The organism is Paractinoplanes lichenicola (assembly GCF_016785085.1).
Lineage (GTDB): Bacteria > Actinomycetota > Actinomycetes > Mycobacteriales > Micromonosporaceae > Actinoplanes > Actinoplanes lichenicola.
On record NZ_JAENHO010000009.1, the window covers coordinates 279,560 to 391,593 of the forward strand.

Sequence of the window (112,034 nt, forward strand, 5' to 3'; positions counted from 1 at the left end):
GGGTAGGCGCAGCTCGCGTTGGGCGGGCACGGGGTCGCGTCGCTGCCGCCGATCAGCAGCACCTCGCGGCCCGTCCACAGGCCCAGCGTCTGCTCCCGGGGCCCGAGCGGGCTGCCGGAAACCTTCCGCCAGCCCGCCTTCGCCGCCTCCTGCTCGGCGGCTTCCGGCGCCGCGCACCCGCTCAGCGCCAGCAGGCCGCAGACAACCCCCGCGATCAGTCTCATGGACCCTTGGACTGCGGTTCAGCCCGCGCAGTTCCATCGGACCGGGCGGTTTGCCACGCCCTCGATCTTGTCGGTGTCGGTGGTGTAGCCCGCGGCCACTGTCCCGTCGGCGCTGAACGCGCTGACCACGTACTCCTTCATGCCCTTGTAGCGGGGCAGTTTCACCACCGTGTCCCCGGCGACGATGACCGTGTCGGTGATTCCCCGTACGCCGAGGACCCAGCCGTTCGCGGCGCCCAGCGCGGGCGGGTCCAGGTCGGCGGGCAGTTTCTTGTAGGTGCCCGTGGCGACCCCGTACGCGTACGAGGCGAACTCGCGGGACGAAGCGTTCGCGCTCTCGCGGCCCGCGCGGCCGTACACGACGCCGTCGCTGATCGACTCGGGCCAGAAGAAGTCGTTGTCACCGGGCGGCGGGATCAGGCGGCCGGTGCCGTCGGGGAGCCACAGGTAACCGGTTCCCAGCCCCTTGCCGCGCGAGATGCGGCCGGCGATCGTGCCGTCCTCGTCGATCATCCTCGCGTCGCCGCGGGTGTACCCGGCGGGCAGCGGCAGTTTCTCCGCGGCGGCCTTGGGGGAGGCCCAGCGCACCGGCACCCCGTCGGCGAACGGGTCGCCCAGCATGCCGACGACGACCCCGGCGTCGTTGACGGCGGCCGCGACGGACCGTCCGCCGGGCAGCCGGGTCACGCCCTGAAAGGAGGTGAACGCCTGCTGCTGGTCGCCGTCGAAGCTGCTCCCGACGGCGAGTCCGGACGAGTTGATGTCGTCCCACGACGCGTCGGCGCCCGGCATCGACACCGTCGGCAGCAGCTTCCCGTCCTTCCAGAGCACCGTCTGCGCGTGTCCCTGCTCGGGATAGACCCGCCCGGCCAGGTAGCGCCCGCTCGGATCGCCCGCCGTGACGAGCGCCTTGCTGATCCCGCGGGACGGCAGCAGCGTGACCCGGCAGTTCTTCGGCGTGGGGGCGACGGCGACGGTGGAGGTGGTCGGCGTGGGGACCGGTTCTTCCTGCAGGGCCGCCACCGCCATCGTGCCGCCACCCGCCGCGACCGCCGTCACCGCGGCCAGCGCGACCCCGCCCGACCAGCGCCGCACCCGGCGCCGCCGGCGGCCCTCGGCCATCGTCCGGGTCACGTCGACTGTCGACGGCGCGGGCGGCTCGTCGGGCAGCGTCCGCAGGATCCGCACCGCGCGGTCGTCCTCGGTCATTTCCCTGCTCTCCTCGGTCATCGTTGGTCCTGCGCGGCGGCGATCTCGGGCAGCTTCTCGTCGAAGATCTGGCGGAGCCGGTCCAGCCCGTGGGCCGACTGGCTCTTCACGGTGCCCTCGGAACAGCCGAGGATCCGGGCGACCTCCTTGACCGGCTGGTCGCACAGGAAGCGCAGCACCACGACCGCGCGCTGCCGGACGGGCAGGCCCAGCAGCGCCTGGCGCACCACCGACGTGTCCTCGGTGGCCGGCGGCGCGACCGGGGCCCGCTCGGGCAGCCAGTCGAGCAGCGCGACCTTCCACCACCCGCGACGGCGGTCGTCGAGGAAGACCCGGACCAGCATCGTGTTGACGTACGCGTCGAGGTTCTCCACATGGCTGATCCGCGGCCAGCGCGTGTAAAGCTTGGTCAGCGTCTCCTGCACGATGTCGTCGGCGCCGTGCGAGTCACCGCAGAGCAGATAGGCCGCCCGTCGCATGGCCCCGACCCGGCCCTGCACGAAGGCCAGATATTCGCCGTCGGTTCTTCTCGGCATCCGCCGCCCCGCCCCCTGTCACCGTCGCTGAGTATCCGACGCGGATCGACAGGCATTCGGTTGGGTCGCTCACCGAGGATTCTCGCGGAAGGATGGTGCCATGACGGACGAACACTTGCGGCGTTGTGTCGAGCTGGCGGCGGAGGCCCTGGCGGCGGGCGATTTCCCGTTCGGGTCGGTGCTGGTCGGGGCCGATGGCAAGGTGCTGGCCGAGGATCGCAACCGGGAGAACACCGATGCCGATCCGACCGCGCATCCCGAGCTACGGCTGGCTCAGTGGGCGATCGCCAACGTGCCGGCCGAGGAGCGGGGCGGTTGCACGGTCTACACGTCGGGGGAGCACTGCCCGATGTGTGCCGCGGCGCACGGGTGGGCGGGGCTGGGGCCGATCGTCTGCGCGGCGTCGAGCGCTCAGCTGGCCGGGTGGCGTACGGGCTGGGGGTTGCCCTCGTCGCCGGTGGCGGTGCTGCCCGTGACCGACGTCGTGCCCGGCCTGCCCGTGACCGGCCCGGTCCCGCCGTTCGACGACGAGATGCGGGCGCTGCACGAGCAGGCCGCGGGGATGTTCTATTCCACCGGGCCGCGGTCGACGAAGCTGTAGTTGCCGCGGATGCCGCCGTCGCCGGTCTGCTGGATGTAGAGGGCCGACCCGTCGTTCTTGACCTGGAGGGCGCCGAACTCCTCGTTGATGAAGTTGTGGGTCGGGCGGCCCTTCTCGTCCTTCTCGCCGGTCGCGTAGACCCGGAAGACCGTGGTCTCGTTCTCGGCACACTTGACCGTGCCCACGCCGACCGGCTCCTTTGTCTTGTCGGCGAAGACGCACCAGCGGCCGCCCTCCTCGCGCGGGCGGAGGGCCTCGATCAGATACATGTCCTCGCCCTGGGCCGGCACGAGCCGGAACTCGGCGCCGTCGTCGGTGCCGTCCCCGATGGCGATCGGCCCCTCGTACGTGGCGCTCCAGTCCTTGTCGTCCTCCGCGATGTGGATCAGCGTCTGCCGCTTGCCGGCCAGGATGTCCTCGGTGTTCAGCGGGGCCGCCGACGCCGAGGTGGCGGCCGGGGACGGCGCGGAACCGGCGGCGGAGTCGGCCGCCGCGGTCGACGGGGCCGCCGCCGGTTCCGACGAGTCGCCGGACGAGCCGCAGGCCTGCAGGGTCAGGGCCAGGCCGGTGAGAACAGCGCCGGTGGTGAAGACCCGGGACGTACGCACGGGGAGAACCTCCTTGGTTGGATCTTCACCCCCTACCCAATCGGGAAATTACTTAACAGTCGGCGGGGCGTAGACGTTCACGAGAGTGCCGTCCGGGTCGCGGAACAGCATCGACCGGTTACCCCACGGCATCGTGGTGGGTTCCTGTACGAACTCCCGGACGCTCCCGCGCAGCCGCGCGAACTCGGCGTCCACATCCGCGACGCGGAACTCGACGATGGCCGTGCCGGCGGCCGGACGGTCGAGGAACGGCACGGTCGCGAGTGCGCCGATGGCCAGGGTCGCGCCCGGCGTGACGAGCTCGGCGAACAGCGGGGTCGGGCGGCGGGCGGTCAGGCCGGTGACCAGCTCGTAGAAGTCGGTCAGCCGGGCGACGTCATTGGTGATGAGGCGAATCGAAGTCAGGTTCATGCGGCACACGCTAGGTCTAATACCGGGCAGCTTCCGCCCGGTATTCTCGGGAGATGTCCACCGCCCGCGTGCTCGGCCTGCTCGAGATTCTGCAAGGCGGAGGCACCCGTACGACCGCCGAGCTGGCCGCCCGCTTGGAGGTCGACGAGCGGACCGTACGCCGGTACGTCGGCCAGCTGCTCGACCTGGAGGTGCCGGTCGAGTCGGTGCGCGGGCGGTACGGCGGCTATCGGCTGGCCCCCGGCTTCCGGATGCCCCCGCTGATGCTGACCGACGAGGAGGCCCTGGCTGTCCTGCTCGGCCTCAACTCGTCGTCGGGCGAGGCCGCCGAGAGCGCCGCCGCCAAGGTGCGCCGGGTGCTGCCCAAGGCGCTCCAGGCCCGGCTGGCGGCGGTGTTCGCGACGACCGAGTTCACCGCCCCGGCCGCCGCGAGCCCCGAGGCGTCAGTGTTGCTGCGACTGGCCGAGGCGGCCCGGCAACGGCATTCCCTGCTGATCGGTTACGCGGATCGCCACGGCGTGAGCAGCGAGAGGACCCTTTCCCCGTACGGGATCGTGGCGCACCACGGCCGGTGGTACGTCACCGGACACGACGCGTCGTCGGGGGAGTTGCGCACGTTCCGGCTCGACCGGATCGGGTGGGTCCGTCCGACGGGGGAGACCTTCGAGGTGCCGGACGACTTCGACCCGGCCGCGACGGTGCTCGCGGGGCTGGCCGGCACGCCCTGGCGCTATCAGGTGGTCGTACGGGTGAACGGGTCTGCCGACGAGGTGCGGGCGGGGCTGCCGCAGGGTTTGGCGACGATCGAGGCCGACGACGAGGACGGCTGGGTGGTCGTGCGGATGCGGGCCGAGCGGCTCGACTGGGTGCCCGGGGTCCTCGGTGGACTGGGTCGGCCGTTCGTCGTGCGGGAGCCCGCGGCCCTGCGTGACCTGGTCGGAAAATGGGTCCACAATTTTTCCGCTAACCTCTTGGCACTCGGCCGCGAGGAGTGCTAAAAAATTCTTGTCGCTGCTGGTCACCGCGGTGATGCACCCCGGATGACCAGGCGGCACCTCGGCAGATTTGATCTTTAGCCGAGCGCCACGCGTCCGTCGGACAGGCCGGCGGACGGGTCTCGAGGAGGTGTTCGTGGTGCTGACTTTCGATCCTTTCCGCGACTTCGACCGGCTCGCCGAGCAGGTGCTGGGCGCCCCCGCCGCGCAGTCCGTCACGATGGCCATGCCGATCGACCTCTACCGGTCCGGCGACCACTACGTGCTGCACTGCGACCTGGCCGGCATCGACCCCGGCTCGGTGCGGATCGACGTGGACAACCGGGTGCTGACCATCCGCGCCGAACGCTCCCCGCGCGCCGACGAGGAACTGCAGTGGATCCGCCGCGAACGCCCCACCGGCACCTTCGAGCGCCGGCTCACCCTGGGCGACGGCGTCGACGTGTCAGACATCGCCGCCACCTGGCAGGACGGCGTCCTCACGCTCACCCTGCCGGTGGCCGCCGCGGCGAAGCCCCGCCGCATCCCGATCACGGTGGCCGGCGAACGCCCAGCCGTCGAAGCCTCCGCCTGATCACGGTCGTTCGGCCGGGCGGCACCCCGACCGCCCGGCCGACACCCCCGTCGCATACGCCGTCACACCGGGTAGACGCGGTACTGCAGCCTTCCAACCCATGACCACATCCATCATCGGGTTCCAGACCTGCACCCAGCCACCCGACTCGGCGGCATGGAGGGCGTCGGGCTTGAGGGCGCTTGTACGGCGGGGCCGCCGCCCATTGTTCATGGCGGCACCGTGACGACAACGTGGGAGAGCGCTCTCGACCGGGCCCGCGCGGTGCTGGTTCATGATGTTGGGGTGACCGATGTAGCTGTCTGGCCCCTGACCATCCGGGAACGGCGTCCGGAGGACCTCGAAACGTGTGCGCGTCTGCTGCGTCGGGTGCGCCTTGCCAACGGCTATCCGGCGAAATGGCCCTCTCGCCCCAGTGCCTGGCTGGATCTTCCGGAGTTCGACCAGGCGTGGGTGGCCACGAACTCGTCCGGTCTCATTGTTGGGCACGTCGCCGTACAGAACGGCCGAGAGGTCACGCGGCTGTTCGTGGCGCCTGAGGCCCGCCGCCTCGGGGTTGCAAGTGCTCTGCTTGACCACGTGCACATCTGGGCCGGCGGTCGGCTCATCCTCAACGTGGTTGACAAGGTGAACTCGCCGGCGGTCGCGTTCTACGAGAGCACCGGATGGCGATACACGCACACGACGACCGCCGACTGGGCCGGTTCGCGTGGGAAAACAGTGCGCCTGCGTCACTACGTCCGATAGGCGCTGCGCACGGTCAAGGTTGCCCTGCCCAACGACAAGTGGGCGATCGACGGGTCGACGGTCCGGGTCACCACACGTTCGTCCTCGAGCGCGGAGATCTAACGACCAGCCCGCCATCCGGTAACCGGTTCCCCACCATGTATCACGCTGTGGCGAAGGGCACGCCGTATTCCTGGTCGAACCGTTACTGGTACACGGGAACGGCGGTTTGGTGGGGTAACACCACCTATCGCCGCGCTGATGTGCCGGGAGCGGCTACCAACATCGGCTACAGCCTGAAGTTCTTCGAGTGACGTTCTCAGGACCTGTACACCAACGTCTGGTAAACAACGTGGATGGTCTTCGAGTGGTCGGCGGTCGGCACCGTCGTGATCAACGGTGTCCGGCTCGGCTATCGGGAGGCCGGTGACCCGTCGGGCCGCCCGGTGGTGCTCCTGCACGGCTGTGGCAGCAGCTCGCGCACGTGGGACAGGTTCGCCGCCCGGCTCGAGGGCCACCGGGTGCTCGCCGTCGACCTGCGCGGCCACGCCACCAGCGCCCGCCCTGGAAGCTACGCGCTGACCAGCCTCGGCGACGACCTGGTGGGCCTGCTCGAGGCGTTCGACCTGCGCGGCACCGTGCTGGTCGGCCACTCGGTCGGGGCCTACGCCGCGCTCGACGCCGCCCGCCGCGTTGCCGATCGCATCGCCGGCCTCGTGCTGGAAGACCTGGCCGCCCCGCCCCGCACGTCCCAGCCGTCGGTCCGGGGCATCAACCCGTGGCAGGTGCTCACCGCGGTGTTCGGCATTCTCACCGTCCGCCAGGATTACGACCTGCGCGCCATGGCCGCCCTGCTGCGCCAGCTGTCGCGTCCCGACGCCGCGTGGTGGTCGCGCCTCGGCCACGTCGAGCACCCCACCCTGGTCCTCTCGGGCGGCCCCACCAGCTGCATCCCGCCGCGCCGCCTGGCCGAGGCCACCCTGGCCCTCCCCGGCGCGCGCCTGGCGACGATCCCGGTCGGCCACCGCGTGCACAGCCTGGCCCCCGAGCGGTTCGCCACCGAAGTCCTGGCATTCCTGAATCAGGCGGCCGTCGCCTCGTCTCCGGCCGGAGTGAGCCGGTAACCGCAGTATCGCGAGCAGATCCCGCATCGTCCATGCCGCATCAGTGCGGCATGGACCAGCCACGTCTGTCCACAGACGATCGTCGATAGGCGGGGTCGTTTCCCGTCGCTGGTGTCCGATGCTCGGCGATCGCTGGAGGCGATGGTGCGACAGGCTAGGTGGCTGTTCTACGCGGGTGTGGTCGCAACGTTGGCAGCGATGCCGGCCTGCTCCGGGCCGGACGAGGCGGTGAACGACGCTGCGGCGGCGGCTCCGGTGTCAGAGGCCCCGGCATCAACGGTCCCGGAATCGACCGCCCCGCCGACGCCCGAACCATCCGTTACGGCGAAACCGACTGCGATGAAGGCGACGATCGCCGAGCCAAGGCCGGATCACGTGCTGCAAATCGGCGTCAAGTCCGCCACCAGAGCCGGGGAACAGATCGAGCTCGTGCTCAGTGGCACCTACGGCGGGACGAAGACCACCCAGTGGAATCAGACCTCGGTCGAGGCCGGCACCGACACCGGAACCTGTCAGGTGACACCCGACCCGGGCTTCCCCGGCGGATCGAGCCGCCCGCGCAGCGTCGTCACCGGAACGTGGGTCCTGACCTGTCCCGGCGAGGGCCCGGTTCGCCTCGCGATCGACCCGTTCAGCGGGCTGCTCGACTCGGACACCAGCTTCCGGATCACGCTACGGTGACGCGGCCGGCCTCTCCGTGAACGCCGACGCGCCCGGCTCGAAGCTCCACCGAGCCGGGCGCTGTCGTGTCGGATCGAGGACAGCGTGCGTTTCGCCCGCCGCGGTAATCTCCGGCGACGTCCATGATCTCCCTGCAAAGAAGCATTTCGTCGGTCGGAACGAACAACTGCGGAGTGACATCATGGAATCGTGCGACGCGTACACCCCTAGGGACATCATCACGGAGTTGGGCGATCTTGGCTTCGAGACGGTGCTGGCGAAAACGCCCTACGGCCGAGTCGCGTTCTATGTCAGACGCCGCAACAATGGTGACGCCGGTACGCTCCTCCTGCACGGTGTCGCATCGGACGCCACAACATGGACACCTATTCTCCAGTGCGCGGCCGAGTCCGGAGTGGAACTCGGCAACCTGGTCCTGGTCGATCTGCCCTCGTTCGGGCGATCGGAGAATCGGCTCGATACCATGTGGATCCCCGAGGTCGGCGAGATGTTGATGCGGGAGATGAAGGGCCTGGGCTTTCTCAAGGTCAGGCTCGTCGGACAGTCGATGGGCGGATTCCTGGCCCTGGACATGGCCAGCCGCTTCGCCGCTGATGTGACCTCCGTCCACGTCGCCGCGGGTTCCTATTTCGCGATACTGAATACGATCAAGAGACCGATTGCGAACATCCTTCGCAACCCTGTGACCGCCCTGCTCTGGAACGGCTATTGGCTGCTCTGCCTGACTGGCGGCTTCGGATCCCACATGGTTCGGCTGTGCGCGAGGGTGGTGGGCGCCCGGGCGGTCATCGCGCCTTTCTTGGCTCGCCCCGCACAGTTCCGGCGGCAACTGGCAGAGAAGATTCTGACTCAGCTGAGCCCGCGGGGGGTCGTCCTCACCGCGCGCAACGGCCCCTCCTACGACGCGGTCGAGACGTGGGGAAGTATCACGGTGCCGTTGATCGCCGTCTTCGGCGACCGGGACCGGCTGGTCACCAAGTGGGACGCGCAGGAGCTGATCAGAGCCAACCCCTCAGCCCGCATCGCCTGGGTCGCGGACGCCGCACACATGCTGACCATCGAGCGTCCGTCCGCAGTGCTGCGAGCGTTAGGTCTCTAGATGACCTCAGTGGGCGACCGTATGGGTGCACTGGGCCGCGCCGTTCTCCCGCTGAGGGGCTCGCGACGCGGGCTCGACAATGTCCGGCTTGTTGGGTGGACCCTGTCGGGCTTTGTGCTCACCGTGCTGGTGACGTCCGCCTTTGATGTGGCTCGCGAACCGGGCTGTCAGGGTTTTCGGGTCTTCCTGCGGTCGTTGTTGCTTCGCCAGGGCGAACCTCCGAACTGCGACAGCGTTCCGTTCCTGGTCGACATCCCCACCGTCATCCTGTCCTTGACCTCCCCCTTCGCCGTGATCGGCTACCTGACGATCCTGCGCAGGCTGGAAGGTCTTGTTCCCGAACTCCAGCGCACCGGCTTGTTGCCTGACGACCGGGTCACCGCCGGCGCCGACGAGACCATGCAGCAATGGCTGCTTCGCCTCCTCCCGCGCGGCTGGAAGGGTTGGCTGCTCTTCGCGGTCTCGGCGGCCATGACGATCTGGCTCTACAGCCGGAACTTGCAGTCCGGCGGGATCTTTGAGGCTCTCGCCAACCCGGCTGCTCCGGAGGCTGTTCTCCGGGAACGCTGGTGGGCCGATTACCGTGACAATCCACTATTGGCGGTCTGGTGCGTATTCGTCGGGACCGTCGGGGTTCACTTCGCCCTGGCCAGCGCCTGGATGTACGCGCTTGTGGGCCAGCGCCTGCTCAGCCGGCGGAAGCGGAATCTCTTGGACTTCCGGGTCAGGTACGTGCCGCGTTGGCGGGACAAGAGTTTCGGCTGGGCGCCGGCGACTTCCCTGATCATGCTCAGCTACGCGACGGCGATCAACTTCGCGATCTCGATGATCGCGGTATTCGACATGCTGCAGGGCGGCGTGAACCGCGTCGTCGCGGCAGGCTTCGCCACGCTGGGAGTCTGCACCGATCTGGCCCTCATCGTCCTCACCCTCCGCATGATCGTCAAAGCGCACCACGGCGTTCGCGCCGACGTCCGGGCCTTCGTCGCGCACGCGGTCAGGGTCGCCGAGATCCGCCGCGGGCAGCGGGACCGCCGGCGCCGAGGAACCTTCGCGGCGCCGCACCACCGGGTCGACTACGTCGTCGCCGAGCCCGAGGTGGATGTCATCCTGGCGGCACGGGACGCCGAATCCTGGCCTCCCTTGCCGATCGCGAACCTCGCCGTCGGGATTGTGAAGGTTGCCCCCGGAATTTACGCCATCATTCAACTTTCGCGAACCCTGGCCGGAGGGCTGTCGTAGCGAGCCGCTGATGGAGGTTGGTGATCGTCGATGCCGCGTCGCGAGGATTCCGTGACCCTTCATTCGGACTGGGGTCATCTGCGCATCCGTCCGGTCGGTCCACTTGTCCAGGCCCTGGTTTTCACCGCGTTCGGCATCACCCTCGACAAGTCACGGCAGGGCCTCGTGCGCGGCTCCGAGCGTGGGCGTCACGGCGTGCCCACTCTGACGGTGACGAATCCCGGTGACTTCGCGGCGCGACTCCTTCGCGACGGCAATCTGGGCTTCGGAGAAGCCTTCATCCAGCAATCCTGGCGAGGTGGGGACGGCACCGCCTCGCTTCAGGCGGAGACCGACGAGATAGTCGATTGGCTGGCTGTCTACGCCGGGAAACTCGCGAGCCGGGGACGGTGGAACGAGGTGGCGAGCCAGCTGGGGTGGCGCTGGCGAATGCCGCGGGGAGTGCCCAACACGAGGGGCGGTGCTCGCCGCAACGTCGCCCTGCACTATGACCTCCCACCCGACTTCTTCCGGCTTTTCCTCGACGAGGATCTGGTCTACTCCTGCGCAGACTTCAGCCGGGCCACCCGACTGAAGGAGGCGCAGCGGGACAAGATGGACGCGATCCTCGATCTGGCCGAGGTCCGGGAGGGCGCCACACTGCTCGACATCGGCTGCGGCTGGGGCGGGCTCCTGGTCTCGGCCGCGACGCGACGCGGGGCTCATGCCACCGGGATCACCGTCTCCCAGCGGCAGTTCGACTATTGCCGAGCCCGGATCACCGACATCGCGGGGCCTGGAACGGCGACGGTCGACCTTGCGGACTACCGCGACCAGTCCGGGGTGTATCACTCGATCACCTCGGTCGAGATGATCGAAGCCGTCGGTTCCGCCTACTGGGCCTCCTACCTGCGCGAGCTCGAATCGCTCCTGGCCACCGACGGCGCGATCGCGTTGCAACTCATCACGTTCCCGGACGGGCGGATGGAGCAGCAGCTGGGCAACTACTCGTGGGTCGACCGATACATCTTCCCCGGCGGGGAGCTCCCCAGCATCCCGGCGATCGAGCGCATCCTGAAGCGGGACACGGGCCTGGAGATCACCCAGCTCCGCCGCCTTTCCGCTTCCTACGCCAAGACGCTGCGGATGTGGCGGCACCGTTTCTGCGCGCGTTTGGAGGAGGTCCGGGATCAGGGCTTCGACGATCGCTTCATTCGGATCTGGGCGCTGTATCTGGCGTACTTCGAGGCCGGCTTCCGGGTGCGCTATCTCGACGTCTGGCAGTGCCAGATCAAGCGCAGCGCCGACCTGGCGTAGCCCTGAACGGCGGACAGTGCGGCGGCCATCGTCTCCTCCGGTTCCACGGCCGGGTCGTCGCGGACGACGGCGACGTCGAGCCCGGCCTCCGCCAGCCGGGCCAGTCCCCGCGCGGCTCCCGCGGCGTCCCCGGCCACCGCCACCTCGTCGAGCAGCTCGTCGGTGACCAGATCGACCCGGGGCGCGCCGCTGAGCCAGCCCGCCCGGAACTCCTCGGCCACCGTCGCGGAGACCCCCGCCGTACGGGTGATGAGGTGGTCGCCGTGCACGCCCAGGAACTGGGCCACCATCGGCCGCAGGCGGTCGCGGGCCTTCGCCGGGTCGTCGTCGACCGCGATGCCCACGTACGCGGAAAGCTCTTTCGCAGCGCCGACGCGGTCGCGGACCCAGCGCACGTAGCCCGGCCCGGCCAGGATCGACAGCAGCAACCCGTCGGCCATCGCGCCGCCCCGGGTGATCGCCCGCGGCCCCTTCACGCCGAGCACGATCGGCGGATCGGGTCGCACCGGCGTGAACGACAACTTGGTGTCCACCTGGAAGAACTCGCCCTCGAAGCGGACGGGCGCGCCGGTCAGCAGCTGCCGGATCAGGTCGACCGACTCGAGCGTACGGGCCAGCGGCCGGTCGAACGGGATGCCCATCCGGTCGCTCATCCAGTGCGCGTTGCTGGCGCCCAGCCCGAGCACCGCGCGGCCCCCGCTCAGCTCGTCGAGGGTTGCGAACTCCATGGCCGTCAGCGCCGGATGCCGCGTCCACGGGTTGACCACGCCCAGGCCCACCCGAACCGAGACCGTACGGGCGGCAACCGCCCCGGCCAGAGCGAACGCACCCCGCTCGAAGTAGTCCTCGGTCAGCCAGACGTCGTCGAACCCGGCCCGCTCGGCGGCGACCGCGGCCCGCACCGCCCCGGCCGAGTCGCGATGCCCCGAGATCGAGAAGGCCAGCCTCATCGCAGCACCTTGTCCAGAGCCACGATCGTCGGCTCGATCACCGGCACCTCGTCGAGCCGGGCCGCGGTGGCGCCGACGTCCTTGAGACCGGTCGACGTGCCGATGACGACCGCCGTCTCGCCGGGTCCGAGCCCGGCCTTTTGCAGCGCGACCACGGCGGTCACGCTCGACGCCTCCAGGTAGACACCGCTCGACGCGGCCAGGGCAAGCTGCGCCTGCATGATCTCGTCGTTGTCGGGGGTCGCGATCGCCATGCCGTTGCTGCCGCGCAGGGCGGCCAGGCTCTGCTGCGTGCCGAACGGCGAGGCGGTCGAGAACGCCACCGACGGCCCGACCGGCACGGGTCCCGCGGTGTCGGAACCGTCGGCCAGGGCCTGGGCGAGCGGACCGAACGGCTCGGCGGCAATCAGCCGGGGCACGCGCGGGATCACGCCGAGGGCGGCCAGGTCGGCGAAACCGCGGGCGATGCCGGACAGCCCGTCCCCGTACGCGACCGGCACCACCACGGCGTCGGGCGGTGCGGGCAGCTGCTCGACCAGCTCGTACGCGATGGTCTTGTAGCCGTCCACCCCGTACGGGTGGGAGCCGGCGGGCGGATTCGCGTAGCCCGACATCGCCATCCAGCCGCGCACCTTGACGAGCTCGCCCATCAGGTGCCAGCGATCGGCCGGCCGGGGCAGGGCGACAACCTCGGCCCCGTACGCCTGCATGAGCGTCTTCATCGTGGTCGGCACCGACGCCAGGGTCAGCACGACGCAGCGCAGGCCGGCCCTTGCGGCGTACGCGGCCACGGCCGCCCCGTGATTGCCGGTGCTCGCCACGACGACCGTCTCCGCGCCGAGCTCGACCGCCTTGGTCGTCGCCACCGCGGCCAGCCGATCCTTGTACGACCAGGTCGGGTTGCGGCTCTCGTCCTTCACCCACACCTGCCGCAGCCCGATGCTCTCCGCCAGCCGGGGCAGCTCGACGACCGGCGTCCCACCCTCGCCCAGACTGACCGGCGTCACGTCCTCCGCGATGGGCAGCAGCGCGCGATAACGGAACAGGCCCGGCTGGTCGTCCTGCACGACCATCTCGGACAACTCGTACTCCGGCAGCACGTTGGCGCCGACACAGGCCGGGCAGCCCGCCCCGATCAACGTCAGCGCCGGCTCCGGATAGGCCACGCCGCACCGGACACAGACCAAGTTCCCCGTGTACGCCGTCACGCCGGCACCACCAGCAGGTCGCGCTCGCCGCTGCACAGCATCTCGTACCCGTTCTCGGTGATCACCACGGTGTCCTCGATCATCATGCCGCCCCAGCCCAGCTCGTAGTACGGCGTCTCGAAGCAGAACGTCATCCCGGCCCGCAACGGCGTCGCCCCGCCCGGCGCGATGATCGGCGGCTCGTAGATGGACAGCCCGATCCCGTGCCCGCAGTGCTGCCGCCGATAACGCGGCACCCCCGCCCCGGTTCCCTCCAGCCCGAGCCGGAACAGCTCCTCGGCCGTGACGCCGGGCCGGGCCGCGTCGAGCTGGGCCTGCTCGCCCGCGTGCACCGCCGCGTACACCTGTTGCTGACGCGCGTCGGGTTCACCCAGCACGGCCGTGCGCCCGATGTCGGACCAGTAGCCGTCGACCACGCAACCGACGTCGAACCGGGCCGTCTCGCCCGGCTGCCAGGCCCGATCCCCGGGCACGACGTCGGCCAGGGCGCTGCGCTCGCCGACGGCGGCCACGATGAACCGCGGGTCGGCGCCGCCCTCGGCCATGGTGGCCGCGATGACCGCCGCGAGCTCGCGTTCGGTGGTGCCGGGACCGGCCGCGGCCAGGGCCTTGTTCACCGCGTCCTCGCACAGCCGGGCCGCGTACCGGAGCAGCTCGACCTCGCCCGGCAGCTTGATCATCCGGGCCTCGGCGGCGAGGGTCGTGTCATTTTCCCGTACGACTCTGGACCCGGCCGGAAGCTGCTCGAGCGCGGTCCGCAGCGCCGCCTCCAGGTCGGGGTGCCGGTCGGCCATGCTGGTCAGCTCCGGGTCGGGGCCCTCGACGTAGAACCGCCCGAACGGCACGAGGCGGTCGGCCGGGATGCCACTCGCGGCGGCCGCCGGGGCGTCGGCGGCGGTGCAGACCAGCCACAGGTCGTCGCCGGTGACGACCGCGGCCATCCGGTGCGTGCGGAAGACTTGGCCCGGCATGCTGCGGTATCCCGTCGCGTACAGGACGCTCTCGGGCTCGGTCAGCACGACGGCGTCGAAGGGCGCGCCGGCCAGGCCCTCGCGCAGCCGCGCCAGCCGCTGCGCACCCAGGTCGCCGCTCATCGGGCGATCACCTCCGACCCGAACCGCGCCATCATGTCGAGCGTCTCGCCGACCGAGTCGGCCGCGAACAGCAGCGCCGCCATCGTGGTGACGCCGGCCCCCTCGTACTGGGAAATCTGCTCCTTGATGTCGTCGGGCGTGCCGATCAGGTTGCGCGAGATGAGGTCGTCGACGCCCTGGTCCTTGAGGGTCGTCTTGGACAGCGAGACCAGGTGGTGGAAGAGCTGCGACGACTCGAACCGCCGCCACGCCTGCTCGCGGGTCGGCGCGACGCTCACGCAGACCTGCAATGCCACCTCGAAATCGCTGGTCAGCTCCCGCTTGTGCTGCTCGGCCTCGGCGCGGATCAAGCCCAGGCCGGTGGCCGCCTCGGCGGGGGAGAGGCACGCGGGGAGCCACCCGTCGGCCAGGCGCGCGGCCCGCGAGCGACTGCCGGGCGAGTTGCCACCCGAGAGAATCGGCAAAGGATCCTGTACGGGTTTGGGATAGCTCTCCACGTCGTCGAACTTCACCCACTTCCCCTCGTACGAGGCCCGGCGCTCGGTGAACAGCGCGCGCAGCCCGGCGATCGCCTCCTCGGCGTGCCCGCCCCGGTGCAGCGGCATACCCGGCGCCATCGCCTGGAACTCCTCGCGGTAGGCCCCGATCCCGACGCCCAGCACCGCCCGGCCGTGCGACAGGTGGTCGAGCGTGGCCACCTGCTTGGCCGCGACCACGGGGTTGCGGAACGGCAGCACCATGATCGCGGTGGCCAGCCGTACGGTCTCTGTCACCGCCGCCACGTAGCTGAAGTAGGCGAACGGGTCGTAGTAGCGCGGCGGCGTCTCGAAACTGTCCCGCACGTACCGCTGGGTGGTGATGTGGTCGTTGCCCCAGACCGACTCGAACCCGTTGCGCTCGGCCGCGACGGCGAGCTCGACGGCCTGGTCGATGTCGGCGTACGGGACCGCGTACATCAGCCCCTCGGTGCCGGTCGGGACGCCCAGTCCGTACCTCATGCGCTGGTCCTCGCCTTCTTGAGCCCGAGCCCGACCGCCGCGTAGAGCACGAACCCGGCGACCAGGCCCTCGATTGCGTTGACCAGCAGGAAGTCGCCGTAGTAGGCGAGCAGCGCGGCGGCGATCCAGCAGGCCAAAGACTCCCACCGTACGGCGGGCAGGTTGCGGAGGGCCTCGGCCGCGTTGCGCTGCACGACCCAGAAGTGGGCGATCAGCAGGCCGGCGAACGGCGGCACCACGACCCCGATCACGGTCAGGAATTTGCCGAACTGGTCGGCCACGCCGAGGAACGCGATGGCCACCGCGATCACCACGGCCACGACCGTCCAGACCGGCTTCTTCAGCTTGAGCTTGAGCAGGTTGGAGGCCGAGGTGAAGGCGAGCGAGGCCGAGTAGATGTTGTTGTCGGCCGTGTTCCACAGGGCCAGGAAGAGCAGCACGGCGGCCGGGGCGAGCAGGCCCAGGCCCTGCATGACGACCACGAAGTTGCTGTTGCCGACCTTCATGGCCGAGACGGTGGCGATGACCTCGAAGATGCCGACGCCGACGACGAAGCTGAGCACGCACGAGATGACCACATCGCGGGCCTTGAGGGCGTACCGCTGGACGTCGGAGACGAGCGCGGCACCGGTCACCCAGGTCGCGATGACCGAGCTGACCGCGGCCGAGAAGCCGATCGCGGCGACCGGGCTCGCGTCGAACACCTCGCCGAACCCGCCGTCGAGCGAGCCGATCCGGAACAGCGCGAACAGGCCGATCGCCACCTGCACCGGCACGGCGACCAGCGAGAACGTGTGCAGGCCCTTGAAGCCGAAGATCGCCGTGGTCAGGATGGCCGCGGCGAACACGACGACGAACACGGCGGACGGGATGGCCGGGATCAGCTTGTTGACCGCGCCGCCCCACGTGTCCATCAGCACGCCGATGAAGCCCATGGCGACGATGCCGAGCACGATCGACACGACGATCGAGCCGTTGCGGCCGAACACCGCCCGCGAGGCGAGATAGCTGGTCAGGCCGGTGCGGAAGCCGATGATGCCGATCAGCGACGCCACCACGGCCAGCACGACGTTGCCCAGGCCGATGGCCAGCATGCCCTCGCCGAACGTGGTGCCGGCGCCGACCACGCCGCCGACCAGGAAGCTGCTGACGCTGATGTTCCAGCCGACCTGAACCACGATGAGCTGCAGAAGCGGCTTGCGCCCGGCGGCCGGCACCGGCTCGAGGGCGTGGTCGTCCATCGTCGCGGCAAGATCACCTTCGGCGGCTCGGGCCGCCCGTTCGTCAGTAGTCATCCTGCTCTCCTCGTTTTAGCGATTCCTCACATAGTCTTGAACAGGTCTCGTGGACACTACCCAGGCAGACCGGAAGAACGGCGGCGACTTCTTGTGGATGTCCCACAACGGGCACACCTTCTTCTCAGCCGTGTTACGGACCTGGCACAGGTGCTGGTAACAGATGTGTGGCGGCAGTTACCGGGCTATGACGAGGACCGCATGGACCTGGCCGACCTGGCCGGCACGATCACCCCCAACATCCGTACGCTGCTGTTCTGCGTCGGCGAGCGGCGCCTGCCGGCCGGCCCCGAACTGATCACCGCGGCCGCCCTGGGCGAGCGCCGGGCCATCCAGGGCGTGCCCATCGAGGCCGTGGTGACGTCGTGGCACCGGGCCGAACGCGAGGTCTTCACGTGGCTGGCCACCGTGGACGCGCCGTTCACCCCCGACGAGCACCGCCAGGTCACCCGCGACCTGGCCGCCGCCGTCGACCGGATGACCTCCACGTCGACCGAGGCCTACCGCCGAGCCCGTACGGAGGTGGCCGCCCACCTGGAACAGATGGCCACCGACCTGGTCTCCCGGCTGACCGGCGGCGAACTGCTCGACCCGCAAGTCATCGAGGAACGGGCCAAACTGATCGGCGTGGCCGTGCAAGGCTCGCACCGGGCCCTGGCCGTCCGCGGGTCGCAGCTGCTGCCACGGGCCCAGCGCGTCGTGCTCGACGCGCTACGCCCGATGCTGCACAGCCGCACGGTGGTCGGCACCCGCGACGACGTGGCGGTGATCGTCACCCCCGAGGTCCCCGGCCTGATCGCGGCCCTCACCCGCGCCGCCCGCAGCCCCGGCCTGCTCATCGGCGTAGGCTTGCCACGCCCCCGCTTCGGCGAGGTAGCCGGCTCCTGCCGCGAAGCCATGGCCGCCGCCGAAGCAGGCCACGCCGCCGGCACCACGGGCGTAGTCGAATTCGCCGCCGTCGCCGCCGACGTGCTGCTCTTGGAGAACCCGCTGGACGCCCGCCAGGTGGTCGCGCACGCCCTGGGCCCGATCCTGGCCAAGCCACCCCTGGTCGAAACCCTCCGCGTCTACCTGCACAACGGCCTGTCCACCCGAGCCACAGCGGTAGCCCTACGCCTACACGAAAACACCGTCACATACCGCTTACGCCAAATCACCGACGCCCTCCACGCCGACACCCCAGCGGCCCTGGTCCGCGCCGACATTCTGATGGCCCTCCGCTACCAAGAACTCTCCTGACGGCCCGCCCTCGCCTCACCTTCAGGGCCATCCCCTTCCCTTGCCCGCGCCCCCTTCCTAGCCTTCGCCGCCACTCACCCCTTCCTTTCTCACCTCGCTGCGTCTCCGCTCCATCCCCTCGCCCTCCCACGCCTCGCCTCTGGAGCCATCCCCTTCTCTTGGCCGCGCCCCTTCCTGGCCGTAACCCTCGCCGCCACTCACCCCCTGCCCTTTCTCGCCTCGCTGCGTCTCCGTGCCGTCCCTTAGCCCTTTCCGCGCCTCTGCCCTTACCCCTGACGTCACCCCTCCCTGGTCTTCGCGCCTTTTGTGCACGCTCTGACCGCCCCACGCCTTCACCGTCGCAGCCACCCCGCCGCTTCGCCATTGCCGCCATCCACCCGCGCCCTTTTCTGTCACCTCGCTACGTCTCCGCCCCATCCACTCGCCCTTTCCGTTGCTCCCTCGCGCCCGTGGCCCTGCCCTCACTGCGGCCCTTACCCCGCCCTCCGGTCGACGATTTATCCGCCTCTACCGTGCGCCGCGAATAGTATTCGTTGCCCCAGATGGCGTTTGCGCCAACGTTCGATTGGCATGATCGAATGCTGACATTGCCCGTGGTGATTGCGAGATAATACTCGTATGAACCGCCAATTGTCGCTCTTTGGCCGAGCCGAGATCTCAGCCATGCGTGATCGCACCAGGGCGCGCAATTATTCGCCCAGCCGAGACGAATTCCGGCGCGATCATGAGCGGCGGCGCGCTTGGGGTCTATACCGGCGCCATGCCGAGAAGCTGAAGTATTTGCACAGCCGTGGTGAGGCATTGTGGTTCGGGGTCGAGGCCCTCAGTCATCCGAGTCGGTCCGCGCCGCCAGCCTCCTCGAGGTCGAAGGCTACGGAGCCACGAGCTGCGGAAGCGCGAGCCGCGGGGGCTCAGGCAGTTAAGATTCGAGCTACGGAGGCTCCGGCTGTTGAGGCGCGAGCTGCGGAGGCTCCCGCTGTTGAGGCGCGAGCTGCGGAGGCTCCGGCTACTAAGGCGGGAGTTGCGGAGGCGCGGGCCGCTGAGGCGCGGGCCGCTGAGGCGCGGGCCGCTGAGGCGCGGGCCGCTGAGGCTCGGGGATCGGGCGCCAAGGTCCAGTCGGCGGCCGGTGGCACTCTGGTTATTGAGGCTGCGCGCCCAGGGCGGCGGCGATTAACCCCGCTTGGGGTTGCTGTTTCGAGGCTTGCCGTCGCTCGTTGCATTTTGATGAGTTACTGTGGTCACTGTCGGATTGTGGTCGAGGTGACACTCGATGCCGTAATCAGCCGCGGGTCGCTGCAACTCGTCATTCTGTGGTGGCGCTTTCAAGAGCAGCCCTTGTGGCTACGTATCGTCATTCTTTCGCGCTGGCGGCAGGTGCAATTTTCGTAGCTGCGGCTCGTTCTTCTGTGAGTGTGGTTATGCGAGCGATCTACGTGACGGCCGGGCTACGGATGACTGCGACTCGCCAATCTGCGGCGGCCTCATCCCACGCGGATCGTCGCCGGAGCGCCGTCGAGTCGGCGCGTCACTGGTGTCGAAGTCGGATGGCCAGCGTCTCTGCACCGTGGCCAAGCCGTCCGTCCACGTGCCGTTTCGTCGGGGCTGTCTCGCGCCTCGATATGGTTGTGAGTCCTCACTTACAGGGCTTAGGGGAGTGGTGTCTCGCGGGACTGCCCCTTGTCTCTGCGGCTCGTGAGTGTCGTTGCTGTTCCTCCCCAGATTCGAGACCGGCTCTGCCCAGTCCTCTTCAGGCGTCGGGACTTCCTCGCGCCTCAACGCGGTTGCGAGTTTCGAATACGGAGTCTGGGGGTGTCACCCCGTTCGGGCTGTCTCGTGCCGCGCTGCGGATGTGAGTGCTCACTTACTTACGGGTGTGAGTACTCACTTACCGAGTCGGGGAAGGGGTGCTAGCTGTCCCATCCGGGTCTGTCTCGCGCTTCGACGCTGAAGTGAGTACTCACTTATCAGGTATGAGGCGGTGCTGTCTCACCCAGATAGTCGCGCTCACTCGGACAGTCGCGCTCACCGGACAGTCGCGCTCACCGGACAGTCGCGCTCACCGGACAGTCGCGCTCGCCCGGACAGTCGCGCTCGCCCGGACAGTCGCGCTCGCCCGGACAGTCGCGCTCGCCCGGACAGTCGCGCTCGCCCGGACAGTCGCGCTCACCCGGACAGTCGCGCTCGCCCGGACAGTCGCGCTCGCCCGGACAGTCGCGCTCACCCGGACAGTCGCGCTCACCCGGACAGTCGCGCTCACCCGGACAGTCGCGCTCACCCGGACAGTCGCGCCCTGGTGTGGATGTGAGTGCTCACTTACTTGGCCTGGGATGGGTGTTGGCTGTCTTGTTGGGGCTGTCTCGCACTTCGACGCATAAGTGAGTACTCACTTACCAGGTATGAGCGGGGCTGTCTCACCCAGACTGACGCGCCTTGGTGTGGATGTGAGTACTCACTTACTAGGCCTTGGGGTGGTGCTGGCCGTCTCGCCGGGGCTGTTCGCGCTTCGATGCGGAAGTGAGTACTCACTTACCAAGTTTGGGGCGATGCTGTCTCACCCAGGCTGTCGGATGTGAGTGCTCACTTACAGGGCTGCAGACAGTAACGGCTCAACCTGGGGCGGAGCGGGTCAGTCGCGGGGTGGGACTACTGCGCGGCCGTGGGCTATCACGATGGGTGGGGGGCGGCGTTTGCGGCGGGCGCGGTAGCCCAGAAGCCACGTAACGAGCAGGCCGACCACGACGAGGGCGGTGGTGGACACCGCGGCGAGGATCAGCATGCGGTCCGGGCCGGTGGGGTCGGGGGGTGGGGCCGCGGCGGGGACGGGTACGTCGGCCGACAGGGTCAGGTCGGGGGTGGTGATGTGTAGCGGGACCGTGGCCGGGCGGGTGGCGGGGGTTGGGAAGCGCACTAGGTAGCGGCCGCGCAGGGTGGTTTCGACCTGGTCCAGGGCGGGGACCACGGCTGGGTTGCCGGCGGGGGCGAAGAAGCCGCCGGTGGCCTCGGCGGCGGTGCTCCAATACGGGCTGGCGCCGGCTGTGGTGGCGACGACCAGGATGATGCCGGCTTTGCGGAAACGTTCGCCGAGTTCCTGTGCGGACGGGCCGCCGGCGTCGGTTGCGCCTGTGTAGACGACGGCGAGTTTGCGGCCTGCGGGCACGTCGGGGAACTGGCGGGCGGCCAGGTCGAGGGCGGCGGCGGTGTCGCGTTCTCCATGCGCCTGTACGCCGCCGAGGGCGGCCACGATGCCTGCCGGGTCCTGTTGGGGCGGGGCGATCGCGGTGGCGGGGGCCGAGTCGCCGATCACCGTGGCCCAGGTGCCGGGTGGGGCTTCGAGGATGAACCGGGCGCCGGCGCTGAGCCAGGCCGGCACCGAGGTGGCGTCGGTGAGTGAGGTGTCGACCACGATCGTGACGGCCAGGCCGGTCGACATGAGCGGCGTGATGTCGGCCTTACGCCGTACGCCGTCGGTGGTGACCTGGGCCGACGGGGAACCGGGGCGGCTGCTCGCGCTGAGGTCGACCACGACCGCCGTCTCGTCGTCGCCCGTGAGCACCGCCCCGACCGGCAGCGGCACAGTCCCGGCCGGGGTCGCCTGGACCGGCAGTGGCGCGAGCGCGATCAAGGAGGCCGCGAGCGCGATCAGGAAGGCCGCCAGCGTGGCGACGGCGAACCTACACCGCATCGGCGTACGCGATGACGTTGTCGCGGTAGCTGCCGCGGGCCTGGTCGAACGTGCCGCCGCAGGTGACCAGGCGCAAGGTGGGGTCGAGGGACGGTGCGTAGACCAGGTCGGTCGGGAAGCGGGTCTTGGCCACCCGGGACAGTTTGCTGATTTTGAAGGTGGCGGTGCTGCCGTCGGCCCGGTCGACCTCGATCACCGTGCCGGTCTTGACCTTGTGCAGGTCGACGAAGATGCCCGGGCCGTTCGAGGAGTCGACGTGGCCGAGGATCACCGCGGGACCGTCCTGGCCGGGGCGCGGGCCGCCGTCGTACCAGCCGGCGACCGACACGCTGGAGGGCACCTCGATCTCGCCGTCCGGTTGCAGGCCGAGGTCGATGATCTTGCTGTCCACCTTGAGGGACGGGATGCGGATGTGCGTCGGGCGGGCCACGGTCTCGTACGTGGTGCTGGAGGAGAAGCTGTCGGCCGGGTTGGGCGGCGCGGGCGGGGGCGGCTCGGACTCGGGGCGGTCGGGGCCGCAGGCCGTCAAAAGGGCGACCGCCACCAGGGCGGCGGCGAACCGGCGCATGTCAGAAGTGTTCCACGACGCCGGCCAGCCCGCCGAAACCGGTCTGCGCGCCTCCCTTGGGCAGCCGGGCCGCCACCGCGCCGCCGAACGCGTCGGCCAGCGTACGGGCGAGGTGGAACATGTGGTCATAGGTCTCGTAGGCGATGGTGTGGGCCTTCGGATAGTCCTTGGCCGCGTACGCGTCGGCGTGCTCGAGCAGCATGCGGTCGTGCTCGGCCAGCGCCGACGTCATGGCCGCGGGGGTGGCCCGGCCGCTGGTGGCGTCGGACAGGAACTTGCCCATGCGCTGCTGGAACGACGTGAGCCGATCGCGCGCCTGCTTCTGCTTGGCTTCGTCCTGGCCCGCGGTCGCCGCCGCGTACGAGACCAGCGCCTCGACGTGCGAGCCCCACAGGGTCTGGAACTGCCGGGCCGCCGTCCCGCCGAACAACGTGTCCATGGCCGCGGCGATGTCGCTGGTGTTGGCGTTGAGCGAGGCCCCGGCCGCGCTGAAGTCGGGGGTGCGGGTGACCGCGGCCCGGGTCGCGTCCTCGATCAGCACGGCGTGCTCGGCCAGCAGCTTGCCCAGTTGGGAGCGCAGCCGCCAGACCGGTTGCTCCAGCACCGCGGTGTCGGCCGGCGGGAGCAGCGCCTTGGCCAGACCCAGCCCCAGGTCGTACGTGTGCTGGAAACCGAGCCGCGAGAGCGCGTCGGATTTGGCGTAGTCACCGGCGGCGTACGCGTCGGCCTGACCGGTCAGGTGCTGGATGTGCATGACGACGAGGCTGCGCGCGGTGGCCAGCGGCAGACGGCCTTGCGACGCGCCCGAGAAGAACGCGGCCAATTGACCCTCGAACCTGGTCAACTGCGTACGGGCGGTGGTCTTGGCCTGGTCGTCGTGGTCGGCGAGGGCGCCCGCATAACCGAACAGCGCGACGACGTGCTGCGACCACAGGGGCCGGAACTTCTCGGCCGTGGGCGCGCCGAAAAGCTGCCCGACCAGGCCGGTCATGTCGGTCGTGTTCTGCCCGAGCGAGGCGTTCGCGGCCTGCACGAAGTCGTCGTCGCCACGGACCCGGCTGCGCATCATGTTCGCCGCGAGCACCGCGTGCTGCCCCAGCAACGCCTCGAACTGCACGGCCAGGTCGGCCGGGGAGCCGCCGGCGGGCGCGCGCAGGTCAGCCGCGACCATCCGCCCGACCGGGGTCTGCGCCGTCGTCTCCGTCGCCCGCACCGCCGCGGCGATCCTGCCCGCTGACGCCGACCCGACCGCCACGGTGGCCGCTGTCGCGGTGACCACGGCGATCGCCGCGATCCGGTATCCGAGTTTCCGCATGCGTCTCGCCTTCGCAGGTCACGGTTACGCCCGCCGACCTTACGCCCGGCATCGACACCGGTCGACTCCACCGGACGGCCGAGGCCCGCGCCCACACGTCCGATGGCGGTCGCCCGATCACCGACGTTCATACATGCACGTCCGGGGTACCTTCAAGTGGTGCAGACGGCGGCGGGCGACCTCATCGCTGCGCGCTGGCGTGTGCTCGGCCCGCTGGCGAAGGGCGGGCTCGGGCACGTCTGGCTGGCGGTCGACGAGCGTACGGGCAGGACTGTCGCCCTCAAGAAGTGCGGCCTGCCCAAATCGCTCACCCCGGAAAAGCGTTCCCTCGTACGGTTGTGGGTGCCCCGGGAGGCCCGCGCGTTCGCCCGCATTCATCACCCGAACGTGATTCGCACCCTCGACGTCCTGCTCGACGGCGACGCCCCGTGGATCGTGATGGAGTACGTGCCGTCCCGCTCCCTGCTCGACCTGATCCTCGACGAGGGCCCGATGCCGCCCGCCCGGGTCGCCCGCATCGGCCTCGACCTGCTGGCCGCCCTGACCGCCGCCTGGGACGCCGACGTGCTGCACCTCGACGTCAAACCGTCCAACGTGCTGATCGCCGACGACGGCCGCGCGGTCCTCACCGACTTCGGCCCGGCCGGCAGCAAGCCCGGGGTGGCCGCCCTGGCCGCGGCCGACGTCATCCTCGGCTCACCGAAATACGTCGCCCCCGAACGCCTCTTCGACCTGGTCACCGACGAACGCTGCGACCTGTGGTCACTGGGCGCGACGCTCTACCACGCGGTCGAGGGCCGCACCCCGTTCACCCGCGACACCACCGACGACGCCCTGCACGCGGCCGACGCCGGCACCCCCGACCCGTACGAGCTGGCCGGCCCGCTCGAGCCGGTGCTGACCGGTCTCATGCGCCGCGACCCGGCCACCCGCATGACCGCGGCCGAGACCCGCCGCCGGCTGCGCCGCATCGCCCCCGCCACCCGCCGCACCACCCTGCTGCGGGCCGGTACGGCGGTCACGGCCGCCGCGGCGATCGCCTTCGCCGGGGTGGCGTTCGCCGACCAGCCCGCGGTCAACCCGTCGCCGTCACAGTCCCCGTCGCCGTCAGCGTCCTCCGCCCCGGCGATCGCCCGGCCCGCCGCCCTGCCCGCAGGCTTCCGGTGGTGGACCGAGCCCCGCGACGAATACCGCGTGGCGATGCCCGCGGACTGGAAGCCGTCCTTCCGCGGCGGCCGCCTGACCTGCACCGCCCCCGACGGGAAGACGGTGATGGGCGTGTCCCGGTGGACCACCCCGGGCGACGCGGTGGTGGCCCTGACCGCCGTCGAGACCCGGTCGACGCTGGCCGGCTATCGCCGCATCCGGATCACCCCCGGCACCTCGGGCGCGGTCTGGGAATACACCTATCAGGACCCGGAGGCCGGACGCACCCGCGCGCTCCGCCAAATCGTCGAGGTCGGCGACCAGTCGTACGCGGTGGACTGGCGCGCCCCGGCCGCCGACTGGTCCGCCGACCTGCCCACCCTGCTCACCGTGCTCCCCACCCTGAGCCGGGTCCCCGCCAAGTAGCCGCAGGGCTCAGCTGCCGGTTCGGTTGGCGGTAGCGCGCTGTCACCCCGCGGTGGCCGGCCGGGTCGTTTCGACCGTGGCCGGCTCCGCAGGAATTCCGCAGGGTCCGTGCGAGATCGTTCGCTGACAGGGCGGTCAGGCACCGCAGCCGGCCGGTCGACCAGACTCGCTCGCATCTCTTCCGGTGTGCAGCCCCAGGAAAGGACCCTCCATGGTTCGGAGAATTGTCGCCCGGATGCTGGTCGTGCTGATGGTCGGCGCCGCCGCCCTGGCCGGCACCGCGCAGGCCGCCCAAGCCTTCAGTCGCACCGTCTTCTGCGAGCGGGAAGGGCTGGTCATCGACTACATCGCCGACAACAACGACTTCCTCGGATCCGCCCGGTTCCACTGGTATGCCGGTTACTGGACGATCGACATCTACGACGCCAACCCGATCGACGGAGCCGTCATGTCGGCCCGCGTCGATGAGGGCGCGAAAGGTGTCCGCGAGTATTACTCGTTCGCGGAGCTCAGGGGAGACATCCGCAAGTGGCGGGCCGTCTGGAACGGCTACGCCTCCCGCTGGTACCCGGAGAACTCCTGCTACCCGCAGGACTAGTCGACGCGGACGGTGGGGAGGGTGCGTTGTAGCCAGCGTGGTCCCCACCAGGCGCGTTCGCCCAGCAGGCGCATTACCGCGGGCACGATCAGGCAGCGGATGACCAGGGCGTCCAGCAGGACCGCGGTGGCCATGCCCAGGCCCATCATCTGCAGCATGCGGTCGGGGCTGAGGACGAAGGCGCCGAAGACCACGATCATGATGGCGGCGGCGGCCGTGATGACGCTGCCGGTCGTGGCCAGGCCCTCGCGTACGGCGTGGGTGGCGTCGCGTGTGCGGGTCCACTCCTCGTGCATGCGGGAGACCAGGAAGACCTCGTAGTCCATCGACAGGCCGAACACGATGGCGAAGATGATGACGGGGACGAAGGCCTCGATCGGGCCTGGCGAAGCCCCCAGCCAGCCGTTCTGGAAGACCAGCACCATCACGCCGAGGGAGGCGCCGATGGAGAGCAGGTTGAGGATGGCTGCCTTGACGGCGATGGCTACCGAGCGGAAGACCAGCAGGAGCAGCAGCGCCGACAGGCCGACCACCGCGCCGATGAAGAGGGGGAAGCGGCGGTCGACGGCCGAGGCGAAGTCGACCGTGGCCGCGGTCGGGCCGCCGACCAGCACCCCGTCGGGCAGGTCGGCGCGCAGCTGTTCGACCAGGTCGGCGGTCTCGGCGTCCTGCGGCGACGTCGTGGGGAAGGCCAGGCTGGTCAGCAACTGCCCGTCTTCGGACGGCTGTGGGGGAGTGGCGTCCGCGATGCCGGCGTGCCGGCCCAGTTCCTCGTACGCGGTCTGGGCCTTGGTCTTGTCGCCGTTGAGGGTCACCACGATCAGCGGGCCGTTGGCGCCGGGCCCGAACGACGAGGCGATCAGGTCGTAGGCCTGCCGGGTGGTGCTGGTCGGCGCGTCGTTGCCCTCGTCGGCCAGGCCGAGCCGCATGCCGAGCGCCGGCGCGCACAAAGCGCCAAGAACGGCCACTGCGATGAGCAATGCAGGCACCGGGCGGCGCTGCACGAGCGTGGCCCACGAACGCCAGCGACGACCCGGAACGCGGCCGCGACGTTCGTTGCGCGCCGCGTGTTTGCGGATGCTGCGCTCGATCCGGCGGCCGAAGATGGTGAGCAGCGACGGCAGCAAAGTGAGCGAGGCGAGCATCGTCATGAGCACGGTCAGGGTGACGCTGAGCGCCACGCCCTCGAGCGAGCCCAGCCCGAGCGTGTAGAGGCCGAGCAGTGCGATGACGACCGTGGCGCCCGCGAACAACACCGAGCGTCCGGCGGTGTCCAAAGCTGTCCGCGCGGCCACCTCGCGGGTGACCCCGGCGAGCAACTCCGAGCGATATCGCGCAAAGACGAGCAGCGAGTAGTCGATGCCGACGCCCAGGCCGACCAGGATCAGCATCGGCGCCGTGTAGTCGGGGATCGTCAGCACGTGCGAGGCCAGCCCGACCAGGCCGAACGTCGTGCCCACGGCGAACACCGCGGTGATCAGCGGCAGCGCGGCGGCCAGCAGCGAACCGAACAGGAACAGCAGGATGATCAGCGCGGCGAGCATGCCGGCGCCCTCGCTCGCGCCGCCGCCCGACTCCTCGACCTCGCGGATGGCGTCGCCGGACAACTCCACGCGCAAACCGTCACGATCGTGCGCGAGCGCGGCGTCCATGATTGCGCGTTTGTCGCCGGCCGGGATGTAACCCGCGGCGTCGTCGAGCGCCACGGTCGCGAGCCCCACCGTGCCGTCGGGAGAGACTCCCCCCGTACGGGGGTCTGGTGGTTGAACTGCGGCCACATGGGCGAGACCGCGCAGGTCGGCGAGCAACGCGTCGATCCGGGCCTGCTCCGCCGCGATGCCGCGGGCCGACTGCACGACCACGGTCACGCTGTCGCCCTGCTGCTGCGGGCTGTGTTGCGCGTACGCGTCCAGAAGTTGCTCGGATTCGGTGCCGGGCAGCGAGAAGTCGTTCTGATAATCGCTGCCGGCGGCCGTGGACCCGCCGATGATCGCGGCCAGCGCCACGATCCACAGCGCGATGGCCGCCCAGTGGTGGCGTTGCGACCAGCCGGCGAGCCGGGTCATCCGGGTGTGGCGCTCCCCGTGCGGCGCGGCGGGCGGCGACTCGGTGGTGGTCAAGGGAAGTCTCCCTACATGTCGTCTGGCTACGTGTAGGCAGACAACGTATAGCGAAGTTGTGTAGGCTGTCTACATGAAGGCCGACGCGCTCCGTGGTCACCTCGACGCGCTGATCCTCGCGACCGTCGAGGGCCGGCCCCGGCACGGTTACGCGATCATCGAGGCGCTGGCGGCCCGCAGCGGCGGCGAGCTCGACCTGCCGACCGGCACCGTCTATCCGGCCCTGCGCCGGCTCGAGGCGGCCGGTTACCTGCGCAGCGACTGGTCCGACGACTCCGGCCGGCGCCGCCGCACGTACACGCTGTCTCGTTCCGGCCACAAACGACTGGCCGCCGCCCGCGAGGAGTGGGACCAGTTCTCCCGCGTCGTCGGCGACGTCCTCAAGCCGGCCTAGGGGTGATACCGGATGTGGCGGCCCGGCCCGATTGGCAGGATGGCCGGGTGACGTACCTCGCGGAGCTCGACGCCGCCCTGGTCGGGCCGCGGCGGGTCAAGCGTGACCTGCTGCAGGAGGCGGCCGGCCACCTGGAGGACGCGACCGCCGCCCTGGTCGAGCGGGGGTGGCCGGCCGACGAGGCCCGGGCGCGCGCGGAGGCCGACTTCGGGCCGGTCGCCGAGATCGCCGAGGCGTATCAGACCACGCTGGCCGTGGCCTCCTCCCGCCGTACGGCATGGATTTTGACCGTGTCTTTGATGTTCCAGCCGTTCCTGTGGGATCAGGGCCTGCGCCTGGCCGACGTGGCCGCCCCGGCGCACCCGACCGACGCGTGGTGGTTCGCCTTCCTCGACGAGCTGATCGAGCTCGGCGGCGCCGTCATGATCGCCGGCGCGGTCCTCGGCCTGCTCGCGACCGGCATCGGCAACCGCCTGCGCCCCGCCGGCCGCCGGATCGCGCGTGCCACGGCCCGGTTCACCCTGGTCGCCGCGGTCGTGCTGCCGATGATGGCCGCCGGCATGGCCGTCGGCGCGGGCCTCGGCCCCCTGGCCTGGCTCCTCGTCACGCTGCTGCTGGTGCTGCCACTCGCCGTGGCCGCGGTCAGCGCGCGACGGACCCTGGTGGCGACAGCTCCGGCCAGAGCTCGCCCGGATTGGGAAGCTCGGGTAGCGCAGCGCTCCGTCTGATCCTCTCCGGCCTGTGCGCCGGCCCACACCGCCGCGAGCTCTCGTCGTCGGGCCATTTTCGCTGCTCGCCGGGGGTTGCGGAATATCTCGGTTGTAGAGATGCTAGATAGCCTAGCGACCCCGTGAAGGAGCCGTCCATGCCCCCGCCCGGCCGTGACGAGCCCTGCCGCGAGCACGTCCGGCGCTATCTGGAGGCGCCGTTCGTCGCCGACCTGGCCCGGGCGCGGCTGGGGGACGAGCTGTTCGGCGAGGCCTACTGGCCCGACGTCGTCACGGCCGGGGTGCCGCCGTCGCTGCGCCGGGCCCTGGAAGAGTGGGTCACCCAGGACTCGACCCCCGACGAGGAGATCGCCGCGTTCATCGGCTGGCCCGTACCCAAGGTGCGCGAATATCGCTGACCGCACCCACGACAGAGAACCCGGTACCCATGAGTGACGACCTGCCGGAGCTGACCGAGGCCACCCTCGCCGTGCAGCACCTGATCGGCGCCTCCCGCGAGCTGGCCGCCCGCGCCTCGCGGGAGCTGGGCGTCAACGGCACCGACATGAACGCGCTGTCGCTGCTGCAGCAGTACGGCCCGATGGGCCCGGCCGAGCTGGCCTCCCGGCTGGGCATCCGCTCGGCCTCGGTGACGGTGCTGATCGACCGCCTCGAGCAGGCCGGCCACGTGCAACGCACCAGCCACCCCAAGGATCGCCGCCGGGTGACCGTCTCGGCCACGCCGACCGCGCGGGCGGCCACCCTGCAGTTCCTGCGCCCGTCGATCCTGGCCATCGACGCCCTGAGCCGTTCCCTCGACGCCGACGCGCAGCAGATCGTCACCACGTTCCTGCGGGACGCGACACGCGCGATGGACCCCTGACGGACGGTGCGGCCGGGTCGGGCGCCGAGGGCAGGTCTAGGCTGAGTTGCGTGGATTCCGCGGAGGTGACCAGCGCCGGCGAGCGGCTGCGCCGTCTGGAAGCCGTGGCCGATTCCGCACTGTCCCGCCTGGACGTCGCCGATCTGCTCGACGAGCTTCTCGACCGGGTGTGCGACCTGATCGACGCCGACACGGCGGCGATCCTGCTGCTCGATCCGAACACCCGCCAGCTGGTGCCGACCGCGGCCAAGGGCCTCGGCGACGAGGTGCGCCGGGGCGTCCGGATCCCGGCCGGGCACGGTTTCGCCGGGCGCATCGCCCGGGAGCGGCAGCCGATCGTGCTCACCGAGGTGGGCCCGCACGACGTGGTCAGCCCGCTGCTGGCCGAGCGGGTCCGCTCCCTGCTCGGCGTGCCGATCTTCGCCGCCGGTGACGTGATCGGCGTGCTGCACGTCGGCACCCTCCTCCCGCGGGCGTTCACCGACGACGACATCCGCCTGTTGCAGCTGGCCGCCGACCGGGCCAGCGCGGCCGGGCAGATCCGCTCCCACCAGATCGAGCAGGCGGCCGCGCTGGCCCTGCAGCGCAGCCTGCTGCCGCCGAAGCTGTCGGCCCTGCCGGGTCTGGCCGCGGCGGCGCGCTACGAGCCCGGTCACGGCTTCGGCGTCGGCGGCGACTGGTACGACCTGTTCACCCTGCCGTCGGGCTGGCTCGGCGTGGTCATCGGCGACGTCTCCGGGCACGGGCTGGCCTCGGCCGTGGTGATGGGCCGCATCCGCAGCGCCCTGCGCGCCTACGCCCTGATCTCGGGCGACCCGGCCGAGGTGCTGACCCTGCTCGACCAGAAGGTTCAGCACTTCGAGGCGGGCAGCCTCACCACCTGCCTGTACGCCATGATCAGCGCCGACCGGGAGACCGTCCTGCTCTCCTGCGCCGGGCACCTGCGTCCCCTGCTGGCCGTGCCCGGGCACCTCACGGCGCTGCTCGACGTCCCGGTCGACCCGCCGCTCGGCATCATCCGGCGGCGGGCCCGCCGGCGTTCGACGGCCGTCGACTTCGCGCCGGGGTCGCTGCTGATGTGTTACACCGATGGGCTCGTCGAGCGCCGCGACCAGATCATCGACGTCGGCATCAAGGCGCTGACCGACACGGTGCACGCCGACGACCCGGAATCGGCGTGCACCGCCGCCATGTCGGTCGTGGCGGGCCGGACGCCGAGCGACGACATCGCCGTCCTGTCGCTGCGCCGCACCTGAGTGTCAGCCGCTCTTCGGGGCGGGCATAGCAAGGCGATGCACCTCACGGACGACTCCGTCACGCTCGAGGCCGCGCTGGACCCGCTGGTTCTCGCGCTCGACATCGGCTCCACCGCCACCCGCGGCGGCGTGCACGACGCGTCCGGGCGGCGGGTCCACGGGCTGCAGCACAAGGTGCCGCACGCGTTCACCGTCGCGCCCGACGGCACCTCGGTCATCGACCCCGGCCAGGTGAGCGCCGAGGTCGAGCAGGTCATCGACGCGGTCACGGGCGACCCGCGGCTGGCCACCCGCATCACCGGAGTCGCGATGGACACTTTCGCCGCCTCGCTGATCGGGGTCGACGCGTCGGGGCGCGCGCTCACCCCGTGCCTGACCTACGCCGACTCCCGCAGCGCGAAGGCGGTCGCCCAGCTGCGCCAGGAGCTTGACGAGCACGCCGTGCAGCAGCGCACCGGCACCCGCCTGCACACCAGCTATCACGCCCCGCGCCTGCGCTGGCTCGCGGCCGAGCAGCCGGGCCTCGTCACGCGCGTCGCCGCCTGGTGGTCGCTGGGGGAGTACGTCTGGTCCCGGCTGATCGGCCAGCCGCTGGCCGGCACGTCGACGGTGGCGTGGACCGGGCTGCTCGACCGCCGTACGGGGGAACTTGATCCTGAGCTGCTCGCCGTCGCGGGTCTCACTCCCGAGCAGCTGTCGCCGCCGACCGACGACAGCGTGCCGGCCCCGTCACGCTGGGCCGCCCTGGCCCGGGCCGCCTGGTTCCCGGTCATCACCGACGGCCTGGCCAGCAACATCGGCTCCGGGGCGCTCGACGCGACAGTCCTCACCGCGGCCACCGCGACCAGCGGCGCGCTGCGCGTGCTGCTCGACGGCCCGGCCGACCCGCTGCCGTTCGGGCTGTGGAACTACCGGGTCGACGCGCGGCGCACGCTGCTCGGCGGCGCGATCAACGACGTCGGCCGCGCGGTCAGCTGGGCCGAGGCCACCCTGCGGCTCAGCCCCGACCTGGCCGGTGTGCTCTCCGCGCCGCCGAGCGAGGCGACGCCGCTGGTGCTGCCGTATCTGACCGGGGAACGCGCGCCCGGCTGGGCCGGTGGGGCCCGCGCCACGCTGACCGGGGTCTCGGCCGCCACCGACGCCGACGGGCTGTTCCGCGGCATCATCGAGGGCGTGGCCATGACGTACGCGCGGGTGGCCGCGGAACTGCACCCGGCCGCCCCGCAGGTCGTCGAGGTCGCCGCGGCGGGCCGGGTCAGCAACGACCAGCCGGAGTGGCTGCAGGTGCTCGCGGACGTGCTCGACCGGCCCGTCACCCACGTGACCCGCTCGCGCGCCACCCAGCGGGGCACGGCGTTGCTCGCCCTCGACGTGCTGGCGCCGGGGATCGAGCGCGCGGCCCGGACGACCGGGAAGACGTACGAGCCGCGGGCCGCGCACCACGACTATTACGCGGGCCGCCGGGAACGGTTCGCCGAGCTGTACGACACGGTCGTGCACGGCTGAAGGTCAGCTACTGACCGGCCGGGCTTTCTGACTGAGCGGGTGTCGGCGCGGCCGGGCGCTGGGCCTGCTCCGGGTCGAGGGACGGGCCCGGTGCCAGCAGGCTGACGATCTCGCTCGGCACGGCCACCGGCTTGACCTTGCCGTAGCCCAGCTTCGTCAGCAGGTCGGGGTTGGCCAGCGGAAACATCGTGCCCGTGTCGGTGACGACGCCGACCGTGCCCAGCTGCGGCGACTCCGGGTTGGGGAGCGAGCCGACCACGGCCCCGCTGCCCCGCGGCACGTGCACGAAGTTGGCGCGCACCTGCCCCGGCGTCTCCGACTGCGGGATCGCCGTGCCCTCCGGAATGTCCGGGTCGATCCGCACCCCGTCGCGGGCCTGGTCGCGGATCGGCAGCGTCACGCAGGCCCGCTGCGGGGTGCCCTCGGCCAGCGCCGGAACGGTCGCCGGGAGGGCGCCGGCCTGACCGGCGTCGCTGATCTGCGCCTGCGAGGCCCGCAGGTCGACGAAGTTGTTCACCGGCACCGGCGGCTGCGCCCCCTGAACGGCCCGCAGCAGCATCGCCTGGAACTGGGTCACCGCGGCGACACCGTCGGACAACAACACCGCGAACTGGGTCTGGTTCACGTCGGTGATGACTTGGCCGACCTTGAGCCCCGCCACGGGGGAGTTGCCGTTCGGATTCGGCAGCTGCGGCGCGACCAGGTCGGGCCCGCTCGGAATGGCGTTGATCCACGCCGTGGTGACCGGCCACGGCGTCTGCGCGTTGTAGCCCAGCGCGTTCTGGGTGCGCCGCTCCGCGCCGGGCGGGATGCTGAACTTGCGGTTCCCGTCGACCAGCGAGACCCGGCCGTTCGGCTCGCTGACCAGCAGCGCCTCCCGCTTCGTGCTCGCCGGCCGCCCGCCGCCCGGCGCGGTGCCGACGAGCACGGTCGAGCGCAGCCCCGCGTCCTCACGCTGCGTGCACACCGACCACGAGCCCGGGAGCAGCGCCGACTTCTCCGGCAAAGAGTCGGGCGCCCCCGCGATGCCCAGGGCCGGCCCGATCGGCACATCGGACAATTTGCGCGCCGAGATGCCCTTGACCGCGGCCGGTGACCCCTCGGCCAGCAGCAGCCCCGAGGTGTAGTTGAGCACCGGATGCAGCCGGCTGTCCGCCTTCAGATACACGAACTGCGCGCCCGTGCCCTTCTCCTGCAGGATCACGCTCGAGTCGCGCGGATCGGTGTTGCCGTTGCCGGTCAAAATCCCGTAGATCGCCGTGGCCCCCACCGCGAGCGAGGCGATCAGCAGGCTGACCAGCGCCGTTGTCCCCGCCCGGCGCATCGGCGACCGCGCCGGATCCGGATCCCGGCTGACCAGGGCCGCCACCACTCGCTGCATCGCGTACTGATACGAGTGGAGCTGATCCTGGCGCGTGGGCATGGCCTCACTGTAGAGGCCCCGTTCGATGCCCCACCGCCCCGCCGTCCCCGTCTCAAGATCAACCACTTTCCCGTACGCGAGTGGCCGCCCTCAAAAGCAGCAAGCCCGTCCCCAAGGTCCCTCGCGACCTGCGGAAGCCGCCGGGCCGTAGCGCGGGCTCCGGCCGTGGTGCAACTCGAGCACGTTATTGCGGCCGCTGAGCCGACACGTCTTTTAGGTAGCCGTTCATCGTGGTGCAGACCTCGTCGACGAAGCGCGTGAACTCGTCGAGCAGTTCGGGTGGATAGCCGTCCATCATCCGGCCCATGCGCTCGGCGAGCGGCCCGAAGAAGTCGTTCACCAGCGCGTCGACGCCCGGGGTGGCGCGCAGGGTGACCAGGCGGCGGTCGGCGCTGTCGCGCACCCGCACGATGTGGCCGGCCTCCTCGAGCCGGTTGAGCAGCGACGAGGTCGCCCCCGCGGTCAGGCCGATGCGCTGGCTGAGCTCGGACTGGGTCAGCGCCGCCCCGCGGTCCTCGGCCTCGAGGATCTCGGTCAGCGCCTTGGCGTCGCTCTGGTGCAGGCCGGTCGCGACACCCAGCCGCCGGCCGAGCTCGCCGTACGCGAGGCCGTGGTTGCGCAGCGCCGCCAGCAACCGATCGCGCTGCTCGGATCCCGCGCTCGGAGCGTTGCCCGCCACATCCACCTCCGCCGACGTCGTGGTCCCAAAGGTATCACCGTCAAATACTCACAACGTGGAACCGTCAGTCGTTAAAGCCGTTTGATGGCGTGATAGTTTGATCGTGTAACCAACTTGGGGGGACGGCCATGCCCGTTGAAGAAGCCGGCTACCGCAGGTGGCTGGGGCTCGTAGCGATCGCGCTCGGGGTCGCGATGATCGTGGTCGACACCACGATCGTTAACGTGATCACGCCGGCGGTCATCGAGGACCTCGGCATCAACTCGACGCAGGCGCAGTGGATCCAGGAGTCGTACGCCATCGTCTTCGCGGCGCTGCTGCTGATCTTCGGCCGCGTCGCCGACCTGATCGGCGCCCGGCGGGTGTTCGCCGTGGGCGTCGTCGTCTTCGGCGTCACCAGCCTGCTCGCCGGGCTGGCGCCCAGCGGCGAGGTGCTGATCCTGGCCCGGTTCCTGCAGGGCGTCGGCGGGGCGATGCTGCTGCCCACCTCGCTGTCGCTGCTCAACCAGACCTTCCGCGGCAAGGAACGCGGTCAGGCGTACGCCGTCTGGGGGTCGACCATCGGCGCGGCCACCGCCGTCGGCCCGGTCATCGGCGGCTGGTTCGCCGAACATGCCAGCTGGCGATGGGCGTTCGGGATCAACGTCCCGCTCGTGGTGCTGATCTTCATCCTGACTGTCGTGTTCATCACGCCGTCGCCGCGCTCGGCCGGGCGCATCGACGTCCCCGGCGCGCTGCTTTCGGTCGCCGGGCTCGGCGCACTCGCGTACGGGCTGGTCGAGGGCCGCACCTACGGCTGGGTGACGAGCATCCGGGGCGCCGACGTCGCCGGTCTGTCCCCGGTGTTCCTCGCCCTGATCGTCGCGGCGGTCACCTTGACGCTGTTCGTGCTGCGGCAGATCCGGCTCAGCCGGTCCGGGCAGCCGCTCATGGACACCCGGCTGTTCCGCATCGCCTCGTTCCGCAACGGCAACCTCGCCACCGTGATCATCGGGCTCGGCGAGTTCGGCATCGTCGCCGTCCTGCCGCTCTGGCTGCAGTTCACCCTCGGCTACTCCTCGCTGCAGGCCGGCGCCGCCCTCGTGCCCCTGGCCATCGGCAGCTTCGTCGCCAACGGCATGAGCTTCGGCCTGGCCGAGAAGCTGTCCGCCCTCAGCTTCGTGCGCCTCGGCCTCGCCCTGGAAGCCGCCGCGCTCGCCGCCCTCGCCGTGGTCGCGGCCACCACCTCCGCGCCCTGGTGGTCGATCGCGATCGCCATGTTCGTCTACGGCATCGGCGTCGGCTTCGCCACCGCGCAGGTCACCAACGTCGTGCTCGCCGATGTGCCGCCCACCGAGGCCGGCCAGGGCTCGGGCATCCAATCCACCTTCCGCCAGCTCGGCTCCGCCCTCGGCATCGCCGTGCTGACCACCATCTTCTTCTCCGCCCTCGGCAACCAGGTCAAGGACACGCTCACGACGAACGGCCAGTTCCCGGCCGACCAGATCGACCGTTACGCGGCCACCGTCACGGACAGCGCCGGCGCCGCGATCGCCCCGCTCGCCGCCGATCCCGCCACCGCGACGGTCGCCGACGCCGCCCGCACAGCCATGGCCGACGGCATCGCACTGGGCTCGGCCATCGCCGCCGGCCTGCTGCTCCTCGGCCTGGTCGCCACCCTGCTCATCCCGGCCACCCGCCGCACCCGCGACGAGGAGCCCGCCCCGCAGGAGGCCGAGCCGGTGCATTGACGACCGAACCGCTGACCCGGCGCGGGGTGTGCGGCGGCCGTACGCTGTCGGGGGCCGGAAACCGGGAAGAGGAGCGGGACGTGGCAGCGGACAACGACGCCAAGCTGGCGGTGCTCATCGATGCCGACAACGCGCAGTCGCGGATCATCGAGGCGTTGCTGGCGGAGATCGCGAAGTACGGCACCGCGCACGTCAAACGGGCGTACGGGGATTGGACCGGGCCGAACCTGAAGGGCTGGAAGGACGAGCTGCTCGCCCAGTCGATCCAGCCGATGCAGCAGTTCGCGTACACGAATCGGAAGAACTCGACCGACTCGGCCATGATCATCGACGCGATGGACCTGCTCTACACGGGAAGGTTCGACGGGTTCTGCATCCTGTCGAGCGACAGCGACTTCACCCGGCTGGCGTCGCGCATCCGGGAGTCGGGGCTGACCGTGTACGGCTTCGGTGAACGCAAGACGCCGAAGTCGTTCGTGGCGGCCTGCGACAAGTTCATCTACACCGAGAACCTGACCGGGCCGACCGCGCCGGAGCCGGTGCAGCTGAGCGCGGCCGAGCAGCTGCGCAGCAACTCGGCCCTGGTCAACCAGCTGCGTAACGCCGTCGAGGCCGCCTCCGACGACGACGGCTGGGCGACGCTCTCGCACGTCGGGCAGATCCTCACCAATCAGAGCCCGGATTTCGACTCGCGCACGTACGGCTACAGCAAGCTGAGCGACCTGATCGGCGCGATCACCCTGTTCGACCTGGAACGGCGCGACCTCGGGCAGGGCAAGAAGGCCGTGTTCCAGGTCCGCGACAAGCGCCGCCGTACGAAGAAGGACGCGTAACGCTGTCACACCCGAGCGGGCTGCCCGGTCTGAGCAGGTGACCGAGACAGAACGCGAAGGGTGTGATGGGGATGAAGATCGCCGTGCTGGGTGGGACCGGACTGGTCGGGTCGCAGGTCGTCACCATGTTGCGGGAGCACGGTCACGAGGCCGAGCCGCTGTCGCCGTCGAACGGGGTCGACCTGCTCACCGGTGACGGGCTCGACGACGGGCTCAAGGGCGCCGACGTGGTGGTCAACCTGACGAACTCGCCGACCTTCGACGAGAAGTCGCCCGCCTTCTTCCAGCAGACGATGGACAACATGCTGGCGGCGGCGCAGCGTCAGGGGGTCGGGCACGCGGTCATCCTGTCGATCGTCGGCGTCGACCAGGTGCCCGCGCTCGACTACTACCAGGCCAAGGTGCTGCAGGAGGACGTGCTCAAGGCGGGCCCGATCCCGTGGTCGATCGTGCGGGCGACGCAGTTCTTCGAGTTCGTGAAGTCGGTGCTGTCGTGGACGTCCGACGAGCACACCGTACGGCTTCCGGCCACGCCCGTGCAGCCGCTCGCGTCGGCCGACATCGCTCGCGCCGTGGCCCAGGTCAGCGCGGGCGAACCGCTGCGTGGGGTGCGCAATGTGGGCGGCCCCGAGGTGTTCACGCTCGACGAGCTGGGCCGCATCGCGCTGCAGGCCCAGGGCGACACGCGCGAGGTCGTGGTCGACCCGGCGGCCGGCATGTTCGCCGCCGTGCCGGGCAGCGTCCTGACCGCCCCGGCCGACGCCGTGATCGCCAAGACGACGTTCCGCGAATGGCTCGCCACCCAGAAGTAGCCGGCGGCGTTCCGGCCGGCGGGGACGACTACCCGTCGGCCGGAAAGCGTCCGAACGCGTTATCGACGAGCGCGCGACCGTGTCCGAAGATGACCGGCATGGTGCTCGCGGTGATCCTCGTCCTGGTGGGTGCGTTCGTCCTCTACCGCGGCGTACGGGAATGGCTGCACCTGCGCCGCCTGCGCAGCGACGGCAGGCAGTCCGTCGGCACGGTGACCGGGCATGAGCTCAAGCCGGGCGGGAGCCGCGCGGTCATCGTCGCCTACACCGACGACCTCGGCACGCCACGCCAGCTGACGAGCAACCTGTCATCCGCGAAACCCACCATCGGCGTCGGCGAGCCGGTGACCGTGCGCTACCTGACCGGCGACCCGGCCAGCGCATTCCTCGACGAGCGCCGCGAAAACGTCCGCAGCCTGCTCTTCTACATCATTCTGGGCCTGGGCTTCACCGCAGCCGGCCTGGCCTCAGCCCTCCGCGACTGACGCCGGTCAGGACCGTTCGGCGTCCTCGGGAATCCAGGAGCCGGCCCACGCCGGATCGTAGGCCCGCACCGCCTCGACGAACTCGTCCGGCGGCCGATAGCGGTGGGCCGTCACGTAAGGCCAGACGAGGGTCGGCGCGGCGAACATCTTCCCGTCGCCGTCCGGAACCCTGATCTCGGCGTGCCCAGAGGCACGACGCCGGCCGCATGAGCAGCAGTAAGCATGCCGTCGGGACGAGACGCGCGTCGCGTTGACCTGAATCCCCGCAATGACATCGAGCAGCGCGTCCGCAAACCAGTCCGGCGTCGTCCCGGTCGCGAACTCGTGCGGGGCGTCCAGCCAGCCCACATTGATCCGCTCGTGGCGCGGCCGATATTCGATCCACTCGTCGGCGATTCTGAGGCTTTCGAGTTCCCCGTACGAGTAAGGGCTGAGCTCCTCGAAGTGGGTCATGTGTCGTACAGCCCGTCCCAGGGCGCGTGGAAGCCAAGCCGGTCGGGATAGAGCTCGGCCCAGTCGACGTGGACCCCGTCGCCCGCGCGGTCGCCGGACTCGTCGACCAGGCCGAACAGGATGCCGTCGTGGTGGGTCTCGAACAGCTCGACCGCGATGTCGCCGTAGACCTTGCCGGGCAGGTCGGCGAGCAGCGTGTCGAGTTCCGAATCCATCGCCGTACGGCTGCTGACCCGCTGGACGATCGAGCGGCGGTGGACACCTTCGGGCGTGAACAGGTGCACGTAGATGTGCTGATCCCAGCCGGACGCGAGGAACAGCCCGTCGTCGTAACGGCCGATCGTGTCCGTTCGATAGTCGGGTTCGTAGGCGATCGGGATCAGCTTCGGCACCGGCACGCGATCAACGTAGCAAAGCGCCATCCGCGGCCAGCCGGTGCAGCTTCTCGGCGCTTTCCGTTCCGAGCGCGGCCGTGTAGACGACAAATTCCTGCGACTGGTCGGGATCGAGCAGTCGCTGGCAGTCCAGCTGCAACCGGCCCACTACGGGATGCTCGAAGGCGAGCGATCCGCAGTACGGGCCGGCCACCGGGTGGCCGGGGGCGCGTCGGCGCCGGCCCCGGGGGAGTCCCACGTCCTCGGGTTGCACGGCCTCACGGCGCGTACGGAGGTAGGCGGCCAGCCGGGCGCGGTCCATCGGGTCAGGCCACCAGCTCGGCGGAGACGTCCCAGAGCCGGGCCGCGTCCGGGAGCGAGCGGGCGGGGCGGTAGAGCGCGAGTTCGGCCGGCCCGCCGGTGAACTGGCCGAAACCGTCCGGCCCGTACAGCCGGCCGCCCCGCGCCGACGGGTCGGTCGCCGCGTACAGGGTTGGCCGGAGGCCCTGGTCGACACCTTGCACGAAGATGCCCAAACGCGCGAAGAACGCCGTGACGGCCGCCAACCGGGCCGGCTTGCTGCGGCCCAGGTTCGGGCCCGCCGCGTACAGGCCGGTCAGGGTGGTGCCGAACTGCAGCTCCAAACAGTCGGCAGTGACATGCCGGACCGGCGGGGCCATCACACCCGCATTGTTGACCAGAATGTGCACCGGCCGCTCAACCGTCGCGGCAAAGGCGGCTACCGATTTCAGCGAGGCCAGGTCGAGCTCGGCCGTCCGCACCCGGGCCGACGGCACCTCGGCCTTTATCGTCGCCACGGCGGCCGAACGCTTGGCGGCATCCCGGACCGGCAGGATCAGCTCGACACCCGCGGCGGCAAGCCGAGTGGCCAGGCCGAGCCCGACGCCACTGCTCGCCCCGGTCACGATCGCCAGTTTGTCGTTCACTTTGTGCTCCTTGGCCCGATCGAACGCCCCGACGACGGCCGGGCCGCAACTTCGACCCCACGGTGGCTCGCCGCAGCCGCTACAACCATGGCCTGCCAATACAAGCCTCCGGCCGGACAAGCATCCCCTGGAGTCGATGACGTCGGTCGCGTCTTCCTCGCCGCCCACGCGGGACGGGGTGAAGCGGCGTCGCATTGGGCGGCCGGGGTGAGGGTGGCGAGGAGGTGAGCGGCGGGGCAGAGGGCGCGGGCGATGCGAGTGACAGGGCAGGGGCAGCGGGGATGAGGCGGTGGGGATTTATGAGCGGCACGGCAGAGGGTCGCAACGATGTGAGCGGCGCGGCAGAGGGTGCGGGGATGAGAGCGGCTGGAATGGGGTGCTCGGGGAGAGGACGCGAGGAAGCGGGGGCAGCAAGGGACGGCAGGCGGCGGCTGCACTCCAGCGCGAAGTTAGTGTCGGTGCCAGTTGGTTAGCTTGTTTGGGTTGAGGACGATCCAGAGTGTGGTGATCCCGGCGGGGGAGTAGACGGCGGCGACGACGGCGAGGGCCGTCCCCTCTGGCGAGCGCACCACGAGACCCGGCCTTCCGTTCACGCTCGCCACCGTCGGCACGGGGCGGCCGGCAGCCCCCGACTCGTCACCGTGTCGCCTTCGAGGCCACGTAGGAGGCGGCGTCAGGATTCCGAGGAGCAGCTGCGCGACCTCTGCGGCGCCCAACGCTGGGGTCGCCGGGACGGGCACCAGGCCGCCGCCGTCGCACAGGGCTACTACGTCGGCGGCCAGGCAGGCCTTAATCGCGGCGAGGTCGGTCAGGGCGCAGGCGTCCGCGAGGCGGCGGACGGGGTGCATCGACGTTCAGCAACGGTCAGCCGCGTCCGCCAGCCAGCGTCCGATCCGGAGAAGGGGGTGAGGATGTGGCTACCTCGCCGCCGGTTTCGAAGGCTTGGCGGGGGTGTTGGACTGAGGCTAGGGAGACTATGTCGCGGCCGAAGAACAGGGCTGTTGCCCAGACCGCGGCGACGCGGATCTTGCGCTCCCAGGTGGGTACGGCCAGGACGTGATAGCCGCGGTGCATGAGCCATGCCGGGAAGCCCTTGATGACGATGCGGTGCCATTGGAAGATGCCGCGGCCCAGGCCCAGCGTCGCCACGGTGCCGAGGCTGTGGTGGACGTACGGCTTGGGCTCGCGGCCACGCAGCACGGCGACGATGTTCTTGGCCAGCAGCCGCCCCTGGCGCACGGCGTGTTGCGCGTTCGGCACCGTCGCCGTTCCGGGCTGGTTGATCGCCAGGTCGGGCACGGCGGCGTCGTCGCCCGCGGCCCACGCGTCGGCGACCGGGGCCTCGTCCGTCCCGATGCGCAGATCAGCCCGTACGGTGACCTGGCCGCGCGCGTCGATGGGCAGGTCGGTGTGGTTGTGGACCAGCGGGTTGGCGCCGTTGCCGGCCGTCCACACGATGAGCTCCGAATCCCACTCCTCGCCGGTCGACAAAACGACGTGACCGTCCACGGCCGAGCGAAGTTGCGCATTCAGGTGCACGTTTCCGCCGCGCCGCCGCAGATGGCTCACCACCCAGCGGCCGGGTTCGTCGGTCACTTCGGGCAGAATGCGGTCGCGCGCCTCGACGAGGTGGAACTGCAGTTCGTCGGCCGACAGCGCCGGATACTTCTTGACCAGCGACTGGGCCAGCGACAGCAATTCGCCGAAGCCCTCGACACCCGAGAATCCGCCCCCGACAAAGGTGACGGTCAGCAAACGGCGCCGGGCGGCAGACGGCGGCAGCACGGCGGCCTGGTCGAACGCGGTCAGCAGCCGGTCGCGAATGGCGACGGCCTCCTCCACGTGCTTCATCCCGATCGCGCTTTCGGCCACGCCGGGAATGGCGAGTTTGCGGGTCACCGCCCCCGCCGTGACGACCAGGATGTCGTACGGGATCTCGAATTCCTCGCCCACGGCGGGCCGCACGACGACCGTACGGTGGGCATGGTCGATCTTTGCCACGCTGCCGTTCACCAATTCCGTCGTCCGCAGGTGACGCCGCAGCGACACGGCGGCATGCCGCGCCTCGACCGAACCGGCTACCACCTCGGGCAGGAAAGGCTGATAAGTCATGTACGGCCGCGGGTCGACCACGATGACCCGGGCCTCGCCCCGGCGGAGCTTCTTCTCCAAGCCCCAAGCCGTGTAGAAGCCCGCATAACCCCCGCCAACCACCAAGATCGTTCGCACTGTGCCTCCCTGTTCACTGACTAGGACAGGATGGGCGGCGATTTTGTGACAGCTTCTCAGCGGAACGCGGCGACTTTTTCCTGGTTCATGATCCACAGCAGCTGGTCGATGCCGTCGTCGGAGGCGGTGAGCGTCAGCACCGCCTTGATCTCGTCGCCGGTCTGCAGCACCGCGGCGGGCCGGCCGTTGACGACGACGAAGCGCGGCTCGATGCCGTCCCACCAGAACGACGAGAACCCGGCGATGAAACGAGCGACTTTGTTCGCGCCGATGACGATTCGGCGGGCGGCGTGCTTGGCCCCGTTGCCGTCGGTGATGCTGGCCACCTCGGCGGCGAACAATTTCTCGAGCCCGGCCAGATCTCCCGAGCGGGCGGCCGTGATGAAAGTGGCGAGCAATTCCCGCTGGGCCGAGACCGACACGGGCGCTTTGCGTTCCCCGGTCACGTGTTTCCGGGCCCGCGAGACCCATTGCCGTACGGCCGGTTCGTTGCTCTGCAGAATCTCCGCGATCTGCCCGTACGGGTAATCGAACGCCTCCCGCAGCACGTAGGCGGCTCGTTCGGTAGGGGTCAGCTTCTCCAGGAGCATGAGGACCGCGAATTCGAGGGCGTTGCCGGTTTCCGCGCCCAGATAGGGATCGGCGCTGGTGTCCACGGGCTCGGGCAGCCACGGACCGATGTACGTCTCCCGGCGTACGCGGGCCGATTGAAGCTGGTTGATGGCGAGGCGGGTGGTGGTCGTGGCCAGGAAAGCGCCCGGATTCTCCACGGTCTCGCGGTCGTAACCCTGCCAGCGCAGCCACACGTCCTGCACCAGATCCTCGGCCTCGGTGGCGCTGCCGAGCATGCGATAGGCGATCCCGAAAAGGCGCGGCCGCACCTCAGTGAAGACCCTCGCCGCCTCGTTCAGATCGCCCAGACCCATTCCGCCCCCTTCCGGCAGTCTCATCCTGTCTTTGCGATCACCAGAAAGCCAGTGACGCACGCCTCGTCGGTGCGATTCCGTTCCCGGCCGGGCGGGTATGGTCGCCTGGGTGAATTCCTGGATCGAGCACGCCATCTGGTGGCACGTCTATCCGCTCGGCTTCGGCCGCCTGACGAAGATCACCGGCTGGCTCGACTACGAGGTCGAGCTGGGCGCCAACGGGCTGCAGCTCGGCCCCATCTTCGCCTCCGAGTCGCACGGCTACGACACGGTCGACCACTTCCGCATCGACCCGCGGCTCGGGGACGACGCCGACTTCGACGCGTTGATCGCGGCGGCACGGAAAAAGGGCGTACGGGTGCTGCTCGATGGTGTTTTCAACCATGTGGGCCGCGGTTTTCAGGCCCCGGCGCACTGGTTCACCGGCGGCGATTTCGAGGGCCACAGCAGTCTGCGCGAGCTCGACCACACGCAGCCGGAGGTGCTCGACCACGTCGTACGGGTGATGGACCACTGGCTGGAGCGCGGGGCCGACGGGTGGCGGCTCGACGCGGCATACGCGGTGGATCCGGCGTTCTGGAAGGCCGCGCTCGACCGCGTGCGCCCGAAACACCCGGACGCGTGGTTCGTCGGCGAGGTCATTCATGGCGACTATCGCGCGATCCTGCGCGATTCCGGTCTCGACGCGCTCACCCAGTACGAGCTGTGGAAGGCCATCTGGAGCAGCCTCAACGACGGCAACTTCTTCGAGCTGGCCTGGGCCCTCGAACGGCACGCGGAACTGCTGCCGGCCGGGCTGCCGATGACCTTCCTCGGCAACCACGACGTGACGAGGATCGCCAGCAAGCTCGACGACCCGCGTCACCTCGGCCACGCGATCGCGATCCTGTGCACGGTGGCCGGCGTCCCGAGCATCTACTACGGCGACGAGCAGGCGTTCCGCGGCGTGAAGGAGGAACGCGAGGGCGGCGACGACGAGATCCGTCCCGCCTTTCCCGACAGCCGCGACTCGCTCTCCCCGCTCGGCTGGCCCACCTATCGCCTGTACGAGACCCTGATCGGGCTCCGGCGCCGGAACCCCGGCATCGCGCACTCCCCGACGACCGCGACGCACCTGACGAACACCGCGGTGGCGTTACGGACAGGTTCGCTCACTCTGCTGCTCAACGTGGGCGACGACGAATACCGCTTCCCCGACATCGCGCCGGGCGCGCAGGTGCTCGAATCCTCCGAGCCGGCCGGCGAGCCCGCGCTGGTGCCCGCCCACGGCTGGTCGGTGCTGACATGGTGAACCTGCGGCTGGTGTTTCCCCAGTGGCAGGGCGCCGGCTCGTCCAGCGTGCGCGAACTGGCCCCCGAGTTCCCGTTCGACACGGCCCGCCGGGGCCAGCGTGGCCCCCTTCGCCGCGCTGGCCGAGCGCTACGGCGACGACCTGGCGATCGTCTGGATCGATTCGCATCCCGACATCGGCACGCCGGCCAGCCACTATCCGGGCTTCCACGCGATGGCCGTGGCCGCCCTGACCGGGCGGTTGGTGTCCGGCTTTCCGCTGCTCGGCGGCTCTTGAACCGCATCGGTGACTCGCCGACCTCGCGTTTGAACGAACCGCGAACCAGCACCATCGAGCGTACGAGGTCGTCACCGGTATCCGTCGGCATTTGCGGGGCGGCCCGGGGGCCATCACCTCCCTGAAGTAGCGCGGGAAGTCGGGGCGGCTGCCGTCGACGTCGGTCAGGCCGTATTCGAGGGCCAGCTCGATGCTGGACAGGGTCTGGCCGGTGAAGCGCGCCCGAGCCGGGTCGGCGGCCAGCGCGGCCACGCCCCGGCCGACGAAGCGCGGAGACTCGGTGATGCCGAAATGCTCGGTCTCCGCCGACTGCCATGTCTCTTCGGTGACGCCGTACTTGTCGAGCATGCGCTCCGACCGCAGCCACCCCGGAGTGACCGCCACGGCGGCGGCCCCGTGCGGGCGCAGCTCGGCCGCCTGGGCCTGGGCGAGCCGGATCACCGAGACCTTGACCAGGTCGTAGTAGACCGATTCGCGATACTCTCCGTCGATCGCCTTGCCGTCGGTCATCTCGACGACCAGCCCGCCCGGCCGCCGGATCAGCAGGGGCAGCGCGTGATGGCTGGTGATCAGGTGGGTGTCGACGCCCTGGTGCAGCATGCGCAGGCCGCGCTCGACCGAGTGCTCCCAGATCGGCTTGCCCCATTCGGTGAACATGTCACCGCCCCACACGTTGTTGACCAGCACGTCGAGCCGGCCCTGCTCGCCCGCTATTCGCTCGGCGAGCGTTGCGACCTCGGCCGGGACGCTGTGATCAACCCGTACGGCAAGGCCTTTGCCCCCGGCCGCGTCGACGGCCTCGGCGGTCTGCTCGATGGTCTCGGGCCGATCCATCTCGGAGCGGCCCGCGACCCGGCTCGACCGGCCGGTGACATAGACGGTGGCGCCGAGCGCGCCCAGCTCGACGGCGATGGCCCGGCCCGAGGCCCGGGTCGCCCCGGCCACGAGCGCGACTGTCGATGCGGTCATGCCCGAGATCCTGGCACCGGGGTCTGACAAAAAACGGGGACTCAGGGGGCGGGTAGTAGTGCCTTGACCAGATCGGAGAGGGCGTCGGCGATCTGCTCCTCGCCGGCGGTCGACAGCGGAGGCACGGCGATCGAGGCGCGCAGCATGGTGGTGCCGAGGACGGCGCCGAGCAGGATCTGGGCGCGGAGCACGGCGGCGTCGTCCGGTTCCCGCACCGACGGGTTGGTGGCGGTGGCCAGGCGGCGGCTGATCGAGTGCAGCAGGCTGCGGCGCATCTCGTCTGTGCGCTCGTCGCCGGAGGAGCGGACGAGCAGCAGCAGCGCCTCGTGCACGCGGGGGTCGTCGGCCGAGCCGGCGATCCGGTGGGCCATCGTGGCGGCGATGTCGGCGGGGGAGGAGGAGCGGTCCGCGTCCTGCTTGAGGTCGGTCACGGCGCTGGTCAGGCACGCCTCGAACAGGCCCTCCTTCGAGGCGAAGTAGCGGTTGATCAGGGCGACGTTGACCCCGGCGCCGTCGGCGATGTCGCGGACCGTGGTGGTGGCGAAGCCGTGGCGCGCGAAGTGGTGGCGGGCCGTGTCGAGCAGGAGCTGACGGGTCTGGGCCGCGTCGCGCCGCCGGGGGGTGGCTGCCACCGGTCGAACCTCCCGTTGCTTGGAGCCCTGTCTAAGTAGTGGTCGGGGGAGCGTAACGCGACCGCAACGCGATGTAAACATGCATTGACTTTGCGGTGGTGTGACGTAAGCAATTGTTGACTTGAGGCCACGAGGTGGGTCTAATGGCATAAGTAAGCAAGCATTTACTTCCAGCCTCGGGGACGACATGACCCACACCATCGACGAGAGCGGCCCCGCCGCCTCATTGCCGACCGAGGGCAAGCGCCCCGGCGGCGGCCTGCTCGTGCTCTATCTGGCCCTGGGCGGCCTCGCCTTCGCGGTGTTGCAGTCGCTCGTCTCGCCGGCCCTGGCCACGATCGGGCGCGACCTGCAGGTCTCGACCGCCGACGTCAGCTGGATCGTCACCGCCTACCTGCTGTCGGCCTCGGTGCTCACGCCGATCCTGGGCCGCCTCGGCGACATGGCCGGCAAGCGCAAGATCCTCATCATCGTGCTGGCCATCCTGGCCGTCGGCACCGTCGTCGCCGCGCTCGCGCCCAACCTGGCCGTGCTCATCGTCGGCCGCGTGCTGCAGGGTGCGGCGGGCGCGATCCTGCCGCTGTCGATCGGCATCATCCGCGACGAGCTGCCCCGCGAGCGGGTCGCCACCACGGTCGGCCTGATCTCGGCGATCTTCGGCATCGGCGCCGGCATCGGCATCGTCGCGGCCGGCCCGATCGTCGAGCACCTGTCGTGGCACTGGCTGTTCTGGCTGCCGCTGGCCCTCGTCGTCATCGCCCTGATCGGCGCGATCTTCGGCATGAAGGAGTCCCCGGTGCGCACGCCGGGCAAGCTCGACGTCGTCGGCGCCACGATCCTGTCGGTGTCGCTGGTCGGGCTGCTGCTGGCGATCAGCAAGGGGCAGGCCTGGGGCTGGGGCGACGCCAAGACCATCGGGCTGCTGGCGCTGGGTGTCGTCGGCCTGATCGTGTTCGTCCTCGTCGAGCTCAAGGTGCGCGAGCCGCTGATCGACATGCGCCTGATGAAGGTCCGCGGCGTGTGGGCCACCGACCTGGTCGCGCTCATCCTCGGTTTCGCCATGTTCGGCACGTTCCTGCTGGTCCCGACGCTGATCCAGCTGCCCGCGGAGACCGGCTACGGCTTCGGCAAGTCGGTCTCGCAGGCCGGGCTGTTCCTGCTGCCCACCGTGGTCATGATGGTGCTGTTCGGCCCGCTGGCCGGCATCCTGAACCGCAAGTTCGGGCCCAAGCTGCCCATGTTCCTCGGCGCCGTGTTCGTGGTCGTCGCCTTCGCCCTGCCGGCACTGGCCCACGGCGAGATCTGGCAGGTGCTGCTGTCCGGCATCCTCACCGGTGCGGGCATCGGGTTCGCCTTCGCGGCCATGTCCAACGCGATCATCGAGGCCGTCCCGGCGACCCAGACCGGAGAGGCCACAAGCGTCAACACCATTGCCCGTACGATCGGCAGCTCCATCGGCACCGCGGTGGTCGCCGCCGTGATCACCTCGAACACCACGCCGCAGGGCCTGCCCACCGACGACGCGTTCACGGTCGGCTTCTGGGTCTGCGCCGCCGTGGCCGTGCTCGCCATCGGGGCCGCGCTCGCCCTGCCCTCGGCGCACCGCCGCCACGAGGAGGCCGTCTCCCACGGCGTCGACGACCTGCCGCCCGAGCCCGCCGAGCTGCACCTGCCCCACTCGCACAGCCGGGGCTGAAGCACAACGGCTCGACCGTCCGAGCGTTATCCACAGTCCGAGGTTGTCCACAGGCCACCCCGCAAAGATCGCCCTCAGCTGGCAGGATGGGAGTTGGGTGGGGGTCCCCCTTGGTAGGGCGGGTTAGGGCTGGTTGGGGACTGTGAAGATCCGTCAGGGCCGCGTTCACCGCAGAGGTGAGCGCGGCCCTTCGGCGTCTTCCGGGTGCGCGACCTCGTCGGTGGCGGCCCATGAGGCCAGCAGGGCCAAGTTGTGCGCGCTAGGAGAGCCCGGCTCGGCCGAGAAGATGGTCAGGGTCAGCTCCGGCTCGGCCCGCAGATCCATGCTCTCGTACGCCAGCTCGAGATCGCCCACCACGTGATGCCGGAAGTGTTTGACGCCCGTGCCGTGGATCCGCACGTTGTGGGCGCCCCACCGCCGCCGGAAGTCGTCGCTGCGGGTGGACAGCTCGCCCACCAGATCGTGCAGCGCCTTGTTGCGCGGATCTTTGCCGGCCGCCGTACGCAGGTTGGCCACCAGCATGTCGGCCGCCAGCTCCCAGTCGGGATAGAACCGGTGCGCGGCGCTGTCGAGGAACGTGAACCGGCCCAGATTGGGCGCCCCGGCGTAGACGTCGGCGTACATGGCCCGGCCCAGCAGGTTCGCCGCGATCAGATCCTGCTGCAGGTTGACCACGATGGCCGGGCTGGTGATCGCGTCGAGCGACCACTGCAGGCTGGGCCGCGTCGCCTGCGGCTTCGGGCGGCGGCTCGGTTTGAGCAGCGCGTTGCTGCCGTTGGCGGCCTGGGCCAGGCGTACGAGGTGGGCTCTTTCGGCGTCGTCGAGCTGCAGCGCCCGGGCTATCGCGTCGAGCACCCCGGAGGACGCCCCGGCCAGCGCCCCGCGCTCGAGCTTCGCGTAATACTCCACGCTCATCCCGGCCAGCGCCGCCACCTCGCTGCGCCGCAGCCCCGGCACCCGCCGCGGCCCGGCCGACGGCACCCCGGCCCGCTCGGGCGAGATCTTCGCGCGGCGGGTGGTCAGGAAGTCACGCACTTCGGCTCGGTTGTCCACTTCTCCGACGGTACGACGCGTCACCCCGCCGTGGGATGTACTGGTGGTACACCCATCGCCGGTGACTTCCTCGCGTACGGGGGAAAGAGTGTGCTGTGGCCATGGAGATCGTGAAACCGCAGCAGACCAGCAAGGCCCCGGCCGAGTGGTTCACCGGGGACGTCTGGTGGGATGTCATCCACGCGGGGCAGCCGCCGTCGAGGTCACGGCTCAACCTGGTCCGCTTCGCGCCGGGCGCCCGCACGCATTGGCACAACCACGTGCTCGGTCAGACCCTGCACGTCGTGTCGGGGGTCGCCCTGGTCGGCACGCGCGACGGCATCGTGCTGGAGGTGCAGCCCGGCCAGACCGTGTCGTGCCCGCCCGGCGAGGATCACTGGCACGGCGCCACCGCCGACCGGTTCATGGAGCACCTCGCCCTGTGGGAGGGGCCCGGCGACGGCACGCCCGAGACCGCCTGGCTCGAACCGGTGAGCGACGAGACCTACAACGCCCGCTAGACAACGGAGAGAAACCGAAAATGCTTACCGTCAACGCCATTGCCGCGCCCTCGGCCACCGAGCCGCTGGTCCGCACCACCGTCGAGCGCCGTGACGTCGGGCCGAAGGACGTGCTCATCGAGATCCGGTACGCCGGCATCTGCCACTCCGACATCCACACCGTGCGCGGCGAGTGGGGCCAGGTGGCGTACCCGCTCACCGTCGGCCACGAGATCGTCGGCGAGGTCACCGAGGTCGGGTCCGAGGTCAGCAAGCACGCCGTGGGCGACCGGGTGGGGGTCGGCTGCATGGTCAACTCGTGCCGCGAGTGCGACAACTGCCGGGCCGGGCAGGAGCAGTACTGCCTCAACGGCAACACGGGCACCTACGCCGCCGTCGACCGGGACGGCACGATCACCCAGGGCGGCTACTCGACGCACGTCGTCGTCGACGAGGACTTCGTGCTGCGGGTTCCCGAGACCATCCCGTACGAGGCCGCGGCGCCCCTGCTGTGCGCGGGCATCACCACCTATTCGCCGCTCGCCCACTGGAAGGCCGGGCCGGGCACCAAGGTCGCGGTGGTCGGCATGGGTGGCCTCGGGCACATGGCTGTCAAGATCGCCGTAGCCATGGGCGCCGACGTGACCGTGCTGTCGCAGACGCTCGGCAAGAAGGACGACGGCCTCACCTTCGGCGCCGGGAATTACTACGCGACCAGCGACCCGGCCACGTTCGAGGCGCTCAAGAACAGCTTCGACCTGATCATCAACACGGTCAGCGCGCCGATCGACATGGCCGCCTACCTGGGCCTGCTGCGCCTCGACGGCACCCTGGTCAGCGTGGGCGCCCCGCCGGAGCCGCTCGCGGTGCCGGTGTTCGCGCTGTTCGGCAACCGCCGTACGTTCGCCGGGTCCAGCATCGGCAGCATCGGCGAGACGCAGGAGATGCTCGACTTCTGCGCCGAGCGTGGCATCGCCCCGCAGGTCGAGGTGATCGGGGCCGACGCGGTGAACGACGCGTACGAGCGGGTGCTCAAGTCCGACGTGCGCTACCGCTTCGTCATCGACATCGAGACGCTGAAGTCATGACCACCATCGCCATCGTCGGGGCCGGGCCAGGGCTGGGAGCGGCAGTCGCGCGCCGGTTCGGCACGGCCGGCTTCGAGGTCGCGCTCATCTCGCGCAACCCCGGCAAGCTCGGCGGGAAGGGCTACCCGGCCGACGTACGGGACTCCGAAGCCCTGACCGCGGCGTTGACGCGGGCGGCCGACGAGCTCGGGCCGATCGAGGTGCTGCAGTACAGCCCGATCCCGCACCGCGACTTCCTCAAGCCGGTCGCGGACACCACTGCCGACGACGTGCGTGCGGCCGTCGAGTTCTCGGTGCTGGGCCCGATGGCGGCCGTGAACACGGTGCTGCCCGGCATGCGCGAGCTGGGCCGCGGCTCGATCCTGTTCGTCAACGGCGGCAGCGGCGCCCGGCCCAACCCCAAGGTCGCGGGCACCTCGATCGCGTTCGCGGGCGAGGGGGCGTACGGGAAGATGTTGCACGACACCCTGGGCGCCGACGGGATCCGGGTCGCCCAGCTGATCATCCCGGGCGCCATCCGGCCGGAGGACACCGACGGGCTGGCCGAGCAGCTGTGGCAGCTGCACACGACCGACGGCGAGTTCCGGACGTTCTCAGATGGGAGCGCCGCCTAGCTGGTCGAAGATCTGCTTCACGATCGCCCGGATGTGCTCCTCGTCCGACTTGCCCTGCTGCGAGGGCAGGGGAGTGGGGCAGTCCGGGCGGTCGGCGATGCAGTAGACCCAGCGCCGCTCGTCCTGGTCGAGCTTGGCCGGCCGGTTGCCCGAGTTGCGGCAGTCCGAGGGCAGCGTGCTGTAGATGCGGTCGATCGCGCACAGCGGCTTCTGGCCGACCAGCACGAAGAACACCTGCACCCCGGCGTCGCGGTAGCTGCGGATGCGTTCGGTGTCGCGCTGCTGCTCGCGGGTGCTGCCGGCCCCGGCCTGCTCGCCGTCGGTGAAGACAATGACGGCCTGCTTGCGCGGGTTGTCGGCGTTGGCGCCCACCTGATCCCGTACGAGGTCGGCGGTCTCACGCACGGATTCGATCACGGGACTGCTGCCGCCCCGGTTGGGCACGTTCGGCACGGTGAGCTGGGTCGGGTCGGCGAAACCGCCGGACAACGGCTCGTAGACCGCGCCCGCCGCGCCGGGGAACCCGTAGAACGCCACCCGGTCGGTCGCCGACAGGCTGCGCAGGGCGGCCGTCATCGCCCCGGCCAGCTGCCGTTTGTGCGGTTCGGTGGAGCCCGACTGGTCGAGCGTGATGGCCAGGCTGATCCGTTTGCGCAGCGTCTCGCGCCAGCGCTCCAGGATGGCCTCGACGACCGCGCCGTCGCGCCGGGTCAGCGCGTGGTCGTCGGTGGACTCGAAGCCGGCCTTGTCCAGCCTGTCCTGCCATGTGCTGGTCATCAACGTCTTGTGAAACGCGTCGGCCAGGTCTGCCTTGTTCTTGTCGAGCTCGGGCCGCTTGAGGAACGGATGGTCGAGCGTCGGGTTCGGCCCGGCCAGCTCCACCCCGCGGTAGTGCTGGGTGAGGCCGGGGAAGCCCTCGTAGACGGCCTCCTCGACGATCATGGCGTTGGGCAGGGCGGCGGTGTCGATCGGCGGCTTGAACGAGGACAGGAACTCGACGATCTCACCCGGGTACGACGCGACCGAGCGCTCCAGCGGCGCGGCGTAGGTGTCGAGCTTGCCCGCCCGTACGTCGTCGGCCGAGATCCCGCTGTCGCCACCGGCGGCCGCCTCGAAGGCCAGGATCGTGGCCATCGCGCCCGACGTGGAGTTGAGCGCGTTCTCCTTGACCAGGTCGAGCTGGCCCGCCGAGGCCCGCGTGGCCAGGTCGCGCCAGGCGACCGAGCCCGAGCCGCTGAGCGCCGAGGCCAGCGGGGTGCCGAACTTGACGTAGAGCCGCATTTTGCTGGTCGTGAAGGAGCCGAGGCTGTCGTCGTAGCGGTCGTCCCGGTCCAGCAGCGAATTCCAGAACGAATGGGTGGGCAGCCAGACGTCCGGCTGGTCGGCCCCGCCGGACTCGAGGGAGGCCGCGATCCGCTGCTGCGCGAAACCCGAGCTGAGCGGCACGACGCGGATGCAGCCGTACGTCTTGGCCGCCTCCTGCAGCTGGCCGAAGCCGGCAGTGGTGTCGGCGCGGGCCAGGCCGGGCTCGGTCGACGACCAGACCTCGAGGTCGGTGCCGTGGCACTTGTCGCCGGAGGGCAGGAAGAACGCGCCCAGGCCGAACGCGACCGCGCAGCCCAGCACGAAGCTGAGCGCGGTGGTGAGGATGCGGTTGGCCCTCCCGAGATCCTTGGTCATCGCAGGGCCCATCGGAAGACGACTTGGAAGAGGTAGCCGGCCACACCGGACCCCACTGCCAGCAGCAAGATCAGTGAGGCGGCGCCCCAGTCGCCCACGCCGCCGGTCCAGATCGCGTAAATGATCGCCGCCGCGACCGCCACCGCGCCCCCGGTCAGGAACGCCAGCGGATCGAGCGGATTCAGGCCGGCCTTGGCGGGAAACTTCGCCTGCCAGGCCTTGTCGACCTCGGCGACGACCTGGTCGGCGAATTTCTCGCAGGTGCTGGGCAGCAGATCCGGATTCTTGAGCTGCACTTTGTCGCGGAACCGCGTCCACGAGTCGGCGTCGTCCGGAGAGTCGGCCGCCAGCCGGCTGGGGGTCTCATAGGGCTTGCCCAACTCGAGCATCCACAGCTGACGGCGCCCGTCCGGGGCCAGCGGAACGGCGTCGAACTCCGCCGCAGCGGCAGGCTCGTTCCGATCGCCGTAAACGCCGACGAACAGGTCCGGTTCCTTGCCCTGGCCGAGCGGGCCCGGTCCCGTCACCACCTCGACGCCCGGCTTCCCGGCGAGGCGGTTCTGGGCCGCCGTGCGATATCCGGCGGTGTCCGGGCCGGTCTGGCCGAGGTAAACGATGACCTTGTCCGAGCTCGGCTTACGGAAGTATTGGTAAAGCGTCCCGCCCGCTGCCGTAAGGACACCGACCACAATGGCCCCGAACCACGTCCCGACGGTGTCGATGAAACTCTGCAACGCACGTGCCCCCTCCACGAATGCGTGGAGGTCAATCTTAGGGCGCGTTTGCTACAGCGCGTGCACCGCTACGTGCGACGGGTGATCACTATCGTGCAACACCTCGAAGTCGCAGCTCACGCCCTCCACGGCGGTCCCGAACGGCTCCGGCGTGCCCATGTTGCGGGCATATCGGGGGAACGCCCCGCCACTGACCTGCACCCGCAGCCGATGGCCGGTGCGGAACCGATAGGCGGTCGGGAACAGTTCGACGTGGACGGTGCGAATGCCGTCCGGCCCCGGCTCCGCCGACGTGCGCGGGTCGAGGCGCTGAATGCCGTCGACGACATTGCGGGACACGCCGTTGCGGTCCACATCGCACAGGCGGACGAACACATCCGCGTACGGGATCGAAGTGCGCACGTGAATGGTCGCGCTGACCGGACCGGCGATGTCGAGATCGCCCGTGAGCGCCGGGCCCGTGAAGACCAGCACGTCGTCGCGCTGTTCGACGATTGCGTTGTCGGCCTGCTTGCCGGGTGGTGACAGCAGCGGACCGCCGACGGTCGGGGTCGGATCGGCCGGGTCATAAGTGAACCGACTGGGCTCGGCATCGACCTCCGGCCGGGTCACCAGTCGCGACCCTCGGCCGAGATGCAAAAGCGTTTCCCGTACGTCCGGGGGTGGCCAATTGTCGAATTCGAGCCAGCGGTTCGCCTGTTGCAGATAGACCCGCACCGGTTTTCCGGAAGGCGCCGGACCGCCGTTGAGGTGATGCTCGAGCCACACCGCGTCGGTCTGCGCGACCATCCGCAGCTCGCCCGGCTCCCCGTGGATCCACGGCCCGACCACCAGCCGCGCCTCGACCCCGGCCGCCCGCAGCGCCGTGTAGTCGGCCAGGTTGCCCGCCACGAACAGGTCCCACCAGCCGGTGACCGTGCTGACCGGCGGCATCCGGTCGTAGCCGGCGTCGTGGTCGGCCTGCGACCAGAACGTGTCGCCCGGCTCGGCGTGCGCCACGAAATCCCGCCAGAAGGGCACCGGCGCGCCCGCCACCTGCACGTCGACTGCCTGCAGGGGCAGCCGCTCGAGCGCCCGGTTGACCCGGGCCCGGTCGCGCGGGTCGGGCAGGCTGCTGAGCAGGCCCGGCCGCTCCTGCCGGCCGATCGTGGCCGACCAGCTCAGCGCCGTGTGAATCTGCGGGACGCCGTGCTCGTAGAACAGCCGGTCGGTCATGTTGGCCGACGTGATGTGCGGCATCACGCAGGTCAGGGGCGGTTCCGCGTACGGCGCGACGGCCCACTGGGTGTGTCCGAAATAGCTGCCGCCGGCCATGGCGATGCGGCCGTCGCACCACGACTGCTTGCGCAGCCACTCGACGGTGGCCAGGCCGTCGTCGCGCTCGCTGGTGAACGGCCGGAACTGCCCACCGGAGCCGAACGTGCCCCGCGTGGCCTGCATGAACACCTGGAACCCGCGCCGGGCCAGGGGCGCCGCGAACAGCTGCCCGAACGCGCCGGCCCGCCCGTACGGCACCCGGATGAGCACCACGGGCAGCGGCTCGTCGTGACCGCTGGGCCGGTAGTGGTTCGCCAGCAGCGTGACGCCGTCGGGCATCGGCACCGCGACGTCCTTGCGTACCTCGTACGGGACCGCCTTGGTGGGCAGGCCGAGCGCCTTGTCCGCGATCAGTCCGGCCAGCCTGGTGAGCACCATGATCCGACCTTAACGCGGAAGCAGCAGCCGCTCGGAGCGGGCCGACACCATCGACGACATGACCAGCGACGCCGCGCCGATCGCGCCGCCGTCCTCGTTCAGTGTGGTGCCGCGCACCTCGACCGTGTGCACGTCGCTCACCGTGAGCAGGGAGGCCGGGATCGGTGGCGCGACCCGCAGGTAGGTGCGGGACAGCGCGGGCCAGTTGGGCCCGCCGAGGATGATCGTGTCGAGGTCGAGCACGTTGGCCAGGTTGGCGGCGATCCGGCCGATGCCGCGGGCCGACTTCTCGACGATCGCCAGGGCCGCCGGGTCGCCGTCGTCGGCCAGCGCACACAGCCGGGCCAGCGCGGTCTCGATGCCGAGGTGGTCGTCGGGCGGCACCGGGGGCAGGAGGCCCTGCCCGGCGGCCTCGGTCACCAGGTGGACGGGCGCGCAGGTGATCGCGATGCAGCCCCGGCCGCCGCAGGGGCAGCGCGGGCCGTCGGGGTCGCCGCTGAGGTGGCCGATCTCGCCGAGGTTGTCCGAGGAGCCGCGCACCACCTCGCCGCCGAGCACGATTCCGGCGCCGATTCCGGTGCCGAGATAGATGACCGCGAAGTCGTTGAGCGAGCCCCCGCTGACCCACAGCTCGCCGGTGGCGGCGGCGATGGTGTCCTTCTCGAGCACCACCGGCAGGCCGGTGCGGCTTTCGAGCTCGGCCCGCAGCCGCACGACACCCCAGCCGCGCAGGTTGGGCGGCCCGATCACGGCGTCGGCCAGGATCGGCCCGGGAGTGGAGACGCCCAGACCGACCAGGCGCGGCGCGATGTCGGAGCGGCGGGCGGCCAGACCGGCCACCGCGTCGACGACGGCCCGCAGCAGGTCTTCGGGGCCGTCGCCGGACGGGGTCACCAGCGACGCGCGCTCCTCGACCTCGCCGGCCAGGTTGAGCAGCACCAGGGTCATCCGGGCGGGGTCGATGTGCAGGCCGATCGAGAACTGCCCGCGGGCGACGATGCGAAACATCGTGCGCCGGGCCCCGGTGTCGGCCTCGGCCCGCCCGGCCGGCTCGATCAGCCCGGCCGCGACGAGGCGGCGGCAGATGTTGGAGACCGTCTGACCGGAGAGGCCGGTGCGCTCCGACAGCTCGACGCGGCTGATGCTGCCGTGCCGGCGGACGAGGTCGAGCACCAGGAGCTGGTTGTAGTCGCCGACGCGCGGGAGGTTCGAGCCGCGTCGTTCCATCCGGTTCCTCCCCAGGCATCGATCGCGTCACATCCTAGAAGATCCACTGGACCTATAGGAAATCAATTTGATTGGCTAGCGGGCATGAGATTCGCGAGAGCCGCCATGGCGGCATCGGCTGCAGTCGCCCTGTGCCTGGGCCTCGCGGCCTGTTCGGGCGACGACTCCGGCGGCGACGGCCCGGTCAAGCTGGTCTTCCGCCAGTTCGACCCGGAGAGCGAGATCGGCGGGCTCAAGACCGCCGTCGACGCCTGGAACGGCAGCCACCCCGACATCCAGGTCGAGCTGCAGACGCTGAGCCCCAACAACATTCAGCAGTTCGCCCGCGAGGCCAACTCGGGCTCGGGGCCGGACATCAACCAGGTCGCCTTCGCCGACGTGGCGTTCGTGGCCAACTCCAAGATCCTGCAGCCGCTCGACGAATACCTCGGCGCCGGCAAGGACGACCTGCTGGCCACCGACATGGTCACCTTCGAGGACAAGACCTGGGCCGTGCCATGGACTGCCGACACGATGGCGCTGGTCTACAACAAGGAGAAGCTCGGCTCGAACAAGCCGCCCACCACCTGGGAGGAGCTGGCCACCACGGCGGCGTCGATCAAGAACGGCTTCTGCTTCCCGGCCGCGGGCTCGCAGACCAGCGCCCAGTGGTTCGCCATCAACTACTACCTGTGGTCGCACGGCGGCGCGTTCATCCAGAACACGAACGGCGCCTGGTCCACCGGCGCCACCAAGGAGCAGCTGACCTCGGCCCTCGACTTCTTCAACGGGCTGTTCACCTCGGGCGCGACCAGCAAGTCGTTCCAGGCCGTGCAGGACTACAGCGACCCGTCGATCGTCAACGGCCTGGCCACCGGTGACTGCGCGATGAGCTACATGCCGCCGGCCACCTTCGCCACGCTGACCAAGCAGGCCGGCGACAAGGTGACCAGCGCGCCGATGCCCTCGGGCCTGACCGACGGCGCGACCCACCTGGGCGGCCGGGCGCTGGCCGTCAACCGCAACAGCAAGCACCCCGACCAGGCGTACGAGGTCATCAAATACCTGACCAGCGCCGAGACCTTCAAGACCTACAGCCAGTACCCGGCGTCGAAGAAGACGCTGACCGAGCTGGACGTCCCGGAGGCGCAGAAGGGCTACGTCGAGCAGTTGCCGCACTCCCGGTCGATGGCCCGCTACATCGGCTCCGACCTGACCGTGGCCTCGATCCAGCAGCTGGTCAACCAGCAGTTCTCGGCCGTCTATTCGGGGCAGTCGAGCTCGGCCGACGCGGCCCAGGCGATCCTCGACGGGCTGGCCAAAGGTCTGAAGGGCTGATCCGCGCGTGAGCCGTCCCGGCCGTCAGGCCCTCCCGCTGGTCACCCCGGCCCTGCTGGTGATCGGCGTGCTGTTCCTGTTCCCCGGCGTCTACAACGTGGTGCTGGCGTTCCAGGACCTCACCCCGTTCGACGCGCCGGGCGACGCCGAGTGGGCCGGCCTGGCCAACTTCCAGGCCGTGCTCACCGACCCGCTGGTCGGCTCGGCCGCGGTCAACACGGTGTTCTGGCTGACCGCGGCCACCGTCATCATCCGGCTGGTGATCGGCATGGGCCTCGCGCTGCTGCTGCACAGCCGTGTGCTGCACCGCTGGCGGCTGCGCGGCTTCGCCCGTACGGCCGTACTGGTGCCCTGGATGGTGCCGCCGGTGGTCGCGGTGGCCTGCTGGAAGTGGATCTTCGACGGCAACACCGGTGTGCTCAACCAGTTCCTGGTGGCGATCGGCGTGCTGCCCGAGGGCGTGCCGTTCCTGGCCCAGACCAGCACGGTGTGGTGGTCGGTGATCGCGATCATCGTCTGGCGCGAGCTGCCGTTCGTCGTCATCGTCCTGCTCGCGGGCTTGCAGTCGGTGCCCGAGGAGCAGTACGAGGCGGCCGCGCTCGACGGCGCCGGGCGGTGGGCCTCGTTCCGGCACATCACGCTGCCCAGCCTGCGGCCGGTGATCACCGTGGTCGTGCTCATGACGGTGATCCAGACGTTCAACAACTTCGTCTACGTGTGGCTGTCCACGGGCGGCGGGCCCGGCACCTACACCCAGGTGCTGGCGACCCAGCTCTATTCGAAGGCGTTCGTCGCCAACAGCCTGGGCGAGGGCGCGGCGATCGGGCTCGCGATGACGGCCGTGATGGCGGTGTTCGCGCTGGCCTACCTGCGGGTCAGCGACCGGGGGAGGGTGGAGGCATGAGGTGGCGGCCCCGCGACCTGCTGGTGATCGTGCCGACGTTCGCGATCCTGTTCGTGATCGTCTTCCCGGTCCTGTGGATGGTCTTCACCTCGCTGCGCCCGGCGTCGGCCCTCGCCGCGAACCTGCCCGTCGGGCAGTGGTTCGACGGGCTCGGCTTCGACGCGTACGGGCGGCTCTTCAACGACTCCGGGTTCGCCCGCTACATCGGCAACAGCCTGCTCGTGTCGGCGGTCAGCACGGTGTTCACGGTCGTGCTGGCCAGTTTCGCCGCGTACGGGTTGTCCCGCTTCAAGTTCCGGCTGCGCGGCCCGGTGCTGTTGATCGTGCTGGCCACGCAGTTGCTGCCGTTCGTGGTGCTGATCAGCCCGATCTATCTGGCGTTCAGCGAGATCGGCCTGCTCAACTCGTACGTGGGTCTGGTCGTGGTCTATGTCGCCATGACGCTGCCACTGGCGATCTATCTCCTGCTCGGCTACTTCGACACGATTCCCCGGGTGCTCGACGAGGCGGCCCGGATCGACGGTTGCTCGACCGCGGGCGTGATCTTCCGGGTCGTGCTGCCGATCGCGCTGCCCGGCATCGTCACCGTCGTTACCACCACGTTTATCACGACCTGGGAGGAGTACTTCTTCGCCAGCGTGCTGATGACGGGGGAGGACCTCAAGACGGTCCAGGTGGGCCTGTCGTCGTTCTTCGGCGAGTACTCCAGTGACTGGGGAATGATCATGGCCGCGGCCACCGTGGCCACCATCCCGACGATCCTGCTCTTCTCGATCGTGCAGAAGCGCCTGGTCGCGGGGCTGTCCGCCGGGAGTGTGAAGCAGTGAAGCCGAACGTCGTCATCATCTACGCCGACGACCTGGGCTGGGGTGACCTCGGCTGCTTCGGCGCCGACGAGCTCGACACCCCGGCCCTGGACGGGCTGGCCGCGCAGGGCGCCCGGCTCACCCAGTGGTACGCGAACTCGCCAGTCTGCTCGCCGTCGCGCGCCTCGCTGCTGACCGGGCGGCATCCGGCGCACGCGGGCGTCGAGGCCATCCTGGGCGGGGCGCGCGACACTGCCGGGCTGCCGCCGCAGTCGACGATGGCCGGCGCGCTGCGCGACCGTGGCTACGCCACCGGCGTCTTCGGCAAATGGCACCTCGGCGTCGACCCCGCGTACGGGCCCCTGGAGCGCGGTTTCGACGAGCACTTCGGGTTCCGGGCCGGGTGCGTCGACTACTACTCGCACATCTACTACTGGGACAACCGCAACCCGGTGCACGACCTGTGGGACGGCGAGGACGAGGTCTGGCGCAACGGCGAATACCTGACCACGGTGATCGCCCGCAAGGCCGCCGAGTTCGTCGAGCGCAACGCCGAGCGGCCGTTCCTGTGCTACGTGCCGTTCAACGCCCCGCATTACCCGATGCACGCGCCCGAGGAATACCTCGCGCAGTTCGCCCACCTGCCCGACGGCCGCCGGATGACCGCCGCGATGATCAAAGCGATGGACGACGGCGTCGCGACCATTCTGGACGCGCTCGACCGGGCCGGCCTGCGCGACAACACGATCGTCTTCATGTCGTCGGACAACGGGCCCTCGATCGAGGAGCGCAACTGGCTCAACGGTGAGGAGGTCTCCTACGACGGCGGGTCGGCCGGTGGGCTGCGGGGGCACAAGGGCTCGCTGTTCGAGGGCGGCATCCGGGTGCCCGCGATGATCCGCTGGCCCGCGCGGATCCCGGCCGGGACCCGCGACGACGTGATCGGCTCGATGGCAGACCTCGTGCCGACCGTGCTGCACGCGGTCGACGGCGCCGTGCCCGACGACGCCACGATCGACGGGAACTCGCTGCTCGACCAGTTGACCGGGCCCGGGGACGACGCCGAACGCTGGCTCTTCTGGGAGTACGAGGGGCAGCGCGCGGTCCGCCGCGGCCGGTGGAAAGTGGTCGAGGACGCGTGCGAGAGCATGCAGGCCGAGGTGGCCGTGAGCGCGGCGCTCTATGACTTGTCCATCGACGAGGGTGAGCGGCAGGATCGATCGCAGGAGCATCCCGAGCAGTTCCACCGGATGCGCGACGAGCTGCGGCTTTGGGCGCAGCGGTGCGAGACCTGGCGGAACCACGGCGACAGGAGCAGCTGATGCACGACACCGCACGCACGATCGAGGCCCGTGTCCACCGGTTCGTTCGCGAGCACCTGCGGCCCGCGCTCGAGCGACGAAGTGTGCCGCTCGAGGCCGTGGCGTGGGACGTGCCGGGCGAGCCGGTGCCGTTCGCCGAGGCGGTCGGGCAGCAGTTCACGCCGATCAAGCCCGGGGTCGCGTGGGGCAAGCCGTGGGGCACGATGTGGCTGCACGTGACCGGCGAGGTTCCCGACGGGTGGGGCGGCCCTGACGTCGTACGGGAAATGGTGGTTGATCTCGGCTTCTCGGCGGCGCAGGCCGGGTTCCAGGCCGAGGGCATGGTCTATCGGCCCGACGGCGTGATCGTCAAGGGCCTCGAACCGCGCAACAACGCCGTCGCCGTCGGGGACGGGCCGATCGAGTTCTTCGTCGAGGCCGCGTCCAACCCGGACGTGTCGGTCGCGCGGCCGACGCCGATGGGCGACAAGGCGACCGCGGGCGAGGAGCCGATCTACACGCTGTGCCGCATCGACCTGGTCGAACGCGACCTCAACGTCTATCACCTGCTGCAGGACATCTGGACGCTGACCGGGCTGATGCGCGAGCTCGAACCGGCGCTGCCCCGCCGCGCGAACATCCTGCGCGCCCTCGAGCGGATGTGCGACGCGATCGACCCCGACCGGGTGGCCGAGACGGCGGCCGACGGGCGCGCCGAGCTGGCCCAGGTGCTGGCCTCACCCGCCTACGCCAGCGCGCACCGGGTCGTGGCGGTCGGGCACGCGCACATCGACTCGGCCTGGCTCTGGCCCGTGCGCGAGACGATCCGCAAGTGCGCCCGTACGTTCTCGAACGTGCTCGCCCTGATGGACGAATACCCGGATTTCGTGTTCGCATGTTCCAGCGCCCAGCAGTACGCGTGGATGAAGGAGCACTATCCCGAGCTGTTCGAGCGGATCCGCGCGCGGGTCGCCGAGGGCCGGTTCGTGCCGGTGGGCGGCATGTGGGTCGAGTCCGACACCAATATGCCCGGCGGCGAGGCCCTGGCCCGGCAGTTCATCCACGGCAAGGGCTTCTTCCTGCGCGAGTTCGGCGTCGAGCCCGACGAGGTGTGGCTGCCCGACTCGTTCGGCTATTCGGCCGCGCTGCCGCAGATCGTCCGGGCGGCCGGCACCCACTCGTTCCTCACCCAGAAGATCTCGTGGAGCGAGACCAACCGGATGCCGCATCACACCTTCTGGTGGGAGGGCATCGACGGCAGCCGCGTGTTCACGCATTTCCCGCCGGTCGACACGTACAACTCCGACCTGTCCGGCGCCGAGCTGGCCCGCGCCCAGCGGCAGTATGCGGAGAACGGGCTGAGCGACGTCTCGCTGGCGCCGTTCGGGTTCGGCGACGGGGGCGGCGGCCCGACCCGCGAGATGCTCGAGGCGGCCGCCCGCACCCGCGACCTGGAGGGCTCGCCCCGCGTCGAGCTGCGCACGCCCCAGGAGTTCTTCGCCGACGCGCTGGCCGGGCACCCGGCCCCGGCCACCTGGTCCGGCGAGATGTATCTGGAGCTGCACCGCGGCACGTACACGACGCAGGCCAAGACCAAGCAGGGCAACCGGCGCAGCGAGCATCTGCTGCGCGAGGCCGAGCTGTGGTGGTCGGCCGTCGCCTGGCGGGGGCTCGGCGATTACCCGTACGAGGAATTGGACGCGGCCTGGCGCACGGTGCTGCTGCAGCAGTTCCACGACATCCTGCCCGGCTCGTCGATCGCGTGGGTGCACCAGGAGGCCGAGCGTAATTACGCGCTGGTCGGGGTCGCGCTGACCACGCTGATCGACCAGGCCCAGCAGCTGCTCGCCGGCCCGGGCACCGACTCGGTCGTGTTCAACGCCGCCCCGGTCGCGGCCGCCGGAGTGCCGCCGCTTTCGGCCGCGGTGATCGACGCGCCCGGCTGGGTGACGCCCACGGATGACCGGGTGCTCGACAACGGGCTGGTGCGGGCCGTTTTCGACGAGGCCGGCCTGCTGGTGTCGTTCGTCTTCGAGGGGCGGGAGCTCCTCGCCGCCCCCGGAGCCCTGCTGCAGGTGTTCCGCGACATCCCCAACCAGTGGGACGCCTGGGACATCGACGCCCACTACCAGCGCCACGTCACCGAGCTGCGCGACGCCGACTCCGTTTCCGTCTCGGCCGAGGCGATCGTGGTGCACCGCTCCTACCGTGACTCGACGTTCGTGCAGACGTTCCGCCTGGCTCCGGACGCGACCCGGCTCGACATCGAGACCAAGGTCGACTGGCACGAGTCGCAGAAGCTGCTCAAGCTGGCCTTCCCCCTGGCCGTGCACGCCGACCGGGCCACCTCGGAGATCCAGTTCGGGCACATCCACCGGCCCACCCACGCCAACACGTCGTGGGACAGCGCCCGCTTCGAGACCGTGGCCCACCGCTGGGTGCACGTCGGCGAACCCGGCTTCGGCGCGGTCGTGGCCAACGACTCCACTTACGGGCACGACATCACCCGTCGCTGGACCGCCGACGGCACGACGTACACCCAGGTGCGCCAGTCGCTGCTGCGGGCCCCGCGCTACCCCGACCCCCACGCCGACCAGGGCGCCCACGTGCTGCGTACGGCGTTGGGGGCGGCACCCACCGTGCTCGAGGCGCTCGCCTCGGGCTATCAGATCAACCTCCCACCCCGTACGGTCACCGGCGGCTCGGCGGTGCCCCCACTGATCAGCGTCTCCTCGCCGGCCGTGATGGTGGAGGCAGTCAAACTGGCCGAGGACAGGTCGGGCGACCTGATCGTCCGCCTCTACGAGGCCCAGGGCGGCCGGGCCACGGCACAGGTCACGGTCTCCGAGCCGTACGGGCAGCCCTCGAGAACGGATTTGCTGGAGCGGCCCCTGGCGGCGCTGGAGTCGCTCGAGATCTCGTTCCGCCCGTTCGAGATCGTCACGCTGCGCCTCACTCAGACCGATCCCGGGTAGACCTCCACGCCGTGGAGCAGGCGGCCTATCCGATCCTGGGACGACGACCTGTTCGAGCGGGGTCTCGGGGCGCTGCTTCTGCTATGAGGTGGCGTGTCGGCGGCGGATCAGTACTAGTGCGAGGGCGCCCAGGCCGACGGCGATCAGCAGGCCGCCCAGCAGGAGGAACAGTGGTGAGGGACCGCCCTCGTTGCTGACGGCTTGGAGGGTGGGTGCGCTTGTCTCCGGTGCCGCTGTCTCCGGTTCGTCGGCTTCGGCCACCGCGCGCGACGGGGTGGGTGACGGCGTTGCTTTGACCGGCGTGGGGACGGCGGTCAGGGTGAGCAGCGCGTTCGCGGTGTCGCCGGCGCGGGCGGTCAGGGTTTTCCTCGCCGTGCGATAGCCGTCCAGGGCCGCGACGACCGTGATCGAGCCCGCGGCGATCGGCTTGGCGGCGGTCGGCCTGATCGAGAACTGGCCGTTGTCACCGCTGGTCGTGCGGTACTTGTGGCCGGCGCTGTCCCGGATCGTCAGGGCCGCGCCGCTGATCGTCTTGCCGTCGGCGTCGCGGACCCGGCCCGAGACCCGGGCCACCTCGGCCGGAGGTCTTGGCGATGAGGCGCCCGAGCCGTGCACGTAGACCATCTTGAAGGCGAAGTGGTTCTCGCCGCCGAGGCGCACGGCGACCGAGATGTTCAGGCCGCTCGTCTCGCCCGGGCTCGCGGCGGGCGCGACGACCGTGGCCTCGAGGTTGCGGCTCTGCCCCGGGGCCAGGCTCGGTTCGGCCCGGCATCCGGTCTTGCAGCGCAGGCCGCCACCGACCACCACGATCGCCGCCTCGGTGGCGCTCCCGGGGTTCGTGACGCGGAACCGCACCCGTACGGTGTCGCCGGGCTGCACGTTCTCGGCCGACACACTCACGATGCTGATCGGTGCCGGCGCGGCCGACGCCGGTGCCGGGGACATCGCAAGCGTCGTCGCCACGACAGCGACCAATGCGGCGGCACGGAAACGGGTCGTCACGGGCAACCACCTCGGCGAGGGACGGCGACACCGGTCGATGAAGCCGCGGGACACTATGCCCTAACTACCGCCTGCGTGGGGACCCCGAGTCCTTTGTGGGCGGTGCCCGCCCCTGCGGTCGTAGCAAGGCGACCCGAGCCGGGCGTCAGTCGGACCCTCCGTCACGGCGTCAGCGTTCCGCGTTGAGCTCGCGGGCCAGTTGCTTGGCGCGGCGCAGCACGTCGATCTGGGCCGCGTTGAGCAGCTCCCGCATCGCGTCGGTGAACATCTGGCGCGTGACGGGCTTGCCCTTCGCGATGTGCGCCATCGGATCCTTGTCCATCCACGGGAAGTCGCGGAATGTCTGGGCGATGGACGGCGCGAACTTCTCGGCCAGGTTCTGCCGGGTCGCTTCGTCGGCGTCGGCCGGCAGGGCCTCGAAGTCGGCGTTCATGCTGTCGGAGTCGCTCTCCACCGCGCTCAGCACATCGGCCAGAGCCTTCTCGTCGAAGACCTGGGTGTAGATGTGAATCATCGAGCGGTCGGCCTCGGACAGGCGGCCCGCCACGGACTCGAAGCCCGGCGGCGCGTCGGGCGGCGCGTTCGAGTCGAGGACCGCCGCGATGCCGTGCCGGGCCTTCTCCAGGCGTTCGATGGCCGCCGCGTGGTCGACGTCGATCTCGCGCAGCGCCTCGGCGGAGTCGATCCCGTCCTGGATCCGGGCCAGCGGTACGCCGAGCTCGACCAGCCGGCGGATGCGCAGCAGGCGCACGAGATCCGTCATCCCGTACTGCTTGTAGCCGTTGTGATGGCGGTCGGGCTCCTCGAGCAGACCGCTGCGGTGATAGTGGCGAATCGTGTTCACCGTGGTGCCCGCGATTCTCGCCAGCTCGCTCGTGCTCCAAGCCACGACGCCACCTCCGGGGTCACCCTCTCAGATCCCGGTTACCCGCGATAGGTACCGGGCGGTACTGAATAGGGTGACGTGGCCGACAGCAGTCGTCAGCCCGCGATCAGAACGAAGATCAGGGCCAGCGCCGCCGGGGCGGCCTGGACGTACAGGATGCGCTTGCTGGCCGTGGCGGCGCCGTAAAGGCCGGCGATCGCGACGCACACCAGGAAGAAGATCTTGGCCGACAGTGAGCCGGTGATCAGGCCCCAGATCAGGCCCGCGGCCAGGAAGCCGTTGTAGAGGCCCTGGTTGGCGGCCAGGGCGCGGGTCTGCTCGGCGAACTCCGGCGTGAGGCCGAAGGCGGCCCGGCCGCGCGGGGTGGTCCAGAGGAACATCTCGAGGACCAGGATGTAGATGTGGATGAGCGCGACCAGCGCCACCAGGACGTTCGCCACGACGATCATGGCCGGGAGCGTACACGGGGCTTGACAGTGGCCGCGGTCACAGCGCATAACTAACTCACCAGTCCGTACATTAGTCGAACGAGGAGCGAGCGGATGCGTTGCGGCCTGATCGGCGCCGGTATCGGCACCTCGCTCTCCCCGGCGCTGCACGAGGCCGAGGGGCGCAGTCAGGGGCTCGAACTCACCTACGAGTTGTTCGACACCGCCGACGCGCACGGCCTGAGATCCCTGCTCGACGAGGCCGAGCGGGCCGGGTTCGCCGGCGTCAACATCACCCACCCGTTCAAGCAGCGAGTGATCGAGTTCGTCGACGACCTGTCTCCGCAGGCGCGGGCAATCGGCGCGGTCAACACCGTGGTCTTCCGCGACGGTCGGCGGCAGGGTCACAACACCGACGCGTACGGCTTCACCGCCGCGTACGAGTCTGAAATGTCGGGGAACGTCGTGCAGCTGGGCGCGGGTGGGGCCGGCGCCGCCACCGCCTTTGCGCTGCGCGGCATGAAGAACATCGAGCACATCACTGTGATCGACCCCGACCGCAGTCGCCGCGAAAAGTTGATCTCGGGACGCGGAATCGAGGCCGCCGGCCCCGACGAGCTCGCCGAAAAGATCGGAACAGCCGACGGCCTGGTCAACGCCACCCCCGTCGGCATGAAAGAACACCCCGGAATGCCGCTTGCCCCCGAGCTGCTCCACCGTGGCCTGTGGGTCGTCGACATCGTCTACATGCCCGTCGAGACGCCGCTGCTGCGGGCGGCCCGCGACCGTGGCCTGCGGACGTCCGGCGGAACGGCGATGTGTGCCTATCAGGCCGCCGCCGCCTTCGAGCTGCTGACCGGGCGCAGCCCCGACACCGCGCGCATGCTGCGCCACCTCGATGCCGTCCTGGCCCACAAGGGAGCCCCCCATGCACCCGTCGCCACTCACGGAACAGACCACTGACCTCCCCGAACCCCTCTCCCTGCGCCGGATGGTCGGCCCCGGCGTCGTCGCCGTCGGCATCGGCATGGCCGCCGGCGAGATCATCCTGTGGCCCTACCTGACCGCGATCGGCGGGCTCGGGCTGCTCTGGCTGGCGTTCTGCACGCTGGCCGTCCAGTTCGTCATCAACATGGAGATCGAGCGCTACACCCTGGCCACCGGGCAGACGGTGGTGGCCGGCTTCTCCCGCTGGTGGAAGGGCTGGGGCATCCTGATCTGCCTGGCCGGCGCCTTCCAATACGTCTGGCCGGGCTGGGCGACCAGCGGCTCGACCGTGCTGACCTACCTGTTCGGCGGCGGCGACCCGGTCTGGATCACGGTGATCGGGCTGGTGCTCGTCGGGGCGCTGCTCTCGGTGTCCAAGGTGATCTACACGACCGTCGAGCGGGTCGAGTGGGTCAAGGTCGGGCTGACCATCTTCTTCCTGCTCGTGGTGGTCGTCTTCGTCATCTCGCTGACCACGTGGGGCGACGCCGCCAAGGCGACCGTCACCGAGTTCGGGCAGATACCCGAGGGCATCACGTTCACGCTGATCCTGAGCGCGATCGGGGCGGCCGGCGCGGGTGGCGTACACAATCTGGTCCTCAGCAACTGGATCCGGGACAAGCGCTACGGCATGGGCGCGCACGTGCCCCGGCTGATCTCGCCGATCACCGGGCAGGAGGAGGCCGCGGGCGCCGACCGCTACACGCTGGGCACCGACGAGGCCAACCTGGCGCGCTGGCGCGTGTGGTGGAAGCGGGCCAACCTCGAGCACCTGATCACGTTCGTGGCCGTCTGCTTCGTGACCATCAGCATCATGTGCCTGCTGGCGTACGAGACGCTCTTCGGCCGCGACGACCTCAAGAGCGACACCTCCTTCCTGCGCATCGAGGCCGACATCCTCTCCGACCAGGTCGGCGGCTGGCTCAGGCTGCTCTTCCTGGCCGTGGCGGCGGTGTCGCTGTGGGCGGCCGCGATGGGCCTGCTCGACATCATCGGCCGCGTCGCCTCGGACTTCCTGCGCCGCAACTATCTGCAGACGTCGGCCCGCTGGACCGAGCCGCGGCTCTACCTGACCGTCGTCTGGGCCGAGATCGTGCTGGGCTCGATCATCCTGCTGGCCGGCTTCACGCAGCCGCTGGGCCTGCTGATCATCTCGACCTGCGCCGCTTCGGTGGTCACGCTGCTCTATTCGACCCTGCTGGTGCGCCTCAACATCAAAGACCTTCCCCACCCCGTACGCATGAAGGGCTGGCGCCTGGGCGGAATGCTCGTCGCCATCGGGTTCTACGGCTTCTTCGCGATCGCCATGGTGGTGACCCAGCTGCAGAAGCTCTGACGCTATTGTCGTGGCCATGGAGCGGGTACGGGACGCCGAACGCACCCGGGCCGAGATCATCGACGTGGCGACCTCCGAGTTCGCCGATCAGGGGTATGCGGGGGCCCGCGTCGACGAGATCGCGGCCAAGACGCGCACCACCAAGCGCATGATCTATTACTACTTCGGGGGCAAAGAGGGGTTGTACCTCGCCGTCCTCGAACAGGCCTACCAGCACATCCGCGCGCTGGAGCAGAAGCTCGACGTCGAGCATCTCGAGCCGGTCGAGGCGTTGCGCAAGCTGGCCGAGCTCACCTTCGACCACCACGAGCAACACCAGGACTTCGTACGGCTGGTGGCGATCGAGAACATCCACTACGCCCAGCACCTGATCAAGTCGGGCGCCCGCGAGGGCCTGGCCTCCACGGCGCTCGACGTGCTGACCCGCATCATGGCCCGCGGCGTGACGGCCGGCCTGTTCCGCGACGACGTCGACGCCCTCGACGTACACATGATCATCAGCTCGTTCTGCATCTTCCGCGGGGCCAACCGCTACACGTTCCGGGCCATCTTCGACCGCGACCTGCTCGACCCGGCCTCCCGCGACCACCAGCGCCAGATGATCGGCGACCTCGTGGTGGCGCACGTTACTTCCCGTCGTTGATCTCTGCGATACTTTCGCGCTATGTCTGCGTTCGATGATCTGTTCAGCCGGCACGTGCTCACGGCGATGGCCAGGCAATTCGCGCTCGCCGATGTGATCGGGGAGCGGGACTGGGCGGTCGACCTCGGCGCCGGGTCGGTGACCTTCGGCAACGACCTGCGCTTCCCGATCCAGCTGCTGGGCAGCGAGAGCCAGGGCGACAACACGTGGCTGTGGGCCTGGGCCAACGAGGCGAGCAACCTGCCGCCCGCGCTCATCCACCTGTGCACGTGGATGCGCGACTACGGGCGGAGCCAGGGGATCGCCGAGCTGACCGACCGGACGTTTCCCCTCTCGCGCGCGGACGGCCACCGCTTGGCGTTGCTCGCGTCGGGGCTGACCGGCCGGCCGTACTACCGGGGCCCGTACGAGGGTGGCGCCCTGTTCTTCCACCTCGAAGGGGTGCCGCCGCAGGAGCTCCAGCCCGAGCGTGCTCTCACGGTGATCAGCCAGACCATCTCGGCGTTCCCGTTCGACCACCGTACGGGTGTGACGGCGTTCTTCGAGCAACAGGGCTGGCCCTTCGCGGACGGCGTCGCCCACCACCCGTCCGGCGCCACGATGAACGTCTCCTTCGACGACCTGGGCCGCATCTCCCAGCTCAACGGCTCGATCCCACCCCGCGGCTGAGCCCCCTGCGCCTGCCCGGCCTGCGCCTGCCCGGCCTGCGCCTGCCCGGCCTGCGCCTGCCCGGCCTGCGCCTGCCTGGCCTGCGCCTGCCCGCCCCGCGCGTGCTCGCCCTGCGGCTGAGCCTGCCGGTTCGCCTGCCCGGGCCATCACGTGGGAAGGGTGGAGTCGGCGAGCTCGCGGTTGGCCAGCATCGGGAGCAGCAGGGCCGTGGGGGAGTCGGGTGGGGTGGTGTAGACGATCAGGTGCTGGTCGGGGTCGTGCGGGGCGATGATGTGCTCGATGTCGAAATGCAGGTGGCCCAGGTCGGGGTGGGCGATCTGCTTCGCGGCCGAGGTGTAGTCGCCGACCTTCTGGTCCTGCCACCAGCGGTCGACCTTCGGGTCGCTGCGGCGCAGGGCGGCGATCTCGGCGTGCAGGAGGCTGTCGTGCGGATGGCAGCCCGCCTCGCGGCGCATGCCGGCCACCGCGGCCTGGGCGAAGACCTCCCAGTTGACGATGCGCATCTGGGCCAGGGGGTCGCGGAACAGGTAGCGGACGAACGAGTCGCCGATCTCGAACTCGCGGCCCAGGACGGCGCCGAGCAGGGCCGTGCGGGCCAGGACGGCGCTGCGGCGGCCCAGCAGCAGCACCGGCAGGTGGTCGAGCGCGGTCATCACCCGTAACAAGCCGGGGTCGGCGCGCTGCCGGGTCGAGGCGTCACTGCCGCGGCGACCGGCGGGGGCGGCCAGGTCGCGCAGATGGGCGCATTCGATGTCGTCGAGCTGGAGCGCGCGGGACAGCGCGGCGAGCACCTCGGCCGAGATGTTGGCCTGGCGGCCCTGCTCGATGCGCGTGTAGTAATCGACGCTCAGGCCGGCGAGCATGGCCAGCTCCTCACGGCGTAGGCCGGGCACGCGTCGTGCCCCGGGGAACGGCTGGACCCCCGCCTGGGCCGGCTTGAGCCGATCACGGCGGGAGCGGAGGAACTCGGCGAGGGCGACGCGGTTGGCAGGCATGCGTCAGATATAGCGCGCCGCGGCGGCCCGAGGGTGGTCATGCCATGACCTGGTTCGGCGCGGCCCGCAGTCGTACAAATGTGCCCATGACTGATGCGACAGCAATCGTGACCGGTGCGACCAGCGGGATCGGCGAGGCGATCGCCCGCGAGCTGGCGGCCCGCGGCTTCCACGTCGTGGTGGCCGGGCGTGACAAGAGCAAGGGCGACACGATCGTCGCCGAGATCCGATCGGGCGGCGGCCGGGCCGATTTCGTGCCGGCTGACCTGGGCGGTTCCTACGCGGCAATGCGGTCGTTCGCGGCCGAGGCCACCGAGGCGCTCGGCGGCCGGGTCGACGTGCTGGTCAACAACGCCGGCATCTATCCGGTCACCGAGACCGCGGCCCTGCCCGACGCCGACCTCGACGCGATGCTCGCCGTCAACGTCCGCGCCCCGCACGTGCTGGTGGGCGAGCTCGCGCCGGCGATGGCGGCCCGGGGCGAGGGCGCCATCGTCACGATCGGCTCCTGGATGGCGTCCGTGGGCAGCGCCTTCGGCGCGATGTATACGGCGACCAAGGCCGCCGACGAGCAGTTGACGCGCTCATGGGCGGCCGAGTTCGGTCCCCAGGGGGTCCGGGTCAACGCGGTCGCCCCCGGCATCACGGCCACGCCGGGCAATGCCCACGCCCGTGAGGTCACCGAGGCGATGGCCGCCCGGACGCCGGCGAAGGTCCCGGTGCAGCCCCGAGACATCGCCCACGCGGTCGCGTTCCTGGTCTCCGACGAGGCCCGCATGATTCACGGCACCACGCTCTACGTCGACGGAGGGATCACCACGACTCAGATCGCACAGGGTTAGGACGTTTTCGGTATGTCCGGAAAGCATCGACGATCATCGCTTGATGGCTAGGGTCGGGGCCAGGAAATCCCCCCGAACCCCCGCAGGAGGGCATCGATGCTGCTTCGACGGTTGGCGGCCGCGTTCATCGCGGTTGTCGCGCTGGCCGGCGTTCAGGTCGCCGGCGCATCCCCGGCTCAGGCCGCGCCGCGCGTGCTGTATTACGACGCCAGTCAGGCGCAGGAATTCATCGCCGTGGTCAATCAGGGTGCGCAGATCTGGAACAGCCGGGCGACAAATGTGCGGCTCGAGCCGGTCACGGCCGGGCGTACGCCGAACATCCGGATCTACGCCGACAACGGCTGGCCGCGCGCGCAGACCACCTCGCTCGGCAACGGCCGCGTGTGGATGGGCCGGCAGGCGGTCGACCAGGGCTATTACCCGCCGCGGATCGCCGCCCACGAGCTCGGGCACATCCTCGGGCTGCCCGACCGGCGCACGGGCCTGTGCGCCGACCTGATGTCGGGCAGCAGTGCGCCGGTCTCGTGCACGAACTCGTACCCGAACGCCCGCGAACTGGCCACGGTCGAGGCCAACTTCCGCTCGACGGCGGCAGTGGCCCCGCGGACGTACGTCTGGCAGCCGGCCCTCGCCGGGGCGGCGAGCTAGCAGGGTTGTCGTGCCGGCGGGCCGAACAAGGGCCCGTCGGCACGGCGAAGGCTCGTGGGGGCTGATCAGGTCGGGGATGTGCCGGTCAGGAAACGCTCCAGGATCTGGGTGAATTGCTCCGGCTGCTCCTCGGCCGGGTAGTGGCCGCAGTCGTCGATGACGGCCTCGGTGACGTCGTCGGCGACCTGGCGCATCGTGTCGGCGACCATGGGGCCGCTGTACAGGGCGCCGCCGACTGCGAGCACCGGGAGCTTCAGGCGCCTGGTCTTGCGCCTTTCGTTCTGGGTGATGGTGTCGTCGAGCGCTCGGTAGTACTCGAAGCTTGCTCGCAGGCCGTCCGGGTCCGCGGTGATGGCGTTGACGTAGACGTCCACGGCGTCCGAGGGGATCGCGGTCGGGGTGGCGCCCTTGACGGCGAACTGGTGGCCGAAGAACAGCCGTTCCCGGCCGCGGACCAGTTGCTCGTTGAGGCCGCTGAGGCGGTTGAAGCCGAAGTGCCAAAGCCGTTGGTTGGCCGCGGCCGGGGCGAAGACCGACGGGGCTGGAGTGACACCGGGAATCACGGCGTCGACCACGGCGAGCCGGCCGACCCGTTCGGGGTGGTCGGCGGCGAGGGCGTATCCGGTCCACATGCCGATGTCGTGGCCGACCACGTCGAACCGGTCGTGCCCGAGCTCGGTCATCAAGGCGGCCAGGTCGGCGGCCAGGGTGCCGGCGTCATAGCCGCTGTCGGGCTTGTCGGAGAGGCCGGCCCCGCGTGAGTCGACGGCGACGACGGTGTGCCGGCGAGCGAGCGCGGGCATGACCTTCCGCCAGGCGTACCAGATCTGGGGCCATCCGTTGATCAGCAGCAACGGCGGGCCGTCCCCGCCGGTGACCGCGTGCAGCCGCAGCCCGTTCAGATCCACCAGTCGGCTCGTGAAGTTCTCGGGGAGTGTCAACGAAGTCATGCCAGGGAGCATACGCATCTTGGAACGATCAGTACAAGATAGTTGGAACGATTGGTACAAGACGAGTAGGCTGACCGACCATGGCGGGACGCAAGCAGTTCGACGTGGATGAGGCGCTCCGGGGGGCGATGCTCGTCTTCTGGCGCTGGGGCTATTCGGAGGCGTCGATCGACCGGCTGACCGAGGGCACGGGCCTGGGCCGGGGCTCGCTCTACGGCACGTTCGGCGACAAGAGCGCGCTCTTCCGTAAGAGCCTCGAGCGGTATGCGCAGACGTACCATCCGCTGTACGAACAGGCGCTGTCCGGCCCCCATTCGAGCCCGGGCGCTGTCGTGGCGGCGTACCTGGGGGTCACTCTGAACCGCATCGCCGACCCGGATGTCCCGGACGGGTGCCTGCTCACGATGTCGGCCGCGCAGCTCCCGGCCCTCGACGCGGAGGGGCAGGCGATGGTTCGCGCCATGATCGCCACCCTGCGGGGGATGCTGGAGCAGGCGTTGCGGGCGGCCGGGGCCGGGGAGCGGGAGGCGGCGGAGTTGGCGTTGTGCACGTTGGCGACGAACAAATCGCTGGCAGTGCTGAGCCGCGCCGGCTTCTCGGGAGAAGAGCTTTCAACCGTCGCCGCAGTAGCAGCCCGCTAAGAAAAGCCGCCCATGAGAAGCAGCCGCCTGCGACGAGGGGGTGCGCGCGAAGAGGGTGCGCGCGAAGAGGGGGTGCGCGCGAGGAGGGGGTGCGCGCGAAGAGGGGTGCGTGCGACGAGGGGGTGCGCGCGAAGAGGGTGCGCGCGAAGAGGGGGTGCGCGCGAGGAGGGGGTGCGCGCGAGGAGGGGGTGCGCGCGAAGAAGGGGCGCGTGCGAAGAAGGGGCGCGCGCGAAGAAGGGGTGCGCGCGAAGAAGGGGCGCGCGCGACGAGGGGGTGCGCGCGAGGAGGGGGTGCGCGCGACGAGGGGGTGCGCGCGAAAAGAAGGTGCCCGGTAAGGGGCAGAGAATGCGGCCGCGGGGAAGTCAGGCGGCTCGGACCAGGTGGGGCTCGAACAGGTGGGACGTGGCCGGGCCGGTGTGGGTGAGTTGGGCCAGCAGGGTTTCGGCGGCGGTGCGGGCCATGGCGTCGACCGGGATCGCCACGTGGTCCAGCGGCGATTCCAGCTGGCGGGCGATCGCCGACGGGCAGATCGGCACCACGGCGACGTCGGTGCGGTGCTGGCGGCGCAGCAGGCCCAGCAAAGGCGGCAGGGCGGCCTCGTGCTGCACGACCACGCCGGTCAGGGTGCCGAGCTGGTCGGAGACGGCGGCCAGCCAGGCCTCGACGCCGGGCCAGGTGGGCTCGCAGACGCGGATGACCGGGGACGGGCCCGCGGCCGCGGTGAAACCGTCGACGGCGTGCCGGGCGTAGCCCTTGCCGGGCGGGCCGACCAGCTCGGGCGGTGACATCAGGGCGACGCCGCCGGTGCCGTGGGCGGCGAGGTGACGTACGGCCAATTGGGCTGCCGCGGCGAAATCGAGGTCGATGCAGGGCAGCGAGGTGCCCTGCGGCGTGCCCAGCACCACCGCCGGCACGCCTGCCTCCTCGAGGAGCTGGGCCCGGCGGTCGGTCTCGTCGGTGTCCATCAGGATCACGCCGTCGACCAGGCGGGAGTCGATCACCCGGTGCAGGCCGGCGCGACCCTCGCGGGGGTCGAGCAGCAGCACGTCGTGGTCGTGGCCGCGGGCCACTTCCATGATCGTGTGGATGAACTGGTGGATGATGGCTGCCGTCAGGTCCTCGCAGCGCGGCGCGACCAGGCCGATCGTGCGGGTGCGGCCCCCGGCGAGGGCCCCGGCGGCGGCGTTCGGCGCATAACCCAGCTCCCGTACGGCCTGCAGCACCCGCGCCCGGGTCTCGGCGGAGATCGACCGGCGCCCGGACAGCACGTAGGACACGGTGCTCGCGGAGACCCCCGCGGCCCGCGCGACGTCAGCGATGCGCGCCATAGACGGATGTTAGCCGGACGGCGGCGCTCAGCGATCGGGGGAAGTTGCCGATGAGGGGGTATGCGCGGCCTGCGGGAGTGGTGGCGTTCGGCGGTGGTGCCCCTGGTGGTGTGGCTGCTGCTGGTCGTCGTGGGCTCCGGCGTGCTCCTGTGGCAGCAGAACGACAGCCGGCAGGCCGTCGCGGAGCGGTTCGAGCACGGGGTCGGCACGCTCGGCGACTTCATGACGGGGGTCGCGACCGAGGTCCTCACGCGGGAGAAGATCCAGGCTCAGGCATCGCTGGCCGACCCGGTCGTGGCCGCCCGCGACTTCGAGCGAGCCGTGGCCGGCTTCGGCTATCCGTCGGCGCTGCTGCTCGACTCGCAGGGCCGGGTGCTGCACGTCAGCCCGGCCGACCCGAAGATCGTCGGCACCGACATCGCCGTGCGGTACGCGCACCTGCGGGAGGCGCTGCAGGGCCGCCCGGCGGTCTCCGGTGTCGTCGACTCGGCGGCCGCGCAGATCCCCGTCGTCGCGTTCGCCGTGCCGTTCGAGACCGGGCAGGGCCGGCGGGTCTTCTCGGGGGCCGTGCCGATCCGGGCCAGCCCCCTGGCCACGTATTTCACCAGCGCGCTGTCGCTGACCGGGGCCCGCGTGCAGCTGGTCGACACGAGCGGCAACATCGTCGCCGGGACCGAGGCGTTCACCACCAGCACGCCCACGCTGGCCGAGGAGGACGAGCCGCTCGCGGCGGCCCTGACTCAGGACCGGGAAGGCCGTTACCTCGACGAGGGCCATTGGTGGCGCTACTCGTCGGTCGCCGTCAAGGACACCCCGTGGCGGCTGTCCGCGACCGTCAGCGAGGACGTGCTCTTCGGCCAGCTGCACAACACCGAGTACGCCGGGCTGGCCGCCCTCGGCGGGGCCGCGCTGGTCGGCCTGGCCGTCGTGGTCGCCGTCGGCCGGGCCCGGAGCAGCCGCCGCGAGCTGCTGCTGAGCGAGCGCCGCTTCCGCAAGGTGTTCGAGACGTCCCGGATCGGCATGGTGCTCACCGACCCGCAGGGGCGCTGCCTGCGCCTCAACCCGGCCAGCAGTCAGATCTTCGGGCTGGCCGAGGACGACCTGCTGGACAAGAGCCTGATCGACTACACCCATCCCGACGACGCCGGCCTGACCGACGGCCCGGTCCGCGACTGTGTGGCCGGTCGCACCGACGGCTTCGACCTCGACAAACGCTATCTGCGGGCCGACGGCCAGGTGGTCGAGGCGTCGATCACGGCCGCGGTGATCCGCGACGAGGAGGAGCGCCCGCTCTACTTCGCCACCCAGATCATCGACGTCACCGAGCGCAACACCCTCGAGCGGGAGCGGGCCCGCGCGCTGGCCGAGCTGGCCGACCGCGCCGAGCAGCTGCAGGACGCGAACACGCACCTGGCCGACGTGATGGCCATGCTCAGCCACGACGTCCGCCAGCCGCTCGCCAAGATCGTCGGGCTGGGCGGGCTGGTCGTGGAGGAGTGGGCGGGCCTGCCCGAGCACACAAAGGTCAACTACGTGCAGCGGATGACGGCGGCCGGGCACCGGGCCAACGACCTGGTCACCGACATCCTCATGCTGGCCCAGTTCGACGCGGGGGCGATGATGGCCCGGCCCGTACGGCTCGACGTGTCCCACGCCGTACGGGAAGCGGTTTCGGCCTTCCACCTCAGCTCGGGCACCCCGATCTCGGTCATCGCCCCGGACGAGACCACCGGCCTGGCCGACCCCGGTCAGCTGCAGCTCATCCTGGGCAACCTGATGACCAACGCCAGCAAGTACGGCCGGCCGCCGATCGTGGTGACCGTGGCCAACACGGGCGAACTGGTCGCGATCAGTGTGGCCGACCACGGCGAGGGGGTGCCCGCCGAGTTCGTGCCGCACCTGTTCGACCGGTTCGCCCGCGCCGGCTCCGGGGTGGCCACGACCACCGCCGGTACGGGGCTGGGCCTCTATCTGGTGCGTCAGCTGGCCCAGGCCGGCGGGCTCGACGTGTCGTACGAGCCCAACCAGCCCAACGGCGCGGTGTTCACCGTCACCGTCCCGCGCACCTCACCCACGTCCCGGATGTGGGATTCCGAGACGGTCAAAGCCGGCTGAACTCCTCGTCCGTCAGCTCGAGATCGCCCGCGGCCAGGTTCTCCTCGAGGTGGGCGACCGACGAGGTGCCCGGGATCGGCAGCATCACCGGCGAGCGGCGCAGCAGCCAGGCGAGCGCGAGCTGGTTGAGCGACACCCCGTGCCGGGCGGCCGTCTCGGCGAAGGCGGGGTCGGCCATGCCCGTACCGGCCAGGGGGTACCACGGCAGGAAGGCGATCTTCTGCTGCTCCGCGTAGTCGACGACGTCGTTCGCGGCGCGGTTGGTGAGGTTGTAGAGGTTCTGCACCGAGGCGATCGGCGTGACGGCCTGGGCCGCCTTGATCTGCTCGACGGTGACCTCGGACAGCCCGATGTGCCGCACCTTGCCCTCGCGGCGCAGGTCGGCCAGCGTGCCCACCTGGTCCTCGATCGGCACCTCGGGGTCGACCCGGTGCAGCTGCAGCAGGTCGATCCGCTCCAGGCCGAGCGTGCGCAGGCTCAGCTCGGTCTGCTGGCGCAGATAGGCGGGACGGCCGACCGGCACCCACTCGCCGGGCGCGGGCCGGGTCACGCCGACCTTGGTCGCGATCACCACGTTCTCGGGGTAGGGGTGAATGGCGCGCCGGATCAATTCGTCGGTCACAAGCGGCCCGTACGCGTCGGCGGTGTCGATGAGCGTGACGCCGAGCTCGACGGCCCGGCGCAGCACGGTGACGGCGTTGTCCTGGTCGGCCGGGTAGCCGAAGAACCCGGGACCGGTGAGCTGCATGACGCCGTAACCGAGACGGCCGACGGTCAGGTCGCCGCCGATGGTGAAAGTTGACATGCCCCCACCCTGCGGCGGCCGATCGGGGCCGCCCAGACCCGGCGTTTCCTACCCCTGGCAGGATCAGGAAACCCGGCCCGGCCCGGCGCATACTTGCGGCATGACCACCTCGAAGATCGCCGGCACGCTCGGCGAGTTCCTGCAGGCGCATCGGGCCCGTGTCACGCCCGCGCAGGCCGGCCTGAGCCGGTACGGGGACCGGCGGCGCGTCGAGGGCCTGCGGCGCGAGGAGCTGGCGCTGCTGGCCGGGGTCAGCTCGTCGTACTACACGCGGCTCGAGCAGGGCCAGTCCCGCCACGCCTCCCCGCAGGTGCTCGACGCGCTGGCCGCCGCGCTGCGCCTGGACGACACCGAGCGCCTGCACCTGCACAGCCTGGCCGCCGACGGCACCGGCCCCCGCCGCATCCGCCGCCCTGCGGTCGAGAAGCCGGAGCCGGGCCTGCTGGAGCTGATGCACGCGATCGGCCCGGTGCCCGCGATGATCGTCGGCGCCCGCAAGGACGTGCTGGCCTGGAACCCGCTCGGCCACGCCCTGCTCGCCGGTCACCTGCCCGCCGACGCCCCGGCCAGCCCGGCCACCCGCCCCAACATCGCCAAGCTGGTCTTCCTCGACCCCGAGCTGCGCGAGCTGTTCGTCGACTGGCAGACCAAGGCCCGCGCCGACGTCGGCTGCCTGCGCCTGTTCGCCGGCCGCTTCCCCGACGACCCGGCCCTGGCCGAGCTGGTCGGTGCCCTGGCCGTGGGCAGCCCCGACTTCGCCGCCATGTGGGCCGACCACCGCGTCACGACGTGCGCCTCGTCCCCGCACGAGCTGCGGCACCCGCTGGTCGGCCACCTCACCCTGACCGAGCAGGCCCTGAGCACGGCCGACACGATCGGCCAGCGCCTGGTCACCTACACCGCCGCCGCCGGCTCCCCGTCCGCCGAGGCCCTCACCCTGCTCGCCCACCTGGCCGGCGACGCTAGGGGGTCCGCAACCCGGGCTTCCCGTCGAGAATCACAAACGATTTGACCGTACGGGCGGGGGCGTCGCGGCGGGTGACGGTGTCGAGGGCGCGGAAGTCGGCGCGGAGGCGGTCGCGGGCGATCGTGGTGCGGACGTAGCCCCGGCGGTCGGAATAGAACTTGAGGTGGGGGTTCGTGGCGGCCAGGGGCACCGCGGTGGTGGGGGTGCCGTCGCCGCGGGAGGTGATCGACGTGCAGACCAGCTCGGTTCCGACCGTACGGGAGCTCGGGTCTTTGTAGTTCGCCTTGAGCTCGTTGGCCCAGGCCTGGTGGATGTCGCCGGTCAGCACGACGGGGTTGCGGACCTTGCGGTCGGTCCAGCCCTGCTGCAGGCGGGCGCGGGAGGCGCGATAGCCGTCCCAGTAGTCCATGGTTCCCGCGCCCCGGGCGTCGAGGTGCTGGGCGAAGAACACCTGCTGGCCGAGCACGTCCCAGGTCGCCTCGTGTTTGGCCAGGCCGTCGAGCAGCCATTTCTCCTGCGCCTGGCCGGTGATGGTGCGACCGGGCCGATCCGCGTCGGGGCAGTTCGTGAAGGCGCCGCCGCAGGCCTGCGGGTCACGGAACTGGCGGGTGTCGAGCATGTGGAAGGTGGCCAGCCTGCCCCACCGGATCCGGCGGTAGACACGCATGCTGGTGCCGAACGGGGCGGCGCTCGGACGCAGCGGCAGATGCTCGTAGTAGGCGCGATACGCGGCGGTGTGCCGGGCCGTCCACTGAGCTTGGGTCAGCGGGGGAATGTTGTCGAGCCGATGGGTCCCGGCGTAGTCGTTCTCGACGTCGTGATCGTCCGGCACGACCAGCCACGGCGCGACGGCGTGGGCGGCCTGCAGATCCGGATCCACCTTGTACTGCCCGTACCGGCGCCGGTAGTCCGCCAGCGTCAGAACCTCGGGACCGAGATGCTGCCGCGGGCGCTCCGGACTGGGCGCACCCTCGTAGATGTAGTCGCCCAGATGCAGGATCAGCCCCGGATTCTCCTCGGCCATGCGCCGGTACGCCGTGAAGAAGCCGTGCTCGAAGTTCGCGCACGAGGCGAACAGCATCGTCAGGTCGCGTCCCGTCGCGTTCACGGCCGGTGTCGTGCGGGTGCGGCCGACGGGGGAGATGTGACCCTGCGTACGGAACCGGTAGAAGTAGTCGGCGTCCGGGGCGAGCCCGCCCGCGACGACGTGCACGGAATGCGCGTCGGCGTGGCGAGCGGTCACGGTCCCGTACGCGAGGGGCTTGGCGAACGAGTCGGTGGCCGACACCTGCCAGTCGACGGCCACGTCGGCGCGAGACATGCCGCCCTGCCCGTCCTCGGCCAGCGGCACGGGGGCCAGCCGCGTCCACAGCACCACGCTGTCGTGGGCCGGCTCACCGGAGGCGACGCCGAGCGTGAAGGGGTAGGCGGGGGCGGGCGGCGCGACCACGGCGCCGAGACTGCCCAGGACGAACGTGCGGCGACTGACCTTGGTCACCGGGCCAGCCAACTACGGCTCGCCGCCGGCCGGGGCGGGGATGCGCGCCGCTACCTCGAACGGGGCAACATTCGTCACTAGGCTGCCATTGATGAACATCCTGGCCATCGATCAGGGCACGTCCGGGACCAAGGCGGTCGTCACCGGCGAGAACGGATCGGTCCTGGCGACGGCGTTCGAACCGGTGCACCCGGTCTACCTGGACGGCGGTGGGGCCGAACAGGACCCGCGGGAGCTGCTCGGCTCGGTGCTCGGGGCCGGTCGGCGGGCCGTCGCGGCGGCCGGGGTGCCCCTGGCCGCGGTCGCGCTGGCGAACCAGGGGGAAACCGTTCTCGCGTGGGACCGGCGTACGGGAGAACCGCTCGGAACGGCGATCGTCTGGCAGGACCGCCGGGCGCAAACCGTCTGCGACCGGCGATCCGGCTCGGCGCGGCGGGTGGCCGAGCTGACCGGGCTCGTCCTCGACCCGTACTTCTCGGCGCCGAAGATGCGCTGGCTGCGCGAGCAACGCACGAGCGAGGGCGTGGTCACCACCACCGACACCTGGCTCGTGCACCGGCTGTGCGGCGCGTTCGTCACCGACGCGGCCACGGCGAGCCGGTCGCTGCTGCTCGACCTCGACGCGGTGACGTGGAGCGGGGAGCTGCTCGACCTGTTCGGGCTGGGCGGCGAGGAACTGCCGGCGATCGTGGCCGGCGACGAGATCGTGGGGACGACCTCGGCGTTCGGCGGCTCGGTGCCGGTGACCGGGCTGATCGTCGACCAGCAGGCCGCGTTGCTCGCCGAGAACTGTCTCGATGCGGGGACGGCCAAATGCACGTACGGGACCGGGGCTTTTCTGCTGGCCCAGCTCGGCTCGGCGGCGGCGCGCTCGGGGTGCGGGCTGGCCACCTCGATCGCGTGGCGGCTGCGGGGCTCGACGAACTATTGCGTGGACGGGCAGGTCTACACGGCGGGAGCGGCCGTGCGGTGGCTGGGTGAGCTGGGCCTGATCGGCGGGGCTGATCAGCTCGACACGGTGGCCGCCGCCGATGCGGGCGGGGTGCTGTGCGTGCCCGCGCTGGCCGGGCTGGCCGCGCCCTGGTGGGATCCGGCGGCGGGCGCCTCGCTGACCGGCATGACGCTCAGCACCGGACGCGGCGAGCTCGTGCGGGCGGTCCTCGACGGGATCGCGGCCCAGGTCGCCGCGCTGATCACGCTGACCGGGGACGACCTCGGGACCCCGCTGACCCGGCTGCGGGTGGACGGGGGACTGACCCGTTCGCGGGTGCTCATGCAGGCCCAGGCCGATCTGGCGCAGCTGCCCGTCGAGGTTTATCCGTCGCCGCACGCGACTGCTCTCGGGGCGGCCGCGTGCGCCCGGGTGGCGCTCGACCCGGCCGTGTCGATCGCCGACGTCGTGGGTGGCTGGTCACCGGTCGCCACCTATGAGCCGGTCTGGCCGGCCGAGCGGGCCGCCGACTACCTGGCCCGCTGGCACGCCGTCCTCGGCTCGTGATCGCCCGGCGTCAGCGGGACAGGGGCGTCGGGCTCTCCACCCGGGACAGCTTCTGCGGGTTGCGCACGTAGTAGAGCGCGGCGATCCGGCCGCCGTCGAGATGGGCCGTGAGCACCCCGTCGAGTTCGCCGCCGAGGCTGATGACCAGCGCCGGGCTGCCGTTGATGGTGGTCGGCCCGACGGTGAGGCGATGCGCGTCCCGGCCGTAGCCGCCGCGCATGAAGCGGGCCACCCGGTCCGCGCTCACGACCGGCCGGGGCATGGCCTGCTTGAAGCCGCCGCCGTCGGCGATCAGCACGACGTCGGGCGCGAGCACGTCGAGGAGCCCCCGCAGATCCCCGGTCTCGAGGGCCCGCCGGAACGAGTCGAGGGCGGCGCGCGTCTCGGCCGCGGTGACCGCCTCGCGCGGCCGGCGAGCGTCCACATGTTTGCGCGCGCGATGAGCGATCTGGCGTACGGCGGCCGGGGTCTTGTCGACCGCCTCGGCGATCTCGTCATAGCCGACGTCGAACGCCTCACGCAGCACGAACACCGCGCGCTCGGTCGGCGACAACGTCTCCAGCACGAGCATGAGCGCCATCGAGACGCTTTCGGCCAGCTCCACGTCCTCGGCCACGTCCGGCGTGGTGAGCAGGGGTTCCGGCAGCCACGAGCCCACGTACGCCTCCCGCCGGCGCCGCACCGTGCGCAGCCGGTTCAGCGCCTGCCGCGTGGTGATGCGCACCAGAAAAGCCCGAGGATCCCGTACGGCCGGGAACTCGACTTTGATCCACTGCAGCCACGTCTCCTGCAGCGCATCCTCGGCGTCGGCGGCCGAACCGAGCATCTCGTACGCGACAGTGAAGAGCAGATTCCGATGCGCGACAAAACTGTCGGTGTGCGCGTCGCTCATGCCGGGGACCTGCCACCGGTGCGGGCCATACTCATCCGGGTCCTCCTCGTCGTAGACCCCCTTCAGTCACCGCCACTCGCAGCCGTGTGACAGTCCCTTTTACGTGGAGAGCACGACCAGGAACGCGGTCACGGCAAGCGCCCACACCCCAGCGGTCGTGATCAGAAGCCAGACCGCGGCGTGCAGCAACGCGAGGCTCTGTCCGCCTTTGCGCCACCCTATGATCGCGCCTGCCGATGCTCCGGCGAGCGGTGTGAGCAGCAGGAGGGCGGAGTTGTCGCCGAGAGTTCGGTAACCCTGGTAGGAGAGGTATCCATAGAGGACCAGGCCGATGGCCCAGTAGGTGCGCGCAGCTGAGCGAACTTGCTCATCCGTCCGCTTCATGCCCGCACGGTAACTACGCCTAGCAAAGCGGCCACTGAGTCCGCGGCCGCCTCGCAGCCATCACGGATTCGCTGTGCACTTCGCGCCCGTGCTGTTCGCGTCCGCACTGCCTCCGCACCGCCCTCGCGCACGTGTCCGCACCTCCCTCGCGCCCGCGGCCCGCCCGCGGCCCTCGGCTTCCTCGAGGCTGCGCGCGGCGGCAAGTCAGCAAGTGTTGACTCTGGCTACATGATCAAGTAAACAAGTGATGACTTATGGCGGCGTGGATGGGTGGTCGGTGTGATGACTAAGGCCCTGCTGGTGATGGACGTGCAGGAAGCGGTGGTCGCCCGCTATCCGGACCCGGACTACTTGCCGCGGCTGGCCGGCGCGATCAGCTTCGCGCACGAACGAGCGATGCCGGTCATCTACGTGACCGTCGGGTTCCGGGACGGGGCGCCGGAGGTGAGCGCGAGCAACCGGATGTTCGGGCGGCTCCGGGGGATGCCCGGCCGGCCGAATCCGATCCACCCCGACGTCGCTCCGCGGCCCGGCGACATCGTGGTCGTCAAGCGGCGGGTCAGCGCGTTCACTGGGAGCGACCTCGACGTCGTGCTGCGGGCTCAGGGCGTACGGGAACTGGTGTTGACCGGAATTGCGACCAGTGGCGTCGTGCTGTCGACGCTGCGGGAGGCCGCCGACCGGGACTTCGAGCTGACAGTCCTGGCCGACGGCTGCCTCGACAACGATCCCGAGGTGCATCGGGTCCTGGTCGAGAAGGTGTTTCCCATGCAGGCCGAGGTGACCTCGATCGCTGCGTTTACGGCGTGACCACGCGCCCGCCCAGGGTCACGACCAGGCTGCCGTTCGAGGCGAACGACCACGCCAGGGCGCCGGACATGGTGGAGCAGCGCGAACCGTTCGTTCCGCTCCAGAACTGATTCGAGCTGTCGCTGTTGCCGACGATTTTGTCGTTGGAGCCGCTCGCGAATCGGCACGACGTGTTGCTGCGGAACACCGACGAGCCGCCGTCGAACGAGAAGTTGCGTTCGGTGTTGTCGATGCTGACATTGTTCGAGACGCTCATCGTGCCCAGATTCCGGTTGTACGTGAACCCGTGCTTGCCGTTCTTGTAGGCGATGTTGCGCCGGATCGTGTGGTTCACGCCGATGTCCTCGCCGCCCAGCTTGTAGCCGTTGCGGTCGCCGTTGCCGGCCTGCCCGCCGTTCGAGAGCGTGCCGTTGTTGTAGGCGAGCGAGTCCTCGATGGTGACCGGCCCGATCGGCCCGGTGTCGGTTTTCGTGTACAGATCCCAGCCGTCGTCGATGTTGTTGTGCGACACCGCATAGCGGAACGTGTTGCCGCTGCCGACCGTCAGCTTGGCCGCGAAACCGTCCGCGTCCTCACCGTCGGAGTCGGCGTTGTCGTGCGATTCCGCGCTCAGCACGAGGTTGTTCGCGGGCCAATTGCTCTGCGGCGTGTCGGAGGCGATGCGCGAGATCTGCAGCCCGCTGTCCCGGTTGAAACGCGTGACCGTACGCTCGAAAATGTTGTTGCTGCCGCCCACGAAGATGCCGTTGTCGCCGGCCCGCTCGACCACAATGCCGTACAGGTGCCAGTAGTTTCCGTTCACGGCGAGCCCGCGATTGGCCGGGTCCTCCGATTGCGCGGCGAAGTTCAAGACCGGCACTTCCCCCGCGTACGCGGTGAGCCTCTTGCGAGCACTCGAAGTGCCGTTGTTTCCGGCCGCGATCGTGACCGTCTGCGCGAAGGAGTACGTCCCGCCGCGCAGATAGATCGTGCCGCCCGCCGCCACCCGGGTGATCGCGCTGGCCAGGGTGGTCGGGTTGGCCAGCGAGCCGTCGGCCGACGCGCTGCCGTTCGGGGCGACGTAGAGAGCGCCGCTGGTGGGCGGGGGCGTAGTCGCCGGGGGAGTGGTGGCCGGCGGCGTGGTCGCGGGCGGAGTGGTGGCAGGCGGAGTCGTCGCGGGCGGGGTCGTTGGGGTCGTGCCGCCGGCGTCGTCCACCACCACGTCGTCGAAGCGCCCGGCGGCCGACTCGGTGAGCAGCCCGATCCGCCCGGCCGCGATCGACGTGTCGGTGGCCGACCCGACGCTGGTGCCGTTGACCGTGCCGCTGATCGTGCTCCCGCTGACGTTCAGCCGCAGCGTGTACCAGGTGCTCGTCGAGATCGACTGGCTGAGGCTGCCCAGCACATTGATCGCGCTGCCGTTCATCGCCTCCAGCTGCACGCGGTTGGCGCCGGTCAGCGACAGCCGATACATCTTGGTCGCGCCGGCCGCCCGGGCGGTCAGCGCGACGACGCCGGCGGTGGAGCCGAACGCGGTCGCCTTCACGCGAGCCTGCACCGAATAGTTCGTCCAGCTCGTGTCGCCGGCGAACTGCCGGGCGCGCTCACTGCCGGTGTCGGTTTGCGCGTACGCCTGCGAACCGTCGGAAACGAGCGACCAGCTGCCGCCCGATTTCGACCAGCCGCTCGCGCCCGACTCGAAATTGCTGGAGAACACTGTGGCCGCCTCGGCGGTGGTCACCGAGACGACCAGGCCGGCCGTGACCAGCCCGGCCAGGCCGGCGGCGAGCAAGCCGCGGCGGGTCCGTGGGGAGGGTGACATGAAAGAATCTCCTTGACGCGAATGGACGACGCCATCACGGTCCGGACGCGGATCCTGCAACAATGGGGCCGCTTATTTGCAGTCGTCCAGGACGGGTTGACCGACCTGAAGAATTGCACCGCCCATATACGGCGGTCAATAAAATCCATTTGCAGGTTTGTTGCAGTGCCCTATTACGGGCTATCCGAGCCGAGGACTGCGCGCCGATCCGGCTGACCCGGGCCGCCGCGGCCAACGGCCCGGCCGTCCCCCGGCCTCAGTTCGTGGAGACCGCTTACGCCGTCCGCAGGCCGCACAGCAGGATCTGCAGCCAGCGGTCGCGGGACGGCTTGGGCAGCGAGGCGGGCGCGCCGATCATCATGAGGTAGATGTCGTCGGGGCTGACCGTCTCGCCGAGGTCGCCGTCGCTCCTGGCCGCGTCGACCAGGATCCGCAGGGCGGCCAGGCCGCGCTCTTCCTGTTCCTTGGTGGTGTAGGCGGCGTCGAGGGTCTGCGCGGCTGCCTTCAGGCCCTCGTTGGTGGCGGCCTCGTCCATGAACTCGGTCAGCAGCTGCTCGATCTGAGCCATGGCGTCGCCGGGGCCACCCAGGGCGGTGGCGGCGTTCTCGGCCCGGACGACGATCCACTCCATGAAGCTCATCAGGACGGCTTCGACGAGGTGGGTCTTGGTCGGGTAGTGCCGGTAGAGGGTGCCCACGGCCACCTCGGCCGCCTTGGCGATCTCGTCCATGCCGACGTCCGGGCCGTGGATCGTGATCTGCGCTTTGGCGGCGGCGAGGATTCGCTCCTGGTTACGTCGCGCGTCAGCGCGCATGGACGCCCCTCATCCCATGCTGCGAGAAATGATCCGGTCGAAGCCGCGCTCCGGCAGCACCCGGCGCAACGTTAGCACCGGCCGGGCGTAGTAGCCGGTCACGTACCGGGTGCGGGGCCGGCGCGCCGTGACGCTCGCGCCGATCGTCTTCGCGATGACCGACGGGTCGGAAGCGTTGTCGTGCAGCGGCCCGGTCGTCATGGCCTTGGCGTGGTTCGTGGCGGCTCGGGCGTACGGGCCCCGGCCGGACGTCTCCCGCAGGTGCTCGGCGGCGATCCCCGACCACTCGCTCTTGGTGGAACCGGGCTGGACCACCACGACGTCGATGCCGAACGGGGCCAGATCGATGCGCAGCACGTTGCTCATGCCTTCGAGGGCGAACTTGCTGCCGTGATACCAGGCCCCGAACGGCGTGTGGATTTCTCCGCCGACCGAGGACACGTTGATGATGCGCCCGGACCTCTGCCGCCGCATGACCGGCGTGACGAGCTGGATCAGCCGGATCGCCCCGAACACGTTGACGTCGAACTGGCGCTGGCCCTCGCTCAGGGTCACGTCCTCGACAGCTCCGTACGAGCCGTAGCCAGCGTTGTTGACCAGCACGTCGATGCGGCCCTGCTCGGCCTCGATCGTCGCCACCGCCTGCCGCGCCGACTCCTCGTCGGTGACGTCCAGCGCGAGGGTGCGGATGCCCTTGTCCCGCAGGCCGGCCATGCGGTCGACGCGGCGTGCCCCGGCGTAGACGACATAGCCGAGACGCTGCAGCTCGAGCGCTGTCGCCTCGCCGATGCCGGCCGATGCCCCGGTGACCAGGGCGACCTTGACTGCCATATCCCTCTCCTAAGCTGAGCCGCGGTTCATGTTCGTCTAGCATGAACCACGGTTCATCTTTTGTGCAAGAGGGTGGGCGCCTGCATGTGGCCCTGCTGGGGGGTGCGTAAGAGCGAGCGACGGCGCCGACGTGGCGGATTCGGTGGCCAAGGGTGGGGGCCACCGCACGTCGGCGCCGTCGCAGCGCGGACTGCCGGCCGGAGCCCGGCGGGGACGACACCGGCAGGCCGGGCCTTCGCGGGCCCGGATCGGCGGATTTTGAGGCCCGTCGATGACTTCCATCCTGTGGCGGGCGTCTCGCGAAGTCAACAACTTACGGAAAGATGGCGGTAACTGCTCGGTGTGGCCGCGAGCTTACTGACTGCTCAGGACCGGTGAGCCCCTCGGGTCCTTGGGGGCGGCCAGACCCTCGTACGGGAAAGGGGTTTCAGGTTTTCCGAAAGTTACGGATAATGGTCGGACGTTTGGAGGCCGCCCTCTGATCTTGTCGTGGCACCGATAGGATCGCGTCACCATGTTCGGAGTGCCGCTGTTGGAACAGCATGTTCGACCCGACTTCCGCAAGACGGTGGTGTACGGGCTGGTTGCGCTGGCCGCGCTGATCGTCGGCAGCCAGGTCGGTGACATCAAGTCGGTCGAGTTGCGGGATCGGCTGATCGCGTACGGGTGCGCGGTCGTGGTCGCCGTGGGCGGGATCATGGCCAGCCGCACGGCATCGCGTGAGGTTCATCGCGTCACGCAGATGCGCGCGGGTGACGCGGCAGCCACGCCGCTGCGGCTGCTCGTGCTGCTGGGCGGCTATCTGATCGCCGTGTTCGCGGTGTGCGACCTGCTCGGCGTGGGGCTGCAGCATCTGCTCGTCGGCGGCGCGGTCACCGGCGTGATCCTGGGCCTGGCCGCGCAGCCGGTGCTGAGCAACCTGTTCGCGGGGCTCGTGCTGCTTTTCGCGCGTCCGTACATTCCCGGGCAGCAGGTGCGCGTTCTGTCCGGCGCGATCGGCGGGCCGCATTACGGCACGATCATCTCGGCCGGCCTGCTCTACACGGTGCTCGAGACGTCGGAAGGGCCGCTGAACATTCCGAATTCGGCGCTGCTGGCCTCCGCGGTCGGGCCGTCCGAGGGCGAGCCCGACGATCAGCCGGCCGACCCGGCCGATCCGGTGCCGGCCGATCACGACGCGGCCGCGCTGGCCACCGCCGCCGCCATTGCGGAGACCGCCGACGATGCGAACCGCAAAGACAACGGCGAGTGAACCGGGCTGCTTGATTCCACCGGGCATGCTTGATCTGTGCGACTGATACTGAACGTTCTCTGGTTCATCTTCGGCAGCGGCTTCGTGCTCGCGATCGGTTACGGACTGGCCGCCCTCATCTGTTTCGTGCTGATCGTGACCATCCCGTTCGGGATCGCCTCGCTGCGGCTGGCGGTGTATTCGCTGTGGCCGTTCGGGCGCACGGTGGTCAGCCGCCCCGGGATCGGCGTGGCGTCGGGTCTCGGCAACATCATCTGGGTGGTCGTGGCCGGCTGGTGGCTCGCCCTCACGCACATCGTGGCCGGTATCGCCCTGTGCGTGACCATCATCGGCATCCCGTTCGGCATCGCGAACTTCAAGCTGGTCCCGGTCGCTTTCTGGCCCCTGGGCCGGGAAATCGTCGAGCTGGCCGATTAGTTCCGCCCGGCCCGGCGGTCCTACCCGCATGCGAAACGTTGTGCTCTACACCCTGATGTCCCTCGACGGCGTCGCGGAAAGCCCCGACAATTTCGTCTTCGAGTTCGACGAGCTGATGCACGCCAACCTCGCCGACCTGATCGGCGCGCAGGACACCGTGCTGCTCGGCCGGGCCCAATACGACGAGTGGGCGTCCTACTGGCCGACCTCGGACATGCAGCCGTTCGCCGATTTCATCAACAGCGTTCCCAAGTACGTCTTCACGTCGTCGACGCCGTCCGTGGAATGGGCGAAGACGACAGTCGCGTCGTCGCTCGATGTCGTTCGCGAGCTCAAATCCCAGCCGGGCGGCGACATCGGGGTGCACGGCAGCATCGGCCTGTCCCGCGCACTTCTGGCCGCCGGACTCATCGACCGGATCAGCCTGGTCGTCTACCCGGTCGTCGCGAGCCGCGGGCGCAAGCTGTTCGAGGACGACAAACCGCTCACCAAGCTGCACCTCCTCCGTTCCCGGCCGACCTCCTCGGGTGGCCTCCTGCTCGACTACGAGGTGCGCCGGTAGCCACCCGTCACCCGCAATCGTCACCACCGGGGCGCCCGCGCCGCGCCTCGGTGGGGCAAAAGCGTGCGGCTCGAACGATCGCCGAGGCCAGGTGCTCGGGTTGGCGCCGACGATAGCGAGCTCACCTCGTGATCGCTCCTGCCCTGATCGGCTCCTGTGGATAACTCGGAATTGTGGATAACCGTCGAAGCCGTCCCGCCGTGGCGTAGCGTCCACACCCGAAAAATCAAAGCCCCCAGGGTGGGGGGTCTCGGGGGAGGGTCCTATTGGGACTCCAAGGTCAATTCACGGGGGTTCATATGGCTGCGAAGTACGTCGTGTTGCAAGAGGCTGGTGACGGCGCATGGCGGCTCATCGGCGAGGTGAACCGACGGCCTGGCATGCCGGCGCGTAAGGGCCGCGGGCAAGCTGTCGAGGACCTGCTCGGTCGTCCGCCGGTTGAGGGTGAGCGCTTCGCCGTTCTCCCGCTCAGCGAGTGGCGGGTCGGCCTCGACTGGTAGCGGGCGTTGAGACGCCGAGCGGCCGCTTACGAGGGTGAGCGGGTGTGGCCCGGGGCGATCGAGGCCTGGACGACCAGGGCCGCCGCGCCGATGGCGGCTGCGTCGCGGGGCTGGGCCGACAGTTCGACCACGACCTCGTGGCGTCGGCGGGCGTGCGCAGTCGCCGCCAAGTGATTCCGCAGCCGGCGGGCATAGATCGATCCCGCCACCGCCATCCCCGGCCCGGTCAGCACCAGCCGGCCGAGGTCGAGCAGGTTGACCGTCGACGTCACGGCCACTGCCAGATATCCCGCCGCCTCGTCGACCAGCGCGAATGCCTCGGCGTCACCGCTCACGGCGGCCCGGGCAAGGGCGTCGTACGCGCTCGGCAGTGACCCGTCCAAGCGCAGGCGGGCGGACAGGCCCGGGTGTTCGCGCGCGGCGGCGACGGTGGCGGCCATGGAGGCGTACCGTTCGACGCAGCCGCGGTTGCCGCAGGGGCACGGCCGCCCGTCGTACGCGATGGAGAGGTGTCCTAGTTCGCCCGCGTCGAAGCTGGCCCCGCGGAACAGCGCGCCCCCGAAGACCAGGCCGGCGCCGATTCCCGTGGACAGGTAGACGCTGCCGAACGCCTGGTCGCGGGACACCCGGCGGGTCCAGAACTCGCCCAGCGCGGCGGCCGCCGAGTCGTTCTCGACCAGCACGGGCAGGCCGAGCTGGGCCGCCAGTTCGACGCCGCGCGACGACGGGACCCGGCCCGCGGGGGCGACGATCGCCAGGCCCTCGATGCGGTCGCGGGGCAGGTCGAGACCGGCCACGAAATCGTCGAAGCGCTGCCCGAAGTCGTCGCTCAGCGGCACCACCTCGCGGCCGACGACGCCGCCGGTGAGGTCGATCGCCACGCACGTCACCGATTCGGGGCCCAGGTGGAAGCCGATGCCGAACCGGTTGGCCGGGTTGATCGCGAGCAGCTTGCGCGGCGCCCCGCGTACGGAGTCGGCGGAGCCGGTCTCGTGGATGACCCCGTCGGCGATGAGGTCGCGCACGATGCCCGAGATGGAGGGCTGGGTCAGGCCGGTGAGCTCGGCCAGCTCGACCCGGCTGACCGCGACGGCCGAGCGGACGACGTCGACGACGAGGGCGCGGCTGCCCGGCCCGGCCGCGGGCGCTTCACGACGTGCCATGGGCGTACGGTCCTTGTCTCCTGCGGCTGGCCACGCGTTACCGTACCTGGGTGACACAGCCTCAGCGGCGGGTCGGCCTGGTTCTCGCGCGTGCGTCGCGGGTGCTGGGCGAGGAGCCGTATTACCACGAGTTCCTCGAGGGGCTCGAGCGCGTGCTGACCCCGGCCGGCGTGTCGGTGCTGGTGCAGGTGGTCACCGATCGCGAGGCCGAGAGCGCGGTGTACGAGCGGTGGGCGGCGGCGCGGCTCGTCGACGGGGTGGTGCTGGTCGATCTCGCGCCCGGCGACGATCGGGTGGCCCTGGTCGGGCGGCTCGGTCTGCCCGCGGTCGTGCTGGGCGCGCCGTCGACCGCGTCCGGGTTGCCGACGGTGTGGACTGACGACGCCGGTTTCGCGCAGGAGGCCGTGCGCTTCCTGGCCGACCGGGGCCACCACGTGATCGGGCACATCAGCGGCCCGCTCACCTTCGCGCACACGCAGCTGCGCCGCACGGGGGCCGAGACCGAGGCCACCGTACGGGGGGTGGCCCTGCTGCGGGCCGAAGGCGATTACTCGTACGAGTCGGGTCGCGCGGCCGTCGCGGAACTGCTCGCGCAGGATCCGACCGCCATCATGTGCGACAACGACCTGATGGCGCTGGGCGTGCTCGACGAACTGCGGGAGCGCGCGATCGCCGTGCCGGGCGACGTGTCGGTGGTCGCCTGGGACGACTCGGCGCTGTGCCAGCTCGCGACGCCGCCGCTCTCCGCGATGAGCCACGACGTGGGCCGCATCGGCGAGCTCGCCGGCGGAGCGCTGCTCGACGCCATGGCCGGCAAACCCGCCGAGGTGTACGAGGCCCCGGCCGCCCACCTCGTCGCCCGCGCCACCACGAACTGACCGTTGCACCAGCTCAGCCTCCTCTTCACGCATCCCACGACCACTTAAATTATTAATCTAAGGTTGACATGCCTGCAATGGCGGGCCCATGCTGGGCGCTCTACAGGGCGGCGCGCATCCGCTCTTCTCGATGAGATTTTCTGAGCGAACGGATACCGGCATGACCACAAGAAGGCACCTGCTGGGGCTGGGCCTGGCGACCACGCTGACCCTCGCGGCCGGCTGCACCGGTGGCGCGGGCAGCGACGACGACGGCGGCGCGGGTGGCGAGATCACGGGCGAGATCACGGTGCTGACCAACCGCACCGACCTGGCCGAGACCGCGCTCCCGGCGTACGGGAAGGAATTTGAGGCGAAGTATCCGGGGACGAAGGTCAGTTTCGAGCCCGTCACGAACTACGAGGGCGACGTCACGACGCAGCTCAGCTCGGGTGACTACGGGGACGTGCTGTTGATCCCCAACACGGTCGCCGTCGACCAGCTCGGGCAGTTCTTCGAGCCGCTGGGCAGCACCGACGAGCTCAAGGCGAAATACCGGTTCGTCGACGAGAAGGCGTTCGACGGCAAGGTCTACGGGCTGTCGATCGGCGGGGTCGCGAACGGCCTGGTCGTGAACAAGCGGATCTGGCAGCAGGCCGGCATCACCGCGCCGCCCAAGACGCCCGAGGATTTCCTGAGCGGGCTGGCGAAGATCAAGCAGACGACCGGCGCGGTGCCGTTCTACACCAACTACAAGGACGGCTGGCCGCTCGGGTTCTTCAACAGCCAGCGCGCGATCCTGGGCGATCCCGCCATCAACGACAAGTTCCCGGCCGACCCCGCGCCGTGGCAGCCCGGCAAGATCGAATACATCACCGACGGTCTCCTGTTCGACATCGTGCACGGCGGACTCATCGAGAAGGACCCGCTCACGACGAACTGGGAGGGCTCCAAGCCGATGATCGCCACCGGCAAGGTCGCCACTATGCTGCTCGGCTCGTGGGCGGTGCCGCAGATGAAGGACGCGGCCAAGGCGGCCGGCGCGAACCCGGAGGACATCGCCTTCTGGCCGTTCCCGTACCAGACCGGCGGCAAGTTCCACGCGCGCATCGAGGGCGACTACAAGGCCGCCGTCTCGCGCAGTTCGGACAACAAGGCGACCGCACGGGCCTGGCTCGACTGGTTCGTCAACGAGTCGGGCTTCGCCGGCGATCAGGAGGCCATTCCGCCCGCGGTCGGGCAGCCGCTGCCGGCCGGGCTCAAGGCCTTCCAGGACACCGGGGTCGAGCTCGTCGAACTGCCCGCCGCGACCACCAACGCGGGCAAGGAGGACGAGATCATCAAGGAGTCCGAGATCGACCTGACCGGCAACATCTATCGGCAGAAGCTGGTCGACATCGCGCGCGGGGCGGCCAAGGGCGACAAGGACTCGTACTTCGCCGAGCTGAACAAGCGCTGGGGTGACGCGCACTCCCGGGTCATGCGATGACGGTGCTCCTCTCGCGTCCCCGGCCTTCGGTGGAGACCGCGCGTCCGGCCAAGCGGAAGATTCCCGCCCACTGGTTCTATCTGGCGCCCGCGCTCATTCTGCTCATCACGTTCACCTATGTGCCGGTCGGTAACATGGTCTGGTACAGCTTCCACAAGTGGGACGGGCTGAGCCCGGCGATGGACCCGGTGGGCTGGGACAACTACGTCCGGGTGTTCACCGACGAGCGTTATTGGCGCGTCTTTCTGATCAGCCTGTACTACTTCGTCGCGTCGTTCGCCCAGATCGCGATCGCCCTGTATTTCGCGGTGATCCTGTCGTTCAGCACCCGGTTCCGCAATCTGTTCAAGGGCATCCTGTTCTTCCCGTATCTGCTCAACGGGGTCGCCGTCGGGTTCGTCTTCCTCTATCTGTTCCAGCCCGGCGGCACGCTCGACAGTGTTCTGCGCATCGTGGGACTGGGCGACCAGGCGCGTTTGTGGCTGGGCGACCCGGACGTCGCGAACATCTCGCTCGCCGCCACGTCGGTCTGGCGGTTCACCGGGCTGAGCTTCGTGCTCTTCCTGGGCGCGATCCAGTCGATTCCGGGCGAGATCTACGAGGCGGCCGATCTGGACGGCGCGAACCGCTGGCACCAATTCCGCTACATCATCGCGCCCGGGATCCGCCGCATCATCAGCCTGAGCTTCATCCTGGCCATCTCGGGCAGCCTGGCCGTCTTCGAGATCCCGTTCATCATGACCGGCGGCGCGAACGGCACCCGGACATTCGTCATCCAGGCCTACGAGACGGCGTTCCAATTCCGGCAGATCGGGTTGGCGTCGGCGATGGCGGTGGTGCTGTTGCTGCTCGTCCTGCTCATCACCTGGATCCAGCGCCGGCTGATCCCCGACGACGAGGTGAGCCTGTCATGACCCGCTTTTTCAAGTACGCCTCCCTGGTCGGCGCCTCGATCGTCGTGCTCGTGCCGCTAGTCGTCGTCCTGTTCGCGGCGTTCAAGACGCACGCCGAATACAGCACCACGGGTCCGCTGACCCCGCCGCGCGACTGGTTCAATTTCGACAACTTCGCCACCGCGTGGTCCAAGGGGCACATGCTCCGGGGATTCTGGAACACCACCGTCATCCTCGCGATCTCGCTGACCGGCACCGTGTTTGTCGGCACCCTTGCGGCGTACGCGATCAGCCGGTTCTCGTTCGCCCTCAAGCGCCTCGTGCTCGGGCTGTTCCTGGTGGCCGCGCTCGTGCCCGGCGTGACCACCCAGGTGGCGACGTATCAGATCGTGAAGTCGATGGGCCTGGTCAACACGTCGTGGGCCGCGATCGTGCTGTTCCTCGGCACCGACATCGTCTCCATCTACATCTTCATCCAGTTCATGTCGTCGATTCCGAAGAGCCTGGACGAGGCCGCGGTCATCGACGGCGCGAACCGCTTCACCGTCTATCGCAAAGTCATCCTGCCGCTGATGCGCCCGGCGATCGCGACCGTGGTCATCATCAAGGGAATCGCCATCTACAACGAGTTCTACATACCGTTCCTCTACCTGCGCTCCCCGGAGCTCAACGTCATCTCGACCGCGCTGTTCCGCTTCAAGGGCCCGTACGGCGCGCAGTGGGAGACCATCGCCGCCTGCACGATGATCGTCATCATCCCGACGGTTGTCATCTTCCTGCTGCTGCAGCGCTTCATCTACAACGGCGTCACCGCGGGAGCCACGAAATGAGTTCAATGCGCACTTCGGATCTGTCGGGACCGTGGACCCTGAACGGCCCGCCCGGCTCGCTGGCGGCGACCGTGCCCGGCTGCGTGCACACCGATCTGCTGGCCGTCGGCAAGATTGTCGACCCGTTCCTGGGCGAGAACGAGAAGGCGGTCGACTGGGTCGGCCGCGCCAACTGGGTCTATTCGCGTGACATCGCCTGGGAGGGGCCGCGCCCGGACCGGATCGACCTGGTCTTCGACGGGCTCGACACGGTGGCCGACATCGACGTGGCCGGCGTGGTGCTCGGCTCGACGCGCAACATGCACCGCGGCTACCGGTTCGACGTGACCGAGCTCGTCGGCGCCACCTCGAGCCCGCTGCATGTTCGTTTCACGTCCGCGTACGCCGAGGCCGCGCGTTTGCAGGCGCAGCTCGGGGAGCGGCCGAACGCCTATCCGGAACCGTTCAACTTCGTGCGCAAGATGGCGTGCAGTTTCGGCTGGGACTGGGGGCCCACACTGGTCACCGCGGGCATCTGGCGGGGTGTGCGGCTCGAGGGCTGGAATGTCGCCCGGCTGAGCGAGGTCAAACCCTTGCTCACGTACGCCGATGGCCGCGGCCACCTCGACCTGACCGTGCGCGTCGAGCGACTCGCGCAGGGTCGCTCACTCCGGATGCGCGTGCTGCTGGACGACCGTGAGCTGTTCGACGGCGCGTGGACGGAGACGCTCACGCTCGATGTCGACAACGTGCAGCCGTGGCACCCGCGGGGTTATGGCGAGCCGTCGCTTTACGGTCTGACCGTCGTGCTGCTCGACGGGGACGACGAGCTGGACCGGTGGGAGCGGCGGACCGGGTTCCGCAGTGTGCACATCGACGAGACCGACGGGCAGTTCGTGTTCCACGTCAACGGCGAGCCCGTGTTCGTCAAGGGCGTCAACTGGATCCCCGACGACATCTTCCCGGCCCGGATGACCCGCGAACGCTACGCACTGCGGCTCGGACAGGCGGCCGCGGCCGGGGCCAACATGATCCGGGTCTGGGGCGGCGGCATCTACGAGAGCCGCGACTTCTACGAGGTGTGCGACGAGCTCGGTCTGCTGGTGTGGCAGGACTTCCTGTTCGCGTGCGCCTGCTACCCGGAGGAGGAGCCGCTCTACTCCGAGGTCGTCGCGGAGGCGCGCGAGAACGTCGTCCGGCTGGCGGCGCATCCCAGCCTGGTCGCGTGGAACGGCAACAACGAGAACCTGTGGCTGCACGGCGCCGACAACTGGGCCGCACGACCCGGGGGCGAGCTCAGCTGGGGCGAGACCTACTACCTGAAGACGCTGCCCGACATCGTCTCCGAAACCGATCCTTCGCGGCCCTACATGGCGGGTAGTCCCTGGTCGGGTTCGTGGGAGCACGAGCCTAACGACGTCGACCACGGCACGTTCCACTCGTGGGACGTCTGGAACCGCGAGGACTACCTGAACTACCGGAACTCGGCGCCGCGTTTCGTGGCCGAGTTCGGCTGGCAGGCCCCGCCGGCCTGGCGCACCCTGCGCGAGGCGGTCATCGACGACCCCATGCGCCCCGACTCGCCCGGCGTGCTGCACCACCAGAAGGCGATCGACGGCAACGGCAAACTCGCGCGCGGGTTGGACGCGCACTTCCCGGCGCCGCGCAGCACCGAGGCCTGGCACTACCTGACCCAGCTCAACCAGGTGCGCGCAGTCCGCACCGGAATCGCGCACTGGCGCTCACATTGGCCGCACACCGCGGGCACCATCGTGTGGCAGCTGAATGACCTGTGGCCGGTCATCTCGTGGTCCGCCATCGACGGCGCCGGGCGGTACAAGCCGCTCTACTTCGAGCTGGCCGCCCTGTACGCACCACGCACGATCACCATCCAACCCCGCGACGGCGGTTTGGTCGTGGCCCTCATGAACGACCACGCCGAACCTTGGACGGGTGTCGCGCACATTGCGCGTTTGGACCGTTCGGGTGGTGCGCGCGGAGTGCTCGAAGTACCGTTCTCGGTCAACCCGCGCGCAAACACGCTCATCCCCATCCCGTCCGAACTGAGCAACCCGCGGGTTGGGGTCGCGGATGGTGGGAGCGGGCTTGGTTTGACGGCGGGCCTGAACGGTCCGCGGGTTGGGGTCGCGGATGGTGGGAGCGGGCTTGGCTTGTCGGCGGGCCTGAACGGTCCGCGGGTTGGGGCCGCGGATGGTGGGAGCGGGCTTGGTTTGACGGCGGGCCTGAACGGTCCGCGGGTTGGGGTCGCGGATGGTGGGAGCGGGCTTGGTTTGACGGCGGGCGCGGGCGACCTGCGGGGTGGGCTCGCGGACACAGCGAAATTGTCTGGCGGTGGCGGCGTGCGGAGCGGGTTCGCGGACGGAGAGATCGCGTCGGACGCGAGCAGCGGGACGGCGGACGGCGGGGGCCCCTCGGATGTCCTCCTCGCGCGGGCAGGAGGCGTACGGGATCTGTGGTTCTTCGAGGATTTTGACCTTGGCGATCCTGGGTTGCGAATGAGCGTGGCGGCCGTCGACGGTGGGCTGGACGTGACCGTTGAAGCGGCCGGTGTTGCTCGGGACGTGTTGCTGCAGGCCGACCGCATTCATCCGCTCGCGACCGTCGACCGCGGGTTCGTGACGTTGCTCCCGGGCGAATCGACAGTGTTCCAGGTGCGCTGTCCGGTCGCGCTCGACCCCGCCCTGATCGAAGCACCCTGGGTCCTGACCGACCTGTCCACGGTGCTGCGCGAATAGCACCCGTGCAATTTCGGCCATCCGCGCCTGCGCGAAGGTGAGCGCTCGCGCAGCTTCGGCCAATCCCGCTTGCGCGAGAGTGAGCGCTCGCAGCTTCGGTCAGTCCCGCTCGCGGCAAGGTGAGCGCTTGCGCAGCTTCAGCCATCCGCGTCTGCGCGAAGGTGAGCGTTCGCGCAGCTTCGGTCGATCCTGCTTGCACGAAGGTGAGCGCTATGCCGGCCACGGCCGACGCGTGAAAGTGAGCGCGGCGTGGCCAGAGACTCCGTGGGATCGCGAACGGTCTCGCGGTTAGTGGAAGTCCGTCCCCCAACGGAAAGGGAATCCCCTCCATGAGAATGAAGAAGTATCGGCCGGCTTTGGCCGTTGGTGCGGTGACTGTGCTGCTTGGTGCGGGCATGGTTTATCAGGCCACCAGCGCTTCGGCGTTTGCGGCCACGCCGAAGGCGACGGTGATCAACTATCTGCGGTCGATCAGTGGGAACTCGATCGTGTCCGGGCAGCACAACAAGGAACCGGCGGCGGCCCCGGGGGCGTACACGCAGCAGGTGCATGACGTGACCGGGCAGTGGCCGGGGGTGTGGGGCGGCGACATGATGTTTCGCTCCGACGATGTGAACAACCGGCAGCGCGTGATCGATCAGGCCAAGACGGAATGGCGCAACGGGTCGCTCGTCGCGCTCACGTGGCATGCGTGTTCGCCGACCGTCGGGCGTACGTGTGAGTTCGAGGGCGGCGTGAAGACGCGCATCTCGGACAGCCAGTTCCAGCAGGTGGTCACCGGGGGCACCGCGCTCAACCAGACGTGGCGCAGCCGGATGGCCGAAGTCGTGCCCTATCTGCGGCAGCTCAAGGACGCCGGGGTACCGGTGCTGTGGCGGCCGTTCCACGAGATGAACGAGACGTGGAACTGGTGGGGCGCCCGGCCGGGGGCCAACGGCGGCGCGAAGATCTTCCAGCAGATGAAGGACTACTTCGACAGCCAGGGCCTCGACAATCTGATCTGGGTCTGGAACGTGCAGGACAACCCGGCCGGCGGCTGGTCGCAGTACTACCCGGGCAGCAGCTACGTCGATGTGGTGTCGCTCGACGCCTGGTACAAGGCGTACCCGTCGGCGGCGGACTATCAGCAGATGCAGACGATCGCGGCCGGCAAGCCGATCGCGATCGCGGAGATGGGCAAGGTGCCGAACGCCGCGTTGCTGACGTCGCAGACGCGCTGGGCGTACTTCATGTTGTGGTCCGAGCAACTGCGCGGCAACAACACGAACGCCGAGATCCAGGCCGGCTACTTCCACCCACGGGTGCTCAACCAGGGCGAGGTCCGCTTCTGAGGTGAGCGCCGCAGCCGCGGAGGTGTTCCCCTGCACCTCCGCGGCTAAGCTCGTACGGTGTTCTCGCCCCAAGGCCCGTCCCTGCGCGAGCTGACCGTGCAGGCGCTGTCGTCGGTCGAGCGCGGCTACGACCTGCTCGCGCCCAAGTTCGACCACACCCCCTTCCGTACGCCGGAGGGCATCATCGAGGCGACCGCCGAGGCGCTGGACGAGCTGGGGCCGTTCGAGGCGGGGCTCGACGTGTGCTGCGGCACCGGCGCGGGGCTGACGGTGCTGGGCGCGGTCTGCCGGGGGCCGATCACGGGTGTCGACTTCAGCGCGGGGATGCTCGCGCAGGCCCGGCACCAGCATCCGGGGGCCACGCTCGTCCGGGCGGATGTGCGCGCGCTCCCGTTCGAGTCGAGCTTCGACCTGGCCGTCAGCTTCGGCGCGCTGGGGCATTTCCTGCCCGAGGAACGCCCGGCGATGTTCGAGGGGGTGTTCCGGGCGCTCAAGCCGGGCGGGCTGTTCGCCTTCGCGATCGGCGAGCCGCCACCCATGACCTCGATCGCGCACTGGGTTTTGCTCGGTTTTGACGGGGTCATGCGCGTGCGCAACGCTGTGTGGCGCCCGCCGTTCGTCATGTACTACCGCACGACGCCGATCCGGGCGCTGCGGAACGACCTGACCGCGGCCGGCTTCACCGTCGAGACGGAAGCCTTGGAGGCCATGGGCCGCCGCGGCGACGGCACTCCGCGTTGCTGGCTCGTGCTGGCCCGCCGCGCTGCCTGACTCCGGATGGCCAGTTCGCGGACAGCGCGCGGGACGGCCGTCAGCTGGTTTGTCGGGCCGTCGCCCGGACTCGGCCTTCAGGCAGCCAGCTTGCCGGCCGCGTGCCGGGCCGCGGTGTAGCCGAAGCTCAGGCCCTGGCCGATCGTCGCGCCCGGCCCCGGATACACGCGCCCGAAGGCGTTCCCGGCCGCGTTCCCCGTGGCGTACAGACCCTCGATCACGCTGCCGTCGGGGCGCAGCGCCCGCGCGAACCCGTCGGCCCGGATGCCGCCGCACGTGCCGAGGTCGCCCGGCACGACCTGGACGGCGTAGAACGGGCCCTGGTCGAGCGGGCCCAGGCACGGGTTCGGGCCGATGGTCGGGTCGCCGTAGTAGCGGTCGTAGGCGCTGTCGCCGCGGTGGAAGTCGTCGTCACGACCCGCCGCGGCCTGGGTGTTGAAGCGTTCGACCGTGGCCGGCAGCTCGGTCAGCCCCAGCTGTTCGGCCAGCTCGGCCAGGGTCGGCGCCTTGGCCGCGAGCCCGGCGTCGTACCAGGCCCGGGGGAGGGGCTGCCGCGGGAACACACTGCCCGCGAAGACGTATCGGTTGCGGTAGCGCTGGTCGAAGACCATCCACACCGGCAACTGCTGCTGGATCAGGATCTGACCGGCGGTCATGTAGTTGACGGCCTCGTTCATGAAGCGCCGGCCCCGCTGGTCCACGATGATCTGGCCGGGCAGGGAGCGCTCGGCCAGCAGCGGGCCGGGCACGGGGCCGGGCACCGGCACGGCGGGGAACCACCACGCCTCGTTCATGAACGCGAGGTCGGCCCCAGCCGCCTGGGCGATCGGGATGACATCGCCGGTGTTCTCGGGGTTGCCCAGGCACCAGTCGGTGTCGAGCTGCGGGGACTGGTGCTCGTGGCGCAGCGTCCGGTTGCGGTCGAAGCCGCCGGCCGACAGCAGCACCCCACGCGCCGCCCGTACGGTCTCGTCTTGTCCTTCCCGGGTGACGACGACACCGGTGACCCGGCCGTCCTCGATGACCAGGTCTTTGAGCGCGGACTCGAACCAGACCGGGATCTTCGCCGCCCGCACCCCCGCGAACAGGCCCGCCGCCAGGGCGCCGCCGCCGGCCACGTATTCGCGCCGGATCGCCAGGCCGCCGAGCCCCAGACCCAGCAGCCGCGCCCCGGTCACGATGCCGCGCGGGTGGCGGGCCACGAGGTTCAGCCACTTGTATGTCCGGCCGGTGACCGGCATCGGGAACGGCGCGGCCAGCGCGGCGGGGCGCAGCCGGGCCCGATCGGCGCCCAACCGCCGTACGTCGAAAGGTTTGGGCTCCATGGCGCGGCCGGCCGCCGAGCCGCCGGGCAGCTCGGGGAAGTAGTCGGCGTAGCCGGTCATCCACTGGAAGCGCAGCGGGGTGCGGCGGCGCAGCACGTCGACGGCGGCGGGCCCGTGCTCGAGGTGCGTCCGCCAGCGCTCCTCCGGGGTCTCGCCCGCGGTCACGGTGGTCAGATATTCACGCGCGCGTGCCGGGGAATCGGCGACCCCGGCCGCGCGCAGCAAAGCGTTGCCCGGCACCCAGAAACCGCCGCCGGAGAGCGCGGTCGACCCGCCGAAGTAGCGCGATTTCTCGACGATCAGCACGGACATCCCGGCCTCGGCCGCCGCCAGCGCCGCGAGCATGCCCGTCCCGGAACCCACGACCACGAAGTCGACGTCCATGGTCCGAAGCTAAGCGCCGCACCGGCGGAAGGCAACGTGCTGCCGCTACCGCGCTGACCCTCCGGCGGCGGGGAACAGGCGCTCGACCGCGGCGACGATGGCGGCCCGGCGGTCGGCCATGAACGACTCGTGCTGCTCGGCCGGCACGTGCGACGGCAGGGCCACCCAGGACATGGCGATCTGGTTCACGAAGATCAGGATGTCGATCGGGTCCCACGCCGGGTCGAGGACGCCGTCCTTCTGGGCCTGGGCCAGTTTCTCCAGCTTGTACGTCGTGGCGTCGCGGATCGGGTCGTCGTCGGGGGCCGGCTCCATCTGGCCCCACGTCATCAGGCGATAGCGCTCGGGGTGGCTGGTGAAGTAGTCGTGGATGCGACCCGCGTACTCGGGGAGGTCCGTCGGGTCCATCCGCGTCGCCTCGGCCACCGCGCCCAGTTCCTGCCGCAGGACGTGCCGGTAGAGGGCCTCCTTGGAGCGGAAGTACGCGTAGATGCGCTCCTTGCTCGTGCGGGCGGTCTTGGCGATCCGCTCGATGCGCGCGCCGGCCACGCCGTGCTGGGAGAACTCGGCCGTGGCCGCGGCGAGGATGCGGTCACCGGTGGAGTCCATGGTCACAACAGTAGCGACGTGGCAATGCGCGGGCTTGCGCGGTACGGTCAAACCGAACCGTTTGGTTTGATCGAGTCAGAGGAGATTGTCGTGCAGCAGAGGACGCTAGGACAGCAAGGCCTGACCGTCTCCGAGCTCGGCTACGGCGCCATGGGCCTGCACCTCGCATACGGCCCGAGCGACGAGCAGCAGGGCATCGCCGCGATCCAGAAGGCCCACGAGCTCGGCGTCACGTTCTTCGACACCGCCGAGCTGTACGGGTGGGGCGAGAACGAGAAGGCCGTCGGCCGGGCCGTCGCCGGGTTCCGCGACGAGATCGTCATCGCCACCAAGTTCGGCTTCACCCGCGACTTCGGCTTCGACAGCCGGCCCGAGCACATCCGCGAGGTCGTCGACAACAGCCTGCGCTACCTCGGCGTCGACACCATCGACGTGCTCTACCAGCACCGGGTCGACCCGACCGTGCCGATCGAGGACGTCGCGGGCACCGTCAAGGACTTCATCGACGCCGGCAAGGTCAAGTATTTCGGGCTCAGCGAGGCGGGCCCCGAGACGATCCGCAAGGCGCACGCCGTGCAGCCGGTCTCCGTGCTGCAGACCGAATACTCGCTGTTCGAGCGGGACGTCGAGCAGCTCTTCCCGACGCTCGACGAGCTCGGCATCGGTTTCGTCGCCTACTCGCCGCTGGGCCGCGGCTTCCTGACCGGCGCCGCCCAGCCCGCCGACCAGTACGACGAGACCGACATGCGCCGCACCGACCCGCGCTGGCAGCCCGGCAACTACGAGAACAACGTCGACGCCGTACGCCGTCTGACCGACCTCGCCGCGACCAAGGGCGCCACGGTCTCGCAGCTGGCCCTGGCCTGGCTCCTCACCCGCGGCGACCACGTCGTGCCGATCCCCGGCACCCGCAGCATCACCCGCGTCGAGGAGAACTTCGCCGCCGCCGACGTGAAGCTCGCCGCCGACGACCTCGCCGCCATCGACGAGATCCTCCCCAACGGCGGCTTCGGCGACCGCTACGCCGCCGGCCGCACCCCGACCTGGGTCTGACTGCCCGGCACGCGGCGGCCGCACGCGGAAATCGTGTTGCGGTCCGCCGCGCCCCGCCGATACTTCCGCCTATGACGGACAACGTCGCGTGGGCGACCGAGCACCTGACCGCCCTCCGCCTCGGCCGCCGCCTTGCCGTCGAGGTGCCCGCCACCGGCCCCGGTCGCCGCGCCTTCGTGGACATCACGCCCGGCGGGGTCGACGCCGACAAGCAGGCCCGGCGTGAGGGCTGGACACACCGTAGCAGCGCTCGCGCCTTCAGAGTCGAGCACTGGGACTACGACGCCGCGCTCATCGACGGCTACGACTACGACATCGGCGCCACCTTGATCCGCAGCGGCCACCCCGCCGACGAGTCCGAACTGCTCACCCTGCTCCGCGAGTGGCACCTGAGTCCGCGCGACTTCACCTACGCCTGGAGCACAGCCGACCCCCGCTGAGGGTCACGCCCGCGTTATCGGCAACGAGCCGCGCCAACGGCAACGACCCGCGCACGGGTGCGTTGTTTGACGCATGGGGAGTGGGGCGAGCTGTCAGCGCAGTCGTCGCGCTGACAGCCACGACACGCGGGGGCTTGGGCTGCCCGACCCGATCGGTGAGGTGGGGGCGGGGCCGGCGGCGAGGGGCCAGGCCCGCCACTGCTGACCGCGTTGTGCGGGCGTGGCTTGCCGCGAAGCCTTGTGGGGAGAGGGCGGCGTGAGGAGGCGGGGCGAACTGTCAGCGCAGCCGCCGCGCGGCTTGTTGTGAGAGCGGCGTGAGAGTGGAGTGGGGCGCAGCCGCCGCGGGTCGGGGAACTGGACGGGGCGGCGGGCTGCCTGGGGTGGTCGGTTATTTGCGGTTGTAGAGGCGCATCGTGAGGGTGCCGAAGACGGCGACCAGGGCGGCACTGGCGATCAAGGTCCAGGTGATCTCGGACATGTCGGGGGAGCCGGACATGATGGAGCGGATCGCGGAGACCAGGTGGCTGACCGGGTTGACGTTGACGAAGGCTTGGAGCCAGCCGGGCATTGTGGACGGGTCGACGAAGACGTTGCTGAGGAACGTGAGCGGGAACAGGACGAGCATGCTCACGCCCATGACGGACTTCTCCGAGCGGAGGAAGAGGCCGAACATCGTCCAGATCCAGGAGAACGCGAACGAGAAGACGACCAGCAGGCCCATGCCGCCGATGACGCCGAGCACGCCGCCCTCGGGGCGGAAGCCCAGGATCAGGCCGACGGCCATGATGGTGGTCGCGGCCAGGATGTAGCGCAGGACGTCGCCGAAGATCATGCCGACCAGGGCGGCCGGGCGCCACACCGGGAGCGTGCGGAAGCGGTCGAAGACGCCCTTCTCGATGTCGGTGTTCAGGCCCACGCCGGTGTACATCGTGATCATCACGACGCTGGTGACCATGATGCCGGGCAGGAAGAACTGCAGGTATTCGCTCGTCGAGCCGGCCAGGGCGCCGCCGAACAGATACGTGAACATCAGCGTCATGATGATCGGGAACGCGGTCACGTCGAACAGCTGCTCGGGCACGTGCTTGATCTTCAGCATGGCCCGCCAGCCGAACGTCAGCGACGCCGACAGCGCGCTCGGCCGCTTCGGCCGGTCGGCCCGGGCCAGCACGGCCCCCAGCGTCTCGCTCGACGGCGTGTAGGCGCTGACCGCTTCGGTGGTCGTCGTAGTCATGCCGCTACCTCACGATCGGTCAGGGCCAGGAACACCTCGTCGAGGCTGGGCTGCCCCAGCGAGAAGTCGTCGACCACGATGCCCGCCGAGGCCAGCCGCCCCAGCGCCCGCGACGCCAGCTCGGCCGCGCCCTGCTCGGACCCGCCGGCCTCGGCCCGCGCGCTCAGCGCGACCGGGTCGGCATCCTGCTGCACGGTCGTGCCCAGCACCTCGGCCAGGATCCGCTCGGCCTCGGGGCGCCGGGCCGCGTCACGCAGCCGCACGTGGATCGTGCCCGCCCCGATCGACGACTTGAGCTGCCCCGGCGTGCCCTCGGCGATCACCTTGCCGTGGTCGATCACCGCGATGCGGGCGGCCAGCTGATCGGCCTCGTCGAGATATTGCGTCGTGAGCAGCACCGTCGTGCCGTTGGCGACGACGATGCGCACGATGTCCCACACCTGGTTGCGGCTGCGCGGGTCGAGCCCCGTCGTCGGCTCGTCGAGAAAGAGCAGGTCGGGAGTGTTGAGAATGCTGGCCCCGATGTCGATGCGCCGGCGCATGCCGCCCGAGTATTTCTTGACCTGCCGGTCGGCCGCCTCGGTCAGCCCGAATGCGGCCAGCAGCTGATCGGCCCGGGCGCGTGCCTGCGCCTTGGAGTGGCCGAGCAGCCGCGCCAGCAGCACCAGATTTTCGGCGCCGGTCAGATCCTCGTCGACCGAGGCGTATTGCCCCGTGAGGCTGACCCGGCTGCGCACCGCGTCGGCCTCGCGCACCACGTCGTGACCGAACACCCGCGCCGCGCCGCCGTCGGGCCGCAGCAGCGTGGCCAGCATGCGCACCACAGTGGTCTTGCCCGCGCCGTTGGGCCCGAGCAGGCCGTAGACCGTGCCGGGCGGAACCGTGAGGTCCACCCCGTCGACGGCCCGGTTGTCGCCAAAGGTCTTGATCAGCCCGGCTGTCTCAATGGCCGGTGCGTCCATGGTCGGTCCCTCCGTTGGGCTTGGCGGACATCCTGCCGGAGGGGTATGACAAGTTCCTGGAAGCGGTTACGTTGCGACCATGTGTGTCGACAAAGTCACCCGCCGTTCACTGATCTTCGGCGCGGCGGCCACGGCCGCCGCGGTTGCCACACCCGCCCCCGCCCAGGCGGCCCCGGGCCGCTCCGGGCTTCAGGACCTCACCCACGTCGTCACCCCGTCGTTCCCCGCCTTCGAGCCGGGCGAGGAGCCGTCGCGCCGCACGGCCACCACGGTCGAGAACGACGGGTACTACATGCAGGAGTGGACGATCCTCGAGCACTTCGGGACCCACGTGGACGCGCCCGCGCACTTCACGGCGGGCGGCCGGACCTCCGAGGAGCTGACTCTCGCCGAGCTCATCACCCCCGCCGTGGTCATCGACATCGCGCGGCGGGCGGCCCGCGAGCCGGACACCACCGTGACCGTGGCCGACCTGGTGGCGTACGAGCGCAGATACGACCGGATCCCCAGGAACGCCTCGGTGCTGATGTTCAGCGGGTGGGCGGCCAAGGCGGGCAGCGTGGCCGCCTATCGGGGCACCGACAGCGCGGGCACGCTGCACTTTCCCGGGTTCAGCGCGGAGGCCTGCGAGTGGCTGCTGACCAAGCGCAGGATCCGCTGCCTCGGGGTCGACACGCTGAGCATCGATCCCGGCGTCTCCGAGGGCTTCGAGACGCATCTGGCCCTGACCGGCGCCGACCGGTACGGCGTGGAGAACCTCGCCGGCCTCGACCGGATCCCGCGTCACGGGGCGACGCTGACCGTCGGCCTGATCCCGTATCGGGACGGCTCAGGCGGGCAGGCCCGGGTCTTCGCCAAGTGGTAGCAACGACCGGGCGTACCGGAAATGGAACTCGGCCAGCCCCGGGCGCCCGAGCCGCAGGCAGGCCAGGCCCAGATCGCGGCTGATCAGCACCTGCGCGTCGACGTCACCGTCCGCGACGGCGGCGGCGATCCCGGCGCGCTGGGCCCGCAGCTGCTCCGGCCACCGTTCCGCGCGACTGAGCACGCCGGACACACACCAGGCCACCTTCCACACGTACGAGGGAGGGTTGCCCTGCCGCAGCAGAGCGAGCAGCACCGGCATCTCGGCCTCGAGCCAGTTCCGGGCGGCGGCGGTGTCCACGAACGACTCGGTCACCGTGAGCGCGATGCGGTCGCGTCCGGGGTCGAGGGCGGTCGCGGCGGCGTACGCGGTGTGCAGGTAGTGGTCGAGCATCGGGCGGCGGGCGGACTCGTCGGGCTCCGGGTGCGCCGGCTCGGGAAGGCTGAAGCGCCCGGGGCGGCGCTCGGTGATCAGGCCGGCGGCCAGCAGCTCGGCCAGGGCCGCCGTCGCGTCCGGGCCCGCCAGCGCGCCGGCCGCGGTCACGTCGAGGTCGGGGCCGGGGTGCACGGCCAGTCGCCGGAGGAGCCGCTCGGTGGCGGGTGGAAGCGGGGCGCGATGCATTTCGCCGATCTTCGCACAGGGTGCGAACACCGGTTCAAAACGCCTGCGGAGGGGAAGACAGTGGTGCCGCCGGGAAGTTTCGTGAAGATCTTTCGATCCGGGGGACAGTTCTCCGACGTACAGTGCCATCGGGAGCACTGCTCGACTAGGAGGTCGATCGGGATGAGCACCGAGGACAAGCGCAGGGAGTTCGACGACATCGTCGCCCGGCTGACCACGGACTACCCCACCCTGTCCCGCGCGCCCTGGCCCCGCTGGCCCCGGCCGGTGCTGGTCACCGTGCTCGTGGCCGCGGGGATCGTCTGGGGCTTCCTCTCGGTGGCCATGGTCGCCTGGGGAGTGCGCGGCGTGCTGCTGACCTGCGCTGTTGTTGTCACAGCGGTGGTCGCGGCAGTGCTGGACGCGCGGCGGAGTTTGCTAAAAAGGCCAAAATCCTAGCGGAACGGCCCCGTCACGCAGTACGTGATGCCGCCGGAGGACGCTCCGGAGGTGCCGCGCTGTGACGAGAAGTAGAGCCGGTTGCCGGCCGGCGTGAAGGCCGGGCCGGTGATCTCCGATGCGCTCTGCCCGCTGATCCGCAGGAACACCGACACGGTCGCGGACGACGGCGTGATCAGGCAGATCTCCATGTTGCCGCCGTCCTCGGCCACGTAGAGGTCGCCCGACGCCGTGCCGGTGACGTTGTCGACCCCGGTCAGCGGGGCCGTGCCCGAAGTGACCAGATTGTCGTCGTAGGCCAGCTCGTACGTGCTGGTGGCCAGGTTGACCTGCCACACCCGGTTGTCGCCCTTGGTGGTGAACCAGACCTTGTTGTCGGCGTAGTGGCAGCCCTCGCCGCCGTTGAATGACTTCGCGCCGGAGACCTGATAGCGGGTCTGGGTCGGGGAGCCGTCCGGGTCGGGCACGTCGGCCCAGGTGAACGAGCCCGACGTGGCGCTGCCGGCCCGGAACACCTGCAGCGTGCCGGCCGCCAGGTTGCCCCAGGTGGCCGGGATGTATCGGTAGAACTTGCCGTCGGTCTCGTCCTCGGTCAGATAGACGACCTGCCGTACCGGGTCGGCCGCGGCCGCCTCGTGCTTGAACCGGCCCATCGCCGGCCGCACCACCGCCGAGCCGCCCAGCGGGTACGTCTCCCACACCCGGCCCAGGCTGACCTCCTCGCACGAGAGCCAGGTGTTCCACGGCGTCTTGCCGCCCGCGCAGTTCTGGTTGGTGCCGCTGAGGATCCGCGACGCCCCGGTGACCTGCCCGGCCGAGTTGAACACGATCCGCGACGCGCCGCCGCCCGCCGAGGACGACACCTCGGAGTTGGAGACGTAGATCCAGCCGCTGCCGTTGGGGATGACCGCGCCGCCGTCGGGGGCGTCGTGCCAGACGTACGAGGTGCCGGGCACCGCCTGCCGCGAGCGCGCCACCACCTGGCTGGTGAACCCGGCGGGCAGCCGGATGCCGTTGGCGTCGGCCGCCTGCAAGGGCCCGTACGGCCCGGTGGCGTTCTGCGCCGGCGACGCGTAAGCCGCGGGCCAGGCCGTGAACGGCAGCGCGAGCCCACCGGCCCCGGCGACGGTGGCACGCAGCAGGGTGCGACGATCCATCTGTTCCTCCTGAAGAAGCGGTTCCGACAGGGTGCGGGCCCGCGCTGGCCGCCGGGTGAGCACCTTATTGACGATCGTCGAAGTCTTATAGTCGATCGCCATGACGACGGCACTGCAGCAACGAACCCTCGGCGTCGTCATGGCGTCGCAGGTCTTCAGCGGGGCCGGGCTCGCCGCCGGCATCACCGTGGGTGCGCTGCTGGCCGAGGACATGCTGGGCGCGAGCAGCCTCGCCGGCCTGCCGTCGGCCCTGTTCACCGCGGGTTCGGCGGCCACGGCCGTCGTCGTCGGGCGGCTGTCGCAGCGGCTCGGCCGCCGCACCGGGCTGGCGGCCGGCTATGCCGCGGGCGCGCTCGGCGGGGCCGGGGTCGTGCTCGCCGCCGCCGTCGGCAGCATCGTCCTGCTGCTGGTCTCGCTGCTCGTCTATGGCGCCGGCACCGCCACGAACCTGCAGGCCCGGTACGCCGGAACCGACCTCGTCGGCGCGGACCGGCGCGGCCGTGCGGTGAGCTCGGTGCTGTTCGCGACCACGTTCGGCGCGGTCATCGGCCCCAACCTGGTCTCGGCCACCGGCCGGGCCGCCGAGCGCTTAGGCATCCCCGCCCTGGCCGGCCCGTTCGCGCTGTCCGCCCTGGCCTACGCCGTAGCCGGGATGATCCTGTTCCTGCTGCTGCGCCCCGACCCGCTGCTGGTGTCGCGGACGCTGCCCCCGGCCGAGCCGGCGCACCGGACCACGGCCCGCCCCGCGACGGCCGGGGTCTCCGCGGGCGCCGTCACGATGGTGCTCACCCAGCTGGTCATGGTCGCCGTCATGACGATGACCCCGGTGCACATGAAGGCCCACGGGCACGACCTGGCCGCCACCGGGCTGGTCATCGCCGTGCACATCGCCGCCATGTATCTGCCCTCGCCGCTCACCGGCCTGCTGGTCGACCGGGTGGGCCGGGTGCCGGTGGCCGTCGCCGCGGGCGTCACCCTGCTGGCGGCCGGGGTCGTCTCGGCCACCGCCCCCGAGGACTCGGTCGCCCTGCTCACCGTGGCCCTGGCCCTGCTCGGCCTGGGCTGGAACCTGGGCCTGGTCGCCGGTACCGCGATGATCACCGACGCCGCCCCGGCCGCGACCCGGGCCCGCACCCAGGGCACGGTCGACGTGGCGGTGGCCCTGGCCGGGGCGGGCGGCGCCGTCACCAGCGGTTTCCTGATGGCCGCGACCAGTTATGCCGCGCTCTCCATCACCGGCGGCGTGCTGGCCCTGGCCGTGATCCCGTTCGTGGTGCTCAGCACCCGCAGGGCCGCGGCGTGACGACCGAGCGGTTGCGGCGCCACGCGGCGGTCGCGGCGAAGCTGAGCGCCCTGAGCGACGACCGCCTGGCGGAGCTGGTGGGAGAGGACGCGAAAGCGGGCATCGGCGGCAGCACCACGACGATCGCGGTCGACGGCGGGCCGGTCTTCGTGAAACGCGTGCCGCTGACCGACCTCGAGCTCGAGCACCCCGGCTCCACGGCCAACCTCTTCGGCCTGCCCACCTTCTACCAGTACGGCATCGGCTCGGCCGGGTTCGGCGTGTGGCGGGAGCTGGCGGCGCACACCATGACGACGCGGTGGGTGCTCGGCGGCCAGTACGACGGCTTCCCGCTGCTCCATCACTGGCGGGTGCTGCGGCAGGCCGCGCAGGGCGACGGCGAGCTGGAACGTTGGATCGAGCATTGGGACGGCAACGAGGCCGTACGGTCCCGGCTGCAGGCGATCGGCGCCGCCACGGCCGCCGTGGTGCTGTTCCTGGAGCACATCCCGCACACGGTCGACGCCTGGCTCAAGAACCATCCCGCGTACGAGATGGTCGACGACGAGCTGCGCCGGGGCACCGAGTTCCTGCGGTCGCGGGGCTTCACGCATTTCGACGCGCACTTCCACAACCTGCTGACCGACGGCAACCGCCTCTACTTCGCCGATTTCGGGCTGGCCACGCACACCGGATTCGCCCACAGCGCCGACGAGGCCGCGTTCCTGGCCCGGCATGCCGGCTACGACCGCGCC

The 112,034-nt window shown here is 70.2% G+C and carries 108 protein-coding genes and 1 pseudogene (2 of these 109 running past the window's edge); 60 read left to right on the top strand and 49 right to left on the bottom strand.

What is annotated here, in order from left to right:
* The 3 genes in view from JKJ07_RS31050 to JKJ07_RS31060 are tightly spaced (at most 18 nt apart) and all read right to left on the bottom strand, a layout consistent with a single transcriptional unit that may run on beyond the window.
* Nucleotides 1-224: the start of a Kelch repeat-containing protein gene (locus tag JKJ07_RS31050; RefSeq protein ID WP_202995418.1), read on the bottom strand. Its footprint begins 925 nt before the window's first position; 224 of the gene's 1,149 nt are visible here — the first part of the coding sequence; it begins with the start codon at nt 222-224; its stop codon lies off the left edge, out of view.
* A gap of 18 nt (nt 225-242) precedes the next feature.
* Nucleotides 243-1,454, bottom strand: coding sequence for a hypothetical protein (locus JKJ07_RS31055; protein WP_202995419.1), 1,212 nt, complete (start codon nt 1,452-1,454; stop codon nt 243-245).
* On the bottom strand, nt 1,451-1,969 hold the full coding sequence (locus JKJ07_RS31060; RefSeq protein WP_202995420.1) for a SigE family RNA polymerase sigma factor: 519 nt from the start codon (nt 1,967-1,969) through the stop codon (nt 1,451-1,453). Before JKJ07_RS31060 ends, JKJ07_RS31055 begins: the two co-directional genes overlap by 4 nt.
* 100 nt (nt 1,970-2,069) lie before the next feature.
* Here JKJ07_RS31060 and JKJ07_RS31065 point away from each other — a divergent pair, with 100 nt between their 5' ends.
* Complete coding sequence (locus tag JKJ07_RS31065; protein WP_202995421.1) at nt 2,070-2,570, top strand: nucleoside deaminase; 501 nt, start codon at nt 2,070-2,072, stop codon at nt 2,568-2,570.
* On the opposite strand, the gene JKJ07_RS31070 is transcribed toward JKJ07_RS31065, so the two are convergent.
* Nucleotides 2,537-3,178, bottom strand: coding sequence for a hypothetical protein (locus tag JKJ07_RS31070; protein WP_202995422.1), 642 nt, complete (start codon nt 3,176-3,178; stop codon nt 2,537-2,539). The two genes, JKJ07_RS31065 and JKJ07_RS31070, sit on opposite strands and share 34 nt — an antisense overlap.
* 48 nt (nt 3,179-3,226) lie before the next feature.
* Entirely contained in the window at nt 3,227-3,589 is a 363-nt protein-coding gene (locus JKJ07_RS31075; RefSeq protein ID WP_202995423.1) for a VOC family protein, read from the bottom strand.
* 53 nt (nt 3,590-3,642) lie between these two features.
* Here JKJ07_RS31075 and JKJ07_RS31080 point away from each other — a divergent pair, with 53 nt between their 5' ends.
* From JKJ07_RS31080 to JKJ07_RS31120, 9 genes are all read left to right on the top strand, one after another.
* Nucleotides 3,643-4,587, top strand: coding sequence for a helix-turn-helix transcriptional regulator (locus JKJ07_RS31080; protein WP_236030170.1), 945 nt, complete (start codon nt 3,643-3,645; stop codon nt 4,585-4,587).
* Between the two features lie 133 nt (nt 4,588-4,720).
* The gene (locus JKJ07_RS31085; protein WP_202995424.1) at nt 4,721-5,158 is read left to right on the top strand and encodes an Hsp20/alpha crystallin family protein; all 438 of its coding nucleotides are present in this window, start codon (nt 4,721-4,723) and stop codon (nt 5,156-5,158) included.
* Nucleotides 5,159-5,443: 285 nt separating this feature from the next.
* Entirely contained in the window at nt 5,444-5,905 is a 462-nt protein-coding gene (locus JKJ07_RS31090) for a GNAT family N-acetyltransferase (RefSeq protein ID WP_307834490.1), read from the top strand.
* A 149-nt stretch (nt 5,906-6,054) separates the two neighbouring features.
* Entirely contained in the window at nt 6,055-6,198 is a 144-nt protein-coding gene (locus tag JKJ07_RS31095) for a hypothetical protein (RefSeq protein WP_202995425.1), read from the top strand.
* 42 nt (nt 6,199-6,240) lie between these two features.
* On the top strand, nt 6,241-7,008 hold the full coding sequence (locus JKJ07_RS31100; RefSeq protein WP_202995426.1) for an alpha/beta fold hydrolase: 768 nt from the start codon (nt 6,241-6,243) through the stop codon (nt 7,006-7,008).
* A gap of 111 nt (nt 7,009-7,119) precedes the next feature.
* Complete coding sequence (locus JKJ07_RS31105; RefSeq protein WP_202995427.1) at nt 7,120-7,689, top strand: hypothetical protein; 570 nt, start codon at nt 7,120-7,122, stop codon at nt 7,687-7,689.
* A gap of 181 nt (nt 7,690-7,870) precedes the next feature.
* On the top strand, nt 7,871-8,788 hold the full coding sequence (locus JKJ07_RS31110; RefSeq protein ID WP_202995428.1) for an alpha/beta fold hydrolase: 918 nt from the start codon (nt 7,871-7,873) through the stop codon (nt 8,786-8,788).
* Complete coding sequence (locus tag JKJ07_RS31115; protein WP_202995429.1) at nt 8,789-10,030, top strand: hypothetical protein; 1,242 nt, start codon at nt 8,789-8,791, stop codon at nt 10,028-10,030.
* Between the two features lie 51 nt (nt 10,031-10,081).
* Nucleotides 10,082-11,326 carry an SAM-dependent methyltransferase gene (locus JKJ07_RS31120; RefSeq protein WP_202995430.1) on the top strand — a complete coding sequence of 415 codons (1,245 nt, stop codon included), beginning with the start codon at nt 10,082-10,084 and terminating at the stop codon, nt 11,324-11,326.
* Here the strand turns inward: JKJ07_RS31120 and JKJ07_RS31125 are convergent.
* The 5 genes from JKJ07_RS31125 to JKJ07_RS31145 are packed head-to-tail and all read right to left on the bottom strand — an operon-like array spanning nt 11,275 to nt 16,871.
* Nucleotides 11,275-12,276 (bottom strand): LLM class flavin-dependent oxidoreductase, encoded by a 1,002-nt coding sequence (locus JKJ07_RS31125; protein WP_202995431.1) that lies wholly within the window; start codon nt 12,274-12,276, stop codon nt 11,275-11,277. The two genes, JKJ07_RS31120 and JKJ07_RS31125, sit on opposite strands and share 52 nt — an antisense overlap.
* Nucleotides 12,273-13,484, bottom strand: a complete 1,212-nt coding sequence (locus JKJ07_RS31130; RefSeq protein ID WP_202995432.1) for a threonine synthase — start codon at nt 13,482-13,484, stop codon at nt 12,273-12,275. Before JKJ07_RS31130 ends, JKJ07_RS31125 begins: the two co-directional genes overlap by 4 nt.
* On the bottom strand, nt 13,481-14,578 hold the full coding sequence (locus tag JKJ07_RS31135; RefSeq protein WP_202995433.1) for a M24 family metallopeptidase: 1,098 nt from the start codon (nt 14,576-14,578) through the stop codon (nt 13,481-13,483). Before JKJ07_RS31135 ends, JKJ07_RS31130 begins: the two co-directional genes overlap by 4 nt.
* The gene (locus tag JKJ07_RS31140) at nt 14,575-15,576 is read right to left on the bottom strand and encodes a TIGR03619 family F420-dependent LLM class oxidoreductase (RefSeq protein ID WP_202995434.1); all 1,002 of its coding nucleotides are present in this window, start codon (nt 15,574-15,576) and stop codon (nt 14,575-14,577) included. The genes JKJ07_RS31135 and JKJ07_RS31140 overlap by 4 nt, the downstream gene beginning before the upstream one ends.
* Nucleotides 15,573-16,871: a cytosine permease gene (locus tag JKJ07_RS31145; RefSeq protein ID WP_202995435.1), complete on the bottom strand. Its 1,299-nt coding sequence runs from the start codon at nt 16,869-16,871 to the stop codon at nt 15,573-15,575. The genes JKJ07_RS31140 and JKJ07_RS31145 overlap by 4 nt, the downstream gene beginning before the upstream one ends.
* Before the next feature lie 150 nt (nt 16,872-17,021).
* Here JKJ07_RS31145 and JKJ07_RS31150 point away from each other — a divergent pair, with 150 nt between their 5' ends.
* On the top strand, nt 17,022-18,110 hold the full coding sequence (locus tag JKJ07_RS31150) for a PucR family transcriptional regulator (protein WP_202995436.1): 1,089 nt from the start codon (nt 17,022-17,024) through the stop codon (nt 18,108-18,110).
* 2,626 nt (nt 18,111-20,736) lie between these two features.
* On the opposite strand, the gene JKJ07_RS31155 is transcribed toward JKJ07_RS31150, so the two are convergent.
* From JKJ07_RS31155 to JKJ07_RS31165, 3 genes are read right to left on the bottom strand one after another with little or no spacing between them, the layout of a single operon-like run.
* Complete coding sequence (locus JKJ07_RS31155; protein WP_202995437.1) at nt 20,737-21,792, bottom strand: hypothetical protein; 1,056 nt, start codon at nt 21,790-21,792, stop codon at nt 20,737-20,739.
* Nucleotides 21,782-22,360, bottom strand: a complete 579-nt coding sequence (locus JKJ07_RS31160) for a class F sortase (RefSeq protein WP_202995438.1) — start codon at nt 22,358-22,360, stop codon at nt 21,782-21,784. The genes JKJ07_RS31155 and JKJ07_RS31160 overlap by 11 nt, the downstream gene beginning before the upstream one ends.
* A 1-nt stretch (nt 22,361) precedes the next feature.
* Nucleotides 22,362-23,675 carry a hypothetical protein gene (locus JKJ07_RS31165; protein WP_236030171.1) on the bottom strand — a complete coding sequence of 438 codons (1,314 nt, stop codon included), beginning with the start codon at nt 23,673-23,675 and terminating at the stop codon, nt 22,362-22,364.
* Nucleotides 23,676-23,834: 159 nt separating this feature from the next.
* Here JKJ07_RS31165 and JKJ07_RS31170 point away from each other — a divergent pair, with 159 nt between their 5' ends.
* Together JKJ07_RS31170 and JKJ07_RS31175 are read left to right on the top strand one after the other, a co-directional pair.
* Nucleotides 23,835-25,247 carry a serine/threonine-protein kinase gene (locus JKJ07_RS31170; RefSeq protein WP_202995439.1) on the top strand — a complete coding sequence of 471 codons (1,413 nt, stop codon included), beginning with the start codon at nt 23,835-23,837 and terminating at the stop codon, nt 25,245-25,247.
* Nucleotides 25,248-25,458: 211 nt separating this feature from the next.
* Entirely contained in the window at nt 25,459-25,845 is a 387-nt protein-coding gene (locus JKJ07_RS31175; RefSeq protein WP_202995440.1) for a hypothetical protein, read from the top strand.
* Here the strand turns inward: JKJ07_RS31175 and JKJ07_RS31180 are convergent.
* Nucleotides 25,842-27,965: an MMPL family transporter gene (locus JKJ07_RS31180; protein ID WP_236030173.1), complete on the bottom strand. Its 2,124-nt coding sequence runs from the start codon at nt 27,963-27,965 to the stop codon at nt 25,842-25,844. The genes JKJ07_RS31175 and JKJ07_RS31180 overlap by 4 nt on opposite strands.
* A gap of 73 nt (nt 27,966-28,038) precedes the next feature.
* Here JKJ07_RS31180 and JKJ07_RS31185 point away from each other — a divergent pair, with 73 nt between their 5' ends.
* The 6 genes from JKJ07_RS31185 (at nt 28,039) to JKJ07_RS31210 (ending at nt 32,711) form a co-directional block, all read left to right on the top strand.
* The gene (locus JKJ07_RS31185; RefSeq protein ID WP_202995441.1) at nt 28,039-28,359 is read left to right on the top strand and encodes a PadR family transcriptional regulator; all 321 of its coding nucleotides are present in this window, start codon (nt 28,039-28,041) and stop codon (nt 28,357-28,359) included.
* A 47-nt stretch (nt 28,360-28,406) separates the two neighbouring features.
* Entirely contained in the window at nt 28,407-29,087 is a 681-nt protein-coding gene (locus JKJ07_RS31190; protein ID WP_202995442.1) for a permease prefix domain 1-containing protein, read from the top strand.
* Nucleotides 29,088-29,224: 137 nt separating this feature from the next.
* On the top strand, nt 29,225-29,485 hold the full coding sequence (locus JKJ07_RS31195) for a hypothetical protein (RefSeq protein ID WP_202995443.1): 261 nt from the start codon (nt 29,225-29,227) through the stop codon (nt 29,483-29,485).
* A 29-nt stretch (nt 29,486-29,514) separates the two neighbouring features.
* The gene (locus JKJ07_RS31200; protein ID WP_202995444.1) at nt 29,515-29,949 is read left to right on the top strand and encodes a MarR family winged helix-turn-helix transcriptional regulator; all 435 of its coding nucleotides are present in this window, start codon (nt 29,515-29,517) and stop codon (nt 29,947-29,949) included.
* A 50-nt stretch (nt 29,950-29,999) separates the two neighbouring features.
* Nucleotides 30,000-31,205, top strand: a complete 1,206-nt coding sequence (locus JKJ07_RS31205) for a PP2C family protein-serine/threonine phosphatase (protein ID WP_202995445.1) — start codon at nt 30,000-30,002, stop codon at nt 31,203-31,205.
* A gap of 36 nt (nt 31,206-31,241) precedes the next feature.
* On the top strand, nt 31,242-32,711 hold the full coding sequence (locus JKJ07_RS31210) for a gluconokinase (RefSeq protein ID WP_202995446.1): 1,470 nt from the start codon (nt 31,242-31,244) through the stop codon (nt 32,709-32,711).
* A 7-nt stretch (nt 32,712-32,718) separates the two neighbouring features.
* On the opposite strand, the gene eccB is transcribed toward JKJ07_RS31210, so the two are convergent.
* Nucleotides 32,719-34,134: a type VII secretion protein EccB gene (eccB, locus tag JKJ07_RS31215; protein ID WP_202995447.1), complete on the bottom strand. Its 1,416-nt coding sequence runs from the start codon at nt 34,132-34,134 to the stop codon at nt 32,719-32,721.
* Between the two features lie 184 nt (nt 34,135-34,318).
* The gene (locus tag JKJ07_RS31220; RefSeq protein ID WP_202995448.1) at nt 34,319-34,813 is read right to left on the bottom strand and encodes a MarR family winged helix-turn-helix transcriptional regulator; all 495 of its coding nucleotides are present in this window, start codon (nt 34,811-34,813) and stop codon (nt 34,319-34,321) included.
* A 128-nt stretch (nt 34,814-34,941) separates the two neighbouring features.
* Here JKJ07_RS31220 and JKJ07_RS31225 point away from each other — a divergent pair, with 128 nt between their 5' ends.
* The 4 genes from JKJ07_RS31225 to JKJ07_RS31240 all read left to right on the top strand — a co-directional run bounded on the left by JKJ07_RS31225 (nt 34,942) and on the right by JKJ07_RS31240 (nt 38,673).
* On the top strand, nt 34,942-36,543 hold the full coding sequence (locus tag JKJ07_RS31225; protein ID WP_202995449.1) for a DHA2 family efflux MFS transporter permease subunit: 1,602 nt from the start codon (nt 34,942-34,944) through the stop codon (nt 36,541-36,543).
* Nucleotides 36,544-36,623: 80 nt separating this feature from the next.
* Nucleotides 36,624-37,376, top strand: coding sequence for an NYN domain-containing protein (locus JKJ07_RS31230; protein WP_202995450.1), 753 nt, complete (start codon nt 36,624-36,626; stop codon nt 37,374-37,376).
* Between the two features lie 71 nt (nt 37,377-37,447).
* Nucleotides 37,448-38,188, top strand: a complete 741-nt coding sequence (locus JKJ07_RS31235; protein WP_202995451.1) for an SDR family oxidoreductase — start codon at nt 37,448-37,450, stop codon at nt 38,186-38,188.
* A gap of 98 nt (nt 38,189-38,286) precedes the next feature.
* Nucleotides 38,287-38,673: a DUF3592 domain-containing protein gene (locus tag JKJ07_RS31240; protein ID WP_202995452.1), complete on the top strand. Its 387-nt coding sequence runs from the start codon at nt 38,287-38,289 to the stop codon at nt 38,671-38,673.
* Nucleotides 38,674-38,679: 6 nt separating this feature from the next.
* Here the strand turns inward: JKJ07_RS31240 and JKJ07_RS31245 are convergent, their stop codons facing one another.
* The 6 genes from JKJ07_RS31245 to JKJ07_RS31270 form a co-directional block, all read right to left on the bottom strand.
* On the bottom strand, nt 38,680-39,126 hold the full coding sequence (locus JKJ07_RS31245; RefSeq protein WP_202995453.1) for a DUF7919 family protein: 447 nt from the start codon (nt 39,124-39,126) through the stop codon (nt 38,680-38,682).
* On the bottom strand, nt 39,123-39,524 hold the full coding sequence (locus JKJ07_RS31250) for a hypothetical protein (protein ID WP_202995454.1): 402 nt from the start codon (nt 39,522-39,524) through the stop codon (nt 39,123-39,125). The genes JKJ07_RS31245 and JKJ07_RS31250 overlap by 4 nt, the downstream gene beginning before the upstream one ends.
* A gap of 4 nt (nt 39,525-39,528) precedes the next feature.
* On the bottom strand, nt 39,529-39,822 hold the full coding sequence (locus JKJ07_RS51300) for an MmyB family transcriptional regulator (protein ID WP_202995455.1): 294 nt from the start codon (nt 39,820-39,822) through the stop codon (nt 39,529-39,531).
* Nucleotides 39,823-39,826: 4 nt separating this feature from the next.
* Entirely contained in the window at nt 39,827-40,447 is a 621-nt protein-coding gene (locus JKJ07_RS31260) for an SDR family NAD(P)-dependent oxidoreductase (protein WP_307834491.1), read from the bottom strand.
* 864 nt (nt 40,448-41,311) lie between these two features.
* The gene (locus JKJ07_RS31265) at nt 41,312-42,676 is read right to left on the bottom strand and encodes an NAD(P)/FAD-dependent oxidoreductase (RefSeq protein ID WP_202995457.1); all 1,365 of its coding nucleotides are present in this window, start codon (nt 42,674-42,676) and stop codon (nt 41,312-41,314) included.
* A gap of 56 nt (nt 42,677-42,732) precedes the next feature.
* The gene (locus tag JKJ07_RS31270) at nt 42,733-43,602 is read right to left on the bottom strand and encodes an RNA polymerase sigma-70 factor (RefSeq protein WP_202995458.1); all 870 of its coding nucleotides are present in this window, start codon (nt 43,600-43,602) and stop codon (nt 42,733-42,735) included.
* A gap of 109 nt (nt 43,603-43,711) precedes the next feature.
* Here JKJ07_RS31270 and JKJ07_RS31275 point away from each other — a divergent pair, with 109 nt between their 5' ends.
* Nucleotides 43,712-44,893 (top strand): alpha-amylase family glycosyl hydrolase, encoded by a 1,182-nt coding sequence (locus JKJ07_RS31275; protein ID WP_307834492.1) that lies wholly within the window; start codon nt 43,712-43,714, stop codon nt 44,891-44,893.
* Nucleotides 44,894-45,328: 435 nt separating this feature from the next.
* Here JKJ07_RS31275 and JKJ07_RS31285 read toward each other — a convergent pair.
* Both JKJ07_RS31285 and JKJ07_RS31290 read right to left on the bottom strand, forming a co-directional pair.
* Nucleotides 45,329-46,138 (bottom strand): annotated as a pseudogene (locus JKJ07_RS31285) (SDR family oxidoreductase); the annotation flags it as partial.
* 41 nt (nt 46,139-46,179) lie between these two features.
* The gene (locus JKJ07_RS31290; RefSeq protein ID WP_307834493.1) at nt 46,180-46,770 is read right to left on the bottom strand and encodes a TetR/AcrR family transcriptional regulator; all 591 of its coding nucleotides are present in this window, start codon (nt 46,768-46,770) and stop codon (nt 46,180-46,182) included.
* Nucleotides 46,771-46,957: 187 nt separating this feature from the next.
* Between JKJ07_RS31290 and JKJ07_RS31295 the strand changes: the two genes are divergently transcribed.
* On the top strand, nt 46,958-48,466 hold the full coding sequence (locus JKJ07_RS31295; protein ID WP_202995461.1) for an MFS transporter: 1,509 nt from the start codon (nt 46,958-46,960) through the stop codon (nt 48,464-48,466).
* Between the two features lie 165 nt (nt 48,467-48,631).
* Here JKJ07_RS31295 and JKJ07_RS31300 read toward each other — a convergent pair whose 3' ends face one another.
* Entirely contained in the window at nt 48,632-49,519 is an 888-nt protein-coding gene (locus JKJ07_RS31300; protein WP_202995462.1) for a helix-turn-helix transcriptional regulator, read from the bottom strand.
* 101 nt (nt 49,520-49,620) lie between these two features.
* On the opposite strand from JKJ07_RS31300, the gene JKJ07_RS31305 reads away from it, so the two are divergent.
* The 3 genes from JKJ07_RS31305 to JKJ07_RS31315 are packed head-to-tail and all read left to right on the top strand — an operon-like array spanning nt 49,621 to nt 51,700.
* Nucleotides 49,621-50,019 carry a (R)-mandelonitrile lyase gene (locus JKJ07_RS31305; RefSeq protein ID WP_202995463.1) on the top strand — a complete coding sequence of 133 codons (399 nt, stop codon included), beginning with the start codon at nt 49,621-49,623 and terminating at the stop codon, nt 50,017-50,019.
* 20 nt (nt 50,020-50,039) lie between these two features.
* On the top strand, nt 50,040-51,086 hold the full coding sequence (locus tag JKJ07_RS31310; RefSeq protein WP_202995464.1) for an NAD(P)-dependent alcohol dehydrogenase: 1,047 nt from the start codon (nt 50,040-50,042) through the stop codon (nt 51,084-51,086).
* On the top strand, nt 51,083-51,700 hold the full coding sequence (locus JKJ07_RS31315) for an SDR family NAD(P)-dependent oxidoreductase (protein WP_202995465.1): 618 nt from the start codon (nt 51,083-51,085) through the stop codon (nt 51,698-51,700). Before JKJ07_RS31310 ends, JKJ07_RS31315 begins: the two co-directional genes overlap by 4 nt.
* Here the strand turns inward: JKJ07_RS31315 and JKJ07_RS31320 are convergent.
* The 4 genes from JKJ07_RS31320 to JKJ07_RS31335 are packed head-to-tail and all read right to left on the bottom strand — an operon-like array spanning nt 51,680 to nt 57,036.
* Nucleotides 51,680-53,380, bottom strand: coding sequence for a vWA domain-containing protein (locus tag JKJ07_RS31320; RefSeq protein ID WP_202995466.1), 1,701 nt, complete (start codon nt 53,378-53,380; stop codon nt 51,680-51,682). The two genes, JKJ07_RS31315 and JKJ07_RS31320, sit on opposite strands and share 21 nt — an antisense overlap.
* Nucleotides 53,377-54,114, bottom strand: coding sequence for a hypothetical protein (locus JKJ07_RS31325; RefSeq protein ID WP_202995467.1), 738 nt, complete (start codon nt 54,112-54,114; stop codon nt 53,377-53,379). The genes JKJ07_RS31320 and JKJ07_RS31325 overlap by 4 nt, the downstream gene beginning before the upstream one ends.
* A 51-nt stretch (nt 54,115-54,165) precedes the next feature.
* Nucleotides 54,166-55,809, bottom strand: coding sequence for a CocE/NonD family hydrolase (locus JKJ07_RS31330; RefSeq protein ID WP_202995468.1), 1,644 nt, complete (start codon nt 55,807-55,809; stop codon nt 54,166-54,168).
* Between the two features lie 9 nt (nt 55,810-55,818).
* A complete protein-coding gene (locus tag JKJ07_RS31335; protein ID WP_202995469.1) occupies nt 55,819-57,036 on the bottom strand; it encodes an ROK family transcriptional regulator in 1,218 nt (405 codons plus the stop codon).
* 84 nt (nt 57,037-57,120) lie between these two features.
* Here JKJ07_RS31335 and JKJ07_RS31340 point away from each other — a divergent pair, with 84 nt between their 5' ends.
* From JKJ07_RS31340 to JKJ07_RS31360, 5 genes are read left to right on the top strand one after another with little or no spacing between them, the layout of a single operon-like run.
* Nucleotides 57,121-58,353: an ABC transporter substrate-binding protein gene (locus tag JKJ07_RS31340; RefSeq protein WP_202995470.1), complete on the top strand. Its 1,233-nt coding sequence runs from the start codon at nt 57,121-57,123 to the stop codon at nt 58,351-58,353.
* Between the two features lie 7 nt (nt 58,354-58,360).
* The gene (locus tag JKJ07_RS31345) at nt 58,361-59,257 is read left to right on the top strand and encodes a carbohydrate ABC transporter permease (protein ID WP_202995471.1); all 897 of its coding nucleotides are present in this window, start codon (nt 58,361-58,363) and stop codon (nt 59,255-59,257) included.
* The gene (locus JKJ07_RS31350; protein WP_202995472.1) at nt 59,254-60,084 is read left to right on the top strand and encodes a carbohydrate ABC transporter permease; all 831 of its coding nucleotides are present in this window, start codon (nt 59,254-59,256) and stop codon (nt 60,082-60,084) included. The genes JKJ07_RS31345 and JKJ07_RS31350 overlap by 4 nt, the downstream gene beginning before the upstream one ends.
* Nucleotides 60,081-61,385 (top strand): sulfatase-like hydrolase/transferase, encoded by a 1,305-nt coding sequence (locus tag JKJ07_RS31355; protein ID WP_202995473.1) that lies wholly within the window; start codon nt 60,081-60,083, stop codon nt 61,383-61,385. The genes JKJ07_RS31350 and JKJ07_RS31355 overlap by 4 nt, the downstream gene beginning before the upstream one ends.
* Nucleotides 61,385-64,339, top strand: coding sequence for an alpha-mannosidase (locus JKJ07_RS31360; protein ID WP_202995474.1), 2,955 nt, complete (start codon nt 61,385-61,387; stop codon nt 64,337-64,339). Before JKJ07_RS31355 ends, JKJ07_RS31360 begins: the two co-directional genes overlap by 1 nt.
* Before the next feature lie 81 nt (nt 64,340-64,420).
* On the opposite strand, the gene JKJ07_RS51920 is transcribed toward JKJ07_RS31360, so the two are convergent.
* The 3 genes from JKJ07_RS51920 to JKJ07_RS31375 form a co-directional block, all read right to left on the bottom strand.
* Nucleotides 64,421-65,341 carry a carboxypeptidase-like regulatory domain-containing protein gene (locus tag JKJ07_RS51920; protein WP_307834494.1) on the bottom strand — a complete coding sequence of 307 codons (921 nt, stop codon included), beginning with the start codon at nt 65,339-65,341 and terminating at the stop codon, nt 64,421-64,423.
* Between the two features lie 169 nt (nt 65,342-65,510).
* Entirely contained in the window at nt 65,511-66,230 is a 720-nt protein-coding gene (locus JKJ07_RS31370) for a MerR family transcriptional regulator (RefSeq protein ID WP_202995475.1), read from the bottom strand.
* Nucleotides 66,231-66,322: 92 nt separating this feature from the next.
* Entirely contained in the window at nt 66,323-66,676 is a 354-nt protein-coding gene (locus JKJ07_RS31375; protein ID WP_202995476.1) for a DUF1304 domain-containing protein, read from the bottom strand.
* Nucleotides 66,677-66,745: 69 nt separating this feature from the next.
* Here JKJ07_RS31375 and JKJ07_RS31380 point away from each other — a divergent pair, with 69 nt between their 5' ends.
* The 4 genes from JKJ07_RS31380 to JKJ07_RS31395 are packed head-to-tail and all read left to right on the top strand — an operon-like array spanning nt 66,746 to nt 70,290.
* The gene (locus JKJ07_RS31380; protein WP_307834501.1) at nt 66,746-67,618 is read left to right on the top strand and encodes a shikimate dehydrogenase; all 873 of its coding nucleotides are present in this window, start codon (nt 66,746-66,748) and stop codon (nt 67,616-67,618) included.
* On the top strand, nt 67,584-68,978 hold the full coding sequence (locus JKJ07_RS31385) for an Nramp family divalent metal transporter (RefSeq protein ID WP_202995478.1): 1,395 nt from the start codon (nt 67,584-67,586) through the stop codon (nt 68,976-68,978). Before JKJ07_RS31380 ends, JKJ07_RS31385 begins: the two co-directional genes overlap by 35 nt.
* Before the next feature lie 16 nt (nt 68,979-68,994).
* On the top strand, nt 68,995-69,621 hold the full coding sequence (locus JKJ07_RS31390) for a TetR/AcrR family transcriptional regulator (RefSeq protein WP_202995479.1): 627 nt from the start codon (nt 68,995-68,997) through the stop codon (nt 69,619-69,621).
* Between the two features lie 21 nt (nt 69,622-69,642).
* Complete coding sequence (locus tag JKJ07_RS31395; protein ID WP_202995480.1) at nt 69,643-70,290, top strand: DUF6882 domain-containing protein; 648 nt, start codon at nt 69,643-69,645, stop codon at nt 70,288-70,290.
* A gap of 146 nt (nt 70,291-70,436) precedes the next feature.
* Here JKJ07_RS31395 and JKJ07_RS31400 read toward each other — a convergent pair whose 3' ends face one another.
* Nucleotides 70,437-71,285, bottom strand: coding sequence for a helix-turn-helix domain-containing protein (locus JKJ07_RS31400; RefSeq protein ID WP_202995481.1), 849 nt, complete (start codon nt 71,283-71,285; stop codon nt 70,437-70,439).
* 86 nt (nt 71,286-71,371) lie between these two features.
* Here JKJ07_RS31400 and JKJ07_RS31405 point away from each other — a divergent pair, with 86 nt between their 5' ends.
* Together JKJ07_RS31405 and JKJ07_RS31410 are read left to right on the top strand one after the other, a co-directional pair.
* On the top strand, nt 71,372-72,127 hold the full coding sequence (locus JKJ07_RS31405) for an SDR family NAD(P)-dependent oxidoreductase (protein WP_202995482.1): 756 nt from the start codon (nt 71,372-71,374) through the stop codon (nt 72,125-72,127).
* A 96-nt stretch (nt 72,128-72,223) separates the two neighbouring features.
* Nucleotides 72,224-72,775, top strand: coding sequence for a snapalysin family zinc-dependent metalloprotease (locus JKJ07_RS31410; RefSeq protein WP_202995483.1), 552 nt, complete (start codon nt 72,224-72,226; stop codon nt 72,773-72,775).
* Between the two features lie 65 nt (nt 72,776-72,840).
* Here JKJ07_RS31410 and JKJ07_RS31415 read toward each other — a convergent pair whose 3' ends face one another.
* Nucleotides 72,841-73,725, bottom strand: coding sequence for an alpha/beta fold hydrolase (locus tag JKJ07_RS31415; protein WP_236030174.1), 885 nt, complete (start codon nt 73,723-73,725; stop codon nt 72,841-72,843).
* Nucleotides 73,726-73,805: 80 nt separating this feature from the next.
* Between JKJ07_RS31415 and JKJ07_RS51305 the strand changes: the two genes are divergently transcribed.
* The gene (locus JKJ07_RS51305) at nt 73,806-74,366 is read left to right on the top strand and encodes a TetR/AcrR family transcriptional regulator (protein ID WP_202995484.1); all 561 of its coding nucleotides are present in this window, start codon (nt 73,806-73,808) and stop codon (nt 74,364-74,366) included.
* A gap of 362 nt (nt 74,367-74,728) precedes the next feature.
* Here the strand turns inward: JKJ07_RS51305 and JKJ07_RS31425 are convergent, their stop codons facing one another.
* Nucleotides 74,729-75,694: a LacI family DNA-binding transcriptional regulator gene (locus JKJ07_RS31425; protein WP_202995485.1), complete on the bottom strand. Its 966-nt coding sequence runs from the start codon at nt 75,692-75,694 to the stop codon at nt 74,729-74,731.
* A gap of 60 nt (nt 75,695-75,754) precedes the next feature.
* Here JKJ07_RS31425 and JKJ07_RS31430 point away from each other — a divergent pair, with 60 nt between their 5' ends.
* Complete coding sequence (locus JKJ07_RS31430) at nt 75,755-77,809, top strand: sensor histidine kinase (RefSeq protein WP_202995486.1); 2,055 nt, start codon at nt 75,755-75,757, stop codon at nt 77,807-77,809.
* Here the strand turns inward: JKJ07_RS31430 and JKJ07_RS31435 are convergent.
* Nucleotides 77,796-78,614 carry an aldo/keto reductase gene (locus JKJ07_RS31435; protein ID WP_202995487.1) on the bottom strand — a complete coding sequence of 273 codons (819 nt, stop codon included), beginning with the start codon at nt 78,612-78,614 and terminating at the stop codon, nt 77,796-77,798. The genes JKJ07_RS31430 and JKJ07_RS31435 overlap by 14 nt on opposite strands.
* Nucleotides 78,615-78,714: 100 nt before the next feature.
* On the opposite strand from JKJ07_RS31435, the gene JKJ07_RS31440 reads away from it, so the two are divergent.
* Entirely contained in the window at nt 78,715-79,626 is a 912-nt protein-coding gene (locus JKJ07_RS31440) for a helix-turn-helix domain-containing protein (protein ID WP_202995488.1), read from the top strand.
* On the opposite strand, the gene JKJ07_RS31445 is transcribed toward JKJ07_RS31440, so the two are convergent.
* Nucleotides 79,577-81,079: an alkaline phosphatase D family protein gene (locus JKJ07_RS31445; RefSeq protein WP_202995489.1), complete on the bottom strand. Its 1,503-nt coding sequence runs from the start codon at nt 81,077-81,079 to the stop codon at nt 79,577-79,579. The two genes, JKJ07_RS31440 and JKJ07_RS31445, sit on opposite strands and share 50 nt — an antisense overlap.
* A gap of 91 nt (nt 81,080-81,170) precedes the next feature.
* On the opposite strand from JKJ07_RS31445, the gene JKJ07_RS31450 reads away from it, so the two are divergent.
* Nucleotides 81,171-82,577 (top strand): FGGY family carbohydrate kinase, encoded by a 1,407-nt coding sequence (locus tag JKJ07_RS31450; protein WP_202995490.1) that lies wholly within the window; start codon nt 81,171-81,173, stop codon nt 82,575-82,577.
* A gap of 10 nt (nt 82,578-82,587) precedes the next feature.
* Here JKJ07_RS31450 and JKJ07_RS31455 read toward each other — a convergent pair whose 3' ends face one another.
* On the bottom strand, nt 82,588-83,469 hold the full coding sequence (locus tag JKJ07_RS31455) for an RNA polymerase sigma-70 factor (protein WP_202995491.1): 882 nt from the start codon (nt 83,467-83,469) through the stop codon (nt 82,588-82,590).
* A 99-nt stretch (nt 83,470-83,568) separates the two neighbouring features.
* On the bottom strand, nt 83,569-83,853 hold the full coding sequence (locus JKJ07_RS31460) for a hypothetical protein (protein WP_202995492.1): 285 nt from the start codon (nt 83,851-83,853) through the stop codon (nt 83,569-83,571).
* Between the two features lie 282 nt (nt 83,854-84,135).
* Here JKJ07_RS31460 and JKJ07_RS31465 point away from each other — a divergent pair, with 282 nt between their 5' ends.
* Nucleotides 84,136-84,663 (top strand): cysteine hydrolase family protein, encoded by a 528-nt coding sequence (locus JKJ07_RS31465; RefSeq protein WP_202995493.1) that lies wholly within the window; start codon nt 84,136-84,138, stop codon nt 84,661-84,663.
* On the opposite strand, the gene JKJ07_RS31470 is transcribed toward JKJ07_RS31465, so the two are convergent.
* The 3 genes from JKJ07_RS31470 to JKJ07_RS31480 form a co-directional block, all read right to left on the bottom strand.
* Nucleotides 84,653-86,464, bottom strand: coding sequence for a right-handed parallel beta-helix repeat-containing protein (locus tag JKJ07_RS31470; protein ID WP_202995494.1), 1,812 nt, complete (start codon nt 86,462-86,464; stop codon nt 84,653-84,655). The two genes, JKJ07_RS31465 and JKJ07_RS31470, sit on opposite strands and share 11 nt — an antisense overlap.
* A 274-nt stretch (nt 86,465-86,738) precedes the next feature.
* Nucleotides 86,739-87,278 carry a TetR/AcrR family transcriptional regulator gene (locus JKJ07_RS31475; RefSeq protein ID WP_202995495.1) on the bottom strand — a complete coding sequence of 180 codons (540 nt, stop codon included), beginning with the start codon at nt 87,276-87,278 and terminating at the stop codon, nt 86,739-86,741.
* A 9-nt stretch (nt 87,279-87,287) separates the two neighbouring features.
* Nucleotides 87,288-88,109, bottom strand: coding sequence for an oxidoreductase (locus JKJ07_RS31480; RefSeq protein ID WP_202995496.1), 822 nt, complete (start codon nt 88,107-88,109; stop codon nt 87,288-87,290).
* 514 nt (nt 88,110-88,623) lie between these two features.
* Between JKJ07_RS31480 and JKJ07_RS31485 the strand changes: the two genes are divergently transcribed.
* The 3 genes from JKJ07_RS31485 to JKJ07_RS31495 are packed head-to-tail and all read left to right on the top strand — an operon-like array spanning nt 88,624 to nt 90,340.
* Entirely contained in the window at nt 88,624-89,361 is a 738-nt protein-coding gene (locus tag JKJ07_RS31485) for a mechanosensitive ion channel domain-containing protein (protein WP_202995497.1), read from the top strand.
* A 36-nt stretch (nt 89,362-89,397) separates the two neighbouring features.
* Nucleotides 89,398-89,778, top strand: a complete 381-nt coding sequence (locus JKJ07_RS31490; RefSeq protein WP_202995498.1) for a YccF domain-containing protein — start codon at nt 89,398-89,400, stop codon at nt 89,776-89,778.
* A gap of 28 nt (nt 89,779-89,806) precedes the next feature.
* Nucleotides 89,807-90,340, top strand: coding sequence for a dihydrofolate reductase family protein (locus tag JKJ07_RS31495; RefSeq protein ID WP_202995499.1), 534 nt, complete (start codon nt 89,807-89,809; stop codon nt 90,338-90,340).
* Nucleotides 90,341-90,866: 526 nt separating this feature from the next.
* On the opposite strand, the gene JKJ07_RS31500 is transcribed toward JKJ07_RS31495, so the two are convergent.
* On the bottom strand, nt 90,867-92,003 hold the full coding sequence (locus JKJ07_RS31500) for an ROK family protein (RefSeq protein ID WP_202995500.1): 1,137 nt from the start codon (nt 92,001-92,003) through the stop codon (nt 90,867-90,869).
* A gap of 50 nt (nt 92,004-92,053) precedes the next feature.
* On the opposite strand from JKJ07_RS31500, the gene JKJ07_RS31505 reads away from it, so the two are divergent.
* From JKJ07_RS31505 to JKJ07_RS31535, 7 genes are all read left to right on the top strand, one after another.
* Entirely contained in the window at nt 92,054-92,881 is an 828-nt protein-coding gene (locus JKJ07_RS31505) for a LacI family DNA-binding transcriptional regulator (protein ID WP_202995501.1), read from the top strand.
* A gap of 160 nt (nt 92,882-93,041) precedes the next feature.
* Nucleotides 93,042-94,349, top strand: coding sequence for an ABC transporter substrate-binding protein (locus JKJ07_RS31510; protein ID WP_202995502.1), 1,308 nt, complete (start codon nt 93,042-93,044; stop codon nt 94,347-94,349).
* A complete protein-coding gene (locus tag JKJ07_RS31515) occupies nt 94,346-95,263 on the top strand; it encodes a carbohydrate ABC transporter permease (protein WP_202995503.1) in 918 nt (305 codons plus the stop codon). Before JKJ07_RS31510 ends, JKJ07_RS31515 begins: the two co-directional genes overlap by 4 nt.
* The gene (locus JKJ07_RS31520) at nt 95,260-96,072 is read left to right on the top strand and encodes a carbohydrate ABC transporter permease (RefSeq protein ID WP_202995504.1); all 813 of its coding nucleotides are present in this window, start codon (nt 95,260-95,262) and stop codon (nt 96,070-96,072) included. Before JKJ07_RS31515 ends, JKJ07_RS31520 begins: the two co-directional genes overlap by 4 nt.
* 5 nt (nt 96,073-96,077) lie before the next feature.
* A complete protein-coding gene (locus tag JKJ07_RS31525; RefSeq protein WP_236030175.1) occupies nt 96,078-98,807 on the top strand; it encodes a glycoside hydrolase family 2 protein in 2,730 nt (909 codons plus the stop codon).
* A 371-nt stretch (nt 98,808-99,178) separates the two neighbouring features.
* Nucleotides 99,179-100,138: a glycosyl hydrolase gene (locus tag JKJ07_RS31530; protein WP_307834495.1), complete on the top strand. Its 960-nt coding sequence runs from the start codon at nt 99,179-99,181 to the stop codon at nt 100,136-100,138.
* 57 nt (nt 100,139-100,195) lie between these two features.
* Nucleotides 100,196-100,909, top strand: coding sequence for a class I SAM-dependent methyltransferase (locus JKJ07_RS31535; RefSeq protein ID WP_202995505.1), 714 nt, complete (start codon nt 100,196-100,198; stop codon nt 100,907-100,909).
* A gap of 77 nt (nt 100,910-100,986) precedes the next feature.
* Here the strand turns inward: JKJ07_RS31535 and JKJ07_RS31540 are convergent, their stop codons facing one another.
* Both JKJ07_RS31540 and JKJ07_RS31545 read right to left on the bottom strand, forming a co-directional pair.
* Entirely contained in the window at nt 100,987-102,618 is a 1,632-nt protein-coding gene (locus tag JKJ07_RS31540) for an FAD-binding protein (RefSeq protein WP_202995506.1), read from the bottom strand.
* 45 nt (nt 102,619-102,663) lie between these two features.
* Nucleotides 102,664-103,227, bottom strand: a complete 564-nt coding sequence (locus JKJ07_RS31545; RefSeq protein WP_202995507.1) for a TetR family transcriptional regulator — start codon at nt 103,225-103,227, stop codon at nt 102,664-102,666.
* A 90-nt stretch (nt 103,228-103,317) separates the two neighbouring features.
* Between JKJ07_RS31545 and JKJ07_RS31550 the strand changes: the two genes are divergently transcribed.
* Nucleotides 103,318-104,280: an aldo/keto reductase gene (locus JKJ07_RS31550; RefSeq protein WP_307834496.1), complete on the top strand. Its 963-nt coding sequence runs from the start codon at nt 103,318-103,320 to the stop codon at nt 104,278-104,280.
* A 71-nt stretch (nt 104,281-104,351) separates the two neighbouring features.
* A complete protein-coding gene (locus JKJ07_RS31555) occupies nt 104,352-104,720 on the top strand; it encodes a hypothetical protein (RefSeq protein ID WP_202995509.1) in 369 nt (122 codons plus the stop codon).
* A 388-nt stretch (nt 104,721-105,108) separates the two neighbouring features.
* On the opposite strand, the gene JKJ07_RS31560 is transcribed toward JKJ07_RS31555, so the two are convergent.
* Both JKJ07_RS31560 and JKJ07_RS31565 read right to left on the bottom strand, forming a co-directional pair.
* Nucleotides 105,109-105,954 (bottom strand): ABC transporter permease, encoded by an 846-nt coding sequence (locus tag JKJ07_RS31560; protein WP_202995510.1) that lies wholly within the window; start codon nt 105,952-105,954, stop codon nt 105,109-105,111.
* Nucleotides 105,951-106,916, bottom strand: a complete 966-nt coding sequence (locus JKJ07_RS31565) for an ATP-binding cassette domain-containing protein (protein ID WP_202995511.1) — start codon at nt 106,914-106,916, stop codon at nt 105,951-105,953. Before JKJ07_RS31565 ends, JKJ07_RS31560 begins: the two co-directional genes overlap by 4 nt.
* 79 nt (nt 106,917-106,995) lie before the next feature.
* On the opposite strand from JKJ07_RS31565, the gene JKJ07_RS31570 reads away from it, so the two are divergent.
* A complete protein-coding gene (locus JKJ07_RS31570; RefSeq protein ID WP_202995512.1) occupies nt 106,996-107,781 on the top strand; it encodes a cyclase family protein in 786 nt (261 codons plus the stop codon).
* Here JKJ07_RS31570 and JKJ07_RS31575 read toward each other — a convergent pair.
* On the bottom strand, nt 107,746-108,402 hold the full coding sequence (locus JKJ07_RS31575) for a hypothetical protein (RefSeq protein WP_202995513.1): 657 nt from the start codon (nt 108,400-108,402) through the stop codon (nt 107,746-107,748). The two genes, JKJ07_RS31570 and JKJ07_RS31575, sit on opposite strands and share 36 nt — an antisense overlap.
* Before the next feature lie 162 nt (nt 108,403-108,564).
* Between JKJ07_RS31575 and JKJ07_RS31580 the strand changes: the two genes are divergently transcribed.
* Nucleotides 108,565-108,840 (top strand): hypothetical protein, encoded by a 276-nt coding sequence (locus JKJ07_RS31580; RefSeq protein ID WP_202995514.1) that lies wholly within the window; start codon nt 108,565-108,567, stop codon nt 108,838-108,840.
* Here JKJ07_RS31580 and JKJ07_RS31585 read toward each other — a convergent pair.
* Nucleotides 108,837-109,997: an alkaline phosphatase PhoX gene (locus tag JKJ07_RS31585; RefSeq protein ID WP_202995515.1), complete on the bottom strand. Its 1,161-nt coding sequence runs from the start codon at nt 109,995-109,997 to the stop codon at nt 108,837-108,839. The two genes, JKJ07_RS31580 and JKJ07_RS31585, sit on opposite strands and share 4 nt — an antisense overlap.
* A 100-nt stretch (nt 109,998-110,097) precedes the next feature.
* Here JKJ07_RS31585 and JKJ07_RS31590 point away from each other — a divergent pair, with 100 nt between their 5' ends.
* A complete protein-coding gene (locus JKJ07_RS31590) occupies nt 110,098-111,300 on the top strand; it encodes an MFS transporter (RefSeq protein WP_202995516.1) in 1,203 nt (400 codons plus the stop codon).
* Nucleotides 111,297-112,034, top strand: the 5' portion of a protein-coding gene (locus JKJ07_RS31595; protein WP_202995517.1) for a protein kinase family protein. Its footprint extends 222 nt past the window's final position; only the first 738 of its 960 coding nucleotides appear in the window; its start codon is at nt 111,297-111,299; its stop codon lies beyond the right edge, outside the window. The genes JKJ07_RS31590 and JKJ07_RS31595 overlap by 4 nt, the downstream gene beginning before the upstream one ends.

Bases quoted from the DNA above. Each gene is read 5' to 3' on its own strand.
- JKJ07_RS31075 (WP_202995423.1), bottom strand. From the start codon at position 3,589: ATGAACCTGACTTCGATTCGCCTCATCACCAATGACGTCGCCCGGCTG.
- JKJ07_RS31565 (WP_202995511.1), bottom strand. From the start codon at position 106,916: ATGGACGCACCGGCCATTGAGACAGCCGGGCTGATCAAGACCTTTGGC.
- JKJ07_RS31465 (WP_202995493.1), top strand. From the start codon at position 84,136: ATGACTAAGGCCCTGCTGGTGATGGACGTGCAGGAAGCGGTGGTCGCC.
- JKJ07_RS31440 (WP_202995488.1), top strand. From the start codon at position 78,715: ATGACCACCTCGAAGATCGCCGGCACGCTCGGCGAGTTCCTGCAGGCG.
- JKJ07_RS31410 (WP_202995483.1), top strand. From the start codon at position 72,224: ATGCTGCTTCGACGGTTGGCGGCCGCGTTCATCGCGGTTGTCGCGCTG.
- JKJ07_RS51300 (WP_202995455.1), bottom strand. From the start codon at position 39,822: ATGGACCGCGCCCGGCTGGCCGCCTACCTCCGTACGCGCCGTGAGGCC.
- JKJ07_RS31455 (WP_202995491.1), bottom strand. From the start codon at position 83,469: ATGAGCGACGCGCACACCGACAGTTTTGTCGCGCATCGGAATCTGCTC.
- JKJ07_RS31545 (WP_202995507.1), bottom strand. From the start codon at position 103,227: ATGGACTCCACCGGTGACCGCATCCTCGCCGCGGCCACGGCCGAGTTC.
- JKJ07_RS31185 (WP_202995441.1), top strand. From the start codon at position 28,039: ATGAAGGCCGACGCGCTCCGTGGTCACCTCGACGCGCTGATCCTCGCG.
- JKJ07_RS31155 (WP_202995437.1), bottom strand. From the start codon at position 21,792: ATGCGGTGTAGGTTCGCCGTCGCCACGCTGGCGGCCTTCCTGATCGCG.
- JKJ07_RS31320 (WP_202995466.1), bottom strand. From the start codon at position 53,380: ATGACCAAGGATCTCGGGAGGGCCAACCGCATCCTCACCACCGCGCTC.
- JKJ07_RS31450 (WP_202995490.1), top strand. From the start codon at position 81,171: ATGAACATCCTGGCCATCGATCAGGGCACGTCCGGGACCAAGGCGGTC.
- JKJ07_RS31480 (WP_202995496.1), bottom strand. From the start codon at position 88,109: ATGGCAGTCAAGGTCGCCCTGGTCACCGGGGCATCGGCCGGCATCGGC.
- JKJ07_RS51305 (WP_202995484.1), top strand. From the start codon at position 73,806: ATGGCGGGACGCAAGCAGTTCGACGTGGATGAGGCGCTCCGGGGGGCG.
- JKJ07_RS31240 (WP_202995452.1), top strand. From the start codon at position 38,287: ATGGTGCTCGCGGTGATCCTCGTCCTGGTGGGTGCGTTCGTCCTCTAC.
- JKJ07_RS31500 (WP_202995500.1), bottom strand. From the start codon at position 92,003: ATGGCACGTCGTGAAGCGCCCGCGGCCGGGCCGGGCAGCCGCGCCCTC.
- eccB (WP_202995447.1), bottom strand. From the start codon at position 34,134: ATGCCCACGCGCCAGGATCAGCTCCACTCGTATCAGTACGCGATGCAG.
- JKJ07_RS31140 (WP_202995434.1), bottom strand. From the start codon at position 15,576: ATGAGGTACGGACTGGGCGTCCCGACCGGCACCGAGGGGCTGATGTAC.
- JKJ07_RS31115 (WP_202995429.1), top strand. From the start codon at position 8,789: ATGACCTCAGTGGGCGACCGTATGGGTGCACTGGGCCGCGCCGTTCTC.
- JKJ07_RS31425 (WP_202995485.1), bottom strand. From the start codon at position 75,694: ATGGCGCGCATCGCTGACGTCGCGCGGGCCGCGGGGGTCTCCGCGAGC.
- JKJ07_RS31385 (WP_202995478.1), top strand. From the start codon at position 67,584: ATGCACCCGTCGCCACTCACGGAACAGACCACTGACCTCCCCGAACCC.
- JKJ07_RS31225 (WP_202995449.1), top strand. From the start codon at position 34,942: ATGCCCGTTGAAGAAGCCGGCTACCGCAGGTGGCTGGGGCTCGTAGCG.
- JKJ07_RS31195 (WP_202995443.1), top strand. From the start codon at position 29,225: ATGCCCCCGCCCGGCCGTGACGAGCCCTGCCGCGAGCACGTCCGGCGC.
- JKJ07_RS31145 (WP_202995435.1), bottom strand. From the start codon at position 16,871: ATGACTACTGACGAACGGGCGGCCCGAGCCGCCGAAGGTGATCTTGCC.
- JKJ07_RS31165 (WP_236030171.1), bottom strand. From the start codon at position 23,675: ATGCGGAAACTCGGATACCGGATCGCGGCGATCGCCGTGGTCACCGCG.
- JKJ07_RS31060 (WP_202995420.1), bottom strand. From the start codon at position 1,969: ATGCCGAGAAGAACCGACGGCGAATATCTGGCCTTCGTGCAGGGCCGG.
- JKJ07_RS31400 (WP_202995481.1), bottom strand. From the start codon at position 71,285: ATGCCTGCCAACCGCGTCGCCCTCGCCGAGTTCCTCCGCTCCCGCCGT.
- JKJ07_RS31330 (WP_202995468.1), bottom strand. From the start codon at position 55,809: ATGGTGCTCACCAGGCTGGCCGGACTGATCGCGGACAAGGCGCTCGGC.
- JKJ07_RS31305 (WP_202995463.1), top strand. From the start codon at position 49,621: ATGGAGATCGTGAAACCGCAGCAGACCAGCAAGGCCCCGGCCGAGTGG.
- JKJ07_RS31485 (WP_202995497.1), top strand. From the start codon at position 88,624: ATGTTCGGAGTGCCGCTGTTGGAACAGCATGTTCGACCCGACTTCCGC.
- JKJ07_RS31210 (WP_202995446.1), top strand. From the start codon at position 31,242: ATGCACCTCACGGACGACTCCGTCACGCTCGAGGCCGCGCTGGACCCG.
- JKJ07_RS31510 (WP_202995502.1), top strand. From the start codon at position 93,042: ATGACCACAAGAAGGCACCTGCTGGGGCTGGGCCTGGCGACCACGCTG.
- JKJ07_RS31555 (WP_202995509.1), top strand. From the start codon at position 104,352: ATGACGGACAACGTCGCGTGGGCGACCGAGCACCTGACCGCCCTCCGC.
- JKJ07_RS31135 (WP_202995433.1), bottom strand. From the start codon at position 14,578: ATGAGCGGCGACCTGGGTGCGCAGCGGCTGGCGCGGCTGCGCGAGGGC.
- JKJ07_RS31315 (WP_202995465.1), top strand. From the start codon at position 51,083: ATGACCACCATCGCCATCGTCGGGGCCGGGCCAGGGCTGGGAGCGGCA.
- JKJ07_RS31270 (WP_202995458.1), bottom strand. From the start codon at position 43,602: ATGGGTCTGGGCGATCTGAACGAGGCGGCGAGGGTCTTCACTGAGGTG.
- JKJ07_RS31435 (WP_202995487.1), bottom strand. From the start codon at position 78,614: ATGTCAACTTTCACCATCGGCGGCGACCTGACCGTCGGCCGTCTCGGT.
- JKJ07_RS31405 (WP_202995482.1), top strand. From the start codon at position 71,372: ATGACTGATGCGACAGCAATCGTGACCGGTGCGACCAGCGGGATCGGC.
- JKJ07_RS31080 (WP_236030170.1), top strand. From the start codon at position 3,643: ATGTCCACCGCCCGCGTGCTCGGCCTGCTCGAGATTCTGCAAGGCGGA.
- JKJ07_RS31340 (WP_202995470.1), top strand. From the start codon at position 57,121: ATGAGATTCGCGAGAGCCGCCATGGCGGCATCGGCTGCAGTCGCCCTG.
- JKJ07_RS31065 (WP_202995421.1), top strand. From the start codon at position 2,070: ATGACGGACGAACACTTGCGGCGTTGTGTCGAGCTGGCGGCGGAGGCC.
- JKJ07_RS31390 (WP_202995479.1), top strand. From the start codon at position 68,995: ATGGAGCGGGTACGGGACGCCGAACGCACCCGGGCCGAGATCATCGAC.
- JKJ07_RS31525 (WP_236030175.1), top strand. From the start codon at position 96,078: ATGCGCACTTCGGATCTGTCGGGACCGTGGACCCTGAACGGCCCGCCC.
- JKJ07_RS31520 (WP_202995504.1), top strand. From the start codon at position 95,260: ATGACCCGCTTTTTCAAGTACGCCTCCCTGGTCGGCGCCTCGATCGTC.
- JKJ07_RS31415 (WP_236030174.1), bottom strand. From the start codon at position 73,725: ATGACTTCGTTGACACTCCCCGAGAACTTCACGAGCCGACTGGTGGAT.
- JKJ07_RS31295 (WP_202995461.1), top strand. From the start codon at position 46,958: ATGACCCACACCATCGACGAGAGCGGCCCCGCCGCCTCATTGCCGACC.
- JKJ07_RS31350 (WP_202995472.1), top strand. From the start codon at position 59,254: ATGAGGTGGCGGCCCCGCGACCTGCTGGTGATCGTGCCGACGTTCGCG.
- JKJ07_RS31360 (WP_202995474.1), top strand. From the start codon at position 61,385: ATGCACGACACCGCACGCACGATCGAGGCCCGTGTCCACCGGTTCGTT.
- JKJ07_RS31175 (WP_202995440.1), top strand. From the start codon at position 25,459: ATGGTTCGGAGAATTGTCGCCCGGATGCTGGTCGTGCTGATGGTCGGC.
- JKJ07_RS31475 (WP_202995495.1), bottom strand. From the start codon at position 87,278: ATGCGCGCTGACGCGCGACGTAACCAGGAGCGAATCCTCGCCGCCGCC.
- JKJ07_RS31495 (WP_202995499.1), top strand. From the start codon at position 89,807: ATGCGAAACGTTGTGCTCTACACCCTGATGTCCCTCGACGGCGTCGCG.
- JKJ07_RS31245 (WP_202995453.1), bottom strand. From the start codon at position 39,126: ATGACCCACTTCGAGGAGCTCAGCCCTTACTCGTACGGGGAACTCGAA.
- JKJ07_RS31470 (WP_202995494.1), bottom strand. From the start codon at position 86,464: ATGTCACCCTCCCCACGGACCCGCCGCGGCTTGCTCGCCGCCGGCCTG.
- JKJ07_RS31125 (WP_202995431.1), bottom strand. From the start codon at position 12,276: ATGAGGCTGGCCTTCTCGATCTCGGGGCATCGCGACTCGGCCGGGGCG.
- JKJ07_RS31335 (WP_202995469.1), bottom strand. From the start codon at position 57,036: ATGGAACGACGCGGCTCGAACCTCCCGCGCGTCGGCGACTACAACCAG.
- JKJ07_RS31110 (WP_202995428.1), top strand. From the start codon at position 7,871: ATGGAATCGTGCGACGCGTACACCCCTAGGGACATCATCACGGAGTTG.
- JKJ07_RS31200 (WP_202995444.1), top strand. From the start codon at position 29,515: ATGAGTGACGACCTGCCGGAGCTGACCGAGGCCACCCTCGCCGTGCAG.
- JKJ07_RS31430 (WP_202995486.1), top strand. From the start codon at position 75,755: ATGCGCGGCCTGCGGGAGTGGTGGCGTTCGGCGGTGGTGCCCCTGGTG.
- JKJ07_RS31580 (WP_202995514.1), top strand. From the start codon at position 108,565: ATGAGCACCGAGGACAAGCGCAGGGAGTTCGACGACATCGTCGCCCGG.
- JKJ07_RS31540 (WP_202995506.1), bottom strand. From the start codon at position 102,618: ATGGACGTCGACTTCGTGGTCGTGGGTTCCGGGACGGGCATGCTCGCG.
- JKJ07_RS31375 (WP_202995476.1), bottom strand. From the start codon at position 66,676: ATGATCGTCGTGGCGAACGTCCTGGTGGCGCTGGTCGCGCTCATCCAC.
- JKJ07_RS31575 (WP_202995513.1), bottom strand. From the start codon at position 108,402: ATGCATCGCGCCCCGCTTCCACCCGCCACCGAGCGGCTCCTCCGGCGA.
- JKJ07_RS31460 (WP_202995492.1), bottom strand. From the start codon at position 83,853: ATGAAGCGGACGGATGAGCAAGTTCGCTCAGCTGCGCGCACCTACTGG.
- JKJ07_RS31310 (WP_202995464.1), top strand. From the start codon at position 50,040: ATGCTTACCGTCAACGCCATTGCCGCGCCCTCGGCCACCGAGCCGCTG.
- JKJ07_RS31235 (WP_202995451.1), top strand. From the start codon at position 37,448: ATGAAGATCGCCGTGCTGGGTGGGACCGGACTGGTCGGGTCGCAGGTC.
- JKJ07_RS31100 (WP_202995426.1), top strand. From the start codon at position 6,241: ATGGTCTTCGAGTGGTCGGCGGTCGGCACCGTCGTGATCAACGGTGTC.
- JKJ07_RS31395 (WP_202995480.1), top strand. From the start codon at position 69,643: ATGTCTGCGTTCGATGATCTGTTCAGCCGGCACGTGCTCACGGCGATG.
- JKJ07_RS31160 (WP_202995438.1), bottom strand. From the start codon at position 22,360: ATGCGCCGGTTCGCCGCCGCCCTGGTGGCGGTCGCCCTTTTGACGGCC.
- JKJ07_RS31585 (WP_202995515.1), bottom strand. From the start codon at position 109,997: ATGGATCGTCGCACCCTGCTGCGTGCCACCGTCGCCGGGGCCGGTGGG.
- JKJ07_RS31560 (WP_202995510.1), bottom strand. From the start codon at position 105,954: ATGACTACGACGACCACCGAAGCGGTCAGCGCCTACACGCCGTCGAGC.
- JKJ07_RS31590 (WP_202995516.1), top strand. From the start codon at position 110,098: ATGACGACGGCACTGCAGCAACGAACCCTCGGCGTCGTCATGGCGTCG.
- JKJ07_RS31570 (WP_202995512.1), top strand. From the start codon at position 106,996: ATGTGTGTCGACAAAGTCACCCGCCGTTCACTGATCTTCGGCGCGGCG.
- JKJ07_RS31055 (WP_202995419.1), bottom strand. From the start codon at position 1,454: ATGACCGAGGAGAGCAGGGAAATGACCGAGGACGACCGCGCGGTGCGG.
- JKJ07_RS31515 (WP_202995503.1), top strand. From the start codon at position 94,346: ATGACGGTGCTCCTCTCGCGTCCCCGGCCTTCGGTGGAGACCGCGCGT.